Here is a 115343-nt window from a genome sequence, read left to right as displayed (position 1 = left end):
CTACTATTACAAAAAATGTAGACTATAATGCTGTTGCATTTAGTTTAAAGGATGAAAAACTGGTAACTGCTGAGCCTCAAAAAGATAAATGGGATATTAATTTCGCAGGTGTATTTGGTGCTGAAAACGGACCTACCTATAGCGATTATGTAATTCACAACACATTAGGTGGTACAGGATTATATAAAGTATCTACCAAAGATAGCGAGGGTGTGGCTATTGAAGGCGTACCTACATTCGAAGATTTTTCAGTTTCTGATGTGGATGACGGCTCTCTTAATTTTAATGAAAGAAATATTATCGGTAGTGGTTGGAGAGACCCTTTTGCTGGTCCAGTAGCTGTTGTAAAGGATGACAGGTATTTTGTTATAAAGGATACTGCGGGAAACTATTACAAATTACGTTTTAACGCTGTAGTTAACGAAAACGGAGAAAGAGGAAACCCCAAATTTGAATATGAATTACTACAATAATTTGATGTTGAATTAGTCTGTCTAAAAAATGATTCATGTCAATGCATTCAAAAGTCTAATAACTCTATTAGGCTTTTGTTTTTTAATTTATGAAATGACAAAAAAGAGTTAAAAAATTAAATAATTAGTGAAATAGAAAGGCTAAAATAAATATCTGGAAATTAATTTAGAATTATTATAAATAAAGTTGCTTTTTAAATAAATAGAAATATTTTTGCGTAATTATTTTAATTAAGTCTAAATAAAAACAAATGAAAAAAATTATTACTTTAATCGCACTTGCTTTAACACTATTTGCATGTTCAAGCGATGATGACAACACCTCTACACCCAACCAAGTTACAGTTGAAGCGTTTATTGATACCTATGCTCAAATCGTAGCTGCTAATTATCTAGATTCTTATAATACAGCTGTAGATATGAAAACCAAGATTGATGCGTTTTTAGCAGCTCCATCAGCAACTACATTACAAGACGCTAAAAATGCATGGTTATATGCTCGTGACTTTTATGGACAAACTGAGGCATTTCGTGAAGCAAACGGACCTATTGATAACGAAGATCTTTTAGGAACTGAAGGACAAATTAATGCGTGGCCTTTAGATGAAGGTTATATAGATTATGTTTCTGACAATCGTGGGGGCTCTATCCAAAATGGTTTAATAGGAGATATATCATTTGAGCTTACAGAAGCAAATATCATGGACAAAAATGAAGTTGGAAAAGATGATAACATATCAACAGGATGGCATGCCGTTGAATTTCTATTATGGGGGCAGGATTTAAATTACGATCCTGTGACGCATACAGCTACTAACTTTGCTGCTTCTGGTAATAGATCATTTACCGATTATACAACGGCTGATTTTGCTGATAGAAGATCAACCTATTTACAAATTGTTACAGATTTATTGATTAAAGACCTGAAAGACTTAAGTGACACTTGGGCGCAAGGCGGATCTTACAGAACAACTTTTACAGGATTAAATAAAAATACAGCTTTAACTAATATCTTAAATGGTATAGGTTTTATTTCTAATGGAGAAGTCGCTTTAGAAAGAATAGATCCAGCTATTGATGAAGGACAGGAAAATGAACACTCTTGTTTTTCTGATAACACCAACCAAGATATGTGGGCAAATGTACATGGTATTAATAATATTATTACCGGTGAGTATACAACTGAAAGCGGAACTAAAGTAAGTGGTATTTCACTTGTTGATTTATCAGCAACCATAAACGAAACTATTTCAACAAATTTAGATGTAAAAGCTAAAGCCACCTTAAGTAAACTTGATGCATTATTAGCTTTAAATAAAAGTTTTGATGCTATAATAGCTGAAGAGACATTAGGTTCTAATGGTCCTGCCGAACAATTATCATCTGCATTAAAAGATCAAGGTACAGCTATTGCAGAGGCTGCTACTGCATTAGGTGTTACAATTAGTATTAACTAATAAGAAAGACAATATTCTTTAACATATTTAAACTGAAGCCGGTCTTAGATTGGTTTCAGTTTTCGTGATTCAATTAGAAACATAACGTGTAATAGTTTTTCATAAATACACTTTAACAAATATTTAGTCCACAATGAATAAAGTGATCAATTTTCACATTCGTTATACGTCATTATTACTAGTAATGGTTGCTATATTATCTTGCTCTAAAGATGATGATACATATCAAGATACAATTACAATGTATGAAGAAGGAGAAGAAAAACTAGTATCCCAATTTTCTATTGAAGCATTTACTGCTGATAAAGCTTTTGGAAGAGCAATTCCAGAATTGTCAAATACAGAACTAGCTTTTTTTGGAGTAGGAAATGCCATGTTTGATCAAAGTTGGGTGTCTTCTCCAGCTTCTACTACCTCAAGAGATGGTCTTGGTCCAATTTTTAATGCAAGAGCATGTAGTGGATGTCATTTAAGAGATGGAAGAGGTAAACCTCTTGTGAATACAGGAGCAGATTCTGAAGGCTTTTTATTAAGACTTAGTATAGGTAACAATCCAACATCAGGCCCAATACCACATCAAATCTATGGAGATCAATTACAGGATGAGTCTAACTTAGGTATTGATAAAGAAGCGGATATTCAAGTAGATTTCACTTTTATAAATGGTAAATATGCTGATGGAACTTCTTACGAATTACGACAACCTAATTACAGTATTATAGATGAAAATTATGGAAGTCTACAGGGCGTTGAAATCTCCCCAAGAGTAGGCCAACAAGTTATAGGTCTCGGGTTTATTGATGCTTTAACTGAAGCCAGTATTTTAGCTAATGCTGATCCTGATGATTTAAACAAGGATGGTATCTCCGGTAAAGCCAATTACGTATGGAATGTAAAGGAACAACAGCTAACTATTGGTAAATTTGGGTGGAAAGCCAATCAACCTACACTAGAGCAACAAATAGCTGGGGCATTTAGCGGTGATATGGGTTTGACCACATCGATTTTTCCCGAAGAAAACTGTCCTGATGGCATAGATTGTAACCAACTATTTAATGGTAATAATCCAGGTGAGGATGTTGAAGTCCCTGACATACAGTTTAGCCGAATTTCATTGTACATGTCGGCCATTTCAGTGCCTATAAGGCGTAATTTTCAGGATGAAGATGTTCTAAAAGGCAAACAGCACTTTAATGATTTGGGATGTGTGTCTTGCCATATCAATAATTTTACTACGGGTACTAACTCAGTTCTACCTCAAATTAGCAATATAAATATCAATCCATTTTCAGATTTCCTGTTACATGATATGGGAGATGAGCTTGCTGATAATAGAGGAGATTTTTTAGCAAACAGTAGAGAATGGCGAACACAACCGCTTTGGGGATTAGGTCTTATTGAACTTGTAAACGGTCATACGTTTTTATTACACGATGGTCGGGCCAGAACTATTGAAGAAGCCATACTATGGCATGGCGGGGAGGCAAAACAATCCAAAGAAGATTTTAAACAACTCATAGCCTCAGAAAGAGAAGAATTAATTCAATATCTAAACTCATTGTAATATGAAATATTTAATAGTAGTATTTACCTTCATATTAATAACTACATCATGTAAATCTAATGATGATACAGAAATCATCATGAATAATGATTTTTATCAATCCTATTATGAAGAAAATATATTACTAAGTTTAGAAAAGTTTACAGAAGAACTAGAAGTACTAAAACAATATGTTTTAGATTTTGAAACATCAAATTCTGATATAGATTATGACAAACTTACAACACAATGGTTAGTTACAGCAAAAGCATATTCTAGGGCAGAGATATATAATTTTGGACTAATAAAACAACGATTTTTTGATATCAACATTTATAATTACCCAATAAATACTACTCAAATTGAAAATAACATTACTGAAGAAGCAAATTATGATGCTAACTATTTTACTACGAAAAGTACAGTTATAAAAGGGTTAGGTACCCTAGAATATTTATTATTCAAAGATTTTAACCCCAAAATCGCTAAAGCAGAACTCTTAAATGATACATCTAGACTAGACTATGTCTTAGGTGTTACTGATGAGTTAATAAGACAAGCTAATTTAATGATTAATACTTGGCAAACAGAATATTTGAATATTTACACAAATGCTAATGAAAGCCTATGTAGTAATAATGCCAAATGCCTAACGATTAACCAAATCATTAATGTATTAGATGTTGCCAAGGTTACCAAAATAGGCAAGCCTTCTGGTTTTGAAAAGTCAGACAATGTATCGCCAAATAGCTTAGAAGCTTACAGAAGCAGAAATTCTTTAGCGCTTATTGAAGCTATACTGTCAGAGGTAGAATATGTTTATTTTACAAGTAAGACAAATATTTCAAGCTTAGTAAATAGTATTGATAATACTAATAAAATATCAACACAAATTCAAAATAAGTTAAATACTATAGATCAAGAAATTATACTATTTAATAATAACCTCCATGATGGCATAACATCAAATCCAGAGTCTATAAGGCCTATATATAATGCTTTAAAAGAATTAAATATACTATTCGCTGTTGATATATCTAGTATACTGTCTATAACGGTTTTACCTACCGATAATGATGGGGATTAATAATTCTATATTCATAAAAGCGAAACATAGCATAATCATCTTTTTTCCAGACAAATAAATATGTCCATTTATTTTTCTAAAGACAATTTACTCTTCTATAACTTAAGAACAGTTGCTACACGCTCCTACCATAAGTAAATTTATAGAATCTACTTTATAACCATTTACAGGAGGTATATTAAATGTTACGGGGAGACATTCTACTTCCCCACATACTTTACATTGAAAATGCGGATGTATATCATTATGCACTTCACAAGAACAATCTTGACATTTAGCATACCATTTAAGACCTCCCTTACCCATAAACGAATGTACAACACCATCATCCATAAGTTTATTTAATATACGGTAAACCGTAGTTTTATTCATTTCAGATGCTAATAACTTTACTAAATCAACAACAGATATCGCTCTCTCCTCTTGGTCAAAAATATCCATCAGTTTTTTTACCTGTTTAGTCTGTCTTGTAATTCCCATAACACAAATATATTGCAACCAAGTTGCTTTTTAAAAAAATCCAAAGTAATATTGCAACTAAGTTGCATTATAACAAATTTTCAGATGTTATTAACCATTAATAAATCAGATTCAATAGGTATACTCTCCAGTGGCTTATGCCTTATACACTGCATCTCAACCCCTTTTCTATTTGCAGCTCAAGCACATGTTTTAAAGTGTTGTGAAGCTAAACCTTTATGGTGGTCCAGTCTAGATATTATATTCCTATGTATTTCCGCATTGGCAATATATAAATCTAGTACGAGTGTATCAAAAAAATGGATTGTAATTGCACTTTATATGAGTTGGTTTCTACTAGTAACTATAGTTGTAAATGAAAAGGCAGGTTGGTTCAATATCCCTGAATCTGCTATTTACTTTCCTTCTTTAAGCCTAATATTCTTTCATTGGTATGGTAGTAAGTTTTGCCAATGTAAAAATGAAAAATGTTGTGTAAATGAGCTCTAATAAAATAAATACTGATAACATTGAATTTATTGGCGACAATCACATTGCCACCAATATATCTACACCATTAAGAACTGATGCTTTTAAAAAATCTGATGATGAAAAAATAGCCAATATCCAGATACATTTTCAAAAGATCATGGAGGAATTAGGTTTAGACATCACAGATGATAGTTTATCTGGAACACCATATCGTGTAGCGAAAATGTATGTAAAAGAATTGTTTTATGGTTTAAATCCTAAGAACAAACCAAAATTGTCAACTTTTGATAATAAATATGGTTATAAGAAAATACTTATTGAGCAGAATATCACTTTAGATTCTTCTTGCGAGCATCACTTCTTACCAATAACGGGTTTTGCTCATGTTGCATATATTCCAGAAGATAGAGTTATTGGTCTATCAAAATTAAATCGATTAGTAGATTATTATGCGCACCGTCCCCAAGTACAAGAGAGACTTTGTTTGCAAATCCTAACAGATTTGCAAGACACCTTAAAAACTAAAAGTGTAATTGTTATGGTTAACGCTAAACACTTATGTGTGTCTTCAAGAGGTATCAAGGATAAAAATAGTTTTACCACAAGTTTAGAACATGGCGGACTCTTTGAAGAAAAGACATATAGAGATGAATTTCTTAATGCGATTAATTACGACTTAAGATAACTAATATTATTAACTCATCTTAATGAGTTAATTTATTTGAAATACACCTTAATATACTTTTATTACTAGATATAACTACTTTATAAACTACTAAGCGCCTTTTAACAAAAAATGCTAGAGTATCGCAAAAAATAAATAGTCTTAAAAAGACTAGAAAACACTTATAAATGTAAACTACAAAAAACCATAAAAACTTCTATTCTTCCTTCATCCAAAAAGGTGTGGAAGCAAACCATAGAATTGTTCCTATTAGCATGAGCATTTTCATATTAGCCACCTCTATTTTATCTAAGAATGAAAGTATACTTACTAAGAGTATTAAAACGCTTATTGATAAACCACTAATTAATTTTAATATTTTTTTCATGATTTAAGATTTTTGAAATTTCATAATAAGTACATATAATAAACTGGAAGCAATCCAGCAAGGTATTACTGCATAAGCAGGGAATACTCCTTTTCCAAAAATAAAGTATAAACCTAATGCTACAGGAATTAGCCAAGCTAATAAAACAGCTGTATTGAAGCTAGTACTTTTCTCATCTGCATAATCTTGTGTAAAGCCCATTTTCTTTGCGAGGTAATGGTTAACAAAAATCACACCTCCCATTGGCCCTAAAATAGTACCATACAAACCTACAAAATCAAGTAATTTACTGGATAGTGTTGGAAAAATACCTGCAACTGTAGCTATAACACCTGCTAAAATTACGCCTGAATATGCTTTTGACTTAGAAGAAAATAAACTTTGAAAAGCAAGACCTGCTCTGTAAATAGTAGGATTAGCTGTTGTCCAGCCAGCTATAATAACACAAATAATACCTGTCCAACCTACTGCACTCCATGCTAAAGCACCTGGATTAGCAGAAATATCTCCTGTTAATTTAATTTGAGCTGCTAACATAAATGATGCACAAATCCATGCCATATAATGACCCAAAAACATTCCTATTGAAGGTCCCCATCCTGCACGAGTATCTTTAGCAAAACGCATAATAGACAAGTCGGCCATCCCAAAATGCATAGCTGCATTACATAACCAAGCGAAGATTACAATTTTCCAAAAACCAAAATCTACTTTACCATTTGCAGCTTGTACTACACTTACACCTTTATCCCACTCTTTAATTAAACTATCCCAAGAATTAACGTCCATTTGCGATAAAGCAGATAATCCGCAGGCTGCAAAAACAATAATCATCCATGGTGCAGCTATATTAGCAAACTTAGATACCGTGTTATAACCAGCTGCGGCAACTATTGCCATTACTATACCTACAATAATTACGATTCCAGAAAACGCTGGACTACTTAACCCAAAAATACTTTCAGGAACAGAAAAGCTTACACCAAAAGGAATCCCAACAGCACTGGCAGAAACCGTAATCATAGCTCCTGCTAAAAAGCAAAAAAGTACTCCATTAACTACGTTATAAACCTTTACTAAATGTTTCCCCGCAATTTTTTCTAATTGATAATATAATGTGAGTTTACTAGATACAGCTATAGGAGCTACTATATATCTCCATGTAAGAATAGCTAGAATATTACCTATAAGTAAACCAAAAATTAAATCTTTTAAACTGGCTCCTGCAGCTAAAAACAACGGACCAATCATAAATTCAGTACCTGCAGCATGTTCTCCTGCATACATTCCTAAAAAAGATTTCCAACCTTTTAGTCTTGAGGCAGGTACAGGAGTTCTTTCAAACTCTCCACCACCAACGTCTTCTATTTCTACTGATGTTTCACTCATATTATTTAGTTATTCGTTAGTTGTATTTGTTTTTAATTAATCCTTTTTAGCAAGAGGATAAAAACGAAAATATGATGCTTAACAGGTTTTTGCATCCTGTACTATACTGTATAATACAAATATAAAAGTAGTATGATAAATTAAAACACTCATATAAAAATCAGGGGAGAACAGGACAGTTTTAATATCTAGATATAATACTTTAACTCATTGTATTATTTATAAAATTAACGTAAATCTTTGAATAGTTAGCTAAAAAATGAAAAAACTGATTTTTACCTTATTTACCTTATTTACACTAATAAGTTTTAGTCAAAATTCTAGTATAGAAGAGGCTCTTGCAGATATTAACAGTACTTTTAAAAATATGGAGGTTAAACTTTTAAATTGGCCTAAAAGTTTACTACCTAAACTAGGTAAGTTAAAAGACACCGCTTTTATAGCGTTTCCTAAGAAAAAAACAGAAGGTAAATTACCACTTCTTATATCGCTCCATGGTGGTGGTGGAAAAGTTTGGACAATCGAAGAGCAACTTAAACGTTCCGCAAAAGTAAAAGGGCTTTCTATTGCTGAATTAGCTGGTAAAGATTTAATAGTATTAGAACCCAATTCTTTTGCTAAATGGGATCCTAAAACACTAAATATCATGTTAGATTATATCCTTGAAACTTACACTCAAATAGACCAAGATCGTATTTACCTTATGGGACATAGTATGGGTGGCTTAGGTACTTGGGATTGGATACAACAATCTCCTGAGCGTTTTGCAGCTGTTGCACCTTGTGGTTTTAGAGGCATTTCTGATGATGCCAATATAGAAAAACTTGTTACACTTCCTGTATATGGTATGGTTGGAGGAGAAGATGGTAAAAATGTAGCGTCTGTAGAAAAAATGGCTTCTCTTTTAAAAGCTGCAGGAAACAAAAATGTTCAATTTGTAGCTTTTTCAGGAGCTAATCATGCACAGGGAAACAAAAAGGTGTTTAGCAATGTAGAATGGATAAATTGGATGCTTAATTTTTCTACTAACCAATAAGTAGTAATTTAAGTAATCTTCAAAAAATAAAAAACCAGTTAAAAATTAAATTTTAACTGGTTTTTTTAGCTATTAACATTTATCTCTTAAAAACCTTAAGTTATTTAATTAAGTGGTTAGGAAAATCTGTCGTTTTTTCACAACATAATTGCTCCATAACTTGTTGTAATTCTGTCTTTAATAAAGAGATTGTATGATTACCACCCTTTTTACCAAGCGCAGAAACACCATACATAAAAGAGCGTCCCATAAAGGTAAACTTGGCACCACTTGCCATAGCTCTTGCAACATCAGGACCAGAACGAATACCGCTATCCATCATTACTTCGATTTGATCTCCATATTTTTCAGCAATTGAAGCTAAAGGCTTTATAGTAGATTCTCCTGCATCTAATTGACGTCCTCCATGATTAGAGACAATAATCCCATCTAATCCTAGACGAATAGCTTGTTCTGCATCATAATGAGAAGCTACACCTTTTAAAACCAATTTTCCTTTCCACATATCACGGATTGGTTTTATTTTTTCTTCATTTAGACGACCAGAGAACGTTTGATCCATAAATTTACCTAATTGTTTTAAATCTAAATTTTTAGGCATGTAAGGCTTTAGTGTAGCAAAGTTAGGAATACCATGTTTTAAAGTTTGTAAACTCCAATGTGGATGTGTAAAACCTTGTAAAATGTTTGCTAGATTCATTTTTGGTGGCATTGCCAAACCATTTCTTATATCTCTAGGCCTAAAACCAAAAGTGGGTACATCACATAAAATAACTAAAACTGGGCATTCTGCTGCTGCTGCTCTATTTATGATATCATCTCTTAACTTATCTTCTGCAGGGTGATATAATTGAAACCAAGCTTTGCCTTCTGTTAATTCTGCAGCTCTTTCTATACTAGTAGTAGTTACAGTACTTAAAATAAAAGGTATATTATGTTCAAAAGCAGCCTTAGCCAAAATTTCTGGCGAATTAGGCCACATTAAACCCTGTAATCCAACAGGAGCTACACCGAAAGGTGCATCGTATTCTATACCAAATAATTTGGTTTTTAGCGAAGAACCATGGTGCTTCCTTAAATAGTTAGGTTTAAGTTGTACTTCTCTGAGTTCTGAGGTATTGCGAATTAAATTCACATCCTCATTACAACCTCCATCAAGATATTCAAAAGCAAATTTTGGTATCTTCTTTTGTGCCTTGCTCCTTAAATCGTCTATTGATGGGTAACGTGTATCAAAACTTATTGCCATAATTTTATGCTAAAAATTTCTTTCTTAATTCTTCTACTTGTTCGTCGTTAATAGGAACCATGTCTCCCAGAGAATTTCCTAGAACAATGGATTTTGCACTAAATTCTGCTACTTCTAAATAATCAAAAGTTTGCAGTAATTTATCTCCTGTTATAATGACCGAATCGTTTTCTATAATCAATGCCGTTGGACAGTTATCTACAATTTCAGAATTATTATTTTTTCTAAAATGGTGTCCATATTCCACAAAATTTATATCCTGTAAAAATATCCAGCTTTCGGGAATTGTTCTTACATTTAAATATTCTCCAGTAACCCCAAATGCCATAAGGTAAGGGGATTGCGTCATAATAATTGAATTTACATCTGGATTTCTGTTATAGATTTCTTGATGAATCCAAGTTGCTCTACTTGGTATTTTTCCAGCTTCTCGTTTACCTCCTTTTATCTGAACAATATCATCCAAATCTAAATCCCACCTATCTACATCAGTTGGTGTGATTAAAAAATCATTCTCTTTCCAACGCATTGATACTGTTCCATACGAACCAATCATTAAGCCTTGCTGACAAGAACGTTGTACTATTTTACAAATTTCTAAACGCTTCTCTACTTCTTCAGAAGTGTAGGTAGTCGTTTCCATTTCTGGTAAAACTCCTGTTGCTTGCGATTCAAATTCGTCTATTTGCGCGTCCGTTAAATATTTTGGTGTCCCAATTTGTGAACCATATACAATTGTTCTTGCACAAAATTCTAAAGCTTCAAAACGTTCATAAGCATCTGTTAAATCACTTCCACCTAATACAGTTCCATGATTTTCCATAATAACAGCTTTGTAGCCTTTTTTAAATTCATCAGCAATAACCTCTCCTAAATCTTCACTTCCCGGCAATCTATAAGTAGCATAACCTATTGGCCCACATATATGTTTTGCTTGAGAAATAATATTAGTATTAGGTATTTGCCGTACTATACTAAATGATACTAAGGCTGGTGGGTGAGCATGAATTACTGACTTTATATCTGGTCTTGCTTCATAAATAGCTCTATGAAATGGAAATTCTGAAGAAGGTTTATGCTTACCAATTACAGTACCATCTTTTTTTACGCATATAATATCTGATGCTCTTAAAGAACCTTTATCTATTGCAGAAGGCGTAACCCAAATATCTCCTTGCGCGTCTATAATAGAAATGTTCCCTCCAGAAGTGGTAGTCATCCCTCTTTTATATACTCTACTGATGATTTCCGTGATTTGATCTCTCGGATGAATCAATTTGATGTTTTTGGACATATTATTTGATTTGGAATTAAATTCTCTAACCGCTTACGTAAAGTAATACTTATATTAATTTAGCCATTGACTATAAATGGCACATGTTTTTTGAGGGCATAATTTTGTTTTAAAAATTTAGAATTCAATTTCTTATCTGAAATCGAAATAGCGGCTCCTAATGCTGATCCAAGAGACGCATCAGTAGTGCTTAATTTTTTATTATTGAAATTATGCGATAGTAATTTTATATAAATATCATTATTACTAAAACCTCCATCAACATATATGCGAGCAATTTTATCAGTACCTAATGCTTCTTTAATGCACTTAATTTGAAGAAGCACAAGCTCTGTCATTAATTGATGATAAGCGTGTTCGTATTTGTCAAATTGAAAAGCTGTTTTCTCTGGCATAGTCTCATCTGAAATACTTTCCCATTTAAAACAATGCTTAAAATCTTTCTTAATCTCAAGATAGATGTCATAATCAAAATCTACGTTACGATGATAATCATCATTTACACCAAAGTGCTTATTAAGCTTCTCTACTTGTAATTTATATTCATTCCCTAAGAATACGCGTGTTGCCTTAACAGGCTTTCCATTAATTCGCATATAATTAAGGGTATCACTATTAAAATCTCCTCCTACTGCATTTTCTCCGGTAAATGGGTTAAAAACTATACTCCAAGTACCAGTAGACACTAAAACAAATTTCTTCTTTATACTTCTTACATAAGGTAATAATGCCGCTGAACTATCATGAATACCAACACCAATTTTTATTCTGTTACCATTATAATTCATGTTTATACTAGTTTCGGTAGAAACTATTGGTGGTAGTATCTGATCTATTCCTTCTTTGTATACCCAATTATGATAATCTTTTTTTACATAATCCCAAAGTGCAGTATGGCAACCTATACTCGTATATTCACTCAAAGGAATTCCTGTAAAAACATAACTTAAATACTGCGGTAAGTGTAAAGAGTATTTAATTTTAGCAAATACTTCAGGCTGAGTATGTTTTAACCAATACAATTGTAACCCTGAGTTAAGCATACTTAAATCTACACATCCTGTAGATTTAAGAAACTCTTCTCTAGGACCATACTTCTCAAAAAAAGAATCTACTATTTCCTTAGGTAAGGGTTTAGTATAATTATATAATGGCGTTAAAGGCTCTCCATTTTCATCTATATGTACAAAACTAGCTCCATAAGTTGAAAAGTTTATGGCTTCTACATTAAACTCCTTTTTCTCTAAAATACGATCAAAAACTTGTTTTAACCACTTCTTTAAAGCTGGCAAGTTTTCAGTTGGGTGCCCATCTTCATCTTCTACTTCTTCAAATGAAATATATTCTTTATGAACTTCTTTGAAACGTTTATCAAAGAGAAAGAATTTTTTATTCGTTTTCCCTATATCAAAAACTGCTGTAACTTTTTGCTTCATTTTTATGGTTATAAACCTGTTGCTACTGTGTATTTACCTCTTTCTGTGATTAAAGTATCTCTAACACCTAAATCGCGGTATGCATTTATTGGGCTTAAAGCTCCTCCTGAGTTTAAACGTGCTTTTTCTAAAAGAGGTCTAACATCTGTTCGGTAAGCGCCTTGTAAAATTTCTTGACATTTTACAACATCGTTATCGATTTGTGCTGCTTTTAAAGCATTTTGATCGATTAACATTGCTTTTGCGTATGCCTCTTGAATGGCTTCTAAAGATTGAATTAAATCTTCTAAAGGATCTTTTACGTTATGACTAGCATCAATCATCCAAGCTAAATCTGGATTCTGTGGATTGTTTTGCATACCATAAACTAATTCATTAAAAATCAAGAACAACGCATAAGGTTTAATACTTCCTACAGTTAAGTCGTCATCTCCATACTTACTATCGTTAAAGTGGAATCCACCCAACTTACCTTTTAATTGTAATATAGATACAATTTGCTCTATATTAGAGTTTGGTAAGTGGTGTCCTAAATCTACTAAAGTATATGCTTTATCTCCACAACCATTAGCTAACATTAAAGATGCTCCCCAGTCTTGTATAACTGTACTGTAGAAATTTGGCTCGTAAGGCTTATATTCTACTAACATACTCCAATCATCTGGTAGACCTTTGTAAATATCTATTAAGCTGTCCTGTGTATTTTGAAATGCTGTTTGGAAGTTATTTTGTCCTGGAAAACAAGATCCGTCTGCTAACCATACAGTTAATGCTTTAGATTCTAATTTGTCTCCAATTTTAATAACATCTAAGTTATGCTGAATAGCCTGTTCTCTTACGGCTTTACTTGTATTACTTAAAGACCCATATTTGTAGCTTTCTGCTGCATCTTTTTGGTCTTGAAATGTGTTTGAATTTACAGCATCAAATTTGATGTTTAAAGCATCTGCTTTTTCCTTAATTGCTGCATAATCTGAAGGGATATCCCAAGGAATATGTAAAGAAACAGCCCCAGCAGTTTGCGTTAAACTGTGTAAAACACCTATATCATCTATCTTTTGTTCTAGACTTGATGGTTCTCCATAAAATGAAAAACGGCCGAAACGAGTTCCGCCGGCACCTAAAGCCCAACTTGGTATAGCAACTTGAAAGTCTGATAGTTTTGACACAATCTTAGAAACATCATGTCCATCTTTATTTAACTTATTTGCTAAAAAATCATAACTTTCTTCGTGATTCTTTAAATCTTTTTTATTGTTTTCTAATATTTGCTCTTGCTGAATCTTCATATTTTTTACCCTTTAAAAGAAAAGAAACTCCCATAAAATTATAAGAATTTTAATGGAAGTTTTCTTTTTTTAACTAAACTAATCAAATTACTATTACTATTACTTTATTTTTATCTATCTAACAAAGGCATTTGCCATTCCACCGTCAACATTAATAATGTTTCCTGTAGACTTGTCAAGAATACCTACTAGAGAAAATACACCATTTGCAATATCGTCTGGTGTAATGATTTCATGCAATAAATTTCTTTTTGCATAAAACGCTGGTAATTCCTCTACGGTGATTCCGTTAGCTTTTGCTCTTCCTTCAGCCCAAGCACCTTCCCAAATTTTACTTCCTACAATTACACCATCTGGATTTACTGTATTTACTCTAACCTTATCTTTTGCTAGTTCAGCAGCTAACAAGCGTACCATGTGTTGTTGTGCCGCTTTCGCTGTTCCATAGGCTACATTGTTTGGTCCTGCTACTAATCCATTTTTACTTGCTATAGCTATGTAATCGCCCCCAAGTCCTTGCTGACGTACAATAGCTGCAAATTGTTTTGCTAAATCGAACTGACCTTTAACTAAGATATTCTGTAAAATATTCCAATCTTTATCTGTTGTATCAGCTAATGGCTTAGAAATTGCCAATCCAGCACTATGTACTATGATATCTACCCCACCAAATTCAACAACTGCTTTTTTGTATGCACTTGCTATTGACTCAGTACTTGTTACATCACAAACAGCATAAGAAGAAACATCTCTACCATAGGTTCCGTTTGCTTCAATTAAAGCTTCTTCGTTTATATCGGTTAAAACCACATTGGCTCCTTCTGCAGCTAACTTATCAGCTATAGCTTTACCAATTCCTCCACCTGCTCCAGTTACTAAAGCAACTTTTCTTGACAATGGCTTTTCTTTAGGCATACGCTGTAATTTAGCTTCCTCTAATAACCAATACTCAATATTGAATGCTTCTTGTCTTGGTAAAGAAGTATAAGACGTAATTGCCTCAGCGCCACGCATCACGTTGATAGCGTTAATATAAAACTCACTTGCCACACGTGTAGTTTGCTTATTTTTAGCAAAACTAAACATACCAACACCTGGGTAAATAATAATTACTGGGTTTGCATCACGAATAGCTGGACTATTGTCTACTTTACAAGTATTATAATAGTCTTCGTACTCTTTGCGGTAAGCTTCAAATGCTGGCTCTAATTTTGCTAATACTGCTTCAGAATCTGATAAATCTTCGTTTTTATCTAACTCCAAAACTAATGGTTGAATTTTTGTTCTTAAGAAATGATCTGGACAAGATGTTCCCATTGGAGCTAATCTTTCTAAATCATTACTATTGATATACTCCATTACAACATCAGTATCTGAGAAGTGACCGATCATTCTGTTTTCTGAGGAACATAAACCTCTTAATAATGGCATAATTTGAGCTGCTTTTTCTAAACGCTCTTCTTTAGGTAAGCTTTCTACTTTCTGACCTCCAAATACTGGACCTCCAGCTTCAATTTTTTTAGTGATATAATCTGAAGCCATTTCAATAACCTCTAAACTATTCATATAACACTCATACGAAGTATCTCCCCATGTGAATAAACCATGGCTACCTAAAACTATACCTCTTATACCTGGGTTATCAGCTAAACATTTTTCTAATTGTAAACCTAAATCAAATCCTGGTTTTTGCCATGGCACCCATCCCATAGTATCTCCCCAAATTTCTTTGGTTACTTTTTCGCTATCTTCTGCTGCTGCAACAGCAATTAATGCATCTGGATGTAAATGATCTATATGAGCAAATGGTAATAACCCATGTAATGGTGTATCAATAGAAGGTGCTTTACTATCTAAATCGTAAATACAATGATTAAAAAGCCCTACCATACGATCTTCATCGTGAAGACCTTGATATACATTTTTAAGATTTCGTAATCTTCCTGTATATAAACCTGCAATACCAGATCGTGTTAATGTTCCAATATCTCCTCCTGAACCTTTAACCCACATTACCTCAACTTCTTCATTAGTTAGTGGATCTTTTTCTATAGTTTTACAGCTTGTATTTCCTCCTCCATAGTTAGTAATTCTTAAATCAGCTCCTAAAATATTAGATCTATATAAGAATAATTCAACTTGATTATCACCTAAGCTATCGGCATGTTTATCATCCCATAGGTAATCTACGTATTTAAAGGTCTTGGTTATGTTTTCCATTTTCTAGTGTTAATATAATGTTTGTCATTCAAAAATAAATTAGCGACTATTGATTTCTATCCTGTACTATAGGGTTATATTACAGCTATTTTTAAAAATTAAATGACGACAGATTCCCTACATCTATTCAAGCACTTCAAACTAATACATCAACAGGCTAGTTATCAGTAAATTAAATACATAAAAAAGAATATATTTAATAAAATTAAAAGTTGAAAAAAACCGTCATAATTAATTAAAAAAACTTTAAAATTTTTTATTTAAATAATAAAATTTCTAGATATTCAAAAACAAAAGCTTTACTTTAGATTTTGGACCAAAAAAGATTTAATTTTGGGGAATAATCAGATTAATTCTTAAAATTGCCAGAGAATATTATGGATATATATAAATTTATAAATATTGACGAAAATTCGAGGGTGCCTAAATACCAACAAATTGTTGATTCTGTAATAACTAATATATCTAACGGAAATTTTAGTATAGACCAAAAAATACCCTCCATCAATAGGTTTAGTGAGGAATTCTACCTCTCTAGAGATACTGTGGAAAAAGCTTATAGCATACTAAAAGAACGAAATATCATTACCTCAATTCGAGGAAAAGGATTTTACATATCAAGAACAAAATTAATTTCTAAAGTCAATATTTTGTTCCTAATAAACAAGCTTAGCAACTATAAGTTAAGAACTTACAATCATTTCATTAACAATATAGGCGCAAACTCCCACACCGTTCTACATGTATATCACTGTGATGAAACTCTATTTTTAAATCTTTTAGAGAAGAATAAATCTGCTTTTGATTATTACGTTATTATGCCGCATTTTAAAACTGAACATTTAAAGCATGTAAGTTTTACAGAAAAGGCCTTAAAAATGTTATCTAAAATCCCTAAAGACAAATTAGTAGTATTAGATAATGTTAAACCTAATTTAAAAGGTGTTCTAGGAGAAGTTTATCAAGATTTTGAAAATGATATTTATGAAGCTCTAAATAAAGTAATCAATAAGATTAAAAAGTACAAAAAAGTTATTCTCACATATCCTGATAAATCGGTTTATCCTTATCCGAGACGGATTTTGCATGGTTTTAGAAAGTTTTGTGTTGAACACAAATTAGATTTTGAAATATTAGACAAGGTCTATGAAGATATGATTCTAAAAAAAGGAGATTTATTTATAACCATTGAGGAATCTGATTTGGTAAATTTAGTAAAACAGGTAAGAGAAGACGAGTATACTTTAGGCAACGATATTGGAATTATTTCATATAATGAAACCCAACTAAAAGAATTACTGGGTATAACAGTAGTTTCTACTGATTTTAAAGTTATGGGGGAAACCGCTGCTGAAACTATTTTAAATAAAAAGAAAACCTCTCTAAAAGTTCCATTTCATATTATAGAAAGAGACTCGCTTTAAATAGTTATACAAATTGATAATATAGGTATTTAAATCTTAGTGCCCTTCGTTATAGTTTCTAAAATATGAATTGGATGAGTCCGTTTCTATAACTTCATTTTTATAATTCAACTTTTTCCCTTCTCCAATATAAATGTTTTTTAACTTATCGTTATTACTTATCGTAATAACTGCAAAAGTCCCCTCGAAATAGATATCATCGTTTTGAAATATTTCGTCTTTCGATTGTGTAATCACATATTGTGTTAACGTTTCCAAAGGAGTTTTACTTATAATTTTTAAACCTTTATATAGCCCATCTTGCTCAATTTTTGAAACCGATTGAATAGTTGGCTTTTCTTTTTCACTAAATGGTTCATAAACAACAACAAATGGGTTCTTCCAAGCTTCTCCTCCATTACGAATTACTAAGGTTGGCGTTGGCATAGTATTGTAAGGTTCAGGTGACTCAAAAGTAATTGGTGCTTTTACTTTTGTATAGACTCTGTTTTTAAAACTAGGAATATGCAATTGCATAAAAACAGCACCATCATTTAAACGTTTTGTATAAAATGTAGCTTTCACATCTTTATCATAAACCTTTGATGTTTTTACATGCTTAAAAAAATGCCAACCAGGATTTCTATATTGGTTATTATGTACCCAGTCTGCATTAGCATTTGCTTGATACCTATTAGGCGTTTTTTCAAACTTCATATCATCATTCTCAAAGAGGAGTTTATCTCCAATATTATGATACAAATAATCATGATACTCATTTGGTAATTTCGATTTTGATCGAAAAACATCCACATAATAACCTGTGATTGGAGATGTACGTATTAAAGCTAGTGTTCTTTCCTGTATAGCCTCAGCTTTTTCTCCCTTATCATCTACAAAACTATTTTGACTAAATGAATGGTACGGAGACACACCTTCTTTACCAACTTTAGGCTCCATAGCAATCAATTCTACCTTATTTATACCTAGGTTAACCCAACCGCCTTCTCCTTGGGAACTTCCATTTACAATTACGGTATTGTGAGCTGCAAAAATTCTAGAATAATTTTCATGCAAATCTTTTCCGTATTTCTTTCGTCCATTATCCACACCTAGCACTTGGCCTTCTCCATACAATTCTATATTCATACCTTCTGCATGACCGTGTACCATATGTGCACCACCTATTGTACACATTAATCCATCTTCTGGTTTATTGGTACTGCTAAGGTTTCGTTGCATTACTATACCGGCATGATACACTCTATCTGTTCTGGGTAAATTTATATCAACTGAGGTTTCTTTAAAATCTTCATCATACCAAAAAAGTGCTTGAATGCTATATCGTTTGTAATTTCCTTTTTGAATAGCACTACTTATTAATGGTAAAAATTTATTTTGCAATTCTGATAAACCTTCCTTTTTAGCCAAAGCATATGCATTTTCATAAGCTTGATATGGTGCATGAGCTCGCCTATGTCCATCTCCCCAACGAATGATTTCATGATTTGGATACACAAAATAATCTAACCTCGGTAAAGCGTGTAAAACGTTTTGATATTTGGTTCCTAATTGTAAAGACGGGTTATATCTATTTACAATCAATAATAGCTCTGCTAAAATTGATGTAGAATGATTTAAATATTGTGATGTTTCTGGCCAAATATCACCTTTGTTTTTATAATTTTGATACATTACAGATAATGCATCTTGATTTTCTGTGCTTTTTATTAAGAAATAATTCAACCATTTTTCACGCTCAGCTAAATCATCCATAGCTAAAGCGTTATATACCAAACTTGGTGCTTCTAAAACAGAATGATTGGAGCCAGTTTGCCCATAATTTACGGTAATGTTTGCATAGGTTTTAAAAACAGTTTGTGCTTCTTCAAACGGAAAATTCACTTTTTTAGACTGAATAACATCTAAAGACTTGCCCTCATTTTTAAGATAAGGATGAATAAAATCGTAGATTAAAGGCAGTCTATAGCCCAAAACACGAACTTCTCTAAAACCATCATATGGAAACAACCATCCTCCTCTACCTTTCCAAGTAGAAACTTCTGATTGTTGTACTGATTTAATATACGAATACAGAATACTACTAGCTACATAAGCATACTTATTATCTTGAGTTAAATAATACAGCTCGCCACAATTAAGTGCAACTTGTAAATAGGTAATTAGTGATTCTGCTGGTTTCCACTCCTCATCTGTAGCATTGTCTAAATTTCTATGTTTTCCATTTTCTACATGGTCGGTTTTGTAAAAAGGAGGAAAATTATTACGCCTCTTTTTTGACCAATTAAATGGCAATTGCTTAATGTAAGCTTTGGGATTTTTATAAAACTGTTTTACTTGCTCGTCTGTTTCTGATTTTAAATCGTTATAAATTTTTTCCGCCCATGGTTGTGATTCAATTTTGGCTAAAATTTTTGCTCGTTCACTAGTTTTTACAATAATAAAAGGACGTTCTAGTTGTTGCCCATAACTATATAAAACATTTGCAAAAAGTAAGCATAAAAGAATTATTGTTTTAGTGTTTTTACCTCCCATAATACTATTCATTTAGTATAATTTCTTCATCATAATTACCTCAACAATTAGCAGGTATTATTTATAATTATTTGCTTGTTGTTGTTTGCTTTTTAAAGTATTTCTCATTTCTTTTAATACTTTTTCATATTTGATGTTTGTAATAACGTTTTTGTTTTCCTCAGGATCTAATTTACGATTATACAACATCTCTTCTCCATTTTCGAATAACGAATACGTAAAATCTTCTCTAACAATCGCGTCAGCTTTTTTAAATCGTGCATAAACATTTTTTCTAAACGATTGTTTAGGATCGTCTAAAACCGATGTAAAACTTTTTCCCATAATATAATCTGGTGCTTTAATATTAGCTAAGTTGCAAATAGTAGGATAAATATCTACACTTTCTACCATAGCTTCGGTATGTTGTCCTTTAGCTTTTCCTGGTACTTTTACAATTAGTGGAACTTGTAATGCATTATGCAGGGTATTGTGTTTTCCCCAAAACTCGTGCTCTCCTAAATGCCAACCGTGGTCGCCCCATAATACTACAATTGTATTTTCTGCCAAACCAAGCGCTTCTAATTCTTTAAGCACATCTCCAACCATTTGATCTACATAACTCACACAGGCATAATACCCATGACGCATCATTTTATGGAACGCTTCCGTATTTGGTTTATAATTACCAAAGCTATAGGTTTTAAATTCTGTACTACCTCTTAAAGACTTAGGAGCATTTTCAGGTAAATGACGGTTATCTGCTATCTCTATGGCATCTCTATCATACATATCCCAATATTTCTTTGGGGCATAAAACGGCATATGAGGACGAAAAAATCCGCAAGCCATAAAAAAAGATTCTCCTGATTTTTTAAAACGACGTAAATCACTTATTGTTTTTTGTGCTATTTTATAATCTGGATAACTACTATCTGCTACATCTGGTGCTTCATACACACGCCCATTACCGGATTTCATTACTACATTATTAGTTGTAGGGTCATAACTTACACGATGACCTCCTTTTGGCATCCATGGGTTTTCGCTCCAACTTGCTTCCTGAACGTCTTTATTGTAATGAAAAATTTTTCCGTTTGAAATACTAGTATAACCAGCTTCTTTAAAAAGACTTGGTAATGTTTTTGCATTTGGTACGTCTTCTTGCGCCTTTGCTCTATAATCTATAAAACGATTTTTTGTAGGTAAAATACTTGTTAATAAACTAGCTCTTGAAGCACCACAAACAGGCACATTACAGTAGGCACGATTAAAAACAACAGCTTCTTTTGCAAATTGATCTATGTTTGGTGATTTTACTTGCGGTGATCCATAACATCCTAATTCGGGTCTTAAATCGTCAATAGCAATAAACAGTACGTTCATTGGTTTTTGATTTTTGTCCTGAAGCTCTTGTTTATTTTGAGCAACTACAGTTTTTTCTTTTGGTTTACATGCTACTATAAGCAACAGTAAACTACAGGTGTATACTAAAATTTTATTCATCTTCTCTGGTTACCAGTGTTTTATAAAAATATAATCGGTGTCTTTTAAGGTATTCTTTATCGAATCAGGAATTTTTCGCCTAGGTGTATCTTGATCTAATTTAAAACCGCGCTTGCCTTTTGCAGTAATTAAAGGCATATTTCCTATGTTTTCATCAAGAAAATCGCCCTGAGCTTTCATCCAACTAAATAAATCCTTTTTCAAAGTTTCTTTAATAACTTGCAATTCTGGGTTATTTGCTAAATTATTTTGTTCGAAAGGATCATTTTTTAAATCGTAAAGCACTTCTAAGGGTTCGTTTTTAAATTTAGTAGCACCACGTTTTATAAAATAATCTACATTCGGTTTCCCTGTTAAATTTTTATCTAAAACTTCAATCGAATTAAAGTTTCGTATGTACTTATAACGTGTATTACGTATCATTCTAGAAGGAAAAACTTCAGAATTTAAGATATTCTGATTGGTTCTTACTCCATATACATATTTGTTTACTGATACATCTTTACCTTCTAATATGGGTAAAAAGCTAGTACCATCCATATCGCCAGCTAATTCGCCTCCTGCAATTTTCATAAAGGTTGGCAAAACATCAGTATAATGAATCAATTGATTTGAAGTAGATCCTGGTTTAATTACTTTTGGCCAACGCACTACAAATGGCACTTTTAAACCAATATCTTTTACCGTAAATTTACCTGAAACCCCGTGATCTGCACTGTAAATAAATAATGTGTTATCACCTAAATACTCATCTACCAATTTTAAAACACCTTCTATTTGTGTGTTATCTTCTTCAATACTTCTGTAATACCCTGCTTTCTTTTTTACAAAAGCTTTGTCATTTTTTTTATCCTCATTAAATGGGAAAAACTTAATAGCTTCTGCTTTCGGATTTTCAACATCAAAATACTTTCCATGTGGGTATTTCGAAGTAATAAACATACAAAATGGTTTTTTCGCTGATTGGAAATAACTTTCTATACTATCTAAAGGAATATAATCTCTAGGCACACCCTTTTTAGGAACTGGTTCCCATTCTCTATCCCATTGGTATACACTCGCAGGTTTTACATGACTTTTACCAGCCAAAACAACTTCGTAGCCCAATTTTTTCATTCTAGAAGTTATACTTTCAATATTGGGTCTTGTAGCTGTATGGTTGGCAAAACAACCATTTTTAACAGGATAATTTCCTGTAAAAAGTTGCGATCTACTAGGTGCACAAATAGCCTGTGCTGTAAATGCATTGGTAAATAACATACCTTCTGCTGCCAAACGATCTACTGCAGCAGTATTTACTTTTTCATTACCATAACATCCATAATCATATACATCTTGGTCATCCGCCAAATAAAAAATTAGATTGGGTTGATTCGCCTTTCTTTGTGCTGTATTCGTTTTAGAAATAGCTTTAGATGTTGCATCCGTTTGTTTTACGCCAGAACATGCCGCTAATAAAATTGAAATACATAGTATTGGAAATAAAAGTAAGTTTTGTCTATTCATTGTCTTTACTACTTATTTTTTATATGCTTTTACTGCGTCTTTTTCAGGGTAAGGTACTTTTTCTCCATTTTCCACCCAAGTTCCTGTTGGTGCATTGCTGGTTTTTAACCAAGTTAGCATATCAGCATTCATTTGTAAAGCAATTTCCATTTCTTTGGATTTAGGGCTACTTAAAATATTTCTTTTTTCAGAAATGTCTTTTGTAATGTTATACATTTCAAATTCTTCAGTTTCATAAAAATAAAACAACTTATAATATTCTTCCCCTACTCTTGTTTGAATTAATGTTGATGGAGAAAAACGTTCATCCATATATCCCGGAAGATGCCAAAACAAATTATTTCTTGAGATTCTTTTTGCTTCTCCTGTTAAAACTTTTGCAAAAGAAGCTCCATCAAATTTAGGTTTACTACCATCTTTCTTTTTTAGTTTGGTAATATCTACACCAGCTAAATCTGCTAAAGTGGGTAAAAAATCGATGCAATGTATGGCTTGATTGGTTACTGAATTTTCTTTTATCACATTTGGATATCTAAAAATTAATGGAACTCTAAGACCTCCTTCTGTTAAATTTCCTTTTTTACCTTTCAGTGGATTATTTTCTCTTAAGCCTCCATTATCAGAATAAAAAATGAAAATAGTATTGTTAGTGATATCATCAGAAAAATCGCCATCTCCATTCGGATCTTTTAAGGCACTATTTATTTTTCCAACATTTTGATCTAACAACTCAATCATAGATGCATACTCTGCTGCTCTAGGGTTCAATCCTTTTTTTAGATATTTTTCAGTTAAATCTTTTCTACCTGTCACTTTTGTGTGTACCGCGTGAAAAGGCACATATAAAAAGAAAGGATTTTCGTTGTTTGCTTTTTCTTTGATATAATCTACAGAAAAATCGCCAATAGCATCTGTAAGATGTTTTGGTGTTCCTTTTAAAAGAACTACATCTCCTTGAGATTGATATGGTTTTAAAGTTGTGTTGATGTATTCATCATCATAAGGATTTGCATATTTATCTACAAACTCGGAATTAAACGTCCATCCTTTTTTATCAGAATTTAAGGCTAAATAAAACTTTTTCGTTCTTTTTCCGTTAATTGGAGCTGCTATAATATGATGAATATCTGCTGGTAAATCAATACCATAATCACCCTTTAGAGGATGTGGAGTTCCGTGACTTTTACCCACTAAAGCAGTTTGATAACCTTTTGTTTTTAGGACATCAAACATATTAATACCATCTTCTGCAATTACTTTTTTTTGCTTGTGAGGTTCAATAAGTACATTTGGATATCCTTTAGTTCTCTTGTCTTGTCTTTTTAAAGAACCTACATTATACACCTGGTTATCTACTCCTGTTGCATATTGTCCACTAATTAATGCAGCCCTTGATGGCGCACAATTTTGATTGGTATAGGCATTTGTAAAAGACATTCCTTGAGATGCCAATTTATCGACTACAGGAGTCTCATAAATTTTAGAACCGTTGTTTTTGTTTGTATTTCCTGTACTTACATCTACCCAACCTAAATCATCTGCAAAAATGAGTACAATATTGGGCTGACTTATTTCTGTTTGGCCATTTTCAGAGTCATTAGATTTCTCTGAGGTTTTGGTTGTTTTACACGAAAAAAAACTGAATACAGATACAGCTAATAGTATAAAGCGTTTTTTATAGAACATACAATTAGTAAATTGAAGTATGCAAATTATGGAACCTAAGTTAATTAATCATCCTGAGATATCCTGACTACCTTGTGTAGATTTTAAAGTTCTTGTAAATGGCTGAACGCCTATACATATGGCGAATACCAATTCTACCTTCTTGTATTGGTTTTACTTTAGAAATATCCCATTTAAAAGTTTGTACATTCCCTTCATTTTCCATTTTGAAAGACAACATACTCTCCGTTTTTACTGCAGTAATGTGATAGGTTTTCCCTTTTTCAAAAAAACCTTGTTTATCAAAAGAAGGTGCTATTCTAGTTGAATTAAATGATTTATTATTTGGTTTAGGGTACCTTCTTGCTCTTACATAATAGAAACCATCACCTTTGTTTCCAAAAGCAGCATAACTGATATGAAACACGTTCATGTTTTCAAAATATTTTCTCATTGCAGGAACTTCCCGCTTTTTATTCCATTTTGAGATATCTTTTTCATGAATTCCTTCTTTATCTCCGGTAGCTTGAATGTAAAGGATGTTTACAAATCGATTTTCATCATCTGTTTTGGTATAATCAAATTCAATTTTCACATCTCCACTGTATGATTTTTTTGTCCATAAAACAGCATGATGTGCATCATTATAAGCCTCTGAACCTGCTTTGAAATGCATTCCTTTTTTTGAATTCTCAACTGTTGCTATTAGACCATCTAAAGTCCAATTTTTTGTCCAGTCTTGGGTACAACTATCATTAAATACTAAAGACCAATCTGGGGTGTTTCTCTTATTTAATGAATGAGTAGTTTTACTTGTTTTACAAGCAGTAAAACAAATAAAAATTAAAACAAAAAAAGACCTCATCATTATTAGTTACTTAAGAAATCTTTTCCCCATTTCTCCCTTAATTCTTTCGCCAAAACCTTTATTTTTTGTTGATATTCTGGTTTTTCGGCCAAATTATTTAGCTCTAAAGGATCAGTTTTATGGTCGAATAACATACGTGCATAGGCTATCCCATCATCTTTAATCCATTCTGTGTAAAATAAATCGCCTTTTATTAAAGTAACAGCATCTTTAAATTTTGATACTGCCCAGTCTTTATCTGATTTATTACCGTTTATAATTGGCACAAAACTTTTACCATCAACAGTATTTGGAGTTTCTAATTCCAAAAGTTCTGCTAAACTGGGATAAATATCTATATATTCTGTAATTGCATTTGTTTTTTGCCCACTTGTTTTACCAGGAACTTTTATGATTAGAGGTGTTCTTAGCGCAGTTTCAAAGGTAACATGCTTGCACCACAATTTGTGATCTCCTAAATTCCAACCATGATCTCCCCATAAAATTACGATGGTATCGTCTTCTAAACCTAATCGTTTTAATTCATCTAAAACCAACCCTATTTGTGCATCTATATAGCTTACACAAGCATAATAACCATGAATTAATTCTTTTGCTAAATCATCTGACAAATGTCCACTTTTAGGAATATTCTCATAGTTTCTTAATTCACCATATTTGTGAAATGCTTTCTTAGGTGTACTTTCTGGTTGAATATAACTTTTAGGTAATTCTATTTTCTCTCTGTCATATAAATCCCAATATTTTTTAGGAGCTGTAAAAGGCAAATGAGGTTTCATTAAACCCATTGTTAAAAAAAAGGGCTGTTTACTTTGCTTTAATTTTTGCAAATCTTTAATAACCTTTAACGCCAATTTACCATCTCTATAAACAGAATCATGTACCTCTGCCATTTCTATTGGTAATCCTCTTTTTGTGTTTTTTCTTATTTCTTGGCTTTCTGATAAAGCATAGCTCCACAAGCGATCTGCTTGCCACATTTCGTCCCATGCTTTTTTATCATCTTTATTATAATGATAGATTTTACCATTAGAAATTGTAGCATAACCATTTTGTTTTAATAACATTGGTAAGGATGTTGCTTCTGGAAAATCGACATCTTTTTTTGTATGCGCATTAACAAATCTTTTTCTAGTAGGTCTAGCTCCAGTCATTAAACTTGCTCTTGAAGCACCACAAACAGGTACATTACAATAAGCACGATTAAACACTAAACTTTCGCCAGCAAGTTTATCTAAATTTGGAGATTTAATATGATTCGCTCCGTAAAAATTTAGTTCAGGTCGCAAATCATCAACAGCAATAAATAGTATATTCTTTAGAGGCTGTTTCTTGCGAGAATCTTTATCTTTTATTTGATCAAATGAAAAACTGGTAAGTATTAATAAAAGAATCGGCAGATATTGTAATTTAATTTTCATTTTTTTGATTGCTATTTCAAATTTGGTTGTTTAGCTATTCGCTCTTATTTATTAACACTAGTTCTTGCTTTTTGCTCTACAAAATAAGGCTGAAATGTATATTTAGACTCTGCATCCCATTTTGAATTTTCTTTAGGTAAAAGCGCTTTCATTTTTTCTATTTGCGCTTTGTTTTCAGCATTACTAGCAATGTTTGTCCATTCATTTGGGTCTTTGCTATGGTCGTACAACTCTTGGCTTCCGTCTTCATACTGAATGTATCTGTATTGATCTGTTCTAACTGCGTGATTGTTCATTCCATACGTTGTTAAAGCATAAGACTCATCAACACCTTCATTGTTAGTCATTATTGAAACTAAACTTTTACCTTCATTTCTACTGTAAGCAGAAAGTCCACTTAATTCTAATAATGTAGGATAAATAGAAAGGAACTCTACTGGCGCATCAATTTTTTTCCCTTTTGGTAAGTTTGGTGCTGCAAACATTAATGGTGCTTTTGTTGCGGTTTCCCAAAGACCGTGTTTTGCAAACGTTTCTTTTTCTCCTAAACGATAACCGTGGTCAGACCATAATACAATTACGGTATTGTTAGCATATTGACTACTTTCTAAAGCATCTAAAACACGACCTAATTGATGATCTACAAAACTAACACAAGCTAAATAGGCTTGTACTATTTTTTTCCAATTGTCTGTTTTTTGAGCCCACTGTGTAGTTGGCATCATTGGTAAATCGTTGATCTGTAAACCAACATTAGGAATATCTGTCAAATCATCGGATTTATATGGCGGTGTTTGAATATCTTCTAAAGGGTATAAATCGAACCATTTTTGTGGTACATATAATGGCACGTGCACACGTAAAAATCCAACTCCTAAAAAGAATGGTTGATTATAATCTCTTTGCAAGCGTTCTATAGCCCAATTTGCAGAAGCATAATCTGGCATTAAGCTATCATTCTCTGGAAAAGCCCCCCAATCCGTACTTGTTTTACCATGAATTCCTTTAATACCTTTACCCCTACCATCCCATACAAAACGCTTTTTAGGTAATGGCCCAAATCCTTTTACACGACCACCAGATTCATTAAATACGCTATCTGGTGCATGAATATGAAACAACTTCCCTATACCCATAGTGTAATAGCCATTATTCTTAAAATATTCTGGAAGAAACGTAATATTTTTTGTTGCTGGATTACCATCTCGACGTACTTTATTATCAGGTGCCATGCCGTAAATACCAGTAGTTGATGGACGCAACCCAGTCATAATAGATGCTCTAGATGGCCCACAAAGTGGCGCTTGAACGTGAGCATTTGTAAATGTTACTCCCATTTTAGCCAACCTATCAAAATTTGGAGTTTGCACATTTGAAAAGTTATCTATGGGGCCAATCATATTGTTTAAATCATCTACTGCAATAAATAATACGTTGGGTTTAGACGTTGAATCTGTATTTTGATTGGTTTTCTCTTGTTTACACGAAAATAAAACGATCAACAATACTAGTAATACGAAACTTCTCTTCATAATTTTATACTATTTAGCTCTGAATGCTGCTATTTTTTCTTGCAAATCTTTTACAATTTCTGGGTTTTCTGCAGCAATATTATTCTTTTCAAACGGATCTTCATTGATATTAAACAGCTGTATTACTTCATTTTTCTTTCTTTCAGGGTCTGGAACAATAATCTTATATGGAGGAAAAATAGCCATATTGTAGTACATGCTATTTTCTATGGTATCAAAATCGTGAGCATATACTTCTCCAAAAACACCTTTACGTTTATCTAGTGCTTCTTCATCTAATACACTAAGTCCAGGTAAATTTGCAGGTTTTTCAATTCCTAAAACATCAAGAACTGTTGGTAACATATCAATACTACTTGTTATTGTACTTTTATCCATTTTTGGTGTTATTTTCCCTGCCCATTTATACATTATAGGTGTACGAATACCCATATCGTAAGGTGCGCGTTTAGAATGCTTTAAGTATCCACTTTTCTCGGGGTTTTGCGCCCAACCATTATCACATACATAAACGAATAATGTGTTTTCAGTTAAACCTTTATCTTCAATTAAATCGAATAATTGTCCACAAGTTTCATCAAACCACTCACACATTGCCCAATACTTTGCTAAATGCTCTGAATCTGTTTTCTTTTTATACTTTTCGAATAAACGTTGTGGAGGATTATGAGGTCTGTGAGGCAAAAAAGGTGCATACCATAAAAAGAAAGGCTTTTTTTCTTTTAATGCTAAATCTACATAGCTATTAATCGTATCTAATCCTTTTCTTCCTATTTCCAATCCATAATCTCCATGTCTCCCACCGCGCGTTGGATCTCCATGTGTCATACCATAATCAAAGCCACCAATTTTATGGTTACCATGCCACCATTTTCCAGTTTGAAAAGACAAATACCCTTTTTCCTTTAGCATATCTGGAAGTGTGGTTTGCTTTTCGAATGCCGAAATAACAGGCTTATAGGCTTCTGCTCTTTCTTTTCCGCGGATATTACCACGATTATAGACCTTATCATTTCCTAAAATTCCGTGGTCTTTAGGGTACAAGCCTGTAATGATTGTTGCTAGAGAAGGCGAACATAATGGTGTTGGCACATAAGATTGTGTAAAGGCTAAACTTTCTGAAGCAAATTGATCTATACGTGGGGTTTCAATATTTTCATCGCCCATGAAGCTATAATCCGTCCAAGACTGGTCATCAGAAAGAATGAATACTATGTTCGGAGTTTGATTTGCCGCTTCAGACTCATGGTCTTTTGCTTCTGACGTTTTGGTTTTATTTCCACAGGAAAAACATATCACTAATAATACAATATAACCTAGTTTGTTCAATTTGTTCATAGTTGTTACTTATTTGTTCTGTTATTTATTATTTTTTAAAATTTTTGTTTCTTTTTTTGAACGTTGTATTGGACCATTATCTCCTAACAAATACATTTTTCTGAAATCTGAACCTTCCTCTTTTTGTGCTACAATAATTCTAGCATCTGGATGTGGATTATCGATAAGCGCAGATATAATAAAACCAGAATGTTTTCGACTTAAAAAAATGGTGTTTTTTTTAAATGTTTTTCCTCCATCAAAGCTATCCCATCTACTAATTTCTCCAATATCTTTTTGGGATTGACTTTCTAAATACAAACTTACTTCAGTAGCAGAATGCACCTCAATATCTGCATCTCCTTTAGGTAAATTCCAATTCTCGTTTTTTAACCATTCTTTTCCGTCCCATCTAAAATGTTGCAAGTGCTTAGGAGCACTCCTTTTTGCGCCTACATCCTTCCCAACCATGATACCAACATGTGGATTTCCATTTGGGTCTACATCTGTTACTCCTTGAAATGTCCAATCTTCTGCAATGATACTTACCAGAGTTTTTTCATCTGCCATTTCTTTAGTTAAGGGCATTGCTAAATGTTCATTTTTAACATTTTTCCAGACAGCTGTTTTTGTATCAAAAACCATATAATACAAATTATGCCGTTCTGGAATATGACCTCTTACATCTTGCTGATTATTTCTATCTCTACAAACATGGTAATCAAATGCTACAATAATATCGTCTCCATTACCTTTAGAAAGCCATGGATACCATGAATCTTCAGCTTCTATTTCTGTTCTTCTTTTATGCTTTAAAAAGGAAACTGGCTCTTCAAATGTTTTTCCATTATCGGTTGATTTTTGATACACCCAATTGCTTCTATGTGCACCGTGGCGATAAAACAAATACATGTCTCCATTATCCATTTTTATAAACTGACTATAGGTTCCAAATAATGAAATGTTATCTAATGTTTCCCACTCAGAAATGTCTAATGGTTTTTTAGAAACTGCATGTAAATTTTTTCCATAATGATGATTTCCTAATGGGTTATTACCATCATCTGGTGTTCCTCCATGACCTCCAAACGCAATATGAATATATCCTTCATCATCAATAAGTAGTGCTGGCTTACCGTGATTGTCTATTTTTTTCTTTCTATTAGGGTCTTTCCCCATTTCACTAATACCCGCTTTAAAAGGGCCTTTCCATTCTTTAGTAGTATGGTTATAAGAAGCCACATAAGGATCTTCTAAAGCACCTTGATAAGCAATATAAGTAACACCTTTATGATAAACTCCAGAAGGATGTTGAACAATAGCCACTGCATTACCAAAACCATTATCGGCAAAGTAATCTACCATTTCACTGTCTTTTTCGCCTGTTTGTTTAGCTTTAGGTTTAGTTGTACAACCCAGCAAACAAAAACATATAAAAAGGTTTATATAAATATATTTAGTCATTAGTTCTCTAGAGCTTTACAGTTTCAAAAAATATCAATTTTACAGGACCTAACAATCCAGAAGTTAATAAATCATCATTTTTATTGTAATGATTCCAACTGACAAATGTTGTTATTTTTGATGCACGTTCTGTTTCGTTTATTAACCAGCCTGGAAGTGGTTTTGCACGTTTGCCTTTTCTTGGATAATCTAATTCCAATTTTTCATCTCCAATCAATCGATTAGTCCATAAATTGGTTACTTTAACTTCTAAGGTATTCTTGCCTTCTTTTACAAATTCGTCAATATTTATTCTAAAAGGTGCTTTCCATAATACACCTGCATTTTTACCGTTAACAATCACTTCAGCAATAACAGATACACTTCCTAAGTCTAATGCTATCTTTTTATTCGATTGGAGCATTTCATCAGACACTACAAAATCTTTCTTATAAGATGCTGTTCCAGAAAAATGTTGAATAGCTTCATCTTTAGTATCTGTCCAAGATATCAAATTAGGAAACGTTTCTTTTTTTGAAGTTCCTGAATTCATAGGAAAAGAAACTTCCCAAGCACCTGATAACTCCATAGGTTTTAAAACGGATTTGATTGCTGCCGTTTTTGTTTCTCCTGATGCTACCTTGTAATTTATCTTTCCTTCATAAGGCGTTGTCCAGTTTATTGCATCATTTTTAAATTCTAATGCAGGTTTTGATGTGTCTTTAGACAATTTTAAAAGTTGTTCTTTCGGAATAAACATCGTACGTTCTTCTCCATCCGTTTTATACGCAATTTTTAAAACGGGTTTATTTCCTTCTGGAATTTTATTATCAATTAATTTGTTAGATACCATAATATCATAAATCCCTGAATTTACTAAAGCTTTTATTTTATTGGTAACATCATAGGTTTTATAAGCTTCTGGGATGCCTTGGGTTTCCCCTTTAAATTTCCCAAAAACAGCTTTTAAGATCTTAAGGGGTTTATTACCAGCATCAATTGTAATATGTTCTCGTTCTTCTGCATAAATCTGCTTTTTGGTATCGCCAATTTGGTACTCCATTCGAAACTCCTTTTTGTAGCCCATTGCAGGGTCACAATTACAAAAAGCCCTATTCATTTTAAAATCTAAAGTTCCGTTTTTGATAGCATCATTTACTTCATCTGTAATATCTACCAAACCTTCTTGTAAAAAAGTACCATATTCTGCTTTTACAATTTCTAAATTAGAAAGTGGTTCTATTTGAGAAAGTTCTAGCTCTTTTGAAACTTCTAATAAATGATTTGGATTCACAGGCTTTTTAAAGACAATAAAAACCGATTCTTCCATGTCTAAGGATAAAGGAACTGTTGTTGTTCCATCTTCATTTTCTTTAAAAACTGCAACATCTTTTATTGTGCCTTTTTCTGAGTTCCAGATTTCTGGTTGCTTTCCTGCAACTCGAAAACGTGCTATAATTTCTCTGGCTTCTTTTCTGGCATTCGCTATAAAATAGATATCTGCGCCAGCTGTCTTTCTATGAATAAAACTCAAATCTGTGTTATCACTACTTTCAATCTTAAAATCTGGTGTTTTATCATTTAAGGCTTCTTCAATTGACAATTCTTTTACCAACCCTTTTGACCATAATTCATCAACATAAGTTGTAACTTCTTCATCACAATTTGGATAATTGCTTAAACTTGGCGATTGCAATGGTTTTTTTCCAATTACCTTTGCGCCACCATTGACCAATTCTTTTACTTTTTGAAGTGTTTCTGGTTTGATAAAATCTGATTCTGGTAATACCAAGAGGTTATACGTATTACCAACAGCCGAATAAATCGTTCCGTTTTTAACGGTTAGGCCTTTTAATTTATTCGCTCCAATCAAATCATAATCAAAACCCATGGCTTTAACTTCTGGTTTAATAAAGCCAGTATTTGGCGATGATTCTCCTGTAAACACTAAAACATCAGCCACATTTTTACCTTGTTGTAACAAATACTGAGAACGTGCTACATAATCCATATAACCCTTACTTTGTTTCCACCAAGTGTTTAAACGATTAAAATCGAAACCGTGATAACTTAAGGCCAAACCAGGTGCTACATCCCAAGGTTGATGCACATAGGTATGAAAAATAAATCGTGTAATCCCTTCTGCCCAAGCACGGTCTCCAATAGATTTTAGGTTTGCTGGGTGCTTGTCCCAACCACCAATGCCTGTAAATGACTCTGCACCTACAATGGCACTACCATTTAAATGCGCTATGGAAGATACAAATTTTGGCGAATCAAAAAACGGATAACCGCCACTCCAAAATTCGCACATCACAATATCGCCTTGAGCACCAACTTGCATATTATCAAAAGGCCCCCAATACGGTTCAACAGAAAATTTCAACTTGTTTTTATGGCATAATTCTCCAAAATGTCCATAATAGTTTTCTGCAATTAAGTCGCCAATAGTTCTTCTAAAATCCCAAAGAAATCGTTCTGAAACTTCTCCACTTTCTACATAATATCCTGCTAAAGTTGGTAAATATGAAGTTAAATCATAGCCTCTTAAACTTTCAAACTGAGCATCAAAACCAGCAGTCCAATTGGTAGTTTCTACTTCGTAACTATCAATTAGGCAATTATTAACTGTTGTTCCTACTAAATCGCCAAGTTTGTCAATAATCGGTTTTACGCCAGCTTTCCAATAGGCGCCTACTGCTGTTTTACTCATTTTATCTACCTCTAAACCTTTCGCTTCTGGTGGTGCTGGCCTGTTGGTTGTGCCAATTGGTGTATGCCCTAATCGTAAAATAACCCAATCGCCTTGAGGCACTTCCCAATGTAAAACCCCATCTTCAGATAACTTTGAAGTTATATTGATAATGGCTTCTTTTTGGATAATAGCCTCTTTTGCAATTGTTTTTGTATCTGGTAACAGATGATTTCGAATGCGCTCAGAAAGCATTTTATAGTCCAAACCATCAATTTTTAGCTTTTGTTTAGGCTTTGGAAAAGCTAATACTGCAATGTCTTTATAGTAATTAAATTTGATTTTCGGTTTTGGTAGCTTATTTTTAAATATTTGATTTCCTGTAATTACTATTTCACTAGACACCACCGTTTGCATTGCATTTTCTTCGGTAACCCATGGGCCTCCAGAAGACGACCAACCTGCGCTGTTATGAAATGCCATTTCTAAATCTAAACGTTGGGCTTCTTTTGCAGAATACTCAAATAAATCTAGCCATTCTTCACTTAAATATTTAATAGGTCCTTGTGGAAAACCGAGATGTACATTAAATAGTTGCACTTCTTGTATGCCTACTTGCTTCATGGCTTCTAAATCTTTGGTAATTCCAGATTTAGAAACATTTCCACTAATCCAATGCCACCATGTTCTGGCTTTGGCTTCTTTTGGTGGATTGTAAAACCCTTTTTCTAAAGTTGAAGTTTTAGGAGTATTTTCGGTGCAACTTACAAAACAGAAACACAGAAATAATAAAAGGATAAAGCTTGTATTTTTCATTATTTAGTGCTGTTCTTTTTTATAATTTTTGAAGTTGAAATAGTAACTGGACCAATTAATCCAGAAGGCAATAATTTATCTGTTGACTTTTGAAACGAATAAGCACTAAATGTTGTTCTTGGGCCATCTGGAAGTGGTTGATCGTTTCTATACCAATCTGGCATTTTTTTAAATTTACCTCTATAATCTTCATCTCCAAATCCTCTTTTAGTTCTTCTTACATCATACCCTGTTTGGTTTGGTAATTTTTCATCTCCAATTAAACGGTTTGTCCATTGGTTAGTTACTTGTATTTCTAATGAATTTTCGCCCTCTTTTAAAGCATCAGTAACATTTAAGGTGTAAGGTGCTATCCAACTGACACCAATATCGTTTCCGTTTACAAGTACTTTAGCAATCACATTTACTTTGCCTAAATTTAACTCAAACTGCCTGTTTGATTTTAACATACCATCTTCTATGTTGAAGGCCGTCTTGTAAATGGCTGTTCCAGAATAATGTTTTATTTTTTCTTCTGCATGAGTTGTCCAATCAAACAATTCATCTGTTTTTAAAGTTACTTTATAATTATCTTCTTCTCTAAAATTGATTTGCCAACTGCCTTTTATTTCAATAGGATTTGGAATATCATTCACGTTTACATTCCAATTTTCAGAACCATCTAGTAATGCATTGTAATTCCCATTTGTGTACGCTTGCATTTGTAAATTACCTTTATCATCTAAACTGAATAAAGGTTTTGGTAAGGTGTTAGACGAAGCGTAAGTAATTTTAGGACGTTTTGTCTTTGCTTCTCTAAATACAACAAAAACCGATTCTTGTGGGTTCATTTTTATGGAAATATCTGTTCTTCCATTGATATTGCTGTACTCAACTAATTTTGTAATCTCGCTTGTTTCTGCATTCCAAAGTTCTGGTACTTTTCCATCTACCAAAAAGCTACATTTTAGCGTTTCAGATTCTTTTAAATTATGATTATACACAAAATAGATATCTTCTTTTTCAGTTCGTCTGTGATAGAAATTAAAATCTGGTTGCCCTTCAACAATCAAATCTTTTTGAATGTTGTTTTCTTTAAGAATTTGCTCCCACTCTCCTGTATTGTAAGTTTTTTTGTTTGACCAAATAGCACTGACCAATGTTTTAAATTCAGCTTGCATGGCTTCTGTTACCAAATATCCTCCTAACTTTTTGGGTTTTCTACCAACAATTAAAGCTCCTTGTTGAGATAGTTTATGCAAACCTCTTAAGGTTTCTAAGTTAATGATCTCACTTTTTTGTAACGATAGAGCGTTATACGTAATTCCGTTAGGCAATTTTAATTTTCCGTTTTCTACTTTTAAATGGTTGATAATCACATCTGAATTTACACAATCGTATTTGTACGACGCTGGTAATTTAGGACGCATTTGTTTAGCATGAATCACATGACTTGGCGCTCTATCTCCCACAAAAACCAATACATCTAATACGGGATTTCCTTGACGTAACATGTAGGATCCTCTTGCCAGATAATCAAACCATTCATGACCAGCATTATCCCACCAAGTTTGTGTACGATCTATATGTGACCCTACAAAACTCATGCTCATCCCAGGTTTTACATGGGTATTGGATTGGTGTGCAAAACGATGAAACATATATTCATTAATCCCATTTGTCCACTCGTAATCCCCTTTTTGTTTAGCTAAAGCCGGATGAAAACTCCAATTTAATTTTGTACTCGTAAAAGCTTCCGCAGAAATTACATTTTTACCATAAATATGACCTGATGATACTGCAGCACGTTTATGATAATTTGTTTTCCCTAACCAAAATTCTCCCATAGGAATATCTGCACTTCTACCTGCATCTAAACTATTAAAAGGTCCAATAAACCCGTATGGTTCTACATAAGAAATTAATCCATCTTGATGGCATAGTTCTGTAAAATAATCAAAATAATTGGTAGCCATTAAATCGCTAGCCAATTGTTTCATATCCCAAAAAACGGCATCTATTGTGCTGTTATTTTCTACATATTTACCTGCATACATTAATAAAAAGGGAGTAAAATCATAGCCAAATCGTTTTTTGAACAATTGCTCCATGTTATCTGTCCAATTTTGTGGCCCTACTTCGTAACTGTCTATCTCTACATACTGCAATGCATTTGGGGCATCTACCTTGGCTTCTTTTATTAATTTACCTACAAAGGCATCGTAATGTACTTTTAGTGCTTTTTTACTGAATTTATCTACTTCTAGACCTGTTCCTTCATCAGATGCAGGTTCGTTTGTTGCTCCTGAAGCTGTATATCCAAAACGCATGATAGTCCAATTACCCTTTGGTAATTTTGTTTTTAAAACACCTGATTCATCCATTTTACCACTTAACACAAGGATGTCTTCTTTTTTGATATATGATTTTGAATCCGCATTTTTTAGTGCTCTTCTATGTCTTCTATAAGATGTGTACTCTAGCATATTATCTAGTGTTTCATTTGCTGATAAAGACATCTCATAAATATGAGTGTTCATATCCGTCACAATTCTGAAATAACGTGCTGTTACAGGTTTTAAATTTTCATAGAAATAACATTCGTCTTTACCAATACGTTCTGCTTTTGGTGTATTTACTAAAGTAAAATCGACACCATCATTTGACTTTAAAAGTCTAATCTTCCCTTTTCGATTGCCAATAAAAACAGACATAGAACGGATGGTATGGGCTTTACCATAATCGTATTGCACCCATTCTTTTGCTTTTAAATTCGTATAAGCATTTGTTTGTTTGTCTGTTGCCAAAGCTATTTCAAATGTTTCTCCAGAAGAAGTAATTATTGGATTTACATTTTCATCAATTAATTCCGTTTCTAAAGATGGGTAAGCTAAAACAGCAATATCTTTATAGTAATTGTGTCTTGCTGGTGGTTTTGGTAAGGTTAGTTTTACTTTTTTTCCTCCTTCTACAATCAGTTGACTATTTACTACAACTTTCATGGCATTTTCTGGAGTTACCCAAGGTCCTCCACTAGAGGTCCAACCATCACAATTATGCACCCCAAAACTCAATCCAAGCTGTTCGCATTCTTTTGCCCCATGTGCTAAAATATCTCGATGTTCTTGCGAATTGTATTTTACGTCACCTTCTGGCAAGCCCATCGTTACATTAAACACTAATACACCACCTATACCAGCTTCTTTTATCGCTTTTAAATCTTTAGTAAACCCTTCTTTTGAGGCATTGCCACTGTTAATATGGTACCATGTTCTAGGTTTGGAGGCTTGTGGCGGGTTTTTAAAGCCTGCTTCTAGCGTTGTTGCATTTATATTTTTATGCTGTGCTGAAACTTTCTTACCACAAGACAATACCAATAAGAAAACATACAAAAAAAAAGTTACTATATATCTCATATCTATATCCCTAATCTTTAATTTTATTTTTTTGATTTATTTGCTTGAGTGTATCATCAAAAGCATGCTCTTTAAAATATTTTTTAATGTATTTCAAATCTGCTACTAATTTTTCTTCTGCATGCTTTCTACTTTTAATTTGTTTATGCTCCCATTTTTTCTTATTAGTTAGGTATGGAATCATATACTGATAGCCTGCCTTTATACTTCTACCATCTTCAGAAGACATTTCCCAAAGATTTACACCTACCTTTTTACTAATAACTGCCAACTCTAAAAATCCATGTAAATTCATGGCTGAATATGAAAATGATTTTGTTCTTGCCAATTCTAATGGTTGACTGCCATTTGGTTCTATTTGACTAAAAATTCTAGCTTTCGTTATTGTTGAAAGATATGTTTTAACCTCTTCTATTCGGTTTAAATAAATTAGAATGTTAAGCAATTGAGCATCGTAATGCGTTCCATGATTATTTTTTCTAGTGGCTTCTTCTTTTCCTAATTCACTATTTTGCAACCAAGAGCTATATGCTGTAAACCAGCTAACCATCGCTTGTTCAGTTTTAGAATCAAGAATTCCTTTACATTTAGCGATTTCTAAAAATTTTATCACTTCAACGATATCTCCAAATTCTATGATGCCAAAACATCTGCCTTCATAACGACCAGGAACACTTTGTCCATATTTAAGATTAGGGTTCATTTTTGTATTATCATTTACAAACCAAGCCTTAATAAATGCTATATTTTTTTCAGCATACTTTTCATCAGCACTAAAAAAATAAGCTCTAGTAAGCGTTTTTACCGCCGAAATAAAATTGCTTTTTTCTACAATATCTGTGTAACTATTTCGAGTTTCTGGATTTATTTCCCCATCTTTTCTAAGATAAGGCAATCCATCTTTTGTATTTGGATTTGGCCACCAATAAGGCCCAATACTCATGTAATCATGTTTGGTTTTACTGGGTGGAACACCTGTTTTATGCACTACAGAAAACACATCTCTACTTAATAATTTATTTGCCTGTTTGATTAATGCTTTATACTCTCTTTTGGTTATCGATGCTTGTTGTGCTTCTAACTTATCAAATGCAGTAACGTAGACTTTTTGATTTTGCTTTTGAGCAATTAATAATAATGAACAAAAAAGGTAAGTACCAACAAATGCTAGAATACGTATCACTGTTCTCTTAAATAAATACCTTATTACTTACTATCATTATTACTACTAAACTTGAATAGTAAAACATTTAGCACAAGTAAAACACCTATTATGTATACAACTGTCATCAAATTTTATCTAATCTATAAATAGCTCATCTATATATGGCCCACTCTTCCCTGCTGTTTCAAGTTTTATATTATTGGCCCCTGCTTTTAAGGTAATAATAGTGGGTACAAATTTCCATTCCTTCTCCCAACCGCCTGTTGGTTTAAACTCTAATGTTCTTATATACTCATCATTAACATAAAGTTTCATAGGGTGTAGCTCACCTTGATTATTATGCATGTATCTAAAGCGTATACTATAATCGCCTTGTTCTCCATCATTTTCTTGGTACCAAGTAATAGCACCTTCTCCATTTTCAAATTCAACAAATCCACTTCCCTTATAACGACGTGCCTTTGAACTTGCTTTTGCTGTTCCTTCAAGGTTGCCCTCTTCGGCAGAAATATTAACACCTCTACCTATCCACATATCTGCAGAATGTTCATTGCCCCAAAATAATCCTTCATTAGCCCCAAAAATTTCTTGCATCTCTAACACAGTTATTCCTTTTTGTTTTACCACCGCCTTAACTACCGTACCATCTATAATACTAAATGGTTTAGAATATAGCTGTCCATTGGTTAAAGGATTACTTCCATTTGTTGTATAAAGGATTTCTAATTCTGAAGACTTTGAATTTCCGATAAGAGTTATTTGCTCAGCTTCTATACTTATTAAATTAGAAACATATAAACTTTTATCTCCTAAAATGGCTCCAGTAATAATAGAAGCTTGTTGTGCATTAGGCTGTTCTTTTAAAAATAATCGCGTTTTTCCGAAGAACATTTTTCTAAAATCTGATTTTGTACGACTAGTAGGGTCTATAGGGTCTCCATTCTCCATAGAAACCTTAGTTAAATCTCCATTTACTTTATAATACACTCTATTTTCTGCATAAGGAAAAAGATTATTCGAATTATCTAAACCTTGAGATGTAACTATAAAATTCGCAGGAAAACCATCTTCAGCAGATAGCTTTTCTATACTTGTTCTTAATTTTGATGGTTGCTTACTTGTACTAAAACTTGTTCTTTTAACTTCTTTGTCATCAATGTATGCTACAGCTTCTAGTTTACCTTCTTCATAAGGTACCATCCAATCACACTGCATTTCATTCCAAACTTTTCCTGGTGTGTCTTTACCCAAGGATTTTCCATTTAAAAATAGCTCAACCTCATCTGCATTAGAATATACCCAAACTGGAATAACAGTTCCTTTTTCCATTCTTGGATGCGTCCAATGTGGTAATATATGAATCATAGGCTCATCAGTCCATTGGCTTTTGTAGAAGTAAAACAAATCCTTTTTAAATCCAGCAACATCTAATGCGCCTCCCATAAATAAATTAAATGGTAACCCTCCATGAACTAAACCTGCTTCTCCATAATAGTCGAAACCTGTCCAGCGAAAATGACCACTGTGCCATGGCGTATCACGCATTACTTCCCAATATTTTCTAGCTGAAACACGTACTGTAGCATTATCATAAGAAGAATTAAAACGTTGCTTTCTATTTCTCCAATCTTTTGGATTTAACCCTTCATAAAAGAAAATTTCTTTTTCAGTTAAATTAGGCAGCTCATAAGTACCTGGTAATTCGTTATCTCTCCACCACGTTTGCGTTCTGTAATAGCCTCTTGTTTGCCATGTATGCGGAGCTTCTGTAGAAATAAATGGTTTCTCGAAGCGTTTATTCTCTATAAAAGACTTTGTCTCTGAGCCACCATTAACACCTTGAATATCCATATCTTCAGGATTACCTGCTCCTGAAGTGAATAATCTAGTTGGGTCTAAATTTCTGCCAAATTTTACCATTTCTGGTGCTACATCACTATGGGTTTCATTCCCTAAGCTCCATACAAAAATACTTGGATGATTTCTATCTCTAGTTATCCATTCTTTTACATCACGTTGCCACCATTCATCAAAGGCTTGTTTTCCATAATCTTGAGGAGCCTTCTTATGCCAGCCATCAAAAATTTCATCCATTACTAACAAACCAATTTCATCACATATATCATAAAACATAGGTGGTGTAGGGTTATGAGAAGGTCGAATGGCATTAATACCCATATCTTTTAAACTCTGTAACTTCCAACGTAACATAGGTTTTGTCCAAGCACCGCCAATAGGCCCCCCCTCCCAATGTTCACAAACACCTTTTAATTTTATATTTTTTCCATTTAACCAAAAGCCCGTTTCTGTTTTCCATTCCACAGTTTTAAATCCAAATATAGTTTCTACTTCATCAATAACCTCTCTTCCATCTAAAATTTGGGTAACTGCTTTATATAACGTTGGACTTTCTGGGCTCCATAGTTTTGGGTTTTTAATCTCAAATTGTAAACTTTCAAGTTTTAGTTGATACTTAGAGTCTGAACTTTCTAATGTTCCAATAGTATTAGTTAACTCTTTTCCTTCTGGAGAGAATAGTTTTACCTTGTATTTTAGCTTTTCTATTTGCCCATTGATTACTGCATCAATAACAACCTTTGCTTCATCTTTAGTGATAGAAGGCGTCTTAACAAAAATACTATTTGGAGCAAAGTGCGTGGGATTTACCTCAATTAATTTTACAGGTGCATAGATTCCACATGGATGATACCAACGTGCAGAAGGCTCTAAGCTGTTATCTACTCTCACTGCTATAGTATTTTTACCTTCTTTTAAATACTTTGAGATATTATATCTAAAACTGATATAGCCATAAGGTCTTTTAGCAATATAGTTACCGTTAATCCAAACTTCGCTATTCATGTATACTCCGTCAAAATTGATGTAAGTAGTTTTAGAAAGACTTTCTTTGCTTACTTCAAAATTTTTACGGTACCAACCTATACCACCATCATGATAACCTCCTCCTTGACCTTGATCTCCTCCTTTACGTACTCCTTTTTCAAAAGACCAATCATGTGGTACATTTAAAGTTTGCCAAGAAGTATCATCTATCTTTTCTTTTGAAAATGTTGAATTGTCTTCTAAAATAAATTTCCAATTATTATTAAAGTTGGATATATGCCTTTGTGAATAACTAAAAGAAATGGTAAGGACTAAAAATAGTATTGTTAGGGTGTTTTTCATTAGTTTGTTTTGTAGTGAAACAAACTTAACTTTTAAAACTCTATAAATAATCCTGTTGTGTCCTGTGCCATACTATATGGTATATAAAACTAGAACCATTTGATTAAAAAGGCTTAATACACAAATTTGTAATCCTAAATATAAAAATGCTTTAATTAGTCAACACTCTTGATTTTTTTTAAAAATTCTGATGGTGTCATTCCATATTTTTTCAGGAAACATTGGCTAAAATATTTTGGTCTTTTAAACCCTACCTCATAAGAAACCTCAGATATATTAAGTTTATTCAGCTCTAATAATTTAGCTGCACGGTTTAACCTTACTTCTTGAATAAAATCATTAGGAGTAGAATTTGTCCAAGCTTTTATTTTTGTAAAAAGCATAGATCGACTTACTCCCAATTCCTCTGAAAAATGAGCGACATTAAAATCCTGATTTGATATGTTATCCTTTACAATTTTAAAAGCCTTTTTTAATAATTGTTCATCAAGTGATGTTAAGGATACATCTACTGAAGAAAAATTTTCATTAGAAGCAAACTTATCTTTGAGCCGTTGTTTAGATTCTAGTAAATTATGAATTTTAAGACTGAATTCTTTTAAATTAAAAGGCTTACTAATATAATCGTCTGCACCACTTTCTAACCCTTCAAATTTATAAATCAATGAAGATCTAGATGTTAAAAGAATAACTGGTATATGGCTTGTTGCCAAGGTTGTCTTTATTTTAGAGCAAAGTTCAGTCCCTACCATCTTTGGCATTATCACATCACTAATAATTAAATCAGGTAAATACTTTAAAGCTTTTTCAAACGCTACTTTTCCATTTTCTGCTTGAATAACGTTATAGTTTGTCCTCAATATTTCCTTAATAAATGATCTTAGTACAGCATTATCTTCAACAACAAGAATAGTATATTTTTTATTTTCCAAAAGTAAATCCTCAGGAGCACTTGGTAGTTTTAAATCCTTTACATTAATTTGTGAAACATATTGAGATACATCATCACTCATTTTAAAATTCTCCAGTATCTCATTTTCTGATAAATGCGCCTTTCCTAATTTTAATTTTACGGTAAAAATTGAGCCATTTGGTTTTAAATTATTGGCAAATATCTCACCGTGGTGTAACTTAACTATATTACTTGCTATGGATAAACCAATTCCCGTTCCTTTTCTATACTCCTCTTCTGTATCATTGGTTATTGGTATTTCAAAAAAACGATCAAAAATCTTATCTAAATATTCCTCTGGAATACCATCCCCTGAGTCTTTTACCTCGACTACAAGATTATGTTCTTCCTTGTAAATATTTACACTAATGTCTTCTCCTTTATTTGTGTATTTAAAAGCGTTTGATATTAAATTATAGAAAACCCTTTCTAATTTATATCTATCGTAGTAAACAAGAATTTCATCATCTGTGCTATAAAACTCATAATTATATTTACCATTTTTAGCATGTTCTGTAAAAGACAAGAAGATTTCTTGTAAAAATTTAACAATATTTCCCTCTGCTGCGGATAGTTTTAATTGATTACTTTCCAATTTCCTAAAATCCATTAATCTATTTATGAGCCTTAACAACCTATTTGCATTACTTTCTACAACTTTAAGTTGTTTGTAAGTTGTGTTAGATCCTGAATAATTCTCTAAAATATTTTGAATTGGACCTAAAATTAAGGTTAAAGGTGTTTTAAATTCATGAGAAATATTTGTAAAGAACTGAAGTTTAGTCTTATTTAATTCAATATTTCTCGTTTTTTCCAGAGACTCTAATTCTAGTCTATTTTTTAGTCTTGATTTGGATTGAAGCATCCAAGTAATACCATATAGAATACCAAAAGCAAACAGAAAATAAATCGTATATGCCCACCAGGTTTTCCAAGGCGCAGGATGCACCACAATTGTAAGATTAGTAATTCGTCTTCCCCAAATATTATCATGATTAGCTGCTCTTACTTGAAAAGTATACTCACCTGCGTCTTGGAGTGTAAAAAATGCTTCCGTTTGCTTTGTAAATGTCCAAGAATCATCTAAACCTTTTAAACGATATGCATACTTATTCTTTTTTGAATTGATATAATTTGGCAAGGCATAAGTTATAGAAAAATTAGAATTACTATAATCTAACTCTAACTTATCTGTATAATTTAAACTTTTAGATAATACCCCATCATTTCCTTCTATTTCTACTACTTCATTTTTAATTTTTAATTCAGACAAAACTACTTGGGGTACATCTTTAGTTCTAATAATTTTTTTTTGATTAAAAGTGGTAACTCCATATAAGTCTCCAAAATAAAACTGATTTTCAATTTTTAAAGCTGAATTTTCTGTAAAATTATTATTAACTCTCGTAAAGTTATCGTTGTAAGAAGAACTTTTATTTGTATTGGAATTGTATTTTATAATTCCCTTATCTGTACTTAACCATAAAACTCCTTTTTCTCCCTCTAATATTGAATTTACTGTAGAAAACTTATTTCTAGTAACAAATGTTATCGATTTTGTTCTTCCTTCTTCAATGCTATATAATCCCCTTGTTTTAGTTCCTGCCCAAATTACTCCGTTAGAATCTTTTAATACTGCATTAACTTTATATGTGGTTAGTGGTTTATCTTTAAAGTAATTTTTTATATCAGCTACTCCTTTCTCGTTAATTTTTATTGTTGAAGCTCCTCCAGTGCCTCCAATTAGTATCTCATCATTTTCGTCTATAAAAATGCTTTTCACAATATTTGTTGCTATTCTGTTTCTAGCAAATATTCTTAATTTTTTTGTTTCACAGCTATAACGAAGAAGGCCTTGACCTAAAGTTCCTATAAGTAAATTATTTTTTGAGTCTTTTTTTATATCTAATACAATAGAATTTTCTAATAAACTTTGTAACTCTTTTGTGATAAGGTCTTTACGAATTTCTTTTGATTCTACATCAAAAACAATGACTCCTTTATTTTGTGTACCAATAAATAATAAGTTATCTGGTGTGTTAAAAAATAATGACTTTATAGGGTACTTAATATTTTTTTCTGAACTCTGGATTTTAAATATTTCAGAAACGTTGCCCTTTTTATTTATTATGTTTATTACTCCTTCTTCTGTTGCAAAGTAAATATTGCCTTTTTTATCTGACACAATACTATTTGTAATATTGTTGGATAAATTATTATTGCTAAAGTGTAAAAAATTTTGGTATGATTTATCCCAAGTAATAATTCCTCCATTTTGAGTACCTAACCAAATAAAACCATTTTTGTCTTTGTAAATACTCTTAATAAAATTTTGAATTGTACCATAATTTTCAACATTATTTTCTTTAATATGTATAGTCTCTTTTTCTGGAGTAATTATAAAAATCCCACTAGTAGTAGCTAACCATAAATTTTTATCATTATCTAACTCAAGATCTCTTACATCTAGGTTGGGTATATCAATTTCTTTTGAGCGTGTAAACTTTTCGGTTTTGATATCAAAGTAAAAGTATCCGTTATATCGAGTTCCTACTCCAATAATTCCTGGGGATACTTCTAAAATACTATTTACAGTAAAATCTATATTTTTAGTATCAATCGTGTATTTTTTAATAACAAACTTTTTATTTTCATCTCTATCTACTTTTACAATACCATTACTAGTAGCTAGCCAAATTCTATGTTCATTATCGCGATAAATATCATGTATAGATATTATTCCTTTTTTAAAGTCTCCTTGTAAAAAACGTTTAAACCTATCTTTCTTATGGTCATAAATAGACACTCCATTTCCAGTTCCAAACCAAATACTACCATTAGGCATCTCTAAACTACATAAGATTAAACTATTGCTTAAAGAAAATTTATTTGTAGCTCTTCTATAATACCTTCTAAACGTGTTAGTTTTTGGATTAAACTTATTTAAGCCGTTAAAAGTACCCGCCCAAACATTACCTTGTTTATCCACAAGAACATCATATATTTCACTATTACTTATACTATACCTATCTCTAGAAATGTTTCTGTAGACCTTAAATTCTTGTCCGTTATACTTATTTAAACCATTGCTTGTTCCAAACCACAACTGACCGAATTTATCTTGTGCTATAGATGAAACAGTATTATTGGACAGACCTTCTGATATATTTATAGTCCTAAAATTATATTTATCAAACTGGGCAAATAATACGCTAATATGAACCAAGAAAAATAAAGAAAACAACCTAAAATTCATTGGGTATAGTTTGATTATGAAGTGAATAGTTAAATTTTACATTTAAATGAGAAAGCAATATAAAAACATACTCCCTTTTTGGCTACTAATAAATGTTAAATTCATCTATCAAAAATAATTAATATAGGCATTTTATGTTGTTATAAACAAAAAAAGGAAGTCTTTAGCCCAGACCTCCTTTAACTTATATAACGACAAATCTATTTTGTTTAAACAGAACCTCTATCCATAAAATAGAAAGGTGCCTTCACTTTTTCTTTTTTATTTTCAGTAATCATTTTTGCTGTCTGTATCCCCATATCATTAAAATCAATAGAAATAACAGTAATTCCTAGTATTTGTTTTAAGGGAGCATCATTATAAGATATAACACCGATATCTCTGCCTAATGTAAAATTACTTTCTTTAATTTGGTGCATCACACGTACCAAATCATCATCTTCTATAGTAATGTATAAGGTCTTCTTTTCTAATACACATTCATTAGAAATCTCTTCAATTATTTCAAAATCAAAATTATAATTAGCACAATATTTCCTGAAACCATTTAAAATCTCTCTAGGATATGGATAAAATGATGTTTTTGGATAAACAAGTGTAAGCTTATTATATTTATCTATTTTCTCTTTGCCTTTTTCAAGCGCCGTAAATATGTCATTTTCAAAATCTTGAAATACTTCTATAAAATCTCCTTCTATTTGATGACTATTACTATCCAATAGAACTAAACTTTCTTTTGGTATCTCATTTATTGCTTCGCTCACTTTACTAGTAAAATTTGTGTAAGACAAATTTTCTGTTCTAAAGTGTGGTACAATTACATAATAATCATAATCGTTCTTATACTTTGTCATTAATTCCAAAAACAGTGTTTCATCGCAATGATAGCTATGTAAATCAACATGACATGTATCTCCCATTTCTTTTAAAAATGAGTTATAAATCATCATTTTGTATGGACTCAATTTATTAACAAAAAATAAAACATTCAGTTTTGAAATTAACTCTGTATTAGCAATGTAAGTTCCTTTACCTTGTACAGAAACTATAATTTTACGTTTTCTTAAAACTCTATAGGCTCGTTCAACTGTATCTCGAGACAAATAAAACTCTTGACTTAATTTATTTATTGAAGGTACTTTATCTCCAATTTTGGCATTGCCATTAGAAATATTGTAGACTATAGAATTTATAATCTGCAAATATTTGGGCACCATAGAATTTGCATCTAATTTTATATGGTCTATCATAGCTTAGTTTTTTATTTCTAGGTATAAAAATATTAAGCCTGATTAAACTAAAAATCTCAAATAGGGTAACTAAAAATTTTTTAACATAATTACAGTCCTCTTTCTTAATGTATACTAGCCTTTTCTGGGAATATCATTCTGCAAAAAAGGTTTTGCATCCCTAGGAAATTGAGACTCTAAAAGAGCCTTCATTCGTTTTTCAACATTCTTGTAAGCTTCATTTCCTGATAGATTAACAAAAGATAACAAACTATTCTTGTGTTCATACAGCTCTGCTCCTAATATTTCGTGCGTAACAGAATCTCGCCATTCTGTGTACCTCCATTTACCATCGGTTGCCGTACAACCCATAATATTTTTACCTCGTGCAAACACACTAGTTGCTACTTTATCCCACTTTTTCTTCGGTTTATCTAAAACAGGTACTAAACTTTTACCATCAGATTTTGGATTTTCTAAATCACATATTTCTGTTAGTGTAGAAAATATATCTACATTTTCTACCAATGCATTAGATACCTTACCTGCATTTCTCTTTTTATAATTCCCTTCTCTACTTATAATTAATGGTACGCGAACATCGATTTCTACATTGGAATGTTTACACCAAGCACCATACTCTCCTATTTTATAACCATGATCACTCATAAAAACTACCATGGTATTTTTATGTAAATCTAAATCCTCCAAAGTTTGCATTACTTTACCAACTTGCGCATCCATATAACTTACACAAGCGTGATACCCATGAATTAAGGTTCTTGTAATATCATCGTTTAATGGATCTTCTTTTGGTATACCATGATACCCTTTTAATTCTCCCCATTTACTTAAAGCCAAACGATACATCCCTTCTGGTTTTTCTTTCGAAGGTATTTCAAATTTACTCTTATCATGCATGTCCCAGTATTTTTTGGGCGCAATGAAAGGTAAGTGCGGTTTTGTTAAGCCTACAAATAGTAGGAATTTATCATTTTTAACTTCATGTAACACCTCTATAGCCTCATTGGCAATTTGTCCATCTACATAGGCTTCATCGGCTACATCAGCATCTTCATAAGCGGGACCTTTTAATGGTTTTTTGCCTTGGGCTTTTAATGTTTCTATAGCGGCTAAACTTTCTGATTTTAAATACCTTTTTGAAGGTTTTTTGTAAAGATGCGTCCAACTTTCTTTATCATCTACATTATGATGATACACTTTACCTGTACTAATGGTTTTATAACCATTTTGTTTGAATAGTTGAGGCAATGTAACTACATCTTTATGCACCTTACGTAATGGGGTAAAAATGCTATAAATCCCTAAAGTTTCTGGTCGTAAACCTGTTAATGTACTCATTCTAGAAGGAGCACAAATGGCTTCTTGTGTATAAGCTTTGTTAAACATAACACCTTCAGAAGCTAGTTTATCTATGTTTGGTGTTATAGCGGTTTTACTGCCGTAACATCCAAGTTCTGCTCTTAAATCGTCTATGTAGAACACTAAGATATTAGGTGTTTCTTTTTTTTGAGAATATATATTGCTAACACTAGCAATTGTAAAGCAACATAATAGTATTATTTTTTTCATTTAATTTTTTTTACTGAACTGGTTTTGGTGATTGTACAATACCCTTACCTTCTTCAAATTCCCAATGAGGAACAGCCGGCTTTTTCTTATCAAATGTGTAATTGTATTTTTTGAGATAATAATCTCTTGGTTTAAACTCATCTTTTATTTGAGCTAATTTCTCATTCAATTTATTATCTAATTGTGTTTGAATTGTTTTGAACTCAGGTTTACCTAACAAGTTGTTCATTTGAAATGGATCTGTAACATTATCAAAAAACATACTTGCGCCATCAGGTGTTCTTGCATAGGTATATTGCTTGGTTCTTATGGCACGATATGGTGGATTATTATAACTTCCTGCAAATGGAGCAACACTCATTACTAATGCTGCCCTATCTGTATTAGAATCAGGATTCTTTATCAGTGTTGTTAAATTTTCTCCTTCTATATCTTCTGGGATTTCTATATTGGACAACCCTAATAACGAAGGCAAAATATCAGGCGTGTTTATAGGCGCATTTACAACCGCTCCTTTTTGTTTATCTATTCCCGGATAACTAATTAAAAACGGGACCCTAATAGATTCATCCCATGCCAGCTGTTTCTGAAAAGGTCTAACATCATGTGCTCCCATCATTTCTCCATGGTCGGCCGAAAATACAACGATAGTATTATTTAATAAGTCAAGCTCTTTCAATTTATCTAAAACGGTTCCGATGGCTTCATCGGTTGCGGTTGCATGTGCATAGTATCCTTGCAATTCTTCACGACTTCTATCTTTAAACTTCTCAGCAACATTTGGGTTTAAGGTTAAAGATTCTGGTGGATACATATCCTTATACTTCTTAGGCGCATTATGGTGCGGAAAATGCGGTGTTGCAATTGAAATGAATGCTAAAAACGGTTTGTCGTCCTTGGCATTTTCAGTTATATAATTATTGGCATCTTTAACAATTGCGAATGGTGAATACTCATTCCAGTATTTTATCTCAGGATTATCATTATCATAATATGGCATTTTGGTGTAATTATGCGAGCACTCTAGAGCCTTCCAATAGTCAAAACCTTGGCGTCTTTCTTTTGGAGTGTAATTTAATCGTCCATGACCATCTAAATGCCATTTGCCCCAATAAGCAGTGTTATAACCTGCTTCTTTATAAATTTCTGCCATTGTTAACTCTTCAGGTGGCAAATACAAGTCATTAACAAACATACCTGTTGTTGTTGGAAACTTACCTGTTAATAATGCAGCTCTGTGCGGTGTACAAACTGGCATTACAGATACGGCATTTGTAAAATTAACCGACTCTTTAGCAAATGCATCTAAATTTGGTGTTTTTACATCTACGTTTCCTGCATATCCTAAAGCAGACCCTCTCCATTGATCGGTTAAAATGTATACAATATTGGGCTTCTTAGTTTTTAAATCTGTAGTTTCTTTTACTTGTTTTCCAGTGTCTTTACAACCTACTATTAGTAGTATTACTAAATAAATTTTACTAAAGTCTAGTACTCTTTTCATCTTTCTAATTTGATACTTTTTATTGTACTTGTTTTACGCCTTCTTTTGTAGCATATATTTCTTTTATTGTACCATCTTTATTATAGTACAAATACTCTATAGCCGTGTTTCTTCTAAATTTTGACCCCTCATTCCATCCTTGCCAATGGTAAAAGAAATAATCTTGTCCTTTATAATCGATGATAGAGTGATGATCTTGTCTTTGTTTAGGGTTTAAACCTCCTTTGTATTCAAACGGACCATAAGGATTGTCTCCCATTGCATAAAAACCGCCTAAACCAGCATTGTATGAGAAATAGTAAATTCCATTTCGTTTGTGCATATAACTGGCTTCAAAAAAGTTTTTATAACCATAATCAATTGTTCTTGGCTTTTCTGCCAACTCCAATAAATTATCTTTTAACAAAGCCATTTTTGGCTCTCTAACACCCCAGTACAAATACGTTTTCCCATCATCATCTGTAAAAACGCAAGGATCTAACCATTGTCCTTCAACACCTTTTATCCAACCGATGTCTTTAAATGGTCCTTGAGGTACATCACTAACTGCTACTCCACAACGCATATCGTCTTTTGAACCTTTTACAGAATGCGGATACAATAAATAGTACTTGTTATTTTTATAAATGGCTGTTGGCGCCCACATCCATCCTTTTGCTCCCCAAGGGATATTCTTAGAATGTAATACCTCGCCATGGTCTGTCCAATTTACCATATCTGTTGATGAAAAAGCGCGATATCCATCCATAGAATTATAATTAACCGCATCTTCTGCATCACGAGAAGTATACATCCATACTTTCCCGTCTTCCCAAACATGGGCAGACGGATCAGCAGTTCGAATATGACGAATTACAGGATTGTTCTCCTGTTTTTGTACTGATACTTCAAGTTTTTCAGCCTGTTTCTCTTTTGTTTGGTTTTTCTGATTTTTACAACTTACCAAAGTAATCACAAAAAAAAGAAGTGAAATTTTAAATTTCATCAAATTAAAGTTGAGACGTGAATTTATAATCTCCAGGTTGAACTAACAATTCAAAACCAGATGCTGAACTATTAAGTAGCTCTGCTCTATTATCTCCTTTAAATGCTTCTCCATTTAACACCAAATCTTTTGCTGTATTAGCAGGAATAGTAACTTTTGCCGTTGTATTTGGAGGAACTACTACATGTAATTCAAATTTACTTCCTTTTATTTCCCAAGAAGAAACTACTTTTCCGTAAGGCGTATTTAAACTAGCTGCCGCAGATGTTAATGGTTCTTTTGGTACAGGCGCTATTCTAATGGTTTTATAACCCGCCTCTAAAGGCGCTATTCCTGCAATACGCTCATACATCCATTCGCCAATGGCACCATAAGCGTAATGGTTTAAGCTATTCATGTTTTGCGGATTGAAACCATCTTTTTTGCTATAACTATTCCAACGTTCCCAGATAGTGGTTGCTCCTTGATTTATAGAATAAAACCAAGACGGATACGTTTCATTAAATAGAATTTTATACATCAAATCTATTTCTCCTGTACTGTCTAAAACTTCTGATAATAATGGGGTTCCTAAAAACCCAGTTCGTAAATGATTATCAGCTTCTGCTATTTTTTCTAATAGATGTTGTTTAGCATTTGCTTTATGCTCTTCAGAAAGTAAACCAAAAGCTAAAGCCAATAAATAAGAGGTTTGTGTTTCTGCAACACCTTTTACTTTTCCGTTTTCAAAAAACTTATTCTCAAAAGCATTTGCAACAGTTTTGTAAATCGCGTTGTATTTTTCAAACGCTTCGGTTTTACCTAAAGCTTTCGCTGTTTTTGCTGTTAAGTTTGCAGAATGTGCAAAAAATGCAGTTCCTATTAAGCTTTTAGAGGTATCTCCTCTATTATCTCCATTTTCAGGAAGCGGTTGCAACCAGTCTGCAAAAAAGCCCATCTTAGAAATGTAATTTTTAGTAACACTTTCATGGTATTTTACCCAACCTTTCATGGTTTCAAAATTCTCTTCTAAGATTTTTTTATCACCTATTCTTAAGTAAATCTTCCAAGGAATAATGGTACATGCATCTCCCCAACCTGCACTTACTTTATTATTAAATAACACATCTGGCACTACCCATGGCACAGCTCCATTATCATATTGCGACTCGCCAACACTTTGCATCCAACTTGCCCAAAATTTATATACATCGGCATTAAACATAGATGCTGGTGCAAATACCTGTGCATCTGCTGTCCATCCCATACGTTCATCACGTTGCGGACAATCGGTTGGGATATCAAAAAAGTTACCTCTTAACCCCCAAACAATGTTACTTTGCAACTGATTTAACTTTTCGTGAGATGATGTAAATGTTCCGTTTTCTTCAAAATCTGAATATTGCACTAATCCTGTTACCCAATCTTTTGATGGAGTTTTTGAAGTGTCATATCCACTTAATTCTACATACTGAAATCCGTGAAATGTAAATTTTGGCATCCATTCTATAACACCATCTTTTGAAGCTGTATAGTAATTTGTTGACTGCGCACTTCTATAATTTTCGATATAAAACGTACCATCTGGAGATAACTTTTCAGCAAATCGAATTTTTAGCGTTTGCCCTTTTTTCATAGGTACTTTAAGTAACGGCACACCTACCATATTTTGTTGAAAATCAAAAACAGCTACGCCACCTTTTTCTACAACTTCTTGTGTTGCTAATTCAATTTTAGTTTTAACAGTGGTATGTCTTTTTGGCTCTAAACGGATGTCATTCGTTACAGGAAACGTATTTATAGACTCCCATGTTTTATCATCAAAATTATTTGTAGTCCAATTTGGCATTTCTAAATTGGCATCATAGGTTTCTCCATCGTAAATCTCTGATATTCTAGTTGGTCCGTTTGTTGTACCTTTCCAAGTATCATCAGATAAAATCATTTCTGTAGAACCATCTTTCATCGTTAATTCTAATTGAAATATCATTTTAGGCGTTTCTGTATCAACCCACAACTCTTTTTTCCAACCTAAACGTCCTGAATGCCATCCTGCAGCAAGCTCAACACCTATGGTATTTTGTCCAGATTCTATTAAATCGGTAACATCGTAGGTAATTGTTTCAATACGTTCTTTATAAGGCGTATATCCGGGAGGCATTACATCATCACTAACATCTTCTCCATTTATAGACACATCAAATACTCCTTTTGCTGTAATATATAATCTTGCTGATGCTACATCATTAGACAATTCGAAACCTTTTCTTAAGTATTGTGGTCTGTGAATGATATTTTCTTGACTTCCTAAAAGCTTTTCTTTTTTGGTATCTAAGCCAATCCACTTTGCCTTCCAATCGCTATTGCTTAACAAGCCCAATTCAAAATGATTTACAGTACTCCATTGAGAGACGTCTTCATCTTGATTCCAATATTTTACCTGCCAGTATACTTTTTGGCGAGACTCTAGAGGTTTACCCTCGTATTTTACCCAAACAGATTGGTCAGTCATTTGCTTTCCAGAATCCCATAAATCTGCATTATCAGGTAATAAATCTGGGGTACTAGCCACTACTATTTGATATGCTGATTGACTTAAAACGCCTTCTAAAACTGGCAATTGCCATGAAAAACTAGGTGTTTTATCATAAAACCCTAACGGATTTTCAAACCCTTCTGAAATGGTTAATTTTTGAGCTTCTGCTATAGTTACCTGTTCTTTACATGCCGTAAAGCTCAAAAACACACAAGCAAACAAAGCACATCCAAAATATTTTAAGTTCATTTTTTTTAACATGATTTAAAGTTTAGTTTGAAAGTTATAAGTTCCTGGTTCTGCTAAAATTATTACTGAATTATCATCAGAACTCATTAATTTTAAATTTGAATTCTCTGTAAAAATACTTCCATTTTCTAATAAATTATCTTTATTTCCATAAGGAATATGCACTTCTGCAGATGTGCCAGGTGGAATAACAACATCAAGTTTAAAAGAATCATTCTCAATTTTCCAAGATGATGACGCTTTTCCATAAGGTGTTTTTACACTTGCTGAAGCTGACGTTAAAAACTCGGTATTTGGTAAAGGTGCAATTCTAATTTTCTGATATCCTGGTGCTAACGATGCTAAACCTGCGATACGCTCGTACATCCATTGCCCAATAGCTCCGTATGCATAATGATTTAGACTATTCATACTTTGTGAATTGTAACCACCTTCTTTACTAAAGCTGTTCCAACGTTCCCACATAGTGGTTGCCCCTTGGTTTATAGAATAAAACCAAGATGGATAGGTTTCTTTAAACAAAATTTTATACATCAAATCGATTTCTCCCATATCATCTAAAACCTTTGGTAGAATAGGTGTTCCTAAAAATCCTGTTCCTAAATGATAATCGGCATTCTTAATTTCTTCAAGCAAGTGATTTTGTGCTTTTAGTTTGGTTTCTGGTTGAAATAATTCTAAATATATACCTAGTAAATAACTTGTTTGCGTTTGTCTTTCTTGTTTAAACTTTCCGTTTTCATCAAAAAATTCATTTTCAAAAGCGTTGGCAACAGCTTTGTATAAAGCTGCATATTTTTTTTCATCGTCTGTTTTACCTAAAACACCAGCAATTTTAGATATTAAATGTGCGGAATGCGCAAAATAAGCGGTGTTAATCAACTCTTTTGGTGTATCTCCTCTATTTCCCTTTTTTAAACTTTTAGAAGGATATGGCTGCAACCAATCTCCAAAAGAATGCATTATCGGGATATAAGGTTTTTTTCTAACTTTAGATTGGTAGTATCCAACCCATTTTTTTGCAGATTCATAACTATCTTCGAGTACAGTAACATCTCCTGTGATGTTATAAATATCCCAAGGAACAATAACGCAGGCATCGCCCCAACCAGAACCACCGTTTTTGTTTTGCAGTACATCGGGCACTATAAAAGGCACTAAACCATTTTTGTGTTCAGACTGATTTTCTCTTAAACTTTGCAACCAAGCCGTCCAAAAAGCGTGAGTACTATAATTGAACAATGCTGTTGGTGCAATTACTTGTGCATCTCCTGTCCAACCCAAGCGTTCGTCACGTTGCGGACAGTCTGTAGGCACATCAAAAAAGTTATCTCGTAACCCCCAAGTAATATTACTTTGTAATTGATTTAACTTATCGTGAGATGATGTAAACGTTCCGTTTTTCTCAAAATTGGAATGTTGTACTATACCTTGCACCCAAGAAGCTTCTGGTTTCGCATTTTTATCGTAACCACTTAATTCTAAAAATTGAAATCCGTGAAACGTAAATTTTGGAACATATTCTACAACACCATCTTTAGCTGCTACGTAATAATCTGTTGACTTTGCAGAACGGTAGTTTTTAGTATAAAAGGTATTGTCTTTCAGCAACATTTCAGAAAAACGTATTTTTAAAGTATCTCCTTTTTTCATGGGTACTTTTACTCTTGGCACACCTACCATATTTTGTTTCATATTAAAAACCGATGTATTTTCTTTAACCGAAACAATTTCTACATCGTTTAAAACGATTTGATTTTTTACGATATGATGTCTTTTTTGAGCTAGTTTAACATCCTTAGCAATTGCCTCAACTTCAACCGATTTCCAGTTAGAGTCGTCAAAAGCAGCAGTGTTCCAATTTGGTATTTCAAAATTTGCATCATATACTTCGCCATCGTAAACACTTGCTAAACGTATTGGTCCGTTGGTTGTTCCTCTCCAAGATTCATCAGAAACAATGGTTTGTTTTGATCCATCTTTCAGCACAACTTCTAACTGACATAGAATTTTTGGTGATGCAAAATTTTCATATAACGCTCTACCTCTACTAATTCTTCCTGAATGCCATCCTGAAGCTAACTCAACCGCTAAAGCGTTTTTACCTGCTTGTAAAAGTTCAGTAACATCATAAGTCAATGTTTCTATACGATGATTATATGGTGTCCAACCCGGAGTCATAACATCATCACTAACATCTTTTCCATTTAAATGCACATCAAAAACACCTTTTGCTGTAATATATAGTCTTGCTGAAACAACATCAGAAGCTAACTCAAAACCTTTTCTTAAATATTGTGGCCTGTGCATTAAAAATTTACGAACGCCTTTAATGCTATCTTTTGCAGTATCTAATCCTGTCCATTGGGCTTGCCAATCGGAATTATTTAATAGTCCCAACTCAAAATAATTGGTTTCGCTCCAATCTGAAGCCTTTTCATCTTGGTTCCAATACCTTACTTGCCAATATACTTTTTGTCTTGATTTTAATGCTTTTCCTTGATACTTTACAAAAGTAGATTGCGTACTTTTTTGCTTTTTAGAATCCCATAAATCAGCATTATCTGGTAATAGTTCTTTTGATGATGCTACAACTATTTGATAAGCAGATTGCGATTTAATTTGTTCTGAAACAGGTAGTTTCCATGAAAACGTTGGTTTTGCATTATAAAATCCTGTTGGATTTTTAAAGCCTTCGGAAAGTGTAAGTTCCTGTGGTTTTTCTACTATTTCTTGAGCACAAGATAGAATTGTAACTAGAAAAACAACAACGCAAAAATTAAAAAGAATAGATTTTTGTATCATGTAGTAGTAATTTATTTAAGATAGTTTGGTTAATTTGTAATTATGCAATTACTTCAATTTTTCAAACAAAAGTATCCTGCTGTATCTCGATTTTATAAGTTTTTTTAACTTACTTCAATAGAACAAGAAATTTCTGTGGCATTTTCTGGAAAAGATATTAGTAACAGCAGTACTCCATGCCTGGAACTTGATTAAAACCTTATTCTTATTTCATCCTTTTATCATGCATTCAGGCTTTTAGTTATGTTAAAAACATGCTAACAAAAAACCAGAAAGTTAAACTTTCTGGTTTTTTTATTTTTATATCTATTATGTTGTGGATTCTAAATAAGAATCAATTAAAAAATAATTATCTATTATTAGCTTGATTTATTACTTTCAACATAACAAGTTTCTTTTGATATATAATAATTATCTGGTAGTAAAACTCCAAATTTGACCTATAGTAGTTCCTCCATTTCCATCTTTTACAACTATTTTAAAATAGTAAGTTGAAGCTGCTGTTAAACTAGTAGCATTATATGTTGTTTCTGATTGATTTTCTGAAACTTTTGTTGTTGGATTGCTATCTGTATCTAAATATACATCGTAAGTTAAACTATCGTTATCCACATCACTAGCTGTCCAACTTAGTGTTGTACTAGTAGCGTCTATTTCAGAGTTTAATGCAGGTTCAACAAGGCTAGGTGCAAATGGTAAATGGTTAGAAACACCATCACCTTCAACCAAAAATTGACTAACAGAAGAATAGGCACTTTCCTCTCCCTTACTATCTCTGGATTTTAACCGCCAATAATACGATTTTCCTTTCTCTAAGCTAATAATTCTAGACGTTGACGAACTTGAAACATCATATGCTAACGAAGAGAAGTCACTTTGTTCAGATACTTCAACTCTATAAGTTATCGTATTTCCTTCGTTATCTGTAGAAGCATTCCATTCAAAAATTACGTTATTATCAATACACAACGTATTGCTTAATGGATAAACCTGAACAGGAACAGTAGGTGCTGTGTTTACTGGATCTGGTTCTGGTGTACTATCATCCCCACCACTACTGCATGACAAGATAATACTTGCGAGAGCTACTAAATATATATATGACTTTTTCATTTTAATTTTTTATTAACTTAATAAATACTGGCTTTTCTACATTTATTTTTACAAAATAAATACCGTTAGGTTTATCTTCTATATTCAATATCATTTTCCTAGAGTTTGCCTGATATTTCTTCACATCGATTAACTGAGAATGGATATTATATATTTCTACATCTACTGCATCTAAATTATTTGGCATAAAAATCTCAAATACACCATCAGAAGGGTTTGGATAAGCCTTAATATCCTCAAGAAGATTTACATTTTTTACCATTTCTCCTTGACACGCATCTTTACTTTTTACAACTAGGTTATCTCCATGGTTTACTTGCACATAGAATTTGGACTGATATGTTTCCATAATTTGAGTACCATTTTTGTAAACCGTGTAAGGAGGAGCCCCCTCATCAACAGATACCTCTAAAGATTGTTTAACAACTTGCATCTTACCAGATAAATTAATTCCTCCATCAATTACTACTTCATAGCAATGATTATAATTTTCTCCTACTACTTCAATACAAAAATCGTAGGTTCCTGGACTCAAACCTTCAATCGTGGCATCTTTAGTAAAGTTGTAATCAACACCATTAATAGTTGTAGCATAATCATGAACTGCCCCTGCATTAATAACCAGTTTACCATTATTTTTACCTACACATGTCTCACTAATGGTTTGGATGGTAAAATTATTTGGCAGCGTAGGATCAACTGGATCTATATCTAAATCTATGACTTGTAGATATAATGGCTGCGCATTACCAGAACTATCTTCCATCAAATAATAGTAAGCTTTTCCATTTTCTATATGAACAACGCCGTGATCATACTGTCTACCACTGGTAGCCTCATAAACCCTCTCAAAATTATCAGTTCCACCTTCAGCTTTGTCTACAACAACTCGACCGTTATTTAAGCCTACTACATAAACATTAGCCCCTGATGTGTAAAACGAACCTGCTATAGATTTTTCTGTAGTTATAAACTCTGTAGCACCTGCCGGTTTGTAGGTGTGTAAGCTTTTAGTTACGTTACTATCTAAATCTCGTACCTGACTCTTAATGTGTACATCACCATTGGCGGTTACCGTCCAATCAAATCCACCAACAATATGTACTCTATTTGGATTTGTTGTCTCCACGTAATCTCCAGGTTCCATGACTTTTATAAAATCAGCATCCCATAATGGAAGACTAAAAGATTCTCCTTTATAATTCTTCCAACCCGTGGCAGCCGTTTGATCATCTGAATAGGCATAATATACTCCGTTTTGGTAAAGATATTTATCATCATTATTTTGAGACCTACGTTGAAAACCAATACGAAACTTACCGTTTACGTATTTCATATCACCGTAAAGTCCCCAATTATAATCAATCCCTGGTTGACTTCTTGCATTTAATCTATTAAAATCTATGAAGTTACCCCACTCACCTGTATTGGCATCATATTTTACAAACTTATACATACCATTGTTATTTCCACCTTCACGCATAAGCATAAAAATCTCTCCACCATCATTTTGGAAGAATCTTGGGTAGGTTAATGATACGAATTCTGATTGAGCAGCAGTTCCCGGCATTCTTAAATGTTTATATCCTCCTGTTCCATTTGGAACAAACTTATCCAAAGTAAAATCAGCATCTGGTAACGAAGCTGCATCTTTAACTGAATATGAATATCTAAAATAATCATTAGCTAGACTTCCATTAGATGGTCTTGAAGCACTGTAAGCATGCATATCGTACAACAAATGAATTGTTCCGTCTAAAGGACTTATACCGACAGCTATGGTATTATGAGATTCTCCTATCCAGTATTGATTTAGATAACCTGTATGCCTATGAGGAAACTCTATAGTTGCCATTGTACCGGTTACTGTATTGTAACGGGTAAGCATAACATGACGGTCTGCTTTACCTCCACGATACCAAGTCATAAAAACATAATTACCATAGGTTTTTATGGCATCACCGTGTGCCGATATATTACGTCCAAAGAAAAAATCATAAGCTGCATCATCTCCAGTATTTGAAGTACCATTTGCAACCTTACTACCATTAAAATGTAAACCTAAATCTGTAATCTTGACTTCGGTTTCTAAAACAACTTGAGCGTTTAAAGTAACTGAAAACGTTAACACTAAAACTATTAATACATAGTTATATAAACTCCTTTTTCGAGAGTATTTTTTTTTCATAGCTTTTCTTTTTAGTACCTTATTTAGAGGTGTTTCTATATACAAATTTATATAATTTCAGTAAAAAAGCATCCTGTAGTATGCTGACGACGTTTTAAGAATTGTCTTTTTACAAGTAATTATTCTAGAAAAAATATTTCCTCTAATGGGGTTGAAACCGGTGAGTTATCTGGATTAACCTTCATAATATCTGCCATAAAATCCCACCATTTCTTCACAATTGGATTATCAGCCAAGTCTTGAGATCCTCCTTCACCATTCACTTTTTGAAACGCAAATAAAGTACTGGTTTCTTCATCTAAAAAAATGGAATATTCGCTTACTCCATTATCTTTTAATAATTGCTTTAGCTCTGGCCATAATTCGTCATGGCGCTTCTTATAGGCTTCTTTTTGACCTTTATTTAATGTCATTTTAAAAGCTAATCTTTTCATAATATGATAACTTTTTAGTTTCTAGTTTAGAAAAATCATTTGTAAATAGTGATAAAAAAACATCCTATCTTTATTAAAGATAGGATGTTTTAAATAAAAAATATTTAAAAAAAGTATTGTATATTATTGCTTTACAATCTTTTTAGTAAATGAACCTTTATCTCCTTTCATTTCTACAAGATACATACCGCTTGTTAAAGCACTCGCATCTAAACTAAGAGATGATTGAGTATTTACTTCTTTAGTCAATACTTTTTGTCCAAGTAGTGAGTACACAATTACTTCTTTAACATTTGAAGTAAGCCCTTTAATATTGATTTCGTTGTTAACTGGATTAGATATAAAGATTGAGCTTGTATCAAATTCTTCGTTGCTCAATGGAGATACGAGAATGAATCGAAGTGCGCTAATTGCCCCCCCACTTTGAAACAGTACTGGGTCACCTGCTGCAGATGGAGCGTCTCTATATCTTAAGTTTCCTTGTTGTCCAGGTGAATTTGAAGGTTTAGCAAACAATGCATTGTTTCCAGAACCGGTCCAACCTGTCGATTTTCTTCTTTGAAACTGGTCCCAACCATAGTTCGGATCAGTGTTATCTCCTACAGGCTGACCAGGCACAAGAGTAAGCTTGATTTCAGTATCTGATCCAGATCCATCTAAAGTTGATGGATCTACAGCAATGGTAAAATCTCCAACACCAGGAACCGTTGCCCAAATTTCGACATACCCACTAGAAGCTGGCTCTCTATGATCTTTTACTGTCCAAACTTGTGTTGGATCATCTCCCGGTAACAACGCTGCCCATTCTAAGTCACCAGTTGTGCCATTAACGGTCATATAAAGCTCGGTTGACGCATCAGCACCATCAGTACATACTGCAATCTTATAAGAACCTGCCTCATTCCATAGTTCAGGACATGGTTGAGCGTGTACTTGAAGCGCTAACATAGCAAATAATAAAAATGCACTAATTTTTAAAGTAATTTTCTTCATAAATTTTAGTTTTAATCGTTAATATTTAGTTTTAGTTAGCCAATTATTGACTAATTATTGTACAAATTATAAAAATTGAGTAAGTAGACTGTCCTGTACTAACCTGTATATTAAAAAAATAAAATTTATTTTCTTACCTTTTTACTGTTAATGTTACTTTTTGTAAATCTTCTTCTAGGGAAGAAGCCCCTACTGATATGGTAAAAGTTCCAGGCTCTACAACTTTTTGCATATCACTGTTTAATAAATTTAATTCGTTAAAACCTATTTTAAATGTAACTTTTTTAGTTTCTCCCGGCTTTAAAGTGATACGCTCAAATCCTTTTAACATTTTTAGATAGCGACCAACAGATGCATAATCGTCCCTAACATACATTTGCACAACCTCATCGCCCTCTCTATCTCCAGTATTAGTAACGTTCACTGAAATAGTTGTAGAACTATCTACTGGAATTGCTTCTTTTTCAAGCTTTGGGGCACCATATTTAAAAGTTGTATAACTTAAACCGTATCCAAATGGAAATAAGGGCGATTTATCAGTAAAACGATACTTTCCTTTTCCAGATCCAATAAAGTCAGGACGCTCCAGATAAGTTACAGGAACTTGCCCAACAGAGCGTGGAAAAGACATAGTTAATTTACCTCCTGGGTTAATATCACCAAAAATCACGTTTGCAACAGCATCTCCTGCTCTCATGCCTCCATACCAAGTTTCTAGTACAGATGGTATATTTTCGGCTATATAGTTTATACTCAATGGACGACCGTTAATTAGAACAACAATAACAGGTTTTCCTGTTTTATAAATTAGCTCCACTAGTTCTTTTTGGACGCCATACAAATCAAGATTAGAACGGTCTCCACCTTCACCACATGTTTTATGAGAGCTACCCACAACTAAAACAACAGCATCCGATTTTTTTGCTGCAGCTATAGCCTCGGGAAATCCGTCTTTTGAAAAATTATCTATATCGCAACCTTTAGCGTAATTTATTTTTACATTATTACCTACTTTTTTCTTTAAACCATCTAAGACAGAAACATAGTATGGTGGTAATCCTGAATATCCCCCCAACAACTTATATGTTCCTTTTTTAGGTTTTTCTTCGTGTGCATTAGGGCCAATGACAGCTAAGGATTTTATTTTTGATACATCAAGAGGTAAGAGTTTATTATCATTTTTTAGCATGATAACAGATTTTTCAGCAATTTCTAATGCAAACTCACGATGCTCATCAGTGCCAGCTTCTACAGTTTCTTCATCAATTTCTTTTGGTTCTGAATCAAATAATCCTAATTTATATTTAGCGGTTAAAACACGTGATGTGGCTTTGTCTATATATTTCATCAATGCAGGATCCTGCATTACTGTATCCTTCAAAATATTAGTATGATAGGTTGCTAGATCAATATTCTTCCCTATTACCAAGTCCATATCAACACCTGCTTTTAAACCTAAAATAGCCGCTTCGGTTCTGGTTTCAGGAATAAAATGCATAGTTTCTAATCTCCCCACATCGTTGTTGTCAGAAACAATAAAACCATCAAATCCTAGCTCATCTCGCAGGATATCCTTTAACAACCAAGTATTCATGTGACATGGAACCCCGTTAAAATCTTGATGTCCCGGCATAGCACAACCTACCCCTGCTTCTTTTACTGCAGCTTCGAAGGGTGGAAGGTAAACCTCGCGCAAACGACGTTCGGACATATCGCTAAATCCACCATTTATACCACGGCGATTTTCAGGGTATCCAACAAAATGTTTGGCCGTTGCAATCACATGATTTTCATCAAATTGCTCATCACCCGTTCCTTGTAAACCTTGAATAAATGCCACACCCATTCGCGAAACCAAATAAGGATCCTCTCCATAGGATTCTTCAACACGACCATAGCGGGCATCTCCTGCGTAAACATCTAAATTAGGAGAGTAACAATGTGTAACATTCAAAGCCCGGGCTTCTAGTGCTGTTTGGGACGCCATTTTTTTAATAAGTTCTGGTTCCCAAGTTGAGGCACAGGCCACCGCTTGTGGGTAAACAGTTGTATTGCCATAATAGTCAAGAACAAGCCATAAACCATGTAATGCTTCTCCATATTTCATAAATGGAATACCTAATCTTTCATTGGCAGGTGCATCTTGTGTTAATTCTGCTATTTTTTCGTCTAAGGTCATTTGACTTAATAGCGCTTCTACTTTTTTATTTATTTCTTGATCTTTATCTTTTCCTTTTAAAGTTGATGTCTCGGATTGACAACTTTTAAATAAGAAACTAATTAAAACTAGTGCAATAACAGAATTCTTCATTCGATTTAATTTGTATTTGGCCACTAATCTAAAAGATATTTACCCTTTACCTATCCTGAACTGTCTTGTATAAAAAAAGACTAGAGAAAAATTTCTCTAGCCTTTTCAAACTAAACAATTAATAAAACTTATTGCTTACTAATTTCTATAACCATTATTTGTTGGATCTGATTCCAATAATGCTGGGTTATTTTCCAACTCTTGTAAAGGAATTGGTAATAAAACATGATATGGTCTTATATTGTCTGCAGGAGTCCAAAATCTAAATTCAAGATCCTGAACAACATCTAGTAAAATACCCCATCGTATCAAATCATATCGTCTATGCATTTCAGCAGCTAACTCCCACTTACGCTCATCATAAATAGCTTCTCTAAAAGCTTGCTGACTTAGACCTAAAATAGCCTCAGCTTCTCCTTGAGTTGCAAAAGCACGCTCTCTTATCTGTCTAATATACTCAAAAGCTGCATTTGGATTTCCACCTGGGCGTTCGTTCTCACATTCTGCAGCCATTAAATGAACGTCTGCTAAACGGAACACCATTCTATTATCAGAGTGATTAAAACGAGGAGATCTATCCAACTCCAAATTCCAGAATTTTGCCATGTAAGGGAAATTTAAGTCAAAACCTAAATAGTTATCAACTATGTTTAGCTCTCTTCTTAAATCGTTCATTGGGAACTTCTCAGCAAAATCTTTAGAAGCCACCTGTAATCCAGTACCATTAAAAGCTTCTCCCCTCGCTGCTAAAGCATCTCCTAATGCACTTCTTTCATCTGTATTTGCTGGCTCATCTCTTAAACGAGGATTGAACATACTTGGACGCCAGTTATTATTACCTGCGAATGATCTACCTGGGAATGCTGGGTCAAATTGACTATTAATATCTCTAGCAAAATCTAATGACCAAATAATTTCATCATTATACTCATTAAATTGATCGAATACTTCATTATATGTATCCAATAATCTATGAGGCGATTGGTTTATGATTTCCAAACACTTATCCAAACCTTGTTGCCATTGTTGTTGCTTCATGTAAATTTTAGCTATAACTATTGCTGCAGCCCATCTTGAAGCTCTACCGCTTTGATCTCCCGTGTAAACGTCTTGCAAATTGTCTTGAGCAAACTGTAAATCCTCTAAAACTCCAGCAATTATAGTAGCCTCATCAGTTCTTCCTAATGAGCTAATTTCTTCAAGCGTAAGTACCTCAGTGTAATAAGGCGCATCTCCCCAAAGATTGGTTACGTGCCAATAACATAAACCTCTAATAAATCTGGCATCAGCAATGATGTCGGTTCGTACATCTGCACTACCTACTGCTTCATTATCTGTTACTCGTTCTATAATTACATTAGCATTTAGTATTGTTCTATAAAGGTCTTTCCAAGTATCTGAAACACTCATTTTTTGAACAGATATATCAGCAATTGCTTCATTCAATGTGTAATTTCCTATTGGCTGAACAAAATTTGCAGCACGATTGGGCTCAATAATATCACAACCGTTATCATAAAAATGATCTAGACCTACCTGCCCATATAACGAATTGTTCTTTAAAATGGCGTACATACCTTGAACTGCTTGTCTTGCGTCATTCTCTGAAGCGAAAAAGGTTTCAGGCGAAATGAGCGCTTTTGGGTCTTCTTCTAAGAAACTTTCACAACTAAAGCATGCAAAAGCTATAAAGACGTATAAAATTAAATTTTTTGTTTTCATATTATTTTTTTTAAAAAGTTACATTTAAACCAAGTGTTATAACTCTTGGGTTAGGATATTGGGCACTAATATATCCTTGTAAAATATTATCACGACCAAAATTACTTGCTTCTGGATCTATCAGTCTCGTTTTAGAAAATAATAACAAATTAGTTCCTGAAAAATAAACGGTTGCATTTTTAATACCTTTTAGTCCCATTTTATCAACATCAAAATTATAAGCTAATCGTACAGTTTTCAAACGAATATGAGATCCATCTTCAACATATTCAGAGTTAGGTAGCGTATTAGTTACAGAATCCGCTCCTGCTCTAGGAATATTAGACGTTGGGTTATCTTCCGTCCAACGGTTACGTAAATCTCCAAACTTCACAGTCTCACCTCTATTGAAATAATTATTTCTCATGTTCAAATTATATACTTCGTTTCCTTGAGTTCCTTGAAAGTAGAAAGAAAAATCCCAATTCTTGTATGAAAAATTGTTTTCAATTCCAAAGATTAAATCTGGAAACGGACTACCTAACACTACGGCATCTTCAGTTGATGCAATACCATCTCCATTAAAGTCTTCAAAATGTGAACCTCCTACAACCTGAGGGTCTGTTCTACCTGATGCATCAATCTCTGCTTGACTTTTCCATGTCCCTAGGTATCTAACTCCAGTAAAAGCAGGAACAGATTCTCCCACAATTAAACGCGTATTACCTGAACCTAAAATAGGATCTGCGACAATATCAATAAAATCTACACCTCCTAGGTCTAAAATTTCATTCTTATTAGCTGATAATGTTACGGTAGAATTCCAATTAAAGTTAGATGTACTCACGTTTGTTGAATTCACTAAAAGCTCCCACCCTGTATTTTTTAAAGCTCCAATATTTTGTAATTGGCTATTAAAACCAGTCTGTCTTGGGATTGTAACATCCAATAACAAGTCTTGTGTTTCTTTATAGTAATAGTTAAATTCTGTAAATATTCTACCTCCAAATAAAGAAGCTTCTAACGCAATATCAAATGAACTTGTAGTTTCCCATTGTAAATTTGGGTTTGACGGTCTACCTAAAGTTAAACCTGGTACTTCCACGCCGTTTAGTGTTGTATTAGCTCCTGTTAATAGTCCAAATGTACTGTATGGATCAATGGCTTGATTTCCTGATTTACCCCAACTTGCTCTTAATTTTAAGTCTTGAAATATATCTTGATCTTGCATAAAATCTTCTTCAGATATTTTCCAAGCACCTGCTATTGAAGGGAAAAACGCATATTTATTACCTTCTGCAAAACGAGAACTACCATCTGTTCTCCCAACTAAAGTTAAAAGGTATTTATCTTTATAAGAGTAATTTAATCTTCCAAAAAATGATGCGATTTGAAACCCTGTAAAGTCACTACTTACTACTGATCTTGTAGGATCTGAATTACCTAAATTATTAAACCCTGTAGCATCACTGGTAATACCAAAAGCTTCAGCCTCTGCTATTTCTGTTGATACTTTCTGAAAAGACGCACCCGCAAGAGCAGTTATGCTATGATCTTCACCAAGATCTGATTGGTATTGTATCGTATTTTCATTGTTCCAACCATTACTATTTACGGTGCGAACGCTAGCACTTCCTTGTCCAGTATCTCCTATTGCCAGTAAACCAGGTAGTTGACTAGAACTAAATCTGTTTCGCTTCGTGTTGTTAAATTCTGGACTAAATGTTGAACGGATAGTCCACTTTGGTGCTGGACTATACTCTACATAAACCGTTGCTAACAAGTTATTAGTGAAGGTTTCATTTGTATTTAAGGCTATAGCAGCTAAAGGATTATTGAATGGCGACCCAACTATTTCATTGAAACCATTGAAAGACCCATCGTCATTAAAAGCTGGTTGAGTACGAACAATACCAAAAGCAGCCTGTCCAAAACTCGCAAGTGCATTATCTTGTTCTAGTCTTGAATAATTTAATCTAAATCCTGTTTTTACTTTATCACTTATTTTAAGATCTAAATTTGTTCTGAAAATATATTTTTCAATACCAGAACTCTTTACAATACCTTCTTGATTGAAATAATTTAACGATGTATAATAATTAACATTATCAGATGCGCCAGAAACAGAAACATCTGCGTTATAAATTGGAGCAGTTCCTAATACTAAATCTACCCAATCGTTATCAGGATATGTTGATGGATCATTTGGAAATGGTTCTGCAGCCGATCTAAAACGTGCACTTTCGTTGTTAAATTCTATTTGCTCTCTTTGGCTTAACCTATCTGGTAATTCTGGTAGCATTTGTGAACTAGTGTAAAGATTCACACTAATCTGTGGTTTTCCAGTTCCTGCTCCAGCACCATTTTTTGTAGTTACTAAAACAACACCATTCGCACCCCTAGAACCATATATAGCAATAGACGATGCATCTTTTAAAATCTCAATAGATTTGATATCATTACTATTAATGTTATTTAAGTTAAAGTTTGTTCCAACTACAATACCATCAATAACCCAAAGTGGTTCATTACTACCTGTTATCGAGTTACCACCACGTACTCTAATAACAGTACCCGCACCTGGAGCACCGTTAACCTGAGTTACCTGTACACCTGAAGCTCTACCTTGTAAGGCTTGGTCTACCCTAGCAACTGGAACTGCTGCTATATCCTCTGAACTTACAGAAGATACAGATCCTGTTAAATCTGACTTTCGTTGGGTACCATAACCAATAACAACTACTTCATCTAGTGCGTTGTCTTGTTCTAGAACTACATCAATAGTAGTTTGGCTTCCTACTACTACTTCTTTTGTAGAATAGCCCACATAAGAAAATACAAGTGTACTTTCTGGACTCGCATTAATGGTATAATTACCATCGAAATCTGTACTTGTTCCTGTTGTCGTTCCTTTTACCACTACCGTGGCTCCAGGTAGCGGTTGACCATCTGCAACAACTGTTCCTTTGACAGTTTGAGCAAATGACATTGCTACACATGAAAACAAGAAAATGGTAAACAACCTAATTCCTCTGAAATTAGGTGTCTCATTTAGTTTAGTTTTTAGTTTCATAAATTTCAAGTTAAATTTGTTTATTAGAGTCCTAAAATATTTCTTAAAAATTAATGGAGTGTCCTGCACTACCCGTTATGCTCCATCCTGTTACGCTCCATCCTGTAGAATTAGTACTACAATTTTATGTAAATTACTTCATAAGATAAATCGCATGCCTGTTTCTTCTATTTCATTAAATAGTATTAAAAAGTTTAGTAATTAAAAGCTAAAAAGAATTGTTCTTGAAAAATTAAATTAGAACACACATATCCAAAAACAATTATCAATTTATTACGTGAAAAACATAGCTTTTAACAGAGCTGCTTTCTCGTCTATTATCTTAATTATTTAAGCTTTAGATGGTAAATACTTTCAGAAAAATGCAGAAATATCTATTAGTTTTATTTATCCTAACGCATTATAAAGACAATTCATTTTTAGAAGATAAAAGTGAAAAAATGAATTTAGTTGAAGCCATTTTATTTGAGCCTAGAATTTAAAAAGGATATTTGCTTGAAGACAATATTAAAGGAAGAATATAGAGATAAAATATTTAGATAATATTTTTTGAAAACAGTTATAATTTTGAAACTAATAAATTCAATTGGATATATCTAGCTCGATAATTATGTGATTATTTGTTTTTTAAGACTAACAAATTATCTTTAGTATTAGTATCTGGAAAAGCATCGGACAGTAACTCAACTGATGTAAGTTTATCAATTTCTATATTCTTAATAATAATTGTATTAGAGTTGCTACTCCAAATCTCTGGTGTCTTTTCAATAATTACCACTTTACCATCAGTATCAATAAGTTGTAATTTTATGGGCACCGGCAATCCTCCTTTATTATCTATAATTATTCCTAATTTACTTACTTCTTTTAAAGCTAAATCTGCATAGCCGTATTGAAATACCCATTTATTCCAAAACCAATTTAAGTTTTTTCTACTCACATCATTAAATGTAAACATAAAATCATAAGGTGTAGGATGCTTCCCTTTCCATCTATTTATATATTCTTTGAGGCATGATTTAAAAACTGATTCTCCTATTAAACTTTCTAAAGCTAGAAGCATAAAAGCAGGCTTTCTATAAGATAATTGAAAATGCCCTTTTCGTATTGTTAAATGATTTGTTGGTGCTATTAGCGGAGACTCCCATTGTTTACCAGCATTCACCAAATAACCACGTATTGTTTTTTTCAATTGTCTGTCTTCATCTTCTGTCCCTTTGTAAAGGTCTTGGATAAACTTTATCGTAAAAAAAGTAGCCCATCCCTCTTCCATCCATGAGTATTTTATTTCATTAACACCAACATAGTGAGGAAAGTATGTATGAGATGCTTCATGAAACGTCATATATGTATTGCTTTTTACATTTTTGCTAAAACCATTATTTGCCATCATTGGAAATTCCATTCCATCAAACTCTGGGACACCTATATAAGTGGTAAATGTGTCATAAGGAAAAGGTATCCCAGGGTAATCTTCAGATAAAAAAACCAAACTTTTGTTCTGAATTGCTAAAACATTTTCAGCATACTTTTCATCTTTTAGGTTATAAATAATATTTGATGATACTATCTTAGATTTCAACTTAACACTCTGGCCAACCCACTTAAAATTATCACTTAACCCAAAGGCAAAATCTCTTACATTAGTTGCTTTAAACTTCCATGTATTTTTAGCTTCATCACTTTTAACATCCTTACCTTCTGTAATAATAACAGGTTTAAATGCACTTTTAGCTACTTGATAATTTTTAAATTCCGCAGGTTCTAAAACTTCTTCTGGATTTAAAAGTTGTCCTGTTGCTGCTATTTTATAATTTTTAGGTACTGTAATATTTACCTCGTAATTAGAATAATCTAAATAATACTCATGTGCACCCGTATATTCACTATCGTCCCAACCATCAATATCATCATAAACAGCTATTTGCGGATACCAATAGCCTACAAAAGCACTATTATCATCGTAAGCTCCAATTCTATTTACATAAGTAGATGGCATACTCGTTATCCAATCTATAGTGATATTGAAAGTAGAGTTAGGTGGTATAGGAGATTTTAAGTTTAACCTTATGAATGATGAACGCTCCGTTACAGAAATGTTACTAGAGTAATTTATATTATCTACATTTTCGGGAGCAAGATTTGTAGACTTATTAGTATTTTTGAATGGAACTTTTTTACCATTAACAACTAAGGAACTAATTTGCATCCCGTTTGTTAAATTTTCTACTGGAATTTCATTTGCCCGTAATGCTCCTCTCTTATAGTGATTAGGATGCATTTTTATATATACTTTATATAGACTATCTGGACTATTATTTTTGTAGGTTATTGTTTGGCTACCGATAACTTTCCATGTACCTGGGATTACTTCAACATCAATTGAGTATGTACATTGGTTTTGCCAGTAGTTTTTTCCAGGTTTTCCATTAAGTGACCTTGTATCATTTTGATATGCTTTTTGAAACTCTCTTGGCATATACAAAGCTTCTTGAGCTTCGATTAGAATAAAAAAGAAACAAAAAACAATTGACAGTATTGACTTCATTGAAATGACCTAAAATATTTGTATTCTAACTACTCTCTTGTAATCAAATAAGAGCGCTCATTATTAAGCACAGAAATCATTTTATCTATTTGCCCCTGGCTAAAACGTCTTCTACATAAACTTCCATCTGGGTCTGAACCCGCCCACTGCGTCATAAAATTTAAGGTGTCTGGATTATAACGCATGCCATTCTGGTCTGTTTCTGTACCAATATAATTACAGGTAGGTTCATCAATATTACTATCATTAAGGTCTGGCGAAGCAGGTGTATCACAAATTTTATCACCTGCTTCAGCACAATTAGACCCATCGACTAACTCAAGTCTTCCTTGACTATCTCTAAAATCATCATCAGTGTGATACAATCCTAGATAATGCCCTATTTCATGAGTTGCTGTTGCCGTATTTTGAATCTCTACCGATGAAGCACTCAATTTCAAATTATTTCCCTGGTCAGGAAATAAGGCTGTTGCTCCCAGTTCTCCTGTAATTTGACCATTTCTCCTATTAAGCAAAGTGATAAAGTAAAATATATTTAATGCGTCTGGATCCTCAAAAGAGGAAAGTACTTTATTACTAATAAAATCGTCTTGTTTTATAAATTGGGTATTCCATTGTGTATTATCTACAAATTTGATGTCCTTTGTTACAAATTGAATTTTGGCAGATTTAAAATTTGAATTAATATCTCCCATTATTTTAGTAATACGCCCTCCTGTAACTGCAGGATTTGTTGCATTGTCTCGCCTAGAAATATGATGTACCACTGGAACCCTTAGCGTATCTCCAGATATAATCCCATTTGGATTATCATCGGGCATTTCTTCTTCAATTAGGTCTTGACGTATAACAGGATCGTTGCCGTTATTACAATTTAGCAAGAATAATATCAGAAACGCATTTAACGTGATAAAAACGATGTGTTTTATATTTTTCTCTTTTTCATTTTTTTTCATAGAAGTAAAAGTAACTAATACATTTATATTTTAATCTTTAAAAAATGGCTCTAAAAACTCGTATCGATTAGGTATACTATTCCTTACCCAATCTTCAATACTTTGAGATAATCTACCTGGATATTTTACCATGGTATATACAAATATGGCGGTTTCAGGTATATCTTCTTTATCAGGTATACGCTGCGCATATTCTGTCATATAAACACCGTCTTTTTGTCTTGCATTTAACCATTCTGTACTCGCTCCGTATCTTTTTTCAAAATAAACATGAGCTGTTTCATGAAAAACAGTGGCTTCTAATTGATTACCTGCAATTCTTTCATCAATCCGTTCGGAGAATATAAAGAAAAATTTACCATCAGGTTCTGCACTAGCCCCACCTGTACCATCAATCACGGCAACATGGTTTAAATCATCTCTCATAAAAACAGGTAACTTGCCAAGTTTATCCGTCAATTTATTGGCATACTCCGTAGCGCGTTCTACGCTTCCAAAATTACTACGACACCAAATACCTATTTTTTTACCGCCAGTAAAAGTAGCTTCAAAAACATAAGCGTTTGGATCATTTAACTCAAATTGTCCTTTTGAGGGGATTTCTCTATTAAATTGTCCCAAGTATTCGATACTTATAAATGTATCCGGATCTGTAGCTTTTATAAAATCTATACCTGTACCATCAATCGAAAACTCAAATAAAGGTTCATTATCATTATTTGTATTTACATCATCATTATCATCTTCTTGATCTATAAGATCTTCTCTAATAACAACATCTTTATCTGTAGTACAATTAGTCAAAACCAATAGTATTGACAGGTTTAAAATATTAAACAAACTCTTTAATTTCATAACTTATTTTTTAATTTATTTGCTCTCTAAAAGAACTTTTCTAAAAATTCATACCGCTTAGGAATGTTTATTTTTATCCATTGTTCTATTTCGGGCGACAGTCTGTTTGGGTATGTTTTCATGGTATACACAAATAGTGCTGTTTCAGAAATATCTTCTTGGTATGGTTTGCTTTCTGCATATTCTGTGATAAACGTTTTATCAGCAATCTGAATTTCCTTCCAAACCTTGCTTTTAGCATATTTCAAATCAAAAGTTACATGTGCTGTTTCATGAAAAACGGTTTCTTCTAAATCATTATTACTAATTCTAGTGTCCATATTATCAGAATACAACACAAAAAACCTACCAGCATCTTCTGCAAACGCAGTTGCATCTCCTTTATGTATTACAACATGGTCGAGCACATCTCTCATAAAGTTTGGCAGCTTTCCTAATTTACTACTGAGTTTATCAGCATATATTTTTGCTGCTTCTTTACTACCAAAATCACTATGAGCCCATATTTCAACTTTTTTATTGTTTTTAAACGTAGCTTTAAAAACATAAGTGTTTTCATCAAATAATTCATCAGTCTTTCCACCAGGCATTTCTTTTGCTGCTTGACCTACATAACTCATACTTAAAAATGCATCTGGATCTGTAGTTTTTATAAAATCTATATCGGTTGATACTATAGAGTTTTTAAATAAAGGAGATTTCTCATCCTCTTCAATATTCTCTGTAAGTTGAGTTTCTTTATTATTCTCATTTAACGCTTTAATTCTATTTCCTTTACAACCGTAAATTAGAATTAGTACAATAAAACAAATACTTAGTTTTCTCATCTTAAATTTCACTTTTAAAGCTAATACCAATCATACTTATTAAAAAGAAATTCTTTTTCACTGCTTTTGTCTAAAGTGGTTCAAAAAATATAGTCCCATTGGTTTGTATACCATCAGGATCGGTTAAAGTAAACTCACTTAATTCTATAAATCCTTCTGCGTTTGAATACCCACCAAAGCCCCTGAATGTATATTCTGCTGTATCTCCAGATATTTCACAAGTAAAAGTTGCTTCACCTATAATCACTTCAGATCCACCTTCTTCTTCTCCAAAGAAAACGCCAAGCTGAACTAAATCATTGTTACATCCTAGTCCAAGAAAATCTCCAGATAAAATGTATTCATTACAGTTATCTGGATTTTGACTAAATATACCTATACCAAAACTCTCATTTCCATCAATATTTACTATACTATTATATTCGCCTTCAAAACTGCATCTATCGCGTTCATCTCCGCCGCCGCCATCTCCAGATTGTTCAATAAACAAGTTACCTGTTATTGTTTCTCCACCACCAATGAGCTCATAACCAAAAAACTCCATAAATCCATCATTACCACTAAAGAAACCTGAAGCATTAAATGTATAGTCTATTGTTTCTCCTCCTTCATTTGTACAACTAAATGTGGCGTTTTCAATGATAGCATTACCTTCATTTCCACCTTCCACAAAAGGCTCTAGGAACATTAAGAACTCAATATCATTATTGGTGCAACCTAAATTTAAAAAGTCGCCACTAATCGATATCTCATTACAACTTTCTAATAGTGACGATGTAATAATATTTTCTCCATTATTAGAATCGCTGGCTAAAAGTTCTCCTTCAAAATTTGAAAAATCGAAATCTAGGTTACAATCTCCACCATTATCGTCTCCAGGATCGTCCAAACGTCTAATATTTAAAGTTCCTGTTTCGGTTCCATCAGGAGTAATCATGGTATAGTTTAATTCCGCCCTTGTAAGTTCTCCTTGGTATATACCTGTTCCTTCGACGGTAAATTCTCTTATTTCACTACCATCTTCAGATAAACAAGAATATGTAGTAGAGGGTACTGTAATAGTACCTTCAGAAGATTCAGGACTGTTTGGTGTGAAAACAAATAAAATTTCTACATCCTCGTTAAAACATCCTTGATTAAAAATACCGCCTCCTGTAAAAATATATTCTCCACATTCAACACCCAATCTACCTATTGTTACGCCTTCTCCATTATTAGAATCTACTGTTCTTAGTTCTCTTACGTAATTGGATAAATCGAAATTAAGATTGCAAGCTCTATAAGGGTCGGTTCCATTAATAAATTCATCTATATTAGCAATAAGATCTCCATCACAATCGGCACTTCCCCAAATAGTATTATCAGAGTTATAGCCAACATATCCTTCTTGTTGCTCTGGAAGGCAAGGATTATCAGGGTCTTCGTCTATAAAATCTGCAACGCCATCTCCATCCGTATCAACTGTATTTTCATCTAGGTATGGATTTCTAGATTGATCTTCAAACTCATCTGCGTTCGATACACCATCTCCATCACAATCTGCATTTTGCCAAGTTTCATTAAACACATCAAAACCTATATAAGCCATTTGCTGCGCTGGTAAACACGGATCGTCTGGTGATTCATCTAAACTATTTAAAATACCATCTCCATCTGAATCAGTTGCAGCACTAGCAAAAGCCTCAACATTTTCTTCACAAGACACTATTACTAAAGACAACATTATAGCTGCTATTACATGAAACCATTTTATATTTAATGTGTATTTCATAATCTCTATTTTATAATTTATTAAAGCTTTTTCTTATTTAAGACAATGGTCTTATAATTAGAGTTCCTGTTGTCACTCTTTCTTCATCTGGTATATCATCTCCCAGTTGTGTTATGGTATACGTAAATTCTACCGTACTGGAAGCCCCTGCATAGGTACCAAACCCTTCTACTGTAAACTCTCTAGTAGAAACTCTATCCTCTGACAAGCAAGAATATTCTGTTAAATCTACTACTATGCTACCGTTTGACGATGTGGGATCATTTGGAGTAAAAAAGAATGGCACAACTAAATCGTCATTAAAACATCCTTGATTAAACAAACTACCTCCAGTAAATAAAAACGTACCACATTCTTCTCCAAGAACTCCTATCGTTACGCCTTCTCCATTATTAGAATCTACTGTTCTTAGTTCTCTTTCATAATTACCTAAATCAAAATTTAATATTTCATTACAGGGTAAATCGGGAAGCGGATATGGCGAATCTCCATTTGCTAGTTCATCTGCATTTGTAATACCGTCGTCATCACAATCTCCCATAGCCCATACTTCATTATCAGGATTGAAGTCTTGATAACCTGAAAACTGCTCTGGCAAACATGGATTGTTAGGCTCCGGGTCTACATCATCACGCACACCATCTCCATCTGCATCTCCTATTGTAGATTCGTCTATGTAAGGGTTTCTACCATTGTTTACTTCGTCTGCATTAGACATGCCATCTTCATCACAGTCTGCATCACCCCAAATACTGTTAAATGGGTTGAAACCTGTGTACGTTAGGTCTTGTAATGGCAAACATGGATTATTAGGATCAGAATCTCTACTGTTTTCAACTCCATCGCCATCCGGATCATTTAAATTTCTCAGTATGGTTATATTGGATATTTTAGAAACATCCTTTTTTCTTACTTGTACTTGTAAAGTGATTTCGTTTACATTACCAGAATTAAAAACCTCTGGAGTGGCTGCTATAATTTCCCCAAAACGCACCCCTAAAACAACACTATTTTCTGGGTTTTGAGATAGTAATGTAAATGTTACTTCTCCACTATTAGAAGTACCCCTTGAAAACCCTAGAGTATCTAATTGCTGTACCACTACTGGTGCTGTAATTGTAAAATCTTCTGTATTAACGGTAACTCCAGAAACACTATCATCAGATTCGTTACATGACACATACATTACTATAACTAGTAAGCTCGCTAAATATTTATATACTATTTTCATAATCGATTCTATTTAATATTTACTGTCTTGGGTTTTGTTCTATTTCAGGGTTTGCAACAATGTAGTTATTAGCAATTGGGAAAGCCCAGTTTAAACTATTTGGCTCGATAGATACAGTTTCTCCATCAAATGTGTGTGTTACTGTTATTTTTTGTTCATCAAAACGGTTATAGCGTTTAATATCAAAAGTTCTTAATACACTTGGTGCTTTCTCTCTTCGTATTTCGTCTTTTACAAACGCTAAAAGATCTGCTTCGTTAGTAATATTAACTGGATTATATGTTCCTGTTGCATATCTATTACTCCGTAAGAGGTTTAAATCACTATTAGCTGTAGACACATTACCCAATCTAGCATTACACTCCATTCGTATTAAATATAAATCTGCAGTGGTTATAGATACATTAGGGTTACTATTCGCCCTGTGAGCTACAAATACAGGATTATCAATAGGTGCAAAGAAATACGTATTGGCATCAGCAAACCATCGTTTTCTGAGATCATCATCGGCATACAACCCATAAAATTCTGGTGTTGATACTATAGTAAAACCTCCTGAATCCTTGAACCAAATTAATTGTGGATCTTCAAGAGCCAATGGAAAAGATATCACATTGGCATCTCTCGGATCGGTTGGATCGCTATTAATGTTTCTAAGGGTATTTTTTAGTCTTAAACCACTATTTGCAGCATCAAGCGCCTCTTGATATTTACCTTGAAATAACAAGACACGTGCTAAAAAAGCATAGGCTCCTGCTTTAGATGGCCTGAATGTTAAATTTGCTGGTTGCAAATCTGGCAGTGCATTAATATTATCATTAATATCTGAAAGTATTAAATCGTAAATATCCTGAACAGATGCTCTTGTAAAGTCTGCACCTTCTAAATCAATACCTTCTCTTATCGGAACACCTAAATCAGTACTAGCTGTTTCTGGATTATAGTGTAGACTGTAAATATTTACTAAATTAAAGTAAGCAAATGCACGTTGTAACGAGGCATCTGCTCTTAATTCAGCTATTTGTTCTGGAGTGCCATTTTCAGTAGTTTTCAAACCTTCTAAAACCACATTGGCTACATATATTTGATTATAATATAATATCCATGTATTGTCATCGCCATTATCAGTTGAAATTTGATCTCTAAACAAATACATATTGATTTGCTCTGGACTTATTCCAAAATTTGCTCGTACTTGTTCTGATAAGAAATAATTATCACTGGCTAAAATGGTAAAGTCGTGATGCGATCCAAAACCTTGTGTGAAATTAATATTTGGATCTGGCTCTACCTGATCTAACAATGCCCTAAATTCTTCTACCTTTGTTGGTATTACTTGTCCTTTAGGCTCAAAGTCTAAAAAGTTATCTCTGGTGCAACCTGTTAAAAGGAATGCTGAAACTAAAATTATATATATTGAATATTTCATAAGTTTCTATATGAATTAGAAGTTTGCTGTTACGTTTAAAGTAAATGTTGGTGGAATAGGAATTGTTCTACTTATAGGGTCTACATCCCATTTATTAAAATTCCAGACCTTAAGGTTATCTCCTTGAATACTCACGGATAAATTGCGCATTGCTAGCTTATTTGCCAAGTAATCTGGGAAACGATAAGAAAGATTTACCTGTGCTAACCTAATTGTTGTAGCATCATCTGTATTTCTATCAGATTCATCTAAATATAAATACAATGGTGTACCCGTTTCATTGGGAGATGTTAATCTAGGCACATCTGTTAATAGTTCGTCCCCTGGTTGTTGCCATCTACTTGTCCAATCGCTCCAAACATTAGTCCTAAAAAATCTTGGATCGTAATTTCTTTCAAATCTAAACCTGTTACCCCCAGAGTAAGTGGTTAATACACGTAAGGACAAATTTTTATAACTAATAGTGTTTACTACAGACCCTGTTCTATTTGGAGATCTAGAGCCTTCGCTTTTTAAAGCTTCAATAGCTCCAATATCTCCTCCTACTTCAATAATTTCATTGTTCTCATTAAAAAATGATGGGTTTCCATTACTATCTAAACCTGCATATCTAAAACTAAAGAAAGCATCTACTGGTTCTCCTATAACAAAAGCATTGGCATCGTATTGTGTCCATAAGAAAATTTCTCCAGGGTTACTTTCATCAATACTCGTTACCTTATTTTCATTTTGACTATACAAAATACGCATGTCATAATTAAAATCTTTTGATTGAATGATGCGTAATCCTAAATCAATATCAAAACCCCTATTATAAAGTTCTGCTACATTTAAGAATGAAGAAGATAATCCATAAGTAGGGCTTAGATTTCTTCTTGCCAATAAATCTTCACTTCGTCTATCATAAAATTCGATGCTTCCGTAAATTCTATTATTAGCCATAGAATAATCTAAACCTAAATTTAAAATTTTGGTTTTTTCTAAACGTAATGTTGGATTTGGAGGGTTAGATATAGTTAAATAATTATTTAAAAAGCTACCTGCGTCTCTACCTTGTCTTGCTACAAGAAATGGAGACGTATTTCTATCTACATTACCACCAGCTCCATAAGTTCCTCTTAAATTAAGGTTATCAAAAAACTTTGATTTGAAAAAGGGTTCGTTAGTAATATTCCATTTAAAACCAGCCGAGAAAAGTGGTGTATTTCTAAACTCTTCTGAGGCACCAAACAGGTTGGTATCGTCTAAACGTACACTTGCAGAAACTGTATAGCGATTATCATAATTATACGCTGCATTGGCATAATAGGATAAAAATCTATTTTCATTAAATATAATGGTTTCTCCATCATTTATAAGGCGCTGCCCTCCAAAAATAGCATCTTCATATAATGTATTTAAATTAGGTTGTGTAAAGATTAGGGATTGATCATCATAACCATATTTTCTATCTCTATTAAATTCTGATATTTGTTTACGCACTTCATATCCAGCAATAGCATCTATATTATGTAGGCGATCTTTAAAATCTATAGAATAATTAATTTGTGCTCTAAACGTGTTATCTGTAGAGCTTCTGGTTGACGTGTTTAATATAGACCCTACTGGTACTGGCAAATCCACTACTTGTCCGTTTTCATCTAATTGTGCAAATCTGTTTACTGTATTTCTTGTAAAAAACCTGTTTTCGTTAAACAAATCTCTTCCAAAAAAAGCATTGTATAGATATTGATAGCTTAAGTCTACCGTGAGCCCTTTAGTTATTTCATAGTTTATACCTGTTTGCAAACGTAAATCGGTAGATGTAGATGTATCGTCAACGTTATCAGACTCTTGTTTTAAATTGAGGGTCCAAGGATACGGATATCCGTTTTGTTGTGCTAATTCTGAACTTTCAATATTAACACCATTAAACATTGGGAGGTAATTACCATTATCATCTACAATTCTTTCAAATAATGGGTAATTATTTAAATAACCTACAGCTCCCGTACCGAGACCATCTTCATTTTTCGTTTGCGTTATATTACTTATAAAGCGTAATTTTAATTTATCTGTTAAATTATAACTTGCATTAAGATTTAGAATAAATTGATCTGTACGATCGTTAACTATAGGTCCCTTATTTAGATTATAGACTAGAGAAGAATTAAAATTATATTTATCTCCACCACTTGAAATCCCTAAATTGTACTGATTCCATAGCTGTTGTCTTAAAAATAATCTTGAATATTCTTCTCTTCCATCATTATTTCTAAGCGCATTAATTCTAGCATCTGCAGTTGCAATATCTATATCTCCTCTATTAAGACGTAGTAATGTTTCTCTAACAGAATTTGTTTGAAATAACGAAAACTCATTAAGAGAACCACTAAATAAATCTCTTTGCTGAGAGAATTGCTCAAATTTGAATAATTCAATTTGATAGTCTACTTGGGTACTGGGATCTGCAAAGGGAGAGTCAAAAATATCCTGTTTTAAGGTAACCGCAGTATTTACCGAGACACTTATATCTAATTTTTTATTTCTAGAACCACTCTTTGTAGTAATAACAATAACGCCATTAGCTGCTCTAATACCCCAAATGGATGATGCTGCAGCATCCTTTAAAATAGATATCGTCTCTACGTCATTAGGGTTTATCGTACTAAAGCCCCCTGGTATAGCAAAACCATCTACAACTACCAGAGGCTCTGTTGTGGCATTGATAGAACTTCTTCCTCTAATAACAAGACCTATACTATTTTTTTCTTGGATAAAAGGATCAAATTGTACCCCAGGCGCTTCCCCTGCTATTTTAGAAATTATATTTTGTTCTATTTTACGATCTAAGACCTTACTATCTATTACTGCAAAAGATCCTGTTGCACGTTCTTTACTAATTTTTTGATATCCAGTAGACACAATCTCCACACCCTCCAATTGTTCTACAGAAGGTATCATAGTGATGGTATAATTAGTATCCGTGCCTAACAGAAGTTCTTTACTTGCAAACCCTAAATACGAGAACACTAATGTGTCTCCCTGTGAGGCATTCATTTTAAATTTACCATCAAAATCAGTAGATACGCCTTTCTGGGTACCTTTTATGATAATAGTTACTCCTATTAAAGGGTTTCCTTTATCGTCATAAACAGTTCCTTCGATTTGTTGTTGTGGGGAATCATCAGTTTTGTAACTTTCATTAAAATGATTAGATACCACAAAGTCATCATAACCATAAATTTGTAATGATGTAAAACACAGACCAAACATGATTACAAATTTTAATAAAACTTGATTGAGTTTATTTTTCATAAATGTTAGTTTTTTGATAAAAAATAGATGACAATTATGTTGCTATTGACAATAGTTTAAAGATTTTAGTTTTTTTATAATTTTTTCTCACACATATCGATATAATAACTATAATTATTCACTATAAAATTAATTTTATTAAGAATATTTTAAAAGTTGATTTTTTGGTAAAACTCCTTTTTTTTAGTGGAAACAACTTTTTTAATGCCTTTTAAAGAAGATTCGATGGTTTTGTTAAAACGTTGTTAATTGAAGCTATAAGCAATATTGTAATGATTTGAATTATAGGTTTTAACACATTAGATTTTTTACCTCTTTACAAAAAATCATCAACCAACTTTACAAACTAAAGTAATTTCTACTGGTGCATTTGATGGTAAAGACGCTACTCCAATAGCTGCTCTCGTACCTATACTTTTTATCCCCAAAAAATCAATAAGGATTTCTGATGCAAAGTCTGCAACTTTAGCATGTAGTAAAAAATTTTCTTCTGTATTTAAAAACACACTCATTTGCAATACCACAGAAATTTTTTCTCCAACTTCTAAACAATTTTGTGCTGCTCCTAAAGCATTTAAAGCAGCTAATTCTATTGCATCTCTATGAGATTCTAATGCGCTATCTGTTTTTATTTTTCCAGAATATAGTAACTTACCAGATTTACGTGGGGTCATCCCAGAAGTGTAAATTATATTTTCATGTCTTACTGCTGCCAAATATTTTCCTTGAGGAATTGGCCTTTTATCTACACCCTTCATTTTTTATATATTTCAATCATTTTTACTATTCGTTTTGCAGCCGCAATAGCATTATCATGATCTTGTGAAAAATTTAACCTGATACTATTATTTAATTGTGGTGCAAACTCTGATGCTGGTGTTACTATTACATTTGCTTGGTGTCTTAATAATTTTACAAACGTGTTTAAATCAACACTTAAAGCTGGTAGTTTGGGAAACAGATAACTACCTGCTTGAGGTGTAGCTACTTTAAAACCTGCAGTTCTAAAAATTTCCAACAATCCATCTCTAATTTTTTGATGTGCTTTTATTCGAGATTCCATCCACCCTTCTGGCTCGTTAAACCAAGTATTAAACACGTATTGATTATAACCTGCTGCTCTAAGTGAAACAATAGCTTGTAGTCGTTCCATTCTATCTATTAAAACTGGTGTACCAAAGGCCACCCCAAGTCTAAACCCACTTAAAGATTCGGTTTTAGATGGCCCCATTATTGTTATCATATGTTCTGGAGCATTATCACAGGCTCTGGTATGTGTATACGTCTCTCCTTCAAACAGCATTCTAGAATACAATTGATCTACAATTAATGTAACACCATATTTATTTGATAAAGCAGCTATTTTATGGATTGCTTTTTTTGAATATACCAGTCCAGTAGGGTTATTGGGTGTAGAAAAAACAAATACTTCAACACCATTTTTAAAGGCCTTTTCTAAAGCCTCTATATCTGGACCATTGTTATTAGAATCTTGGAGGTAATGTAAGGGTATAGGCACCAACTCTCCATTAAAAAAGTTTACCAATTTTCTATTAGCAAAATAATCAGGTTCTACAACAGCAACCTTAGTACCTATACTCACAGTTGCACCTAAGGCTAAAAATAATGCGCCTTGAGTCCCTGGAGTTAATATTAATTCAGTGTCAGGAAGTATTGGCTTTCCAGTAAACTCTCCTAAGCGTTTGGCTAAACCTTTACGAATATCTAAATCGCCTCTATACTCTGTGTAAGCTTGCTTACCTCCTTTTTTAAAACCTTGCATCCAAATCGTTTCAGATTCTGGGACTGGAGTAAAGGCATCTATATCGCCATGAGAAAAATCAACAAACCCACCTTCTAGTGTTTCGCCTTTCATTATAGCATCAATATTACCTGCGTCTTGCCTTACTTCTTGTCCAGGAGCATTATCAGCTTCAAGAGCTTTAAATTTATCGTTTAATGTTAACATAATAAGGTTGTTAATTTATTTTTTCTCTTAATTCTAAATTGTAAATGTCGCCGTCTCTAAGTATCACTGGGTTACCAATTTTTTCTATAGCTAGATTACCACTATCGTTATAGTTTTTTAGATTATAAAAAGTAACAGCATTTTCACCTAACACCTCTGCTTTAGTACCTTTTACAAATATAGCCGTAGCCTCATCAATACCTATTCCTAGCATTTGAGGGTGTTGTACTAATAAGCTAGGTAACTTTTTTTCTCTACCCCGTTGCCTAAAATGTGCGTCTATTACAACACCTTTTAAAAACCCTAAGCCTACATCATTACCTTCCATCCATATATTTTTGTTGGTTCTTGGGTCGCCTCTAACCAAAAAATCGCCTTGTATTTGGGCACCAGCCGACGTACCTAATATAAGTCCTCCTCGTTTTAACAAGTTATCCAACTCTTCATTAACAGTAGTATTTAAATAAGCATCCATAAATTTGTAAGTTCTCCCGCCTCCAAAATACACCGCATCAGCATTTTTAATAGCTTCTATTAATACCAAATCTTCTCCTTGATTTATACCAGAAATTCCAGTTTTGGTATGATAAACTGAAACGTTTTTACACCCCAACTTTTTTAATTGTTTTGCACCATAAGAATCTTTACTTTGCGATATACATACATAATTAGCGTTTGTGCCTCCTGAATATTTAATAACTCTTTCCCACATGCCTTTAGGATAACCGCTGCCACCTATAATTAATAACGCACCACTTTCTACATTAGGAATTGGTGCCACTTTTGGCGGGAATATGGTCTGGGTTCTTTGTAATGCAGACCTATTCCAAGAAATCAAATCTGTATCATAATGAAGTGCAACTGGCTGTTCAATAAAAATTTCGCGAGCGGGCCAATCGCCATTTGCAGCTACTTTTAACGTTATTTTTTCGTATCCAACCACAGATACTTTTCTGCCATCATGTATGGCAACTGCCGATTTATCAGGAATGTTCCACCCAACTATTCCAGGAAGTGTGTGCATTATTTCATTAAATTCTTTATCACTATTATTAGTATAAATCATTGAATTTGGCAGAATATCAAGCCCCCTTACAATCTTACCATCCTTTTGTAAAAAAGTAGCTAAGCTTTCTGCTGTTTTACCCTTTGCCCCAATAACACCATCGCTTTTTAAAATCTTTCCAATAATAAATTTTATCTCTGTTTTAATTGTGGATGATAAAAAATCTCCGTCTAACCAAATTGCAGTTACAGTATCAAAATGAAGTTGTGCCTTTTTTAAGGACTTTTCTTCTTTATCTAATTCTACTATTATTACTTCTTCAAAAGTATTTTCCCAAGTATCTAGCAATTTAGTATTGCTAAACTTTTGGTTACTTAAAACAACTAATTTTCCTTCTTTACCATTACCCAAATACATGAAAGCTTTATTTTGAGCAACGGACAGCCCATGCGCACCAGATAAAACTATAGCACCATGGATAGGCGAAACCGTAACACTATCGTTTAAGGTTTTAAAGCTGTTATTATATATCTGAGTATATCCTAATATAACTTTAAATAAAAAAAAGATAATACACCATCTAATCTTTAAAAGGAATTGGAATTGTAATGTTTTGCACATACTAAATACCAGATTAACGTTTGTATAGTATCCAAAGTTAAGCGTAAATGATATATTGAGTAAATCGATTAATTGTTTTTCAACGTGTTTTTACTTTAATTTGTATTGTAAACAACAAAAAAAACATTGATTCAATGGTAGATACTGTAGATTTAAAATTAATTGAGCTTCTTAAAAAAAATTCACGTCTATCTTTTGCTGATTTAGGTAGGCAAATCAACCTGTCACCTTCCTCAGTTAGAGAACGCGTCCAAAAAATGGAAGACGAGGGCATTATAGAAGGCTATATAACCAAGATAAACAATAAAAAAATAGGTCTTGACTTAGAGGCCTTTATATTAATTAAAGCTTTCCCAGGAAAGTTACAGTATGCCATAAAAACCGTATCTAAATATCCAGAAGTTGTGCAAGCGCATCGTATTACTGGTAACCAAAACATTCATTTGAAGATAGTTGTAGAAAATCAAGTAGGACTACAAAAGTTATTGGATAAGCTAATGCAATTTGGAGATACTAATACCTTTTTAATTTTATCTGAAATTGAAAACTAGTGGTAAATACTGTATATGTATTAATTAAATAAAAGTCTTTTCACTACTCCTTCGGTTGTCTTTAAAAAATAAAGCCCTTTTGAGTACTGAGAGATATCTACGACATCTCCATTTCCTTCTGTAATTCTTTTTCCCAAGAGAGAGTAAACTACCCACGTTTTTGGTTTACTTAAATTAAATCTTCCATCACTGCTTGGTATGGGGTACACTTTAAAATCATCTTTTACTGTAAACTCATTAGTACTTAAACTACCTACCCTATTTAGTGTAACATAGTCATACTTTGGACCAGCACCGCCGTTTGGTATTTTTAACTCCAAAACCCAAAGTCCTGCTTCCAAATCAAATTCATCTGATGCATAATCCTGAAAATTACCACCCCCGGTAATTCTTATAATGCCATCGGTTGTTGATCCATTTGGGGCAGAAAACAATAATTCCGATGATGACAAATCTTTTTGCAAAAGGTAGGCCTGAAAAGGTTTTGAATTACTGGAAAAGGTGGCATAATTTACCAACATTTCAAAGCGTCCGCTTTCTGTGACGTTTATGGTATATCTTGTATATTCGTTCCCACTGAGCCCTGTTGTTACGAATCCTGTACCGCCTTCTGCAACATCAACGTCATCACCTACTTCATTACGATAGGCACCCCCGGAATTGCCTACAGAAGAATCTAAAAATGCAAATCCTGAACCTCCTAAATCATAATCCTCAACTTGAATTACCCCGGGAACAATATGCGCTGTTCCCGAAAACGGCCTTGTTGGATAATCTGTACTAGTCACTATAATTGTGCTCTCCTTAGTTCTGCCCCTATGATCGGTCAATACCAGTTTTAAATTATAGGTGCCTTCTACAATATTCTCAAGAAGTGCATCATTTTGCCCAGAAAACCCCCATGTGTAGGGCGCAGAAGCAATACTACGCACCAAAATGTCATTTATAAAAAGTTCCATACTGGCAATTTTCTCGGGCGCGCTGGTTGTAGAGGCCTCAACCTCAATAGAATTCCCTGGTTCAATATTGTCCAAATCATTTGGCGTCACGAACATTGGTGCTTCTAAAATTGGAACCGCTAGCACATTGATTTTATCTAAATTGAATCCCCCTTTCTGCACATTGAGTTTCAACTCGTGAAGCCCTTTCGTTAACGGGACTGTTAATTTTGTAATGGTCTGAAAATCGATAGCACTGGCCGTTTGTGGTAATGAAAAGTTATCGAAAACAACAACGTCGTCGATCTCTATACGCACCAAAGCTCCAGCAGTTGCAGATGCATAAACAAACTCAAAATCGTAATCATCTGTGTTTAAAACATTGACATCATATTTTAACCATTCGCTATTTTGGGTATCGCCAACGTAAGTAATACCGCCGTCCGTCCCCACATCTACCCCATCGGTATCGATGCCTGGACTCAATGTATTGTCGGCTGTTGTATCTGAAAAGCCAACGCCTTCTCCACCATCTTTATAATCTTCGGCTTCAACAGTACCGGCAATTAAATGTATGGACTCGTCAAAATAAATTTCTGAAATTTTACTAACCGACAATGGTGGCAAAGTAATTGTACTAGTTCCTTCCTTAACCAATTGTAACGGATCCGTAAAATAATCTATAGGATCTACTTCACCCAAATTATCGAATATCAGTGCTTCGTGCTTAAAACTTCTGGAATACACCACATCATCAAACTTTAATTCAAAGACGACAGGTTTGTCCGTAAGATTTACGGCTACCACTTTAGTTTCACCAAATTCATTGGTAGTTGCTCTGGCATTGACGGCGTTTACAGAACCTCTTGAAACGGTTAATTGTGCCGAAGACGTTATTGTACCATTCAACAGGGTAGCATCTCTAAATACATCTTGAATAATTTCGTAAGTAGATAAATAGCCCCTTTTTTGTAGTGGGTAAACAGGCTCTCTATTGCTCCCAACCACCACCATAGCATTTAAAACACGATTAAAGATAAACCAGTTAGCACGTTCATAAATATCTTGGTTTTCTGCCATAAACATAAATACATCTGCCATACCTAAACAGGCGCCTCCATGAACATTTTCACCTGCTGAAACACCCCATTCGGTTAACCAAATAGGTTTTCCTGGTGCAAAGCTCCTTACCCAGTTTGCAGAACCTTCTAGTTCTAATTTTGCTGTTAACAATAGTGCGTATGCAGTATTACTATCTGCTGCTTGATCAGGATCGGCTCCCATATATTTATGTAACGATATAGCATCAAAAAAACTTCCATCCCCGATAATGGTATTATTATAGCTTGTATGATCTATTGAACTGTCAATACCATTTCTCCAACTTAAGGGCAAAGACAATTTAATATTAGGAAATTCTGCTTTTAACGCACTAGAAACTTCTAAAGCGGCGGCTAAATACATTTCGGGCGTTTCTGTTCTCAAATTACGTTGTCCGCGCCAAAAATGTTCGTTTCCCAATTCTATGGCTTTGACCTCTAAACCCAAGCCAATATCTTTTTGTGCTCTCGCTACACTACTGGCTCCGTCATCAAAATTGATGGAGTAAGTCCACATCATATCGTAACCCTCTCCTCCTGTTCGATTCTTTTTTTGTGTATTTAAATCGGCGATACCATCTATTTCACCTTTAATACAACAAACGAAAGTTTGTAATGCTTCTTCATGGTCTCGATTATCGTAGGCATCGTCTTGATAACCATCAGTTTCCCATTCGTAAAAATTGGCCCACACCCCATGTGGAAAACGAATAGTTACTGGATCTACAAGGTTTATAAAATCTTTTTGAAGTTGGGTATCAAAGCCTTGAATATTATAGCCAATTAACTTATTATTGAAAGGTTCGGTACTATCAGTATCCACATTTAAAGATGCTGTTATTGAATTGGGCAATGTAAAAGGATAGTCCTGACTGAAAGATTTTAAGCTGAGTATAAAGGTTAAACTTGCTAGAAATATTGCTTTATAAAATTGGCTTTTGCGAATATTACTGTTTTCCATTTCCACTTTTTATTAAAACTATTTATTTTTCTGCTAAAAAGCGTCCTTTACTGTACTGGTTTCGAGGCTAAATTCGATAAACAGTTGATTAACCGTTATAAATAACCAGTAATGTGCTTTTTTTCGTTATCAGAATCTAGCAAAATGACTTTGACCCTTATGAAACAACTGATTTGGCAGAACTGCTGCGTTAGGGATTTAGGGATTTGTTGAAGCTCCTCGACGCAGGAGAGAGCGACTCCCGAAAGCCCGACCCCTTGCGGGTAACGCCTAAAAAATTTTTAATCCTACTTTCTAATACTTCTTGCCTACTACGGTATACATTCTACAATTTTTTGGAGCATCACCATCACTGTTTCCAGCCATAATAATACTATCACCAGTTTCTGCAACGCGATGGAAAATTGACATTACTACTTTACCAACTTTAATATTATCGCCAGTATCTTTGTAATCACTAAATAAGAATTCTGGTCGTTTTACTGCATCATCGTGTAAAATATAGATATGCATCTTCATACCAGCAATAAATTGCAGTTGGTCTCTGGCCCAATATCTATTATCAGAATTTGGTGTTCTTATATATTCTGACCCTCTTAAATATTGTGGCACTACCGTGTAGTTTTCTTCCATATCAGTGTAGGCTTTTTTACCCCAGTGCATATTAGTACGCAACATGGCTTTACCATCGCCTGTATAACTAAATTTTGTAAAAAGTTTACTTTTATTTGTTTTACCTGGTACGTATTCTGGAATTTTTGGCGTATAAACAGGCATAGGCTCTTCTGTAAGTACATTTTCAAATACCTGAGGTAGCTCTTCGGTTAAACCGTTTTTAATATCTACAGGATTAGATGTTGCTGTTACACTAGCAACTGGTAACCCCTTTTTGGTTGCTGTAATTGTAACATTTCCTGCTTTTAAAATTGAGCGCACTGCAACACGATTTATACCCGATTCAACATCTAAATATAAATTATTGGTTGAGTTTTCTTTTCCGCTATTATAGCCACCACGCCAAATGGCTGGTCCTTCTACAGTAAAATCTATACGACCTTTTGCAAGCGGACATCTTCTACCTTCTGCATCAACCACCTCAACATCAATTAAAGCTATATCTGATCCATCTGCGCGCCATCCGTTTGGCCCTGTAATTGGGGTCAATTTCAACGCTGCAGGTTGCCCCGAAGTTACTTTAGTTTGTGTGACGCTAACTTTATTATCAATAATACCTTCTGCTTTAATATTGCCAGTTTCCCAAACTACATTTTTAAACGTATATAAATACCCTTTTTTTGGGGTTGTATTTTCTCCAATTAATTTGCCATTAACATATAGTTTTACCCCAGCAGTATTAGACACTACAAATATATCTTTTTTAGTGCCTTCTTTATAATTCCAATGCCCAATAATATGTACTTGCGGTTCTGGTCGCCACATTGCCTTTAGAGCATAAAACGCTTCTTTTGGTAAGCGTACTGCATCTACTTCTCCGCTTGCTCTTGTAACTTCGGTTTGCCCACGACCACCATGAGTACCATCAGAAAAAATCCAATTAGCACCACCAACGTGATACGCTTTTCTACCCATTTTATCCCACCAATGTTCTACCTGTCTTACTGCAAACTTTTCTGAAGTTATTTTATAAGTATTCTTTTCAATATTTGGATGGCTATAAAAATTATCATCTGGCGAATGTTTATCCCAAATACGCCTTGGTGCTTCTTCTCGCATGTATTCGCTTTCTATTAATGGTAAATCAGGGTATTCACGTTCCCAACCTTCTGTACCAATTTCAATAGTTACATAACCTTCAGAATCATTTTTAACATCTGCTCGTCTATTCCCCATTAAGCGTTTGCCCTTAGGATCGAATGTATTAATCACATCTAAAATTTCTTGATAATGTGCAGCACTTTCGGCCCAATTACCGCCTTCCCAAATCATTATAGACGGATGGTTTCTATAATATACAATCATATCTTTGAAGGCTTTAATACGGATATCCCAAGTTTTACCTTCATCTTCAGATTCGCCACTTACTCCTGGCATCAAATTTACAAACCCATATTTATCGCCCATAGCAACCTCAGCTGGCGAACCAGCACAATGGCCCCATCTGATAAAATTACCACCCGCTTCATCCATAAGTTGGAATGTATGATCGCGCAACCAATCGGGTAACGCAGTGCCTAAACCTGCCCAAGCATTGGTAGGTTTTTGCCCCCAACCGTGTAGTTTAGCATATTCGCCGTTATTAAAAAAGCCCTTATCCTTATCAAAATTAAATGTGCGAATACCAAAAGGGGTACTATATGAATCAATGGCTTTTCCATTTACCTTTAACACAGTTTCAACTTTATACATATACGGATGACGTGTATACCAACGGTTTGGATTTTCTAAATTGGTTTGTGTAGAAAAGGTATATTTCTCTCCAGCTTTTAACACTTTTTGTGCATCAGAAACACCCACAAGTTCCCCGTCATTATCAAATATTTTTGCTTCAAAATCAACTGTTTTAGAGGTATCATATTCATTTTTAACTTCTGCGTTTACAAAAATATCCGCGTTGGTTTCTGATATGTTTTCAGCATACACATACGTTCCTAAAGTTTCTAAATTATCATATAGCGGTAATGTGATGTGAAGTTGATCCATTACATGTAAAAATACATTGCGGTAAATACCTCCATGTGTAGGATGCCAATGCTCGTGATTCCAAACTAATGGAAAGTTATCTCTAAAATGATCACCTCTGTCGTTATTCACTTTAACAGCAATGATATTATCGCTATCATATTTAATATACGGTGTTAAATCGAATCCGAAAGGGATAAATCCTGTTTGATTTTGACCTAAATGTATCCCATTAATATACACATCAGCAATTTGACGTACTGATTCAAACTCAATAAAAACCTTTTTTCCTTTATCAGATTTTGTCAATTTAAAATGCTTACGATACCAAACTGTACCTCTCCATTGGTTTTCCTCACCATCGTGATGCCCTAGGCTGTAATCATCGAATGTATCGATATCATTAAAGGTATGCGGACAGCTTACTGTACTCCAGGTAACGTCATCAAAACTTATGTTTTGGGCATCTTGCGGGTTCTCTTTAATAAATTTCCAATCTAGATTGAAATTATATTTTGTTCTTGTTTTTTCAAACGTTTCTGAGGCATTATGAGATTTAGTCTCACAAGACATAAAGGTTAAGCTAAAAAAAAGAATGAAAAAGAATTTACTTTTAAAGAGGTTGTTTATCATTTTATGACTAAAAAAAGTTGAATTATTTAAAAATTTCTAATACCAGGAACCACTCGAATATTAAGTTCTTTTTGAGTTTCTGGCCATTTCAAAATAATGAGTTTTTGTGTTTTCTCATCCCAAATAAAGTTTGAAGCGTCGATGTGTTCTGGTATTTTATAAACTTCTAGTCCTACATTTTTTATAGGATTTAAATAGAGTATAATATCGTTACCTATTAATACTGAAAAACCATCTGGATAGTGTCTGTTTGCGCCTATGAAAATTTTTGAAATACCTAATTGATTTTTAGGTATAAGTTTTATATCTAATGTTCTTGTAGCATGGTTAAATAAGAATGACTGGATATCACCTGCTATTTTTTGAGGAAATGGTCTAGAAATTACATCAGTAATATATTTTCGTTCTACTGTACCAGCATCAGTACTATCACTGAAAATTGCCCAAGTTGAAGGACCTCCAGGTAAAAAGTTCTGCATACTTCGGTTACCTAAAAACCATGCTTTTATTGAACCTACACCCATTCTATCAAAAACTTCGGCTGTTTTTATATAAAGTTCACGGTATTTTAGTTGCCCTAGCCTTCCACTGATTAAGGTATCTGTCCTAGCAAAGGTAGGGAAACCCCATTCGCCGATGAGTATTGGAGCGTTTAACAAATCTGATTCTCTATCAAAACGATCCATGACAGGTTTTACAAGATCCATATTGTCCTGGTAAATGTGCGGTGCAAACACCACATTTTCTCGTTTTATCGGAACTATAATTTCAGCATATTGGTTGTTATCAATAGCTTCCCCCTTATTCATAAATATAGATTGAATCAGAATCTTTTTATCGGCATTGATTTTTTGACTTTCATCAATTATTCTTTGGTATAAAGGAATTAAATACTTTTTAGTCAATTCATTGTATGTAATATCCATGGAGAGTTTCCTTGGTTCATTAACCACATCATATCCCACAACAGCATTATCATTAGCATAACGTTTCCAAATTACTTTCCAAGCATCAATATAGGTTTTGTAGTCGTTGTTTTGATTTAACCAGAAGTCTTCCCACTTAAACCTATCTACACCATATACCGTCATTTTAAAAACGGTTTTAATATCATGGTTTTTACCTAGCATGACAAGGGTGTCCAGCTTTTTTAAATATTGAGGCTCTAATTGTCCACCAGGAAAATTACTAAGTTTTCCTAGTTCTAAACGAATGACTTGAAAATTAGCCCCCATGCGTACCATACGTGCATAATCGTCGCTGTCAAAAAACACTTCGCCTTTGTGGTCGTTCGTATTCATTACAAATCCTCTGGGAATCAAATGCCTGCCTAAATCATCACGAAGTCCGTGTTTAATTTGAGAAAATAGACTTAACGTAAATACATAACAAACAAGAAGGAGTGTAAACTTTTTCAACTGAATTATTATTTTGAAATTTATAATCTAAGCTTAAAAGGTATTTATTCTGGAATAAGTTCATAGAGTTTAACACTATGCGGTTCTAGATCAACTTTAAGGATAAGACTTCCATCTCCTTTAATCACCAAAGAGTCTGATACCGTTTTTGGAAGTTCAGCCAAACCTTGATACTTAGATAAGTTTGCATTTAGCACATCTCTCCATCCATCGCCAAATCTATCTGAAGGTCTATTTCCATAAATACGTCCGTTTGTATCTTCAGAAACCCCTGCTGCTCTTAAATCTTTGTAAAGTTCGTGCATCATAATACCATTATTTTTATCTACAGTCCATTCATTCATTTTCCATTTATTTCCGCTAGAAATAAGACCTCCTTCAAGCTTAGGGTAAATGGTTCGACTTGAAGTACTTGTTCTTGATGGATTATGGTTGTAAACTAATAAATATATAACATCTCCTTTAACTACTGGAATTACGCCTGCATAGCCACTAAAATTATCTATTGCTTCTAGCCTATTGCCATCTTCCATTTTTTGGAACATACGCATTACATTTTTTCTACCTTGAGGCAAATCACTACCTTCTATTTCTTGTCCCCAATCGTAAATTTCGTTGATTCTAAATTCATGAACCATATCAGCAACGGTAGCATACCAACTTGCACCAAGTTCGGTACCATCTGTTAAACTTAAACCACGCTTTCGATTTTCATCTCGAAGTATTCCAAATTCTTGTATATCCAAAGGAATATCACTGAACTGGGGGTAACTGTTCAACTTGTTTCTGTAAGGTTGAATTTTTTCAGGCAAGGCTACTGTGTTTTGATCTATTTTTTCATAATATGAAATACTAAAGAAATCCATTTTAGTGCCTCTTTCTCCTGTTGCATAATTAATACCATTCGCACAATGATCGATTAACTCTGTTGTATAAATTGCAACTCCTTCAGTTAGCATATTACCTGGACCAACTATGGCATCTGGTATCACTTTTAAAACTTCATCAACAGTAATATCATAATGCTTAAAGTAATCTTCCATAGTCCCATTCCAGTGATTAGGAGCATAATTTGGTTCTGTACTTACCCTAAAACGCCATGTTTTAACTTCCTGCATACCAAATTCATTTACAAGTGTTGTTAAAAATGCATTTACGTATTGTCTCCAATGGTCGTAATCATCTGGTGGGCTTGTGTTCCCAAAGGCATTAACTACTTTATTAGCAACCATCTCCCAAGGTACTTTACTTAAAACTATTCTTGGTTTAAAACCAGTACTTCTAAAGTTTCTCATGGTAGTAATTAACTCACTAAAATCTGTAATTATATTACCTGATGCATCAACTCCCTTGTAAAACATATTTAGATTATCCGTTCTACCTCCCATAGATCTAACCAAGTTGTAACTTTTCACATAATCCTTTATGGGTTGTAATGAGTTTCTAAAACTACTACCATTAAATCTGCTTTGATTTATCATTGGTCGTATGGACCAAAAGTTATAAAACTGCCCTACTACACCTCCTGTATTTATAGTAGCTATTTTATTAGCATCAATATCCGCTTCGTTTATGGGTTGAGGTGCTTCGGTCTCCTCCGGTTCTTCGGGTTCTGGAATTTCTATAATTTCCTCTACTTCTTCAGCTTTAGAACATGTATAAAATAGTGTAAATGATATTATAGGTATCATTAACACAAATAGTCTTAAGGTTTTCATTGTTTTCATGACCTCTTTCTTTTTAGCAATAACAACAAAAATAATGCCTTTTACATAAAAAACAGACCTGTAGTGTCATGACAAAAAACGAATCTAATCGCTATAAATGCTTTATAAATATATTTTTATACTCTATTTTCATTGGGGGTCCAACATGCACTTGAACACCAATGTAACCTTTCATGGTTCTGTTTATCGTATCTAAATCGGTAACTTCACTCATCAAAATACCATTTACAAAATGTTGCATTGTATTTCCATTTACTTTTATGTAAACTTTATTCCAAGTATTTGCCTTAATGTTTGATTTTAATTGAGATTTAGAACCTAACGTATCCACCACTGTTCTTGTTTGCCAACAATTTTTTTTTACATGTTTACGGAGATTATTTTTTGGAATGCTATCTGGCATTTTAGCAATGTTTACTTTTTCTCCCATGTATGCCAATGTGGTACGCTTTCTTTCTTCGTAGTTCTGCCCCGTATACCTGTTTCTACCATCTATATCGCATTGATAGCCTCTTAGCGCAAATGGTATGCCTTCTATCATTTCACTTCTATAATTAATGCCACTGTTCCCTAACTCTGAAACTCTGTATTCTAGTTTTAGTTCAAAATTGTCGGGCTGTTCTTTGTTATAGATTATGAATGAATTGCGTTTTAAAATTGTTTCTGGTGTAACCTCGCCGATTAGTATACCATTTCCAACACGCCAATACTTAGGATCTCCTTCCCAACCGTCAAGGGTTTCTCCGTTGAACATTGAAATAAATTCATTTTTATTATCGACTTTCTTTTTGGATTTTGTTCCGCAAGAAACAAGAACACCAACAAACAAAACACTTAAACAAGAAACATAAATACCTTTCATCGCTTTTAAATTAATCAACGGTTATTTGACTTCCCCACCAATCCATATTGGGTTCAAAATCTGGAGATAATACTTCCAGTCTTTGCTTTTCTAGGTTTGGTAATTTTTTATCTACTAAACTTTGCAAACGCTTTTTGCGCTTATCTTGATTGAATTCTGTATCTGTGATTGGATACTTCGCGTTTACTTCATTTAACCACGTTAGCAGTTCATCACTTAAATTTTTGGCTATCTCTGAATGCTGAGCAATTACATTTTCATTATAGTTTTCACTTGAAGGCAATTTAAATAATTCCTCTCGTCCATCTTCCCAATAATGGATTAACTTCCAACCCTCTTTCTGAATAATAGATGAGGGTTCTCCTCCTTGATTCCCATAATGCGGATAGTGCCAAAACAATGGTCTATTGAAATCGGTTTGCTTCCCTTCTAGTATTGGTCTTAAACTTACGCCATCTAAATGCTGTTCGGTTTTTAAAGGCAGATTTGCTAAATCTAAAAGTGTAGGGTATAAATCAGTACTTACCACAGGAACTTTAGAAGTTTTCACACCTTCCAACCACGGCACTTTTATAAAAAACGGTTCTTTTATACCTCCTTCCCATTGGTACCCTTTTCCGCCTCGTAAAGGTAAGTTACTTGTAGCGTAATGATCTCCAGAGGCTACGCCTCCATTATCTGAAGTGAATACAACAATTGTATTATCGTCAATACCGTTATCTTTTAATGCTTTTAATACGACACCTACCGCATCGTCCATGGTTTCTACCAAACCACCGTAAATAGGGTTGTCTTGAATTCTTCGTATAGGCAAAACACGCTCCATCTCATAGCCCGATTTGGCAATACCCATACTATCGCCTTTTTTTCTATACTTACTCCATTTTTCTTGTGTAGTTTGTATAGGTGCATGTACGGCATAAAAGGATAAAAACGCAAAAAACGTAGAATCTTTATGTTTGGCAATAAAATCAGCTGTTTCGTTTGCCAAACGCATGGTAAGATTTTCCCCTTTTTGCCTATTTTCTAGTTTGGGGTTATTAAATGGCGCAAAGAAACCACCTGATGGCCCACCGCGATGAAACCCACCTTTATTTATATCAAATCCATGGTCTTCGGGATACGACCCTTTATCGCCTAAATGCCATTTTCCTGCAAAAAAGGTTTTATATCCGTTATTTTTAAAGGCTTCTGCAATGGTTATATCTTCTTGTGGTAACTCCATCACATAATCTGCTGGCAGTAATTTATCATGTCGGTTTCTTGTGCGCCAATCTTCTCCCGCTTTTGCGCCTATCCAGTCGGTAATACCATGACGTGCTGTAAACTTACCTGTCATGATACTGGCTCGCGATGGACTACACACTCTACTAGCTGCGTAGCCATTAGTAAACATCATACCTTCGTTTGCTAGTTTATCTACATTTGGTGTTTCGTAAAATGTACTACCTGTTACTCCTAAATCATGATAGCCTAAATCATCAACTAAAATGAATAAGATATTAGGTTTAGAATTTTCTTTTGTTGCTTCGGTGTTTTTTTGACATCCAAAAACGGATAGTGTAATACTACAATATACTATTAATTTTAACTTATACATAGCTATGCTTTTAGTTTTTATATCGTCCCTTTACTGATAGACTCATCTTATGTATCGGAGAGGTATCTTTTTATTTTTTATTGAAAATACGGGCTTTGATAATACTCTAAAATTTCGTTATGGATTCCTGCCTTTGCAGGAATGGCAAACAAAAGACCTGCTGTTGTTAGGTAAAGCGGAAAGCCAAATTTTCTATCAACAATAATTTCTATTTATTTTTTGCTGCTTTTGGTCCATCATAATCATAGGTAAACCAATCCACATCAATATACCCAGCATCTTCTTTTTCGTTCCATGAAAAGAAACCCAAGCGGTCTCCCGTCCATTTTCCGAAAGCAATGGTAAATGTTGGTCCAAAACGTGTGTAATTTTCGCCATCTAAACTGTACTCATAGGTGGCTTGGTTACTGTTGTTTGATGTTTTTACGTATAGATTGTTTTCTGTTACTTCTGGTCCTTTAGTTTTTTGTGCCATGCCGTTCATATAAAACAAGTGTTTTTTTCCGTTTTCGTCCACCTCTACGCCTAATAAATTAAACACGCCTCCATAACGTACAAAACCTGCTAATTGATGTGGTTGCATACCTGAAATATCAAACTTTGCTACAGCGGTTCCTGTGGTAACTCCCATAATACGTTGACTTAAAGTATTGCAAGCACGCCAAAAATCAGAATCGGAGCCATCGTTGTTTGTCCACTCGTTTATGTTTGGTCCGTAGCCTTTTTCATTGGGTAATATCTTGCTTGCTTTTAATCGTAACCAGCCTTCGCGCTCAGTAAGAGACCAATGCGTATTTCTTGGATTGTGGTTCCATTCCCATTGAAATCCTAATTTAGACGATGAAAAATCATCATCAGAACTTGGTGCCGAAATCGGATAACCATCTATTGGTTTTTTATGTTGTTTTACAGGCTCTCCAATGCCATCATTATCTTCGTCTATACCAATAATTGGCCATCCATCAACCCAATTTACAGGTTCTAAACATTGCGGACGTCCTTGAAATGGAATGGTATCATTTTGAATTAGCTGATGCATGTACCACCACGATTTATCTGGTGCTTGCATCAACGCTCCTTGGCTGGCACTACGGTTGTTAAATACGGTTCCTTTTTCCAAAACAGTTTTTACCTCATATGGACCATAGATGCTTTCTTTAGAGCGCAGAACAATTTGTTTTCTATCGTTTTTAGGGTTTTTAACACCTGGTTTGGTAGATTTATCCCCCATAGTCCATTGTGCTAAAAAGATATACCAGGTACCATCAATTTTATAAATTTTGGCTGCTTCAGCACCCATACCCGTGTACACTAATTTACCTTCGTCTAGGATTTTAGTACCATCCCAACTCATTTCATAAATTCGGTTTTCATTACCCTCAATTTTATTATCTGGACTTTTTTGCTTGCCTGCGGTATTTACTATTACATAAGCTTTGTGAGTGTCTTTATCCCAATACACCGCTGGATCGTCCAACACTTTTGCCTTTGGCAACATAAATATTGGTTTACTCCATGGCCCTTTAATATCTTTAGCTGTGGCCACCATTAATCCATGTTGATAGTCTATTTGATAGCAATACCATGTACCTTCATGATATGCTAAATCTCCTGCCCAAGTTCCGAAGGAATAACCATTCATTCTATCCCAATTGTATTCTGGTGCCCATGATAAACTTTCAAAAACATGCCCAACATTAGTCCAATTTACCATGTCTTTGGATTCTAGAATTGGCATTCCTGGAGACATGTGCTGCTTGGAAGTTATCATATAATAAGTATCTCCTACTTGCTCTATATCTGAATCTGGGTAATCGGCATTTAAAATTGGGTTGATGTAAGTACCATCACCTTGATCGCCAAAGCTTCCTGTTTGTGCTTTTACTATTGCCGTTTCAGTAGTTCCGCTTTTGTTTTTAGAATTTGAATTACAACTTGTACATGATATTAGTAACGTAACTATTAACAATTTAAAAATGGTATTGTAAGGGAATTTCATTTTTTACAATAAGATATTATAGTTTTTATAAAATTTAGTGTTTTGAATATTTGATGTTATATTCTCCAGAGCCCAAAATAATAGCGTCATTAGTAATTTCAACGGTGTTGTTTTCTTTAAATTCTGAAATAGGAGTTCCATTAATTTCAAGGCTTTCTAATTCTGATGCGGTTACCACAACTTTAGCTTTTGTATTAAATGGCACTGTAAGATTCATGTTTAGCATTTTATTATCTGTATGCCATTTATTAATAATAGTACCATAAGGTGTTGGGACAGATACTTCTGTTTTTGTAATGGCACTTGGAAACTCAGGATTTACAATAAACATTTTATACCCTGGGTCTGATTCAGAAGATTTTATTCCTCCCAGAGATTCATAAAAATAAGCTGCAAAACCACTATGCATAGGGTGGTTTAACGAGTTGGTTGGCCCCGTCATTTTCTCCCATTCAAACTGACGCTCTGGCCATGTTGTAAAACCTTTACTCATGACGTACGCTTGACTTGGAAATTCTGGTGTTGTTAAAATTTGATGAGCTAAATCTGCTTTACCATATTTAGTTAATACTGTATAGATGTAGCGGTTACCATGTATCCCTGTAGAATGATGCCCTCCTTTTACTTTAACTATATCATGAGCTAAACCGTTTACTACAGCTTCTATTTCGTTATCTGGCACAATACCAAACTGTAACGCTTGTACTGTGGCTGTTTGACTTTGATACCATTTATGCTTTGTGCCTGATATCTCTTTTAAAAATTCCTTATTGAAAGCTGCCTTTAAATCTTGTTTTTCTTTTTCCATTTTAATGGCAAAAGGTATATCATTATTCATTTTAGCAAAAGTTTCCATGATACCCAAAACATCATAAAAATAAGCATTGGCTGAAATTATAGGGTCACACTCCATAGCAGAAGGGTTTTTACGTCTATCCCATCGTGGTGGACACCAATCTCCCATACCGTCTTGCATGATACCATTTTCGCCTTTGTAAGACAGGTAAAAGTTTGTTAAACCTCTCATTTCTTCATAATAATCTTTTACAATAGTATCATCTCCATAGTACAAATAATTATACCAAGGTAAGTACATGGTGGCTACTCCCCAATCTATTTTTGCATAGGTTGATGTACGCTTTCCTGGTGCAATCATGGTTGGTACCTGAAACTTTAAATCTGGATTGTTATAACCTTTTGTTGGACGCATTTGCGTTCGTATATCTTCCATATATTTTTTATAGAAATCATACATATCGTAGTTGTACAAGGCATACTCACAAAATGCATGTGCATCTCCTAACCAACCACATTTTTCACGATGTGGGCAATCTTCTGGAATGCCATGTACATTATCTACAATAGTCCATTTACTAATGCTATGCATTTTGTTAAGTAAATCGTCTGAAGATACAAAGCTTCCTGTTTCTTGAATATCAGTAGCCACTAAAACCGCTTTAATCATATTAGCATCTGGTTTTGTAGAGACGCCTTTTATTTTTGCATACCGAAACCCGTGATAACTAAATTTAGGTTCCCAAGATTCTAAACCATCCCCTTTACAGATGTATTTATATATTTGAGCCATTCCATTAGCACCTCCTCCTGTTGAACCTTGAAAAATATCTTTACCGTTGGTTAGCAACGCTTCTGTAGTTGTAATTTCAATGAGTTGTCCAGCTTTTTCTTGAACATTTAATTTTACCCAACCAGCAATGTTTTGTCCAAAATCTACAATCCAATTGCCATCTGGTGCTTTAAAAACCTTTTGCGGCTCAAACTCTTTCAGTTTTTTTATTGGTGATATTTGTTGTGCACTTATCGTTCTAATTTTAGGAGTAGTTTCTTTAACATTACCCCATTTTTCATCGTTGTAACCTGCAGTTGCCCAATCTCCTAATTCAAATCTTGCATCATAAGTATCTCCTCCATAAACATTATTAAAGACTATAGGCCCCGTAGATTCTTTCCAAGTATTATCTGTATAAAAGTCTAATTTAGAACCATCTTCGTATTCTATCTTTACTAATAATTTCACTGTTGGTGGCCCATAAGCCAAATCTTTTTCAGATTCTGGATCGCGTTTCCATGAAATATTTTGACCGTAAAACCCATTTCCTAAATTAATTCCAAATGCATTTTTTCCAGATCTAATTTCATTTGTTAAATCATAATTTACGTAATAGGCTTGTTTATCGTAATTTGAAGGTGCAGGATCTAATACGTGATCACCTACTTTTTCGCCATTCAAATACAACTCGTAATAGCCTAGACCACAGATATAAGCTTGCGCATTTTTAATGGTCTTATCAAAATTAACTTCTTTTCTAAAATAACTAGCTGCAAAACCATCAACTGGTTCTGGGCCTTTCATTTTACCTGTTTTATAATCTCTAAAACGATGTGGAGATGTACGCGTATCTTCATTTAAAGTAATCCACTTTGAATCGCCCCAATTTTCGTTAGTCATTAAACCCATTTTAAACTCTTGAGCATCTGACCAATTTGAGCTATCTCCATTTTCATCCCAAATTTTAACTTTCCAAAAATAGGTTTGCATCGCTTTTAAAGCTTTACCTCTATACTTCACAAAAGCAGATGTTTCACTTTTAACCTTTCTAGAATTCCATATATCAGCATTTTCTTCATTTAATTTCTCTTTTGAAGATGCTACTAAAATTTGATATGCAGATTGCGATTTAATGAATCCTTCTGCACTTGCAATCCAAGAAAAGAGAGGTTGTTCACTTTCTATGGCTGACGGATTTTCTTTTGAGTTAACTGTTTGTTTTTCAAAAGACATTGGTTTTTCTGAAGTGGAAGTGCTATCACAAGAGCTGCAGAAAATAGCCAAAAATATTAGTGGAATGAATACTTGTCTGTTTATCATTATCACGATGGTTAGTATTAAGTTATTTTTGAATCTTGCAAGCTATTAGAAATTGATAACTATATTGTCCTGTACTCTCATGCTATCCTAATTTCAACAGGTACTACACAATCTTAGTTAATCCCAATTAAATCTTCAAATAAAGCAATTTATACAAGATTTAAAAAAATATTATTAGAAAAACAGGTGACTACAGGACATAAAGCTCTTACAAAAAATATAAATTTATCCGATTTTATCACTTAAAATTAAAAAAAACAATTAACTTAAAACTATTAAACTAATGAAGAGACAATTAAATTTTACAAAAACCAGAGTATTTCGATCTTTTTTTTTAGTAGCCTTAATAATTACCTATGGCTGTTCTCAAAATGAGGATATCGTATATACTAACGACGAGTCTTCAAAAACAAAGTCAACAAATGGAACCTTAACAGGCAAAGGAACAAATCCTACAGAAATAGGTAGTTGTGATAATCCTCAAGATAGTAATGGTGATTATTACCGTAGATATACAGTTGGTGAGCTTAATGGCCTTAGTGACAGTGATGACTTAGTGCAGAAAAATGCTATTAACGGTAGAGGAGTAGACAAAATGAGATTTTTAGACGACCGAACTTGTGCTTTTAATTATTCGCAATCTGGCAACTATGGTATCTACAGAATAAGATCAGGCAGTAATAGATTTGGCAGTACTCTACAGCCAAGAATTGAACGTGAAGCTAGAACTGTTAACAGAGGCGGAAGTCGATTTGTAAGTGTTGAAGGCGTTGTAAATATTAGAAGTGTTGGTACTGGTAATCCTAGTAGTATTAGAAATACCAACTTAGCTACTATACAAAACCAACAAAGAGCAGGTGAGGGCAGCGGAACTTACATTATTCAAGCTAAGGGGCAACATGAAAACCAAACTGAAGGTTCAGGTGATCCTGCCATTTTACTTATTCTGGCAAAACCAGCAAACCCAGGACCTGGTGGAATACCAAGGTATAATTTATATGCTGAACAAATTTTAAGACCTGGTGGTGAGGGTTCTGACGGTAGAGAAATTAAATTTCTAAAAACAATAGATGGTAATACAGATGTTTTTATAAAAATGACAAATCGTTTTAGCAGTACTGGCTTAACCCAAAGAGTTGACGTCCAAATTGGTAGAAATCCAACTTTAAAATTCCACTCTTTCCTAGTACCGAATGATAGAGGAAGAAAAAGAGGAAAAAATGCAAAAATTAGATTTGGCGTATACAGATGTAATAATGGATCGGCAGATATTAGATGGCGTAATGTTAGACACAATTTTAGAGATTAAAATTCTTTACAACACTCTAATAAGTAAAGGCTATGTAAAATGAATACCATATTTTTGTGATAACAGCAACTATTAAGATGCATATTTTTAAATAATCTATACTTATTAAAGTTCTATTTTAAATCTCAATGAAACTAGCTTCATTGAGATTTTTTATTTTGTTGTTTTACTTTTATATAATCCGTTTCGAATTGCCAATTGCGATTTACTTGAACCCCTAGCACTTACAATCCATGAGAAAAGTGGCTACTCACTTTTTATAGTTTGTTAATCTTATTTTGAGTACATAGTTAGCTTATCAAAAAAAAAAGAGAAATGTTCGATATTGAAAGTTATTTATATGACTCAAAGAAAATGGTAAAAACACAAAAAAAGTAAGCTTTTTATATTATCCTTCTAAAAATTAGCTCTATCTCTCATCAACAGAATTTGTTCTAAAGTATTATTTTTAATAATTAATATCATTTTTCGTTGAATAGTAATTTTTGAATCTAATTCTTTCAATTATTTATTACTAAAGTAAAACCATGTGTTTAATACGGATTAACAACAACGCATTCAACCTTTTGTCGAAAAAATAAAGAATAACGTTAAAAACAGGATAGTACAGGATACAAGAATTATCTAACTATATGAAATTAACAAAAAATTAAGGTTTTTTTCGCAAAAAATCTTTAAGCCAATTTTAAACTTAAATCAAAAATTAAAATGAAAAGACAATTAAATTTTTTAAATGTAAGCTTAGCACAAGTTTTTTTTACGGCCACATTATTAGTAATTACATCTTGTACACAAGATGAAGCAGTTGAAAATATTGATGATACTATATCAATAAATGAACCAGAGGTTGATACAAATAATCTGGCTTCAAAGAAAAAAGGCAAGAAAATTTCCGCCTGCAATAACCCTGGTGGTTACCAATTATACACTTATGGAGAGACTAGCAGCAGTAATACGGATAGCCAAGACCTAGTTAGTAAAACAGCACAAAATGGTATAGGTGTTGACGTAATAAGATTTTTAGATGACAGGACTTGCAAATATAATTATTCGCAATCTGGCAATAGAGGTATTTACAGAATAGCAGCTGGAAGTAATAAATATGACGCAAAACAACCAAGAATTGAACGTGCTACAAAAACTGTTAACAGAAAAAAAGGAAACTTTGTAAGTGTTGAGGGCACTGTAAAAATTAAACGTGTTGGTAACAAAGCTACAGGTAATTATCCTTCTAATGACCCAAGAGATCAAAGAGGGACTTACATTATTCAAGCTAAAGGAACGCATTCTCATGCAACCATTGGATCTATAGACCCTGCTATTATGTTGGTTCTTGCCAAAGATAAAGGTAATGGAACTGTAGATCTATGGAGTGAGCAAATAACAAAACGTGGTGGTTCAAGTAATACTGGAAGGGAAATGAAGTTTATTAAAAATGTTGCAAAAAACACTACCTTTAAAATTAAAATGGTAAACGGCTGGAGTACCGACACAAAACAATATGTTAAAATTTATATTAATGGTAGATTAGAGCATACACATAACGTTCCTAATACAAAAATTACTAAGAAAGAGAATGGTGAGGATGTAATAAGGTTTCAAACAGGTAAAAATGCTAAAATACGTTTTGGAGTCTACAGATGCCATAAAGGAGAGGCAAATATTGAGTGGAGCAATGTAAAACATAATTTTAAAGGCTAATAATAATTATATATTAAGCTTCACTAAAGCGTGTAAAAACAAAATAAAAGCAAATTTTGTAACACAAATATAAGGTTGCAAGTAAAAATTACTTCTTGCAAAATTCTAAAGAAGGCTGTATTATTGATTGATACAGCCTTCTTATATTTTCCTATTCAATATTATTTATATACATTTAATAGCTTAACAATTTTATTCCCCCCGTAATCCTGTTCTAACCAAAGTCTCATAACGTCTCTTACATATATTGGCAAGGGTTAATAGATTTACAATAATTAGCCAATACAGTAGTGTAATGGATCCCTATATGGTCTCCTCCTGTTTTAAATAGTTTTTTATAGAAATATTGGTTTACCATACCAACTCACACCTACTTTTTCCATATTAATGTAAAATACAATATTGCTTCTACATGTTTTTTCTGAGTGATAAAAGATCTTTTAAGTATTATTTTGTTCATCTTATATACTTCTTTTAAAATAAAGTTTAAAAAAACATATTTACTCTATTTCAAAAAATATTAAGCTATAATTTAATACGATTTTTCTTTATAAAAAACCATAAGAATATATCAAAAACGCAAAGTATATATCTTTAATTAACTTGTTTATATATATTTTCAACCCAAAATACAGGATACTGCAGGATACTGCAGGATACTGCAGGATACTGTAATGAAAAATGCATTTTACATTTAGGAAAAATTAACTTAAAACTAAAAACATGATTTTAAAATTGACAAAAATTAATTTGAAAAGTTTAGCATTACTGCTTACACTAATTATTGCTTTTGCTTGTTCCTCAGAAGAGGATATATCAGTTGAAGAAACTTCAATTGAGGAAATACAACCTGAAAAAGTAGAAATAATACCTGTAGAATCTCGTTTACCTCCTGGCGAAAACTCAAATTCTAGTCTTACAGCAATGGGAATACCTACATCTTCCCCTGTTTGTACAGGATCTGGAACAAATTCATCAAGAATTTACTTTGTAAATGGAGAGGATTTTAATGACACTGGTGTATCAAAATCCAGAGAACTGGATGATAGAACATGTAAATATAATTACCAGCAACGCAATACTGGAGGTAGAAAATACGGAGTTTATAGAATTGCGGCCAACTCTAATCATATAGATCAAATAAGAGATGACGGATCTCAATTACAACCAAGAATAGAGCGTGCCAGTAGAACTATTAGTGAAACTGGTGATGGTAGTTATGTAAGAATATCAGGCTATGTAACGATTAGAAGAGCTGGTCACCAGTCAAGCTCTCTACCCAAATCTAATGTTAACAATCCTTCTGGAACTTATATCATGCAAGCAAAAGGTACACACACTGGTGCAACTAATGACCCTGCTATCCTTTTATTATTAGCCAAGCCTAATTTTTCAGGCTCTACTCAAGTAAGTTATGATATTTATAGCGAACGCATTACAGTTAGAGGAGGCTCAGGTAGTAGTGGCAGGGAGTTAGTAAAATTAACAACCATACCTGCTAATACAAGAAGATTTATAAGTATGACAAATGGTTTTAGAGCAAATGGACAACAGTACGTAGATGTTAGAATTGGCGGAACTACTTACCCCTTTAATGTACCAGGAAACATAGGTTTGCAAGCAAAAATACGTTGGGGAGCTTACCGTGTTAAAGGAGGAGAAGCAGACATTTGGTGGGATGGTTTAAGTCAAAAATCTGTGTCCGTACCTGCTGCTACTTCTAATAATAATAATGATGATAACTGGAATCCCGCCTTAAGTATTACAAAAGATGCAGTAGAGATGTATTCTAGTAGTGATTGGAGTAGTTATTATAATCCCTATAAAGCTAATGATAGTAATTTAAATACTAGATGGGCTTCATCTGCATATGGAACACAACATTATTTAGTTGCTAAATTTTCAGGAAACAGAACTGTGAAAAGTGTTAGAATAAAGTTTGAAAACGCATACTCTAGCAATTTTACGATTTGGGCTAAGCATAATGGAATATGGTATGATTTAGGTAATTTTTATAATAATAAACTTGATGTAAAAATAACTGGGCTAAACGCTTACGCCAGTGAATATTCCGTTCACTCTTATGCAAGTAGCGGTGCTCACAATCATATATCAATAAAAGAATTTGAATTATATTCTAACTAATTTAAAATAGTACTAAGTTGTACAAAAAAAAGGTCGTCTAAAAAATAGTTTTTAGGCGATTTTTTTTTATAAACCTCGGGTTTTGTGTGTATTGTTTTTTTAAGTTGTAGGAGTGTAGTTAAAATTACTTGGAGTTGTCATACACTATTAAATTGTATTCTTTGAGGTTAATTACCATTGCAATTAGCCTTATTTTTGTATTTATTTTTACCTGAACAGAAGTTGGCAATAACATTATGGCCAATACTTATCCCGCTAGAGAGCCTCATAAAGTGTACGTTCTCAACAAAAGCCTGTTCTACCTTACGTTAGAAATAAATGTTACATAAATAAGAACACATAAGTACTTTTAGTAATTATTATGAGTAAAAACTATAAGTGCCTTCCTCTTTATAACTGTGCTATATACACTAATGTAAACTTGGCATAAATAATATTAAATACCTTAACTGGATGATTAACGAATATAAAACATTACAAGTTGAGGGAAGAATGCCAAATTATAACTAATTACTAGTTTTCTAGACTGGTAATGCTTTCATAACTTAAAATTTATAAAGTATCAAACCCATTCAAAAAAAGAGATTACATTCTTAGGCAGCCTCTTTGTTTTAAAAATAATATATAAATTTTTCAACTAATAACTTATCAGTTTTACAGGACCTTCTACCCCAATAGAAACTTTGTCTGTGTAATTTCTAGTCCATCTAGTTGTTAGTGGATTGTTTATGGATTTACAGTAATTAGCCAAGACAGTTGTATGATGAATTTCTATATGGTTTTCTCCTGTTTTTAAATAATTTTTTACTAGAAAAACTGGTTTCCCATACCAATTTACACCTACTTTTTTTCCATTAATGTAAAGTGTTGTAATACCTCCATTTGTCTTTCCTAAATCGAGATGAGAGAATTGGTTGTTACTTATAATCGTTGTTCTGTAAATAATTTCTCCACCAAATGAGTTTTTTGTTGTGTCTTTAGATTTTCCAAAATCAACAAGTTTTTCTAATTCCCAAGTATATGTTTTGTTATTAATATTATTGCCTGTAACTTCCCAATTTGTATTAATTATTTTTGAGTTTTTAATCTGTTTATATACGTTATTTGTATTTCCTAATGGCTTTTCATTTTCAAAAACTAACAATAAAGATTCTAATGGACCCAAATTGATACTCAATTCGTTTGATTTTGATTTGTAATAATAAGGTTTTCGTTCTCCAGTTTCTGGATTCCACACATAAGGATATTTATCTTCTACTGGAAAAGTAGCATTGAATTTCACATTATCGAACTTATGAACATTTGTAAAAAAATAAATGTCTTTATTTTTAGTAGATTGATGGATTTGATATACCTTTTTTGTTGGTTTACTGATAACAATATCAGCTTTAGTCTCTGATTGTTGTAATATGTTTTGAGTCCATGAAAAAAGGTCATCTAAAGAATTGGGTTGCTTAACTTGTATAATTGATTTTGGGTAATTAGCTACTAATTGCTCCATTGCCTGTTTTACCAAAGCATCATTCGTTTTATAATCGGTGTAGTGTAGCGATTTAATTGGCAATTCATCAATCACTATCAGTTTACCTCCTGATGTTACGTACGATTCAATTTTTGAAGTAGCTTCAAGGCCTAAGGACTTTAAACTAGCCAATACCAATAATCTATAAGACATATTTCCGTATAAAATTTTTCCGTTTTCTATGTCAGCATCTTTTAAAACATTCTGATTGATATATTCACAAGAATGCCCTAATTGACTGATTGGCTCCCATAATTTATATAAATAACGTGGTTCCAAATGAAACGGCTCTCTTGCCAAACCATTATCCCCCCAAATATCTGATGTTGGACCAAGAATGGCGATAGTCTTTTCAGCCTGTGAATTTTGAAAAACAGCTGATAATCTTGCGTTATAATCTACCCAAAGATTTAAGTGTTTCCACCAAGTATTTTGTTCGCTAAAATATGCGCCGTAGCGAATCCATCCTGGAAATGGTTCTGAAGCCGGCGAATAATTATATCCATGCAAAATAGAATGATTAATACCTGTGATGAAATTCATATCATCATGTTGTTTTATTTCTTCTAAAGTTGTTTTAAAAACACCACGTGTATTGGTCATTACTTCAGAACTTACAATACTTTTATTTGTTAAATGTCCACCAGCAGCAGCATACATATTCCAAGTCATATATCCATGTGATTGATTCCATTGCCATATAGAATCTTTCATCTTAGCAGAATAAATCCAGTTGTTACTTTCTGGTATATCAGGTATCATGTAACCATCTAACATTCCCATTAAAAATGGAGTTCCATAAGCCTGATATCTGCATAAAACTCCATTTGCTTCACAAAAATCTTTATAAGTCTTTGTAAAATTTTCTAAAAAAAGTGCTACCAATAACTTGTTGTAATCATATCGAACTCGTTTTAATTCGTCTTTAAATTGAGACGAAAACGTTTTAGAATAGGTGTTTCTAGAATAATCTCCGTTAGTGGAGTAAAAAATAAACGGTATCCATTTATCTAACTTATAACCATAAGCTTTAAAAAAAGTAGTTTCAAAATTATCTGTCCAATTCGCACCAGAAACTTCTATACTATCACAAAAAATTGCTCTAATTAATTGGTTTAAAGGAATCCCAGAACGCTCAGATATTTTCTTTAAACGCGATAGATAAGTATAGGTCATTTCTTTCTTATAATGATCCATAACTGGTCCAGCTCCTCCTGGAGCACCAAGCGTTACGTCTCTAAAATTTTGTTGGATAAGTGTGTAACTTAAGTAGAATTCTCCAGGTTGTACTATCTTATACGTTAATGTGCCTCTTGTATCAAAATAATTTGTTAAGTCTGTAATTTGTGCTTTACTATTACACTTTTTGGGAATAAGCGATACATTATAAAGTTTGTAAGTTGTCCTTTTACTTATGTGTCTTTGTACTCTTTTTTTATCATATTTCTTTTGATACCTACCGATTAAAAAATCTTTATCAACCGTAATTGTTTCTTCTGAAGCATAGCTAATATTATCTGTAACCATACGTTGACTAGTTTCTTCGTCTTTTAAAAACTCGCCTCCAAAAGGCCAACCAGTACCTGCAATAATATCTGTTATCATACCTAAATCTTTAGCTTTTTTTGCTGCATGTACAACCATATCAATCCATTCATCACTCATCCAAACTAGCGACTTCTCACTTTTATCAAATGCAAGTGGCAAAGCAATAGGGTTAATTTCTACACCACCAAAACCAACACTTTTTAAAGATTCTAATTGCCTATCTAGCTCTTCTTTTTTTATTTTATTTCCATTCCACCACCAACGAACAAAAGGACGTGCTTCTACAGGCGGGTTTTTAAATTTTCTGAATAAATCTTGAGACGGTGTTTTCTCAGTAAATTTATTATCACAGGATAGTAAAAAAAGTGATAATATAAAGAAAACAACACTAGTTGTTTTTAATAAGTTAAGCAGCCTCATAAATAAAAGATTTTAGTTTAAAAAACTAACCTTTAAGAATTAGTTTCTACTTAAAACAGATGAAATTTATAACCTTTAAATATGAAAAACGTCCTGTACTATCATGTGCTTTTAAAATACTACTTTAACTATTTCATGTCATTCATTTTGCAAAACTTCAGACAAAGTCATTTGGTACGCTCTTAAAGCTACAAGATGAATTACTAAAAAAACGATTATAAAAAGCACAATAACAGGAACTAAAAACATCCATATATGCAACTCTATGCTATTAATATAGGTTTTTAAAAACCAATTTTGATAACCATACCAAGCTAAAGGAATGGCAATTATTATAGCTGTAATAATCTGTGAAGCAACTTCTTTAGCTAGTAGTTTAGAGACATCCATTAATTCTGAGCCGAGGACTTTTCTAATGCCTATTTCTTTCATACGTTGGCTAATAGTGATTAATATTAAGCCCACAATACCAATTACGGCAATTATAATAGCAAGTATTGAAAATAAACTAAAGACAAATAAGAACGTTCGGTCTGATTTCAAGGTATTGCTTATCTTATTTTCTAGAGACAAATAATCAAAAGGTTGTTCTGGGAAATAGTTCTCATAAATGGTTTTTAACTTTTGAAGAATTTCGGTGGTATTATTACTAGCTACTTTTAAGGTTAAAAAGGCTTTGTGACTATCGGTAAGTCGTAATACCGTTGGTACTGGTTCGTTTTTGATGGATTGATAATAAAAATCGTCAACAATGCCTATAATTTTAAACTCTTCATTTCTACCAGTTACAACAAAGTTATTAATCGCTTCTTCTGGTGTTTTATAACCAACACGTTCCATAGCTTTTACATTCATAATAATACTCTTGGTCCCAGTTTCTTTTTCGCCTTTCCTAAATAGTCTTCCTGCAAGTAGTTTTATATTGTAAAATTCTAGAAATTGGTCATCTATAGAGAGTTGGAAAAAAGAATTTGTGTCTGTTTTGTCGTACCCCTTTCTTCTACAACTAAACCAATGTTGAATTTCTTGACCAGGAATATCAGATGAAAAAGTAAACCCTTTTACTTCAGGAATTTGAGTTAATTCATCTTTCATTAACAGAATTTTACTTTGTAATTCACTCTGTTTTTCTCCTGTTTTGGGCGCTTTAATTACTATACTTTGAGCATAATTAATACTCATATCTTTTTCCATTAAAAACGTAGCTTGCTTGTATGCTATAAGTGTACCGCAAAGCAATACAACTGAAATTACAAATTGCAGAGTAACTAATAGTTTTCTAAAAAAGACTCCTTCGCGTTTGTTTTTAAATTTCCCTTTTAAAACAGTTACAGGTTTATAAGATTGCAATATAACAGCAGGATAAATACAGGAAATTATAATGCCTAAAACAAAAATTACTATAAATGTACCTAAGAATTTAGAGTGCTCAAATAAATTAAAATCGCCTATTTGAGTAATGGTTTTAAACCAAGGATTTAAAGCATAAAATAATACAATAGTTATGGCTAAGCAAAGTATGTTAAAAAGGAAAGCTTCACTTAAAAACTGAGTTATTAAATTCATTTTAGAGGCTCCATTAATTTTTTTAACACCTACCTCGTTGGCTCTTTCTATAGAGCGTGCTGTAGTTAGGTTTATAAAATTAATCCAAGCTATAATTAAAAGAAAAATAGAAAATCCAAAAAGAATACTTATAATTTTTCCGTTAACAGGAGGCTCCGATTCATATTCTATATTAGAGGTTAAATGAATATCCTGCAACGGTTGTAAATAGTATGTATCTCTTTTTCCTTGCGAATCTAGACGTTCTTTATAATTAGCAGCTATCATTTCAGGAAGACCTTCTTTTTCTAGCTTTTTATAATCGCTATTTGGTTTTAGTTGTATAAAAGTACTGCCATAATCATAAGTCCAACTTGTTCTAATTCTAGAACGTTGTTTGTAAATGGTTTCCATAGAAAACAAAAAATCGGATTTTACAATCGAATTTTTTGGCATCTTTTTATAAACAGCAGTTATCATGTAATCTTCATTACCATTTACTTTTATTGTTTTACCTAACGGACGTTCTTCTCCAAAATAACGCTCTGCTGCGAGGTGTGATATTGCTACTGTATTTGGCGCTTTTAAAGGGTCTTTTTCGCCTTGTAATAATGGAATTGTAAATACTTCAAATATAGAAGAGGTTGCATAGTACGTTTTATCTTCAGAATAAATAATTTTGCTTCCTGAGGCATTGTTATAGCTTATGGTTATTTCATTTTTTGGAGTTATCCTCGCATGATTTACAACATCGCTATAATGTTCTTTTAACCATTTTCCGGTTGGTGGAAATGAATTGGCTGTTTTCCATAACACTTCGTTATTTTGATAACGATTGTAAGCAACACGATAAATATCTTTGGCATTTTCGTGGTGGCTATCGTAGCTTCTTTGGTAATACACATACTCTAAAATAAACAAGGCACTTAGTATACCTATAATTAAACCAACTGCATTAATTATAGAAATAAGTTTATCTCTTTTTAAATTACGATAGAAAATATTTAGTTTGATAAAGTTCATTTTTATCTAGTTATTTAGTTAATTGGCTGTATTACTAATTGCTTGTTTCCATTACAATTTTCCCATCAAATAAGTTGATGACCCTGTGTGCGTAATTTGCATCACTTTCTGAGTGTGTTACCATAATAATAGTGGCACCTTCTTGACTTAGCTCTGTTAATAGATTCATAACCTCGGTACCATTTTTAGAATCTAAATTTCCCGTAGGTTCATCTGCTAACAATAATTTAGGCTCGGTAATTACAGCTCTAGCAATAGCAACACGTTGCTGCTGCCCTCCAGATAATTGTTGCGGAAAATGGTTAGAACGGTGGTCTATTTTCATACGTTTTAAAACAGCTTTTACTTTTTCTTTTCGTTCTTTTTGATTGATGTTCATAAACGTTAATGGCAATTCAACATTTTCGTAAACTGTTAAACCATCAATTAAATTAAAGCTTTGAAAAATGAAACCAATATTACCTTTTCTTGCTT

Annotated in this window: 69 protein-coding genes (2 of these 69 cut by a window edge); 12 read left to right on the top strand and 57 right to left on the bottom strand. The window is 33.2% G+C overall.

Annotated elements, in window-relative coordinates; genetic code table 11:
- The 4 genes from EYD46_RS01700 to EYD46_RS01685 form a co-directional block, all read left to right on the top strand.
- A protein-coding gene (locus tag EYD46_RS01700; protein ID WP_130935320.1) for an HmuY family protein crosses the window boundary here: on the top strand, positions 1–473 show its final stretch. 1033 nt of this gene lie to the left of the window's left edge; 473 of the gene's 1506 nt are visible here — the last part of the coding sequence; its start codon lies off the left edge, out of view; its stop codon occupies positions 471–473.
- Positions 474–724: 251 nt separating this feature from the next.
- Positions 725–1930, top strand: coding sequence for an imelysin family protein (locus tag EYD46_RS01695; RefSeq protein WP_130935319.1), 1206 nt, complete (start codon positions 725–727; stop codon positions 1928–1930).
- Positions 1931–2063: 133 nt separating this feature from the next.
- On the top strand, positions 2064–3494 hold the full coding sequence (locus EYD46_RS01690) for a di-heme oxidoreductase family protein (protein ID WP_174719879.1): 1431 nt from the start codon (positions 2064–2066) through the stop codon (positions 3492–3494).
- Between the two features lies 1 nt (position 3495).
- Complete coding sequence (locus tag EYD46_RS01685) at positions 3496–4560, top strand: imelysin family protein (RefSeq protein WP_130935318.1); 1065 nt, start codon at positions 3496–3498, stop codon at positions 4558–4560.
- 102 nt (positions 4561–4662) lie between these two features.
- Here the strand turns inward: EYD46_RS01685 and EYD46_RS01680 are convergent, their stop codons facing one another.
- Positions 4663–5040, bottom strand: coding sequence for a Fur family transcriptional regulator (locus EYD46_RS01680; RefSeq protein WP_130935317.1), 378 nt, complete (start codon positions 5038–5040; stop codon positions 4663–4665).
- Positions 5041–5124: 84 nt separating this feature from the next.
- On the opposite strand from EYD46_RS01680, the gene EYD46_RS01675 reads away from it, so the two are divergent.
- Both EYD46_RS01675 and folE read left to right on the top strand, forming a co-directional pair.
- Positions 5125–5529, top strand: a complete 405-nt coding sequence (locus tag EYD46_RS01675; RefSeq protein ID WP_130935316.1) for a MerC domain-containing protein — start codon at positions 5125–5127, stop codon at positions 5527–5529.
- Positions 5519–6196: a GTP cyclohydrolase I FolE gene (folE, locus tag EYD46_RS01670; RefSeq protein ID WP_130935315.1), complete on the top strand. Its 678-nt coding sequence runs from the start codon at positions 5519–5521 to the stop codon at positions 6194–6196. The genes EYD46_RS01675 and folE overlap by 11 nt, the downstream gene beginning before the upstream one ends.
- A 196-nt stretch (positions 6197–6392) precedes the next feature.
- Here the strand turns inward: folE and EYD46_RS17660 are convergent, their stop codons facing one another.
- Both EYD46_RS17660 and EYD46_RS01665 read right to left on the bottom strand, forming a co-directional pair.
- Entirely contained in the window at positions 6393–6563 is a 171-nt protein-coding gene (locus EYD46_RS17660) for a hypothetical protein (protein ID WP_165454317.1), read from the bottom strand.
- 3 nt (positions 6564–6566) lie between these two features.
- Positions 6567–7952, bottom strand: a complete 1386-nt coding sequence (locus EYD46_RS01665; protein ID WP_130935314.1) for a purine-cytosine permease family protein — start codon at positions 7950–7952, stop codon at positions 6567–6569.
- 259 nt (positions 7953–8211) lie between these two features.
- Here EYD46_RS01665 and EYD46_RS01660 point away from each other — a divergent pair, with 259 nt between their 5' ends.
- A complete protein-coding gene (locus tag EYD46_RS01660) occupies positions 8212–8988 on the top strand; it encodes a carboxylesterase family protein (RefSeq protein ID WP_130935313.1) in 777 nt (258 codons plus the stop codon).
- A 100-nt stretch (positions 8989–9088) separates the two neighbouring features.
- Here the strand turns inward: EYD46_RS01660 and EYD46_RS01655 are convergent, their stop codons facing one another.
- The 5 genes from EYD46_RS01655 to EYD46_RS01635 all read right to left on the bottom strand — a co-directional run bounded on the left by EYD46_RS01655 (position 9089) and on the right by EYD46_RS01635 (position 16476).
- Positions 9089–10237 carry an alpha-hydroxy acid oxidase gene (locus tag EYD46_RS01655; RefSeq protein WP_130935312.1) on the bottom strand — a complete coding sequence of 383 codons (1149 nt, stop codon included), beginning with the start codon at positions 10235–10237 and terminating at the stop codon, positions 9089–9091.
- A 4-nt stretch (positions 10238–10241) separates the two neighbouring features.
- Positions 10242–11531 (bottom strand): class II aldolase/adducin family protein, encoded by a 1290-nt coding sequence (locus EYD46_RS01650; protein WP_130935311.1) that lies wholly within the window; start codon positions 11529–11531, stop codon positions 10242–10244.
- Between the two features lie 59 nt (positions 11532–11590).
- Positions 11591–12967 carry an FGGY-family carbohydrate kinase gene (locus tag EYD46_RS01645; protein ID WP_130935310.1) on the bottom strand — a complete coding sequence of 459 codons (1377 nt, stop codon included), beginning with the start codon at positions 12965–12967 and terminating at the stop codon, positions 11591–11593.
- Between the two features lie 8 nt (positions 12968–12975).
- Positions 12976–14256 (bottom strand): sugar isomerase, encoded by a 1281-nt coding sequence (locus EYD46_RS01640; protein ID WP_130935309.1) that lies wholly within the window; start codon positions 14254–14256, stop codon positions 12976–12978.
- Between the two features lie 114 nt (positions 14257–14370).
- Positions 14371–16476, bottom strand: a complete 2106-nt coding sequence (locus EYD46_RS01635) for a bifunctional aldolase/short-chain dehydrogenase (RefSeq protein ID WP_174719878.1) — start codon at positions 16474–16476, stop codon at positions 14371–14373.
- A 377-nt stretch (positions 16477–16853) separates the two neighbouring features.
- On the opposite strand from EYD46_RS01635, the gene EYD46_RS01630 reads away from it, so the two are divergent.
- On the top strand, positions 16854–17900 hold the full coding sequence (locus EYD46_RS01630; protein WP_165454316.1) for a GntR family transcriptional regulator: 1047 nt from the start codon (positions 16854–16856) through the stop codon (positions 17898–17900).
- A gap of 36 nt (positions 17901–17936) precedes the next feature.
- On the opposite strand, the gene EYD46_RS01625 is transcribed toward EYD46_RS01630, so the two are convergent.
- The 38 genes from EYD46_RS01625 to EYD46_RS01440 form a co-directional block, all read right to left on the bottom strand.
- The gene (locus tag EYD46_RS01625) at positions 17937–20447 is read right to left on the bottom strand and encodes a heparinase II/III domain-containing protein (protein ID WP_130935308.1); all 2511 of its coding nucleotides are present in this window, start codon (positions 20445–20447) and stop codon (positions 17937–17939) included.
- Between the two features lie 45 nt (positions 20448–20492).
- On the bottom strand, positions 20493–21920 hold the full coding sequence (locus EYD46_RS01620; RefSeq protein WP_130935307.1) for a sulfatase: 1428 nt from the start codon (positions 21918–21920) through the stop codon (positions 20493–20495).
- Positions 21921–21929: 9 nt separating this feature from the next.
- Positions 21930–23426, bottom strand: coding sequence for a sulfatase family protein (locus tag EYD46_RS01615; RefSeq protein WP_130935306.1), 1497 nt, complete (start codon positions 23424–23426; stop codon positions 21930–21932).
- A gap of 12 nt (positions 23427–23438) precedes the next feature.
- Positions 23439–25112: a sulfatase-like hydrolase/transferase gene (locus tag EYD46_RS01610; RefSeq protein WP_130935305.1), complete on the bottom strand. Its 1674-nt coding sequence runs from the start codon at positions 25110–25112 to the stop codon at positions 23439–23441.
- Positions 25113–25179: 67 nt separating this feature from the next.
- On the bottom strand, positions 25180–25959 hold the full coding sequence (locus EYD46_RS01605) for a DUF1961 family protein (RefSeq protein WP_130935304.1): 780 nt from the start codon (positions 25957–25959) through the stop codon (positions 25180–25182).
- 2 nt (positions 25960–25961) lie between these two features.
- A complete protein-coding gene (locus EYD46_RS01600) occupies positions 25962–27380 on the bottom strand; it encodes a sulfatase (RefSeq protein WP_130935303.1) in 1419 nt (472 codons plus the stop codon).
- 44 nt (positions 27381–27424) lie between these two features.
- The gene (locus EYD46_RS01595; protein WP_130935302.1) at positions 27425–28912 is read right to left on the bottom strand and encodes a sulfatase; all 1488 of its coding nucleotides are present in this window, start codon (positions 28910–28912) and stop codon (positions 27425–27427) included.
- Positions 28913–28921: 9 nt separating this feature from the next.
- Complete coding sequence (locus EYD46_RS01590) at positions 28922–30250, bottom strand: sulfatase-like hydrolase/transferase (protein WP_130935301.1); 1329 nt, start codon at positions 30248–30250, stop codon at positions 28922–28924.
- Positions 30251–30271: 21 nt separating this feature from the next.
- On the bottom strand, positions 30272–31693 hold the full coding sequence (locus EYD46_RS01585) for a BNR-4 repeat-containing protein (protein WP_130935300.1): 1422 nt from the start codon (positions 31691–31693) through the stop codon (positions 30272–30274).
- A gap of 7 nt (positions 31694–31700) precedes the next feature.
- Positions 31701–35180: a glycosyl hydrolase gene (locus EYD46_RS01580; RefSeq protein WP_130935299.1), complete on the bottom strand. Its 3480-nt coding sequence runs from the start codon at positions 35178–35180 to the stop codon at positions 31701–31703.
- The gene (locus EYD46_RS01575; RefSeq protein ID WP_130935298.1) at positions 35180–38575 is read right to left on the bottom strand and encodes a glycosyl hydrolase; all 3396 of its coding nucleotides are present in this window, start codon (positions 38573–38575) and stop codon (positions 35180–35182) included. The genes EYD46_RS01580 and EYD46_RS01575 overlap by 1 nt, the downstream gene beginning before the upstream one ends.
- Before the next feature lie 10 nt (positions 38576–38585).
- Positions 38586–39758 carry an alginate lyase family protein gene (locus tag EYD46_RS01570; protein WP_130935297.1) on the bottom strand — a complete coding sequence of 391 codons (1173 nt, stop codon included), beginning with the start codon at positions 39756–39758 and terminating at the stop codon, positions 38586–38588.
- A 117-nt stretch (positions 39759–39875) separates the two neighbouring features.
- Positions 39876–42926: a glycoside hydrolase family 2 TIM barrel-domain containing protein gene (locus tag EYD46_RS01565; protein WP_130935296.1), complete on the bottom strand. Its 3051-nt coding sequence runs from the start codon at positions 42924–42926 to the stop codon at positions 39876–39878.
- 155 nt (positions 42927–43081) lie between these two features.
- Positions 43082–47134 (bottom strand): hybrid sensor histidine kinase/response regulator transcription factor, encoded by a 4053-nt coding sequence (locus tag EYD46_RS01560; protein ID WP_130935295.1) that lies wholly within the window; start codon positions 47132–47134, stop codon positions 43082–43084.
- Positions 47135–47343: 209 nt separating this feature from the next.
- Complete coding sequence (locus tag EYD46_RS01555; protein ID WP_130935294.1) at positions 47344–48384, bottom strand: GntR family transcriptional regulator; 1041 nt, start codon at positions 48382–48384, stop codon at positions 47344–47346.
- 114 nt (positions 48385–48498) lie between these two features.
- Complete coding sequence (locus EYD46_RS01550; RefSeq protein ID WP_130935293.1) at positions 48499–49956, bottom strand: sulfatase; 1458 nt, start codon at positions 49954–49956, stop codon at positions 48499–48501.
- Positions 49957–49966: 10 nt separating this feature from the next.
- Entirely contained in the window at positions 49967–51460 is a 1494-nt protein-coding gene (locus tag EYD46_RS01545; RefSeq protein WP_130935292.1) for a sulfatase family protein, read from the bottom strand.
- Between the two features lie 19 nt (positions 51461–51479).
- On the bottom strand, positions 51480–52445 hold the full coding sequence (locus EYD46_RS01540) for a family 43 glycosylhydrolase (protein WP_130935291.1): 966 nt from the start codon (positions 52443–52445) through the stop codon (positions 51480–51482).
- Positions 52446–52449: 4 nt separating this feature from the next.
- Positions 52450–55209, bottom strand: a complete 2760-nt coding sequence (locus tag EYD46_RS01535) for a family 78 glycoside hydrolase catalytic domain (protein ID WP_130935655.1) — start codon at positions 55207–55209, stop codon at positions 52450–52452.
- A 15-nt stretch (positions 55210–55224) separates the two neighbouring features.
- On the bottom strand, positions 55225–58014 hold the full coding sequence (locus EYD46_RS01530; protein ID WP_130935290.1) for a glycoside hydrolase family 78 protein: 2790 nt from the start codon (positions 58012–58014) through the stop codon (positions 55225–55227).
- Positions 58015–58425: 411 nt separating this feature from the next.
- Positions 58426–59127: a fibronectin type III domain-containing protein gene (locus EYD46_RS01525; protein ID WP_130935289.1), complete on the bottom strand. Its 702-nt coding sequence runs from the start codon at positions 59125–59127 to the stop codon at positions 58426–58428.
- Position 59128: 1 nt separating this feature from the next.
- Complete coding sequence (locus EYD46_RS01520) at positions 59129–61315, bottom strand: BNR-4 repeat-containing protein (RefSeq protein ID WP_130935288.1); 2187 nt, start codon at positions 61313–61315, stop codon at positions 59129–59131.
- Between the two features lie 119 nt (positions 61316–61434).
- Entirely contained in the window at positions 61435–61749 is a 315-nt protein-coding gene (gene rhaM / locus EYD46_RS01515) for an L-rhamnose mutarotase (protein WP_130935287.1), read from the bottom strand.
- A gap of 123 nt (positions 61750–61872) precedes the next feature.
- The gene (locus EYD46_RS01510) at positions 61873–62742 is read right to left on the bottom strand and encodes a T9SS type A sorting domain-containing protein (RefSeq protein WP_130935286.1); all 870 of its coding nucleotides are present in this window, start codon (positions 62740–62742) and stop codon (positions 61873–61875) included.
- A 133-nt stretch (positions 62743–62875) separates the two neighbouring features.
- Positions 62876–65053 (bottom strand): beta-xylosidase, encoded by a 2178-nt coding sequence (locus EYD46_RS01505; protein WP_130935285.1) that lies wholly within the window; start codon positions 65051–65053, stop codon positions 62876–62878.
- 138 nt (positions 65054–65191) lie between these two features.
- The gene (locus EYD46_RS01500) at positions 65192–66775 is read right to left on the bottom strand and encodes a RagB/SusD family nutrient uptake outer membrane protein (protein ID WP_130935284.1); all 1584 of its coding nucleotides are present in this window, start codon (positions 66773–66775) and stop codon (positions 65192–65194) included.
- Between the two features lie 10 nt (positions 66776–66785).
- On the bottom strand, positions 66786–69827 hold the full coding sequence (locus tag EYD46_RS01495; RefSeq protein WP_130935283.1) for a SusC/RagA family TonB-linked outer membrane protein: 3042 nt from the start codon (positions 69825–69827) through the stop codon (positions 66786–66788).
- A 616-nt stretch (positions 69828–70443) separates the two neighbouring features.
- Entirely contained in the window at positions 70444–72375 is a 1932-nt protein-coding gene (locus tag EYD46_RS01490; RefSeq protein ID WP_130935282.1) for a M1 family metallopeptidase, read from the bottom strand.
- A 29-nt stretch (positions 72376–72404) separates the two neighbouring features.
- The gene (locus EYD46_RS01485) at positions 72405–73331 is read right to left on the bottom strand and encodes a M43 family zinc metalloprotease (protein ID WP_130935281.1); all 927 of its coding nucleotides are present in this window, start codon (positions 73329–73331) and stop codon (positions 72405–72407) included.
- A gap of 30 nt (positions 73332–73361) precedes the next feature.
- Positions 73362–74186: a hypothetical protein gene (locus EYD46_RS01480; RefSeq protein WP_130935280.1), complete on the bottom strand. Its 825-nt coding sequence runs from the start codon at positions 74184–74186 to the stop codon at positions 73362–73364.
- A gap of 26 nt (positions 74187–74212) precedes the next feature.
- On the bottom strand, positions 74213–75013 hold the full coding sequence (locus tag EYD46_RS01475; RefSeq protein WP_130935279.1) for a hypothetical protein: 801 nt from the start codon (positions 75011–75013) through the stop codon (positions 74213–74215).
- A 70-nt stretch (positions 75014–75083) separates the two neighbouring features.
- Positions 75084–76784, bottom strand: coding sequence for a hypothetical protein (locus EYD46_RS01470; protein ID WP_130935278.1), 1701 nt, complete (start codon positions 76782–76784; stop codon positions 75084–75086).
- Between the two features lie 37 nt (positions 76785–76821).
- Positions 76822–78015, bottom strand: a complete 1194-nt coding sequence (locus EYD46_RS01465) for a hypothetical protein (protein WP_130935277.1) — start codon at positions 78013–78015, stop codon at positions 76822–76824.
- A 19-nt stretch (positions 78016–78034) separates the two neighbouring features.
- Positions 78035–79444, bottom strand: a complete 1410-nt coding sequence (locus tag EYD46_RS01460; RefSeq protein WP_130935276.1) for a RagB/SusD family nutrient uptake outer membrane protein — start codon at positions 79442–79444, stop codon at positions 78035–78037.
- Between the two features lie 15 nt (positions 79445–79459).
- A complete protein-coding gene (locus EYD46_RS01455) occupies positions 79460–82741 on the bottom strand; it encodes a SusC/RagA family TonB-linked outer membrane protein (RefSeq protein WP_130935275.1) in 3282 nt (1093 codons plus the stop codon).
- 329 nt (positions 82742–83070) lie between these two features.
- Complete coding sequence (locus tag EYD46_RS01450; protein WP_130935274.1) at positions 83071–83499, bottom strand: RidA family protein; 429 nt, start codon at positions 83497–83499, stop codon at positions 83071–83073.
- Positions 83496–84710, bottom strand: coding sequence for a pyridoxal phosphate-dependent aminotransferase (locus EYD46_RS01445; RefSeq protein WP_130935273.1), 1215 nt, complete (start codon positions 84708–84710; stop codon positions 83496–83498). Before EYD46_RS01445 ends, EYD46_RS01450 begins: the two co-directional genes overlap by 4 nt.
- 10 nt (positions 84711–84720) lie before the next feature.
- Positions 84721–86337 carry a cyanophycinase gene (locus EYD46_RS01440; protein ID WP_130935272.1) on the bottom strand — a complete coding sequence of 539 codons (1617 nt, stop codon included), beginning with the start codon at positions 86335–86337 and terminating at the stop codon, positions 84721–84723.
- 134 nt (positions 86338–86471) lie between these two features.
- Between EYD46_RS01440 and EYD46_RS01435 the strand changes: the two genes are divergently transcribed.
- On the top strand, positions 86472–86888 hold the full coding sequence (locus EYD46_RS01435) for an Lrp/AsnC family transcriptional regulator (RefSeq protein ID WP_130935271.1): 417 nt from the start codon (positions 86472–86474) through the stop codon (positions 86886–86888).
- A gap of 20 nt (positions 86889–86908) precedes the next feature.
- On the opposite strand, the gene EYD46_RS01430 is transcribed toward EYD46_RS01435, so the two are convergent.
- The 8 genes from EYD46_RS01430 to EYD46_RS01395 all read right to left on the bottom strand — a co-directional run bounded on the left by EYD46_RS01430 (position 86909) and on the right by EYD46_RS01395 (position 103656).
- A complete protein-coding gene (locus tag EYD46_RS01430; protein WP_130935270.1) occupies positions 86909–89887 on the bottom strand; it encodes a carbohydrate-binding protein in 2979 nt (992 codons plus the stop codon).
- A 294-nt stretch (positions 89888–90181) separates the two neighbouring features.
- The gene (locus EYD46_RS01425) at positions 90182–93100 is read right to left on the bottom strand and encodes a glycoside hydrolase family 2 protein (RefSeq protein WP_165454315.1); all 2919 of its coding nucleotides are present in this window, start codon (positions 93098–93100) and stop codon (positions 90182–90184) included.
- 86 nt (positions 93101–93186) lie between these two features.
- On the bottom strand, positions 93187–94578 hold the full coding sequence (locus EYD46_RS01420) for a cellulase family glycosylhydrolase (RefSeq protein WP_206662881.1): 1392 nt from the start codon (positions 94576–94578) through the stop codon (positions 93187–93189).
- Positions 94579–94622: 44 nt separating this feature from the next.
- Positions 94623–96305: a GH39 family glycosyl hydrolase gene (locus tag EYD46_RS01415; RefSeq protein WP_229731251.1), complete on the bottom strand. Its 1683-nt coding sequence runs from the start codon at positions 96303–96305 to the stop codon at positions 94623–94625.
- Between the two features lie 91 nt (positions 96306–96396).
- A complete protein-coding gene (locus EYD46_RS01410) occupies positions 96397–97167 on the bottom strand; it encodes a 3-keto-disaccharide hydrolase (RefSeq protein ID WP_130935267.1) in 771 nt (256 codons plus the stop codon).
- Between the two features lie 10 nt (positions 97168–97177).
- Positions 97178–98767: a sulfatase gene (locus EYD46_RS01405; RefSeq protein WP_130935266.1), complete on the bottom strand. Its 1590-nt coding sequence runs from the start codon at positions 98765–98767 to the stop codon at positions 97178–97180.
- A 208-nt stretch (positions 98768–98975) separates the two neighbouring features.
- Positions 98976–100766, bottom strand: coding sequence for a glycoside hydrolase family 43 protein (locus EYD46_RS01400; protein ID WP_130935265.1), 1791 nt, complete (start codon positions 100764–100766; stop codon positions 98976–98978).
- A gap of 34 nt (positions 100767–100800) precedes the next feature.
- On the bottom strand, positions 100801–103656 hold the full coding sequence (locus EYD46_RS01395) for an alpha-L-rhamnosidase (RefSeq protein ID WP_130935264.1): 2856 nt from the start codon (positions 103654–103656) through the stop codon (positions 100801–100803).
- 283 nt (positions 103657–103939) lie between these two features.
- Here EYD46_RS01395 and EYD46_RS01390 point away from each other — a divergent pair, with 283 nt between their 5' ends.
- The 3 genes from EYD46_RS01390 (at position 103940) to EYD46_RS01380 (ending at position 108811) form a co-directional block, all read left to right on the top strand.
- A complete protein-coding gene (locus EYD46_RS01390) occupies positions 103940–104965 on the top strand; it encodes a hypothetical protein (protein ID WP_130935263.1) in 1026 nt (341 codons plus the stop codon).
- Positions 104966–105673: 708 nt separating this feature from the next.
- On the top strand, positions 105674–106666 hold the full coding sequence (locus EYD46_RS01385; protein WP_130935262.1) for a hypothetical protein: 993 nt from the start codon (positions 105674–105676) through the stop codon (positions 106664–106666).
- A 723-nt stretch (positions 106667–107389) separates the two neighbouring features.
- On the top strand, positions 107390–108811 hold the full coding sequence (locus EYD46_RS01380) for a discoidin domain-containing protein (RefSeq protein ID WP_130935261.1): 1422 nt from the start codon (positions 107390–107392) through the stop codon (positions 108809–108811).
- Positions 108812–109448: 637 nt separating this feature from the next.
- On the opposite strand, the gene EYD46_RS01375 is transcribed toward EYD46_RS01380, so the two are convergent.
- The 3 genes from EYD46_RS01375 to EYD46_RS01365 form a co-directional block, all read right to left on the bottom strand.
- Positions 109449–112301: a glycosyl hydrolase gene (locus EYD46_RS01375; protein WP_130935260.1), complete on the bottom strand. Its 2853-nt coding sequence runs from the start codon at positions 112299–112301 to the stop codon at positions 109449–109451.
- 138 nt (positions 112302–112439) lie between these two features.
- Complete coding sequence (locus EYD46_RS01370) at positions 112440–114869, bottom strand: ABC transporter permease (RefSeq protein ID WP_130935259.1); 2430 nt, start codon at positions 114867–114869, stop codon at positions 112440–112442.
- A gap of 34 nt (positions 114870–114903) precedes the next feature.
- Positions 114904–115343, bottom strand: partial view of an ABC transporter ATP-binding protein gene (locus EYD46_RS01365; protein WP_109403607.1) — the 3' portion only. 235 nt of this gene lie beyond the right edge of the window; only the last 440 of its 675 coding nucleotides appear in the window; the start codon falls outside the window, past its right edge; it ends in the stop codon at positions 114904–114906.

Source organism: Hyunsoonleella pacifica (genome assembly GCF_004310335.1).
GTDB classification, from domain to species: domain Bacteria; phylum Bacteroidota; class Bacteroidia; order Flavobacteriales; family Flavobacteriaceae; genus Jejuia; species Jejuia pacifica.
Note: the sequence above shows the minus strand (reverse complement) of the source record. Positions and strands in the feature narration are given on the sequence as shown.

Coding starts and splice junctions, on each gene's coding strand:
- EYD46_RS01695 (WP_130935319.1), top strand. CDS start 725: ATGAAAAAAATTATTACTTTAATCGCACTTGCTTTAACACTATTTGCA.
- EYD46_RS01690 (WP_174719879.1), top strand. CDS start 2,064: ATGAATAAAGTGATCAATTTTCACATTCGTTATACGTCATTATTACTA.
- EYD46_RS01685 (WP_130935318.1), top strand. CDS start 3,496: ATGAAATATTTAATAGTAGTATTTACCTTCATATTAATAACTACATCA.
- EYD46_RS01680 (WP_130935317.1), bottom strand. CDS start 5,040: ATGGGAATTACAAGACAGACTAAACAGGTAAAAAAACTGATGGATATT.
- EYD46_RS01675 (WP_130935316.1), top strand. CDS start 5,125: ATGTTATTAACCATTAATAAATCAGATTCAATAGGTATACTCTCCAGT.
- folE (WP_130935315.1), top strand. CDS start 5,519: ATGAGCTCTAATAAAATAAATACTGATAACATTGAATTTATTGGCGAC.
- EYD46_RS17660 (WP_165454317.1), bottom strand. CDS start 6,563: ATGAAAAAAATATTAAAATTAATTAGTGGTTTATCAATAAGCGTTTTA.
- EYD46_RS01665 (WP_130935314.1), bottom strand. CDS start 7,952: ATGAGTGAAACATCAGTAGAAATAGAAGACGTTGGTGGTGGAGAGTTT.
- EYD46_RS01660 (WP_130935313.1), top strand. CDS start 8,212: ATGAAAAAACTGATTTTTACCTTATTTACCTTATTTACACTAATAAGT.
- EYD46_RS01655 (WP_130935312.1), bottom strand. CDS start 10,237: ATGGCAATAAGTTTTGATACACGTTACCCATCAATAGACGATTTAAGG.
- EYD46_RS01650 (WP_130935311.1), bottom strand. CDS start 11,531: ATGTCCAAAAACATCAAATTGATTCATCCGAGAGATCAAATCACGGAA.
- EYD46_RS01645 (WP_130935310.1), bottom strand. CDS start 12,967: ATGAAGCAAAAAGTTACAGCAGTTTTTGATATAGGGAAAACGAATAAA.
- EYD46_RS01640 (WP_130935309.1), bottom strand. CDS start 14,256: ATGAAGATTCAGCAAGAGCAAATATTAGAAAACAATAAAAAAGATTTA.
- EYD46_RS01635 (WP_174719878.1), bottom strand. CDS start 16,476: ATGGAAAACATAACCAAGACCTTTAAATACGTAGATTACCTATGGGAT.
- EYD46_RS01630 (WP_165454316.1), top strand. CDS start 16,854: ATGGATATATATAAATTTATAAATATTGACGAAAATTCGAGGGTGCCT.
- EYD46_RS01625 (WP_130935308.1), bottom strand. CDS start 20,447: ATGAATAGTATTATGGGAGGTAAAAACACTAAAACAATAATTCTTTTA.
- EYD46_RS01620 (WP_130935307.1), bottom strand. CDS start 21,920: ATGAATAAAATTTTAGTATACACCTGTAGTTTACTGTTGCTTATAGTA.
- EYD46_RS01615 (WP_130935306.1), bottom strand. CDS start 23,426: ATGAATAGACAAAACTTACTTTTATTTCCAATACTATGTATTTCAATT.
- EYD46_RS01610 (WP_130935305.1), bottom strand. CDS start 25,112: ATGTTCTATAAAAAACGCTTTATACTATTAGCTGTATCTGTATTCAGT.
- EYD46_RS01605 (WP_130935304.1), bottom strand. CDS start 25,959: ATGATGAGGTCTTTTTTTGTTTTAATTTTTATTTGTTTTACTGCTTGT.
- EYD46_RS01600 (WP_130935303.1), bottom strand. CDS start 27,380: ATGAAAATTAAATTACAATATCTGCCGATTCTTTTATTAATACTTACC.
- EYD46_RS01595 (WP_130935302.1), bottom strand. CDS start 28,912: ATGAAGAGAAGTTTCGTATTACTAGTATTGTTGATCGTTTTATTTTCG.
- EYD46_RS01590 (WP_130935301.1), bottom strand. CDS start 30,250: ATGAACAAATTGAACAAACTAGGTTATATTGTATTATTAGTGATATGT.
- EYD46_RS01585 (WP_130935300.1), bottom strand. CDS start 31,693: ATGACTAAATATATTTATATAAACCTTTTTATATGTTTTTGTTTGCTG.
- EYD46_RS01580 (WP_130935299.1), bottom strand. CDS start 35,180: ATGAAAAATACAAGCTTTATCCTTTTATTATTTCTGTGTTTCTGTTTT.
- EYD46_RS01575 (WP_130935298.1), bottom strand. CDS start 38,575: ATGAGATATATAGTAACTTTTTTTTTGTATGTTTTCTTATTGGTATTG.
- EYD46_RS01565 (WP_130935296.1), bottom strand. CDS start 42,926: ATGAAAAACACCCTAACAATACTATTTTTAGTCCTTACCATTTCTTTT.
- EYD46_RS01560 (WP_130935295.1), bottom strand. CDS start 47,134: ATGAATTTTAGGTTGTTTTCTTTATTTTTCTTGGTTCATATTAGCGTA.
- EYD46_RS01555 (WP_130935294.1), bottom strand. CDS start 48,384: ATGATAGACCATATAAAATTAGATGCAAATTCTATGGTGCCCAAATAT.
- EYD46_RS01550 (WP_130935293.1), bottom strand. CDS start 49,956: ATGAAAAAAATAATACTATTATGTTGCTTTACAATTGCTAGTGTTAGC.
- EYD46_RS01545 (WP_130935292.1), bottom strand. CDS start 51,460: ATGAAAAGAGTACTAGACTTTAGTAAAATTTATTTAGTAATACTACTA.
- EYD46_RS01540 (WP_130935291.1), bottom strand. CDS start 52,445: ATGAAATTTAAAATTTCACTTCTTTTTTTTGTGATTACTTTGGTAAGT.
- EYD46_RS01535 (WP_130935655.1), bottom strand. CDS start 55,209: ATGAACTTAAAATATTTTGGATGTGCTTTGTTTGCTTGTGTGTTTTTG.
- EYD46_RS01530 (WP_130935290.1), bottom strand. CDS start 58,014: ATGATACAAAAATCTATTCTTTTTAATTTTTGCGTTGTTGTTTTTCTA.
- EYD46_RS01525 (WP_130935289.1), bottom strand. CDS start 59,127: ATGAAAAAGTCATATATATATTTAGTAGCTCTCGCAAGTATTATCTTG.
- EYD46_RS01520 (WP_130935288.1), bottom strand. CDS start 61,315: ATGAAAAAAAAATACTCTCGAAAAAGGAGTTTATATAACTATGTATTA.
- rhaM (WP_130935287.1), bottom strand. CDS start 61,749: ATGAAAAGATTAGCTTTTAAAATGACATTAAATAAAGGTCAAAAAGAA.
- EYD46_RS01510 (WP_130935286.1), bottom strand. CDS start 62,742: ATGAAGAAAATTACTTTAAAAATTAGTGCATTTTTATTATTTGCTATG.
- EYD46_RS01505 (WP_130935285.1), bottom strand. CDS start 65,053: ATGAAGAATTCTGTTATTGCACTAGTTTTAATTAGTTTCTTATTTAAA.
- EYD46_RS01500 (WP_130935284.1), bottom strand. CDS start 66,775: ATGAAAACAAAAAATTTAATTTTATACGTCTTTATAGCTTTTGCATGC.
- EYD46_RS01495 (WP_130935283.1), bottom strand. CDS start 69,827: ATGAAACTAAAAACTAAACTAAATGAGACACCTAATTTCAGAGGAATT.
- EYD46_RS01490 (WP_130935282.1), bottom strand. CDS start 72,375: ATGAAGTCAATACTGTCAATTGTTTTTTGTTTCTTTTTTATTCTAATC.
- EYD46_RS01485 (WP_130935281.1), bottom strand. CDS start 73,331: ATGAAAAAAAATGAAAAAGAGAAAAATATAAAACACATCGTTTTTATC.
- EYD46_RS01480 (WP_130935280.1), bottom strand. CDS start 74,186: ATGAAATTAAAGAGTTTGTTTAATATTTTAAACCTGTCAATACTATTG.
- EYD46_RS01475 (WP_130935279.1), bottom strand. CDS start 75,013: ATGAGAAAACTAAGTATTTGTTTTATTGTACTAATTCTAATTTACGGT.
- EYD46_RS01470 (WP_130935278.1), bottom strand. CDS start 76,784: ATGAAATACACATTAAATATAAAATGGTTTCATGTAATAGCAGCTATA.
- EYD46_RS01465 (WP_130935277.1), bottom strand. CDS start 78,015: ATGAAAATAGTATATAAATATTTAGCGAGCTTACTAGTTATAGTAATG.
- EYD46_RS01460 (WP_130935276.1), bottom strand. CDS start 79,444: ATGAAATATTCAATATATATAATTTTAGTTTCAGCATTCCTTTTAACA.
- EYD46_RS01455 (WP_130935275.1), bottom strand. CDS start 82,741: ATGAAAAATAAACTCAATCAAGTTTTATTAAAATTTGTAATCATGTTT.
- EYD46_RS01450 (WP_130935274.1), bottom strand. CDS start 83,499: ATGAAGGGTGTAGATAAAAGGCCAATTCCTCAAGGAAAATATTTGGCA.
- EYD46_RS01445 (WP_130935273.1), bottom strand. CDS start 84,710: ATGTTAACATTAAACGATAAATTTAAAGCTCTTGAAGCTGATAATGCT.
- EYD46_RS01440 (WP_130935272.1), bottom strand. CDS start 86,337: ATGTGCAAAACATTACAATTCCAATTCCTTTTAAAGATTAGATGGTGT.
- EYD46_RS01435 (WP_130935271.1), top strand. CDS start 86,472: ATGGTAGATACTGTAGATTTAAAATTAATTGAGCTTCTTAAAAAAAAT.
- EYD46_RS01430 (WP_130935270.1), bottom strand. CDS start 89,887: ATGGAAAACAGTAATATTCGCAAAAGCCAATTTTATAAAGCAATATTT.
- EYD46_RS01425 (WP_165454315.1), bottom strand. CDS start 93,100: ATGTCTTGTGAGACTAAATCTCATAATGCCTCAGAAACGTTTGAAAAA.
- EYD46_RS01415 (WP_229731251.1), bottom strand. CDS start 96,305: ATGAAAACAATGAAAACCTTAAGACTATTTGTGTTAATGATACCTATA.
- EYD46_RS01410 (WP_130935267.1), bottom strand. CDS start 97,167: ATGAAAGGTATTTATGTTTCTTGTTTAAGTGTTTTGTTTGTTGGTGTT.
- EYD46_RS01405 (WP_130935266.1), bottom strand. CDS start 98,767: ATGTATAAGTTAAAATTAATAGTATATTGTAGTATTACACTATCCGTT.
- EYD46_RS01400 (WP_130935265.1), bottom strand. CDS start 100,766: ATGAAATTCCCTTACAATACCATTTTTAAATTGTTAATAGTTACGTTA.
- EYD46_RS01395 (WP_130935264.1), bottom strand. CDS start 103,656: ATGATAAACAGACAAGTATTCATTCCACTAATATTTTTGGCTATTTTC.
- EYD46_RS01390 (WP_130935263.1), top strand. CDS start 103,940: ATGAAGAGACAATTAAATTTTACAAAAACCAGAGTATTTCGATCTTTT.
- EYD46_RS01385 (WP_130935262.1), top strand. CDS start 105,674: ATGAAAAGACAATTAAATTTTTTAAATGTAAGCTTAGCACAAGTTTTT.
- EYD46_RS01380 (WP_130935261.1), top strand. CDS start 107,390: ATGATTTTAAAATTGACAAAAATTAATTTGAAAAGTTTAGCATTACTG.
- EYD46_RS01375 (WP_130935260.1), bottom strand. CDS start 112,301: ATGAGGCTGCTTAACTTATTAAAAACAACTAGTGTTGTTTTCTTTATA.
- EYD46_RS01370 (WP_130935259.1), bottom strand. CDS start 114,869: ATGAACTTTATCAAACTAAATATTTTCTATCGTAATTTAAAAAGAGAT.